Annotated in this window: 121 protein-coding genes and 6 pseudogenes (1 of these 127 running past the window's edge); 70 read left to right on the forward strand and 57 right to left on the reverse strand. The window is 69.6% G+C overall.

Translation table 11 applies throughout. From position 1 onward, the window contains the following. The first annotated feature begins 164 nt into the window (after positions 1–164). Positions 165–749: a DinB family protein gene (locus tag IEY87_RS34685; RefSeq protein ID WP_189143054.1), complete on the forward strand. Its 585-nt coding sequence runs from the start codon at positions 165–167 to the stop codon at positions 747–749. A gap of 39 nt (positions 750–788) precedes the next feature. Here the strand turns inward: IEY87_RS34685 and IEY87_RS46245 are convergent. Both IEY87_RS46245 and IEY87_RS34690 read right to left on the reverse strand, forming a co-directional pair. After that, positions 789–881: pseudogene (locus IEY87_RS46245) on the reverse strand (DNA-binding response regulator); the annotation flags it as partial. A 156-nt stretch (positions 882–1037) separates the two neighbouring features. Beyond that, positions 1038–1754 (reverse strand): TetR/AcrR family transcriptional regulator C-terminal domain-containing protein, encoded by a 717-nt coding sequence (locus IEY87_RS34690; RefSeq protein WP_189143055.1) that lies wholly within the window; start codon positions 1752–1754, stop codon positions 1038–1040. 111 nt (positions 1755–1865) lie between these two features. Here IEY87_RS34690 and IEY87_RS34695 point away from each other — a divergent pair, with 111 nt between their 5' ends. The 4 genes from IEY87_RS34695 to IEY87_RS34710 all read left to right on the forward strand — a co-directional run bounded on the left by IEY87_RS34695 (position 1866) and on the right by IEY87_RS34710 (position 6176). After that, complete coding sequence (locus IEY87_RS34695) at positions 1866–2447, forward strand: NADPH-dependent FMN reductase (RefSeq protein ID WP_189143056.1); 582 nt, start codon at positions 1866–1868, stop codon at positions 2445–2447. Between the two features lie 6 nt (positions 2448–2453). Next, on the forward strand, positions 2454–3989 hold the full coding sequence (locus IEY87_RS34700) for an MDR family MFS transporter (RefSeq protein ID WP_189143057.1): 1536 nt from the start codon (positions 2454–2456) through the stop codon (positions 3987–3989). Between the two features lie 299 nt (positions 3990–4288). After that, entirely contained in the window at positions 4289–4888 is a 600-nt protein-coding gene (locus IEY87_RS34705) for a helix-turn-helix domain-containing protein (RefSeq protein WP_189143058.1), read from the forward strand. Then, the gene (locus tag IEY87_RS34710) at positions 4881–6176 is read left to right on the forward strand and encodes an MFS transporter (protein WP_189143059.1); all 1296 of its coding nucleotides are present in this window, start codon (positions 4881–4883) and stop codon (positions 6174–6176) included. The genes IEY87_RS34705 and IEY87_RS34710 overlap by 8 nt, the downstream gene beginning before the upstream one ends. A 104-nt stretch (positions 6177–6280) precedes the next feature. Here the strand turns inward: IEY87_RS34710 and IEY87_RS34715 are convergent, their stop codons facing one another. Beyond that, positions 6281–6940, reverse strand: a complete 660-nt coding sequence (locus IEY87_RS34715; protein ID WP_189143060.1) for a TetR/AcrR family transcriptional regulator — start codon at positions 6938–6940, stop codon at positions 6281–6283. A 103-nt stretch (positions 6941–7043) separates the two neighbouring features. Between IEY87_RS34715 and IEY87_RS34720 the strand changes: the two genes are divergently transcribed. Then, positions 7044–8153: a serine hydrolase domain-containing protein gene (locus IEY87_RS34720; protein WP_189143061.1), complete on the forward strand. Its 1110-nt coding sequence runs from the start codon at positions 7044–7046 to the stop codon at positions 8151–8153. Between the two features lie 170 nt (positions 8154–8323). Here IEY87_RS34720 and IEY87_RS34725 read toward each other — a convergent pair whose 3' ends face one another. Beyond that, entirely contained in the window at positions 8324–8977 is a 654-nt protein-coding gene (locus IEY87_RS34725; protein ID WP_189143062.1) for a TetR/AcrR family transcriptional regulator, read from the reverse strand. 47 nt (positions 8978–9024) lie between these two features. On the opposite strand from IEY87_RS34725, the gene IEY87_RS34730 reads away from it, so the two are divergent. Then, positions 9025–9885, forward strand: coding sequence for an SDR family NAD(P)-dependent oxidoreductase (locus tag IEY87_RS34730; protein WP_225277923.1), 861 nt, complete (start codon positions 9025–9027; stop codon positions 9883–9885). Positions 9886–10006: 121 nt separating this feature from the next. Then, positions 10007–10660, forward strand: a complete 654-nt coding sequence (locus tag IEY87_RS34735; RefSeq protein WP_189143063.1) for a TetR/AcrR family transcriptional regulator — start codon at positions 10007–10009, stop codon at positions 10658–10660. Between the two features lie 10 nt (positions 10661–10670). Here the strand turns inward: IEY87_RS34735 and IEY87_RS46250 are convergent, their stop codons facing one another. Continuing rightward, the gene (locus IEY87_RS46250; RefSeq protein ID WP_225277924.1) at positions 10671–10922 is read right to left on the reverse strand and encodes an NAD(P)-binding domain-containing protein; all 252 of its coding nucleotides are present in this window, start codon (positions 10920–10922) and stop codon (positions 10671–10673) included. Positions 10923–10988: 66 nt separating this feature from the next. On the opposite strand from IEY87_RS46250, the gene IEY87_RS46255 reads away from it, so the two are divergent. The 4 genes from IEY87_RS46255 (at position 10989) to IEY87_RS34750 (ending at position 13002) form a co-directional block, all read left to right on the forward strand. Further along, complete coding sequence (locus IEY87_RS46255; protein WP_225277925.1) at positions 10989–11135, forward strand: hypothetical protein; 147 nt, start codon at positions 10989–10991, stop codon at positions 11133–11135. 186 nt (positions 11136–11321) lie between these two features. Next, positions 11322–11660 (forward strand): RNA polymerase sigma factor, encoded by a 339-nt coding sequence (locus IEY87_RS46260; protein WP_225277950.1) that lies wholly within the window; start codon positions 11322–11324, stop codon positions 11658–11660. Further along, a complete protein-coding gene (locus IEY87_RS46265) occupies positions 11606–11836 on the forward strand; it encodes an RNA polymerase sigma factor (RefSeq protein ID WP_225277926.1) in 231 nt (76 codons plus the stop codon). The genes IEY87_RS46260 and IEY87_RS46265 overlap by 55 nt, the downstream gene beginning before the upstream one ends. Further along, on the forward strand, positions 11833–13002 hold the full coding sequence (locus IEY87_RS34750) for a CU044_5270 family protein (RefSeq protein WP_189143064.1): 1170 nt from the start codon (positions 11833–11835) through the stop codon (positions 13000–13002). Before IEY87_RS46265 ends, IEY87_RS34750 begins: the two co-directional genes overlap by 4 nt. Positions 13003–13051: 49 nt before the next feature. Here IEY87_RS34750 and IEY87_RS34755 read toward each other — a convergent pair whose 3' ends face one another. Beyond that, positions 13052–13642, reverse strand: coding sequence for a TetR family transcriptional regulator (locus IEY87_RS34755; protein ID WP_189143065.1), 591 nt, complete (start codon positions 13640–13642; stop codon positions 13052–13054). 122 nt (positions 13643–13764) lie between these two features. Between IEY87_RS34755 and IEY87_RS46270 the strand changes: the two are divergent. Together IEY87_RS46270 and IEY87_RS46275 are read left to right on the forward strand one after the other, a co-directional pair. Further along, positions 13765–13953, forward strand: a pseudogene (locus IEY87_RS46270) (NAD-dependent epimerase/dehydratase family protein); the annotation flags it as partial. Positions 13954–14171: 218 nt separating this feature from the next. Continuing rightward, positions 14172–14570 carry a Rossmann-fold NAD(P)-binding domain-containing protein gene (locus IEY87_RS46275; RefSeq protein WP_225277954.1) on the forward strand — a complete coding sequence of 133 codons (399 nt, stop codon included), beginning with the start codon at positions 14172–14174 and terminating at the stop codon, positions 14568–14570. A gap of 74 nt (positions 14571–14644) precedes the next feature. On the opposite strand, the gene IEY87_RS34765 is transcribed toward IEY87_RS46275, so the two are convergent. Continuing rightward, positions 14645–14902, reverse strand: coding sequence for an alpha/beta hydrolase (locus IEY87_RS34765; RefSeq protein ID WP_225277951.1), 258 nt, complete (start codon positions 14900–14902; stop codon positions 14645–14647). Between the two features lie 42 nt (positions 14903–14944). After that, positions 14945–15049: pseudogene (locus tag IEY87_RS34770) on the reverse strand (SDR family oxidoreductase); the annotation flags it as partial. A 213-nt stretch (positions 15050–15262) separates the two neighbouring features. On the opposite strand from IEY87_RS34770, the gene IEY87_RS34775 reads away from it, so the two are divergent. Together IEY87_RS34775 and IEY87_RS34780 are read left to right on the forward strand one after the other, a co-directional pair. After that, positions 15263–16201 carry an SDR family NAD(P)-dependent oxidoreductase gene (locus tag IEY87_RS34775; protein ID WP_189143066.1) on the forward strand — a complete coding sequence of 313 codons (939 nt, stop codon included), beginning with the start codon at positions 15263–15265 and terminating at the stop codon, positions 16199–16201. Between the two features lie 19 nt (positions 16202–16220). Further along, positions 16221–16511, forward strand: a complete 291-nt coding sequence (locus IEY87_RS34780) for a DUF3592 domain-containing protein (RefSeq protein ID WP_189143067.1) — start codon at positions 16221–16223, stop codon at positions 16509–16511. A gap of 420 nt (positions 16512–16931) precedes the next feature. Here IEY87_RS34780 and IEY87_RS34785 read toward each other — a convergent pair whose 3' ends face one another. Next, complete coding sequence (locus IEY87_RS34785) at positions 16932–17447, reverse strand: hypothetical protein (RefSeq protein WP_189143068.1); 516 nt, start codon at positions 17445–17447, stop codon at positions 16932–16934. A gap of 214 nt (positions 17448–17661) precedes the next feature. Here IEY87_RS34785 and IEY87_RS34790 point away from each other — a divergent pair, with 214 nt between their 5' ends. Next, complete coding sequence (locus IEY87_RS34790; protein WP_189143069.1) at positions 17662–19068, forward strand: hypothetical protein; 1407 nt, start codon at positions 17662–17664, stop codon at positions 19066–19068. 329 nt (positions 19069–19397) lie between these two features. Here the strand turns inward: IEY87_RS34790 and IEY87_RS34795 are convergent, their stop codons facing one another. Both IEY87_RS34795 and IEY87_RS34800 read right to left on the reverse strand, forming a co-directional pair. Continuing rightward, positions 19398–19709: a hypothetical protein gene (locus tag IEY87_RS34795; protein ID WP_189143070.1), complete on the reverse strand. Its 312-nt coding sequence runs from the start codon at positions 19707–19709 to the stop codon at positions 19398–19400. 18 nt (positions 19710–19727) lie between these two features. Beyond that, positions 19728–20993 carry a hypothetical protein gene (locus tag IEY87_RS34800; protein ID WP_189143071.1) on the reverse strand — a complete coding sequence of 422 codons (1266 nt, stop codon included), beginning with the start codon at positions 20991–20993 and terminating at the stop codon, positions 19728–19730. An 11-nt stretch (positions 20994–21004) separates the two neighbouring features. On the opposite strand from IEY87_RS34800, the gene IEY87_RS34805 reads away from it, so the two are divergent. Next, positions 21005–21268 carry a hypothetical protein gene (locus tag IEY87_RS34805; protein WP_189143072.1) on the forward strand — a complete coding sequence of 88 codons (264 nt, stop codon included), beginning with the start codon at positions 21005–21007 and terminating at the stop codon, positions 21266–21268. A gap of 16 nt (positions 21269–21284) precedes the next feature. Beyond that, positions 21285–21620 (forward strand): hypothetical protein, encoded by a 336-nt coding sequence (locus IEY87_RS34810; RefSeq protein ID WP_189143073.1) that lies wholly within the window; start codon positions 21285–21287, stop codon positions 21618–21620. Here the strand turns inward: IEY87_RS34810 and IEY87_RS34815 are convergent. The 3 genes from IEY87_RS34815 to IEY87_RS34825 all read right to left on the reverse strand — a co-directional run bounded on the left by IEY87_RS34815 (position 21612) and on the right by IEY87_RS34825 (position 24028). Then, positions 21612–21956, reverse strand: coding sequence for a hypothetical protein (locus IEY87_RS34815; RefSeq protein ID WP_189143074.1), 345 nt, complete (start codon positions 21954–21956; stop codon positions 21612–21614). The two genes, IEY87_RS34810 and IEY87_RS34815, sit on opposite strands and share 9 nt — an antisense overlap. A gap of 322 nt (positions 21957–22278) precedes the next feature. Further along, positions 22279–23106: an alpha/beta fold hydrolase gene (locus tag IEY87_RS34820; RefSeq protein WP_189143075.1), complete on the reverse strand. Its 828-nt coding sequence runs from the start codon at positions 23104–23106 to the stop codon at positions 22279–22281. Between the two features lie 88 nt (positions 23107–23194). Then, the gene (locus IEY87_RS34825) at positions 23195–24028 is read right to left on the reverse strand and encodes a helix-turn-helix domain-containing protein (RefSeq protein WP_189143076.1); all 834 of its coding nucleotides are present in this window, start codon (positions 24026–24028) and stop codon (positions 23195–23197) included. 602 nt (positions 24029–24630) lie between these two features. Between IEY87_RS34825 and IEY87_RS34830 the strand changes: the two genes are divergently transcribed. The 3 genes from IEY87_RS34830 to IEY87_RS34840 are packed head-to-tail and all read left to right on the forward strand — an operon-like array spanning position 24631 to position 26506. Next, on the forward strand, positions 24631–25128 hold the full coding sequence (locus IEY87_RS34830; RefSeq protein WP_189143077.1) for an SRPBCC family protein: 498 nt from the start codon (positions 24631–24633) through the stop codon (positions 25126–25128). Next, the gene (locus tag IEY87_RS34835; protein WP_189143078.1) at positions 25125–26111 is read left to right on the forward strand and encodes a helix-turn-helix domain-containing protein; all 987 of its coding nucleotides are present in this window, start codon (positions 25125–25127) and stop codon (positions 26109–26111) included. The genes IEY87_RS34830 and IEY87_RS34835 overlap by 4 nt, the downstream gene beginning before the upstream one ends. A 53-nt stretch (positions 26112–26164) precedes the next feature. Next, positions 26165–26506, forward strand: a complete 342-nt coding sequence (locus IEY87_RS34840; RefSeq protein ID WP_225277927.1) for an SDR family oxidoreductase — start codon at positions 26165–26167, stop codon at positions 26504–26506. A 203-nt stretch (positions 26507–26709) separates the two neighbouring features. Here IEY87_RS34840 and IEY87_RS34845 read toward each other — a convergent pair whose 3' ends face one another. Continuing rightward, entirely contained in the window at positions 26710–28038 is a 1329-nt protein-coding gene (locus IEY87_RS34845) for an alpha/beta hydrolase (RefSeq protein WP_189143079.1), read from the reverse strand. A gap of 96 nt (positions 28039–28134) precedes the next feature. Between IEY87_RS34845 and IEY87_RS34850 the strand changes: the two genes are divergently transcribed. Further along, the gene (locus IEY87_RS34850) at positions 28135–28680 is read left to right on the forward strand and encodes a TetR-like C-terminal domain-containing protein (protein WP_225277928.1); all 546 of its coding nucleotides are present in this window, start codon (positions 28135–28137) and stop codon (positions 28678–28680) included. Between the two features lie 388 nt (positions 28681–29068). On the opposite strand, the gene IEY87_RS34855 is transcribed toward IEY87_RS34850, so the two are convergent. After that, on the reverse strand, positions 29069–29671 hold the full coding sequence (locus IEY87_RS34855) for a helix-turn-helix domain-containing protein (RefSeq protein WP_189143081.1): 603 nt from the start codon (positions 29669–29671) through the stop codon (positions 29069–29071). A 158-nt stretch (positions 29672–29829) separates the two neighbouring features. On the opposite strand from IEY87_RS34855, the gene IEY87_RS34860 reads away from it, so the two are divergent. The 3 genes from IEY87_RS34860 to IEY87_RS34870 all read left to right on the forward strand — a co-directional run bounded on the left by IEY87_RS34860 (position 29830) and on the right by IEY87_RS34870 (position 32744). Then, complete coding sequence (locus tag IEY87_RS34860) at positions 29830–31419, forward strand: MFS transporter (protein ID WP_189143082.1); 1590 nt, start codon at positions 29830–29832, stop codon at positions 31417–31419. A gap of 135 nt (positions 31420–31554) precedes the next feature. Further along, on the forward strand, positions 31555–32298 hold the full coding sequence (locus IEY87_RS34865) for a class I SAM-dependent methyltransferase (protein ID WP_225277930.1): 744 nt from the start codon (positions 31555–31557) through the stop codon (positions 32296–32298). Positions 32299–32531: 233 nt separating this feature from the next. Beyond that, positions 32532–32744, forward strand: coding sequence for a MerR family transcriptional regulator (locus IEY87_RS34870; protein ID WP_225277931.1), 213 nt, complete (start codon positions 32532–32534; stop codon positions 32742–32744). Between the two features lie 123 nt (positions 32745–32867). On the opposite strand, the gene IEY87_RS34875 is transcribed toward IEY87_RS34870, so the two are convergent. After that, the gene (locus tag IEY87_RS34875) at positions 32868–33779 is read right to left on the reverse strand and encodes a LysR family transcriptional regulator (protein ID WP_189143084.1); all 912 of its coding nucleotides are present in this window, start codon (positions 33777–33779) and stop codon (positions 32868–32870) included. 43 nt (positions 33780–33822) lie between these two features. On the opposite strand from IEY87_RS34875, the gene IEY87_RS34880 reads away from it, so the two are divergent. Further along, a complete protein-coding gene (locus tag IEY87_RS34880) occupies positions 33823–34794 on the forward strand; it encodes an NAD-dependent epimerase/dehydratase family protein (protein ID WP_225277932.1) in 972 nt (323 codons plus the stop codon). An 8-nt stretch (positions 34795–34802) separates the two neighbouring features. Beyond that, a complete protein-coding gene (locus tag IEY87_RS34885) occupies positions 34803–35687 on the forward strand; it encodes an aldo/keto reductase (RefSeq protein WP_189143086.1) in 885 nt (294 codons plus the stop codon). Positions 35688–36024: 337 nt separating this feature from the next. Here the strand turns inward: IEY87_RS34885 and IEY87_RS34890 are convergent, their stop codons facing one another. Next, positions 36025–36783 (reverse strand): MerR family transcriptional regulator, encoded by a 759-nt coding sequence (locus tag IEY87_RS34890; RefSeq protein WP_189143087.1) that lies wholly within the window; start codon positions 36781–36783, stop codon positions 36025–36027. 10 nt (positions 36784–36793) lie between these two features. After that, positions 36794–37678 carry a DUF2268 domain-containing putative Zn-dependent protease gene (locus tag IEY87_RS34895; RefSeq protein WP_189143088.1) on the reverse strand — a complete coding sequence of 295 codons (885 nt, stop codon included), beginning with the start codon at positions 37676–37678 and terminating at the stop codon, positions 36794–36796. A gap of 531 nt (positions 37679–38209) precedes the next feature. Between IEY87_RS34895 and IEY87_RS34900 the strand changes: the two genes are divergently transcribed. From IEY87_RS34900 to IEY87_RS34910, 3 genes are all read left to right on the forward strand, one after another. Beyond that, a complete protein-coding gene (locus tag IEY87_RS34900; RefSeq protein ID WP_189143089.1) occupies positions 38210–38572 on the forward strand; it encodes a nuclear transport factor 2 family protein in 363 nt (120 codons plus the stop codon). 115 nt (positions 38573–38687) lie between these two features. Continuing rightward, positions 38688–39227, forward strand: coding sequence for a GNAT family N-acetyltransferase (locus tag IEY87_RS34905; RefSeq protein WP_189143090.1), 540 nt, complete (start codon positions 38688–38690; stop codon positions 39225–39227). Positions 39228–39557: 330 nt separating this feature from the next. Then, a complete protein-coding gene (locus IEY87_RS34910; RefSeq protein ID WP_189143091.1) occupies positions 39558–39929 on the forward strand; it encodes a hypothetical protein in 372 nt (123 codons plus the stop codon). Positions 39930–40286: 357 nt separating this feature from the next. Here IEY87_RS34910 and IEY87_RS34915 read toward each other — a convergent pair whose 3' ends face one another. Then, complete coding sequence (locus tag IEY87_RS34915; protein ID WP_189143092.1) at positions 40287–41072, reverse strand: hypothetical protein; 786 nt, start codon at positions 41070–41072, stop codon at positions 40287–40289. 40 nt (positions 41073–41112) lie between these two features. Between IEY87_RS34915 and IEY87_RS34920 the strand changes: the two genes are divergently transcribed. Next, entirely contained in the window at positions 41113–42066 is a 954-nt protein-coding gene (locus IEY87_RS34920; protein ID WP_189143093.1) for a helix-turn-helix transcriptional regulator, read from the forward strand. Positions 42067–42136: 70 nt separating this feature from the next. Further along, the gene (locus IEY87_RS34925; RefSeq protein WP_189143094.1) at positions 42137–42625 is read left to right on the forward strand and encodes a VOC family protein; all 489 of its coding nucleotides are present in this window, start codon (positions 42137–42139) and stop codon (positions 42623–42625) included. On the opposite strand, the gene IEY87_RS34930 is transcribed toward IEY87_RS34925, so the two are convergent. Next, positions 42567–43274 (reverse strand): FAD-dependent oxidoreductase, encoded by a 708-nt coding sequence (locus tag IEY87_RS34930; protein WP_225277955.1) that lies wholly within the window; start codon positions 43272–43274, stop codon positions 42567–42569. The genes IEY87_RS34925 and IEY87_RS34930 overlap by 59 nt on opposite strands. Here IEY87_RS34930 and IEY87_RS34935 point away from each other — a divergent pair. Then, on the forward strand, positions 43267–43638 hold the full coding sequence (locus IEY87_RS34935; RefSeq protein WP_229699431.1) for a TetR/AcrR family transcriptional regulator C-terminal domain-containing protein: 372 nt from the start codon (positions 43267–43269) through the stop codon (positions 43636–43638). The genes IEY87_RS34930 and IEY87_RS34935 overlap by 8 nt on opposite strands. Before the next feature lie 172 nt (positions 43639–43810). Here the strand turns inward: IEY87_RS34935 and IEY87_RS34940 are convergent, their stop codons facing one another. Next, a complete protein-coding gene (locus IEY87_RS34940) occupies positions 43811–44575 on the reverse strand; it encodes an SDR family NAD(P)-dependent oxidoreductase (protein WP_225277934.1) in 765 nt (254 codons plus the stop codon). A 54-nt stretch (positions 44576–44629) separates the two neighbouring features. Here IEY87_RS34940 and IEY87_RS34945 point away from each other — a divergent pair, with 54 nt between their 5' ends. Further along, positions 44630–44983: an ArsR/SmtB family transcription factor gene (locus IEY87_RS34945; RefSeq protein ID WP_189143096.1), complete on the forward strand. Its 354-nt coding sequence runs from the start codon at positions 44630–44632 to the stop codon at positions 44981–44983. A gap of 43 nt (positions 44984–45026) precedes the next feature. Here the strand turns inward: IEY87_RS34945 and IEY87_RS34950 are convergent, their stop codons facing one another. Continuing rightward, the gene (locus IEY87_RS34950) at positions 45027–45611 is read right to left on the reverse strand and encodes a TetR/AcrR family transcriptional regulator (protein WP_189143097.1); all 585 of its coding nucleotides are present in this window, start codon (positions 45609–45611) and stop codon (positions 45027–45029) included. Positions 45612–45749: 138 nt separating this feature from the next. On the opposite strand from IEY87_RS34950, the gene IEY87_RS34955 reads away from it, so the two are divergent. Beyond that, positions 45750–46487, forward strand: a complete 738-nt coding sequence (locus IEY87_RS34955) for an SDR family oxidoreductase (protein WP_189143098.1) — start codon at positions 45750–45752, stop codon at positions 46485–46487. A gap of 127 nt (positions 46488–46614) precedes the next feature. Continuing rightward, a complete protein-coding gene (locus IEY87_RS34960; protein ID WP_189143099.1) occupies positions 46615–47016 on the forward strand; it encodes a peptidase inhibitor family I36 protein in 402 nt (133 codons plus the stop codon). 4 nt (positions 47017–47020) lie between these two features. Here IEY87_RS34960 and IEY87_RS34965 read toward each other — a convergent pair whose 3' ends face one another. Together IEY87_RS34965 and IEY87_RS46280 are read right to left on the reverse strand one after the other, a co-directional pair. Continuing rightward, positions 47021–47206 (reverse strand): nSTAND1 domain-containing NTPase, encoded by a 186-nt coding sequence (locus tag IEY87_RS34965; protein ID WP_189143100.1) that lies wholly within the window; start codon positions 47204–47206, stop codon positions 47021–47023. A 1-nt stretch (position 47207) separates the two neighbouring features. Then, positions 47208–47360, reverse strand: coding sequence for a hypothetical protein (locus IEY87_RS46280; RefSeq protein ID WP_225277935.1), 153 nt, complete (start codon positions 47358–47360; stop codon positions 47208–47210). Positions 47361–47538: 178 nt separating this feature from the next. Between IEY87_RS46280 and IEY87_RS34975 the strand changes: the two genes are divergently transcribed. Then, positions 47539–48225 (forward strand): hypothetical protein, encoded by a 687-nt coding sequence (locus tag IEY87_RS34975; RefSeq protein ID WP_225277936.1) that lies wholly within the window; start codon positions 47539–47541, stop codon positions 48223–48225. Between the two features lie 159 nt (positions 48226–48384). After that, a pseudogene (locus tag IEY87_RS47330) lies at positions 48385–48471 on the forward strand (hypothetical protein); the annotation flags it as partial. Positions 48472–48479: 8 nt separating this feature from the next. Here the strand turns inward: IEY87_RS47330 and IEY87_RS46285 are convergent. Beyond that, a complete protein-coding gene (locus IEY87_RS46285; protein WP_225277956.1) occupies positions 48480–48866 on the reverse strand; it encodes a hypothetical protein in 387 nt (128 codons plus the stop codon). 237 nt (positions 48867–49103) lie between these two features. Then, positions 49104–49979 (reverse strand): LysR family transcriptional regulator, encoded by an 876-nt coding sequence (locus tag IEY87_RS34985; RefSeq protein ID WP_189143101.1) that lies wholly within the window; start codon positions 49977–49979, stop codon positions 49104–49106. 58 nt (positions 49980–50037) lie between these two features. Between IEY87_RS34985 and IEY87_RS34990 the strand changes: the two genes are divergently transcribed. From IEY87_RS34990 to IEY87_RS35020, 7 genes are all read left to right on the forward strand, one after another. Next, complete coding sequence (locus IEY87_RS34990; RefSeq protein WP_372462278.1) at positions 50038–50445, forward strand: VOC family protein; 408 nt, start codon at positions 50038–50040, stop codon at positions 50443–50445. Between the two features lie 213 nt (positions 50446–50658). Further along, positions 50659–51438: an IclR family transcriptional regulator gene (locus IEY87_RS34995; RefSeq protein WP_189143103.1), complete on the forward strand. Its 780-nt coding sequence runs from the start codon at positions 50659–50661 to the stop codon at positions 51436–51438. A gap of 113 nt (positions 51439–51551) precedes the next feature. After that, positions 51552–52607: an ABC transporter substrate-binding protein gene (locus IEY87_RS35000; RefSeq protein WP_189143104.1), complete on the forward strand. Its 1056-nt coding sequence runs from the start codon at positions 51552–51554 to the stop codon at positions 52605–52607. 30 nt (positions 52608–52637) lie between these two features. Continuing rightward, positions 52638–54359, forward strand: coding sequence for a dihydroxy-acid dehydratase (locus IEY87_RS35005; protein ID WP_189143105.1), 1722 nt, complete (start codon positions 52638–52640; stop codon positions 54357–54359). Between the two features lie 51 nt (positions 54360–54410). Further along, positions 54411–55700, forward strand: coding sequence for an FAD-dependent oxidoreductase (locus tag IEY87_RS35010; protein ID WP_189143106.1), 1290 nt, complete (start codon positions 54411–54413; stop codon positions 55698–55700). Positions 55701–55710: 10 nt separating this feature from the next. After that, positions 55711–56991: an aconitase X gene (locus tag IEY87_RS35015; protein ID WP_189143107.1), complete on the forward strand. Its 1281-nt coding sequence runs from the start codon at positions 55711–55713 to the stop codon at positions 56989–56991. Beyond that, positions 56988–57401, forward strand: coding sequence for an aconitase X swivel domain-containing protein (locus IEY87_RS35020; protein ID WP_225277937.1), 414 nt, complete (start codon positions 56988–56990; stop codon positions 57399–57401). Before IEY87_RS35015 ends, IEY87_RS35020 begins: the two co-directional genes overlap by 4 nt. On the opposite strand, the gene rox (IEY87_RS35025) is transcribed toward IEY87_RS35020, so the two are convergent. The 4 genes from rox (IEY87_RS35025) to IEY87_RS35040 all read right to left on the reverse strand — a co-directional run bounded on the left by rox (IEY87_RS35025) (position 57379) and on the right by IEY87_RS35040 (position 63570). Continuing rightward, the gene (gene rox, locus IEY87_RS35025) at positions 57379–58899 is read right to left on the reverse strand and encodes a rifampin monooxygenase (RefSeq protein WP_225277938.1); all 1521 of its coding nucleotides are present in this window, start codon (positions 58897–58899) and stop codon (positions 57379–57381) included. The genes IEY87_RS35020 and rox (IEY87_RS35025) overlap by 23 nt on opposite strands. 261 nt (positions 58900–59160) lie before the next feature. After that, complete coding sequence (locus tag IEY87_RS35030) at positions 59161–59970, reverse strand: alpha/beta hydrolase (protein WP_189143108.1); 810 nt, start codon at positions 59968–59970, stop codon at positions 59161–59163. A gap of 9 nt (positions 59971–59979) precedes the next feature. Continuing rightward, complete coding sequence (locus IEY87_RS35035) at positions 59980–60738, reverse strand: alpha/beta fold hydrolase (protein ID WP_189143109.1); 759 nt, start codon at positions 60736–60738, stop codon at positions 59980–59982. An 84-nt stretch (positions 60739–60822) separates the two neighbouring features. Continuing rightward, entirely contained in the window at positions 60823–63570 is a 2748-nt protein-coding gene (locus tag IEY87_RS35040; protein WP_189143110.1) for an ATP-binding protein, read from the reverse strand. A 209-nt stretch (positions 63571–63779) separates the two neighbouring features. Between IEY87_RS35040 and IEY87_RS35045 the strand changes: the two genes are divergently transcribed. The 3 genes and pseudogenes from IEY87_RS35045 to IEY87_RS46290 all read left to right on the forward strand — a co-directional run bounded on the left by IEY87_RS35045 (position 63780) and on the right by IEY87_RS46290 (position 65889). Then, positions 63780–64820: an alpha/beta fold hydrolase gene (locus IEY87_RS35045; RefSeq protein WP_225277939.1), complete on the forward strand. Its 1041-nt coding sequence runs from the start codon at positions 63780–63782 to the stop codon at positions 64818–64820. A gap of 591 nt (positions 64821–65411) precedes the next feature. Then, positions 65412–65504, forward strand: a pseudogene (locus tag IEY87_RS47335) (MBL fold metallo-hydrolase); the annotation flags it as partial. A gap of 208 nt (positions 65505–65712) precedes the next feature. Beyond that, positions 65713–65889 (forward strand): MBL fold metallo-hydrolase, encoded by a 177-nt coding sequence (locus IEY87_RS46290; protein ID WP_225277940.1) that lies wholly within the window; start codon positions 65713–65715, stop codon positions 65887–65889. 395 nt (positions 65890–66284) lie between these two features. On the opposite strand, the gene IEY87_RS35055 is transcribed toward IEY87_RS46290, so the two are convergent. Beyond that, complete coding sequence (locus IEY87_RS35055; protein ID WP_189143111.1) at positions 66285–67103, reverse strand: ABC transporter permease; 819 nt, start codon at positions 67101–67103, stop codon at positions 66285–66287. Continuing rightward, complete coding sequence (locus IEY87_RS35060) at positions 67100–68044, reverse strand: ATP-binding cassette domain-containing protein (protein WP_189143112.1); 945 nt, start codon at positions 68042–68044, stop codon at positions 67100–67102. Before IEY87_RS35060 ends, IEY87_RS35055 begins: the two co-directional genes overlap by 4 nt. A gap of 58 nt (positions 68045–68102) precedes the next feature. Between IEY87_RS35060 and IEY87_RS35065 the strand changes: the two genes are divergently transcribed. Together IEY87_RS35065 and rox (IEY87_RS35070) are read left to right on the forward strand one after the other, a co-directional pair. After that, complete coding sequence (locus IEY87_RS35065) at positions 68103–68849, forward strand: TetR/AcrR family transcriptional regulator (protein ID WP_225277941.1); 747 nt, start codon at positions 68103–68105, stop codon at positions 68847–68849. Positions 68850–68884: 35 nt separating this feature from the next. Continuing rightward, positions 68885–70309 (forward strand): rifampin monooxygenase, encoded by a 1425-nt coding sequence (gene rox / locus IEY87_RS35070; protein WP_189143113.1) that lies wholly within the window; start codon positions 68885–68887, stop codon positions 70307–70309. Between the two features lie 21 nt (positions 70310–70330). Here the strand turns inward: rox (IEY87_RS35070) and IEY87_RS35075 are convergent, their stop codons facing one another. The 6 genes from IEY87_RS35075 to IEY87_RS35100 form a co-directional block, all read right to left on the reverse strand. Continuing rightward, positions 70331–71875 (reverse strand): hypothetical protein, encoded by a 1545-nt coding sequence (locus tag IEY87_RS35075; protein WP_189143114.1) that lies wholly within the window; start codon positions 71873–71875, stop codon positions 70331–70333. Beyond that, a complete protein-coding gene (locus IEY87_RS35080; RefSeq protein ID WP_189143115.1) occupies positions 71868–74525 on the reverse strand; it encodes a hypothetical protein in 2658 nt (885 codons plus the stop codon). Before IEY87_RS35080 ends, IEY87_RS35075 begins: the two co-directional genes overlap by 8 nt. A 167-nt stretch (positions 74526–74692) precedes the next feature. Further along, a complete protein-coding gene (locus IEY87_RS35085; protein WP_189143116.1) occupies positions 74693–75049 on the reverse strand; it encodes a hypothetical protein in 357 nt (118 codons plus the stop codon). 3 nt (positions 75050–75052) lie between these two features. Then, positions 75053–75811 carry a hypothetical protein gene (locus tag IEY87_RS35090; RefSeq protein WP_189143117.1) on the reverse strand — a complete coding sequence of 253 codons (759 nt, stop codon included), beginning with the start codon at positions 75809–75811 and terminating at the stop codon, positions 75053–75055. Continuing rightward, positions 75771–76283 (reverse strand): IPT/TIG domain-containing protein, encoded by a 513-nt coding sequence (locus IEY87_RS35095; RefSeq protein WP_189143118.1) that lies wholly within the window; start codon positions 76281–76283, stop codon positions 75771–75773. Before IEY87_RS35095 ends, IEY87_RS35090 begins: the two co-directional genes overlap by 41 nt. 427 nt (positions 76284–76710) lie before the next feature. After that, entirely contained in the window at positions 76711–77277 is a 567-nt protein-coding gene (locus IEY87_RS35100; protein ID WP_189143119.1) for a hypothetical protein, read from the reverse strand. Between the two features lie 225 nt (positions 77278–77502). Here IEY87_RS35100 and IEY87_RS35105 point away from each other — a divergent pair, with 225 nt between their 5' ends. Then, positions 77503–78291 (forward strand): carbonic anhydrase, encoded by a 789-nt coding sequence (locus IEY87_RS35105; RefSeq protein ID WP_229699427.1) that lies wholly within the window; start codon positions 77503–77505, stop codon positions 78289–78291. Positions 78292–78663: 372 nt separating this feature from the next. Here the strand turns inward: IEY87_RS35105 and IEY87_RS35110 are convergent, their stop codons facing one another. Continuing rightward, positions 78664–79272, reverse strand: coding sequence for a TetR/AcrR family transcriptional regulator (locus tag IEY87_RS35110; RefSeq protein WP_189143121.1), 609 nt, complete (start codon positions 79270–79272; stop codon positions 78664–78666). A 73-nt stretch (positions 79273–79345) separates the two neighbouring features. On the opposite strand from IEY87_RS35110, the gene IEY87_RS35115 reads away from it, so the two are divergent. After that, complete coding sequence (locus IEY87_RS35115) at positions 79346–80533, forward strand: cytochrome P450 (protein WP_189143122.1); 1188 nt, start codon at positions 79346–79348, stop codon at positions 80531–80533. Positions 80534–80546: 13 nt separating this feature from the next. Here the strand turns inward: IEY87_RS35115 and IEY87_RS35120 are convergent, their stop codons facing one another. Then, complete coding sequence (locus tag IEY87_RS35120) at positions 80547–81569, reverse strand: aldo/keto reductase (RefSeq protein WP_189143123.1); 1023 nt, start codon at positions 81567–81569, stop codon at positions 80547–80549. A gap of 193 nt (positions 81570–81762) precedes the next feature. On the opposite strand from IEY87_RS35120, the gene IEY87_RS35125 reads away from it, so the two are divergent. Continuing rightward, entirely contained in the window at positions 81763–82605 is an 843-nt protein-coding gene (locus tag IEY87_RS35125; RefSeq protein ID WP_189143124.1) for a helix-turn-helix transcriptional regulator, read from the forward strand. A 17-nt stretch (positions 82606–82622) separates the two neighbouring features. Here IEY87_RS35125 and IEY87_RS35130 read toward each other — a convergent pair whose 3' ends face one another. Next, a complete protein-coding gene (locus IEY87_RS35130) occupies positions 82623–83111 on the reverse strand; it encodes a MarR family winged helix-turn-helix transcriptional regulator (protein WP_189143125.1) in 489 nt (162 codons plus the stop codon). A gap of 71 nt (positions 83112–83182) precedes the next feature. Here IEY87_RS35130 and IEY87_RS35135 point away from each other — a divergent pair, with 71 nt between their 5' ends. Together IEY87_RS35135 and IEY87_RS35140 are read left to right on the forward strand one after the other, a co-directional pair. Further along, positions 83183–83587 (forward strand): nuclear transport factor 2 family protein, encoded by a 405-nt coding sequence (locus IEY87_RS35135; RefSeq protein WP_189143126.1) that lies wholly within the window; start codon positions 83183–83185, stop codon positions 83585–83587. Then, positions 83584–84018 carry an SRPBCC family protein gene (locus tag IEY87_RS35140; RefSeq protein WP_189143127.1) on the forward strand — a complete coding sequence of 145 codons (435 nt, stop codon included), beginning with the start codon at positions 83584–83586 and terminating at the stop codon, positions 84016–84018. Before IEY87_RS35135 ends, IEY87_RS35140 begins: the two co-directional genes overlap by 4 nt. Positions 84019–84049: 31 nt before the next feature. On the opposite strand, the gene IEY87_RS35145 is transcribed toward IEY87_RS35140, so the two are convergent. The 3 genes from IEY87_RS35145 to IEY87_RS47340 form a co-directional block, all read right to left on the reverse strand. Beyond that, positions 84050–84667, reverse strand: a complete 618-nt coding sequence (locus IEY87_RS35145; protein ID WP_189143128.1) for a VOC family protein — start codon at positions 84665–84667, stop codon at positions 84050–84052. A 135-nt stretch (positions 84668–84802) separates the two neighbouring features. Next, positions 84803–85498 (reverse strand): GntR family transcriptional regulator, encoded by a 696-nt coding sequence (locus tag IEY87_RS35150; protein WP_189143129.1) that lies wholly within the window; start codon positions 85496–85498, stop codon positions 84803–84805. A 93-nt stretch (positions 85499–85591) separates the two neighbouring features. Then, positions 85592–86269 (reverse strand): GbsR/MarR family transcriptional regulator, encoded by a 678-nt coding sequence (locus tag IEY87_RS47340; RefSeq protein ID WP_372462279.1) that lies wholly within the window; start codon positions 86267–86269, stop codon positions 85592–85594. A 198-nt stretch (positions 86270–86467) separates the two neighbouring features. Here IEY87_RS47340 and IEY87_RS35160 point away from each other — a divergent pair, with 198 nt between their 5' ends. Further along, positions 86468–87676 (forward strand): cytochrome P450, encoded by a 1209-nt coding sequence (locus IEY87_RS35160; protein ID WP_189143131.1) that lies wholly within the window; start codon positions 86468–86470, stop codon positions 87674–87676. 40 nt (positions 87677–87716) lie between these two features. Here the strand turns inward: IEY87_RS35160 and IEY87_RS35165 are convergent, their stop codons facing one another. Then, on the reverse strand, positions 87717–88643 hold the full coding sequence (locus IEY87_RS35165; protein WP_189143132.1) for an NmrA family NAD(P)-binding protein: 927 nt from the start codon (positions 88641–88643) through the stop codon (positions 87717–87719). A gap of 93 nt (positions 88644–88736) precedes the next feature. Between IEY87_RS35165 and IEY87_RS35170 the strand changes: the two genes are divergently transcribed. Continuing rightward, on the forward strand, positions 88737–89306 hold the full coding sequence (locus IEY87_RS35170; RefSeq protein WP_189143133.1) for a TetR/AcrR family transcriptional regulator: 570 nt from the start codon (positions 88737–88739) through the stop codon (positions 89304–89306). A 233-nt stretch (positions 89307–89539) separates the two neighbouring features. On the opposite strand, the gene IEY87_RS35175 is transcribed toward IEY87_RS35170, so the two are convergent. Next, positions 89540–90391, reverse strand: a complete 852-nt coding sequence (locus tag IEY87_RS35175) for a helix-turn-helix transcriptional regulator (protein ID WP_189143134.1) — start codon at positions 90389–90391, stop codon at positions 89540–89542. Between the two features lie 46 nt (positions 90392–90437). On the opposite strand from IEY87_RS35175, the gene IEY87_RS35180 reads away from it, so the two are divergent. Then, positions 90438–91073, forward strand: coding sequence for a pyridoxamine 5'-phosphate oxidase family protein (locus IEY87_RS35180; RefSeq protein WP_225277943.1), 636 nt, complete (start codon positions 90438–90440; stop codon positions 91071–91073). A gap of 42 nt (positions 91074–91115) precedes the next feature. Here IEY87_RS35180 and IEY87_RS35185 read toward each other — a convergent pair whose 3' ends face one another. Together IEY87_RS35185 and IEY87_RS35190 are read right to left on the reverse strand one after the other, a co-directional pair. Then, entirely contained in the window at positions 91116–91958 is an 843-nt protein-coding gene (locus tag IEY87_RS35185) for an SDR family NAD(P)-dependent oxidoreductase (RefSeq protein WP_189143135.1), read from the reverse strand. A 117-nt stretch (positions 91959–92075) separates the two neighbouring features. Continuing rightward, complete coding sequence (locus IEY87_RS35190; protein WP_225277944.1) at positions 92076–93041, reverse strand: alpha/beta fold hydrolase; 966 nt, start codon at positions 93039–93041, stop codon at positions 92076–92078. 311 nt (positions 93042–93352) lie between these two features. Between IEY87_RS35190 and IEY87_RS35195 the strand changes: the two genes are divergently transcribed. After that, positions 93353–93865, forward strand: a complete 513-nt coding sequence (locus IEY87_RS35195; protein ID WP_189143136.1) for a GNAT family N-acetyltransferase — start codon at positions 93353–93355, stop codon at positions 93863–93865. Here the strand turns inward: IEY87_RS35195 and IEY87_RS35200 are convergent. Continuing rightward, positions 93841–94284 (reverse strand): YkvA family protein, encoded by a 444-nt coding sequence (locus tag IEY87_RS35200; RefSeq protein WP_189143137.1) that lies wholly within the window; start codon positions 94282–94284, stop codon positions 93841–93843. The two genes, IEY87_RS35195 and IEY87_RS35200, sit on opposite strands and share 25 nt — an antisense overlap. Before the next feature lie 364 nt (positions 94285–94648). Here IEY87_RS35200 and IEY87_RS35205 point away from each other — a divergent pair, with 364 nt between their 5' ends. Then, a complete protein-coding gene (locus tag IEY87_RS35205; protein WP_189143138.1) occupies positions 94649–94828 on the forward strand; it encodes a hypothetical protein in 180 nt (59 codons plus the stop codon). Here IEY87_RS35205 and IEY87_RS35210 read toward each other — a convergent pair. Beyond that, positions 94788–95900 (reverse strand): helix-turn-helix transcriptional regulator, encoded by a 1113-nt coding sequence (locus tag IEY87_RS35210; protein ID WP_189143139.1) that lies wholly within the window; start codon positions 95898–95900, stop codon positions 94788–94790. The genes IEY87_RS35205 and IEY87_RS35210 overlap by 41 nt on opposite strands. A 112-nt stretch (positions 95901–96012) precedes the next feature. Between IEY87_RS35210 and IEY87_RS35215 the strand changes: the two genes are divergently transcribed. Both IEY87_RS35215 and IEY87_RS35220 read left to right on the forward strand, forming a co-directional pair. Further along, complete coding sequence (locus IEY87_RS35215) at positions 96013–96435, forward strand: VOC family protein (RefSeq protein ID WP_189143140.1); 423 nt, start codon at positions 96013–96015, stop codon at positions 96433–96435. Between the two features lie 82 nt (positions 96436–96517). Then, positions 96518–97615, forward strand: coding sequence for a winged helix DNA-binding domain-containing protein (locus IEY87_RS35220; protein WP_189143141.1), 1098 nt, complete (start codon positions 96518–96520; stop codon positions 97613–97615). 53 nt (positions 97616–97668) lie between these two features. Here IEY87_RS35220 and IEY87_RS35225 read toward each other — a convergent pair whose 3' ends face one another. Next, on the reverse strand, positions 97669–98241 hold the full coding sequence (locus IEY87_RS35225) for a TetR/AcrR family transcriptional regulator (protein WP_189143142.1): 573 nt from the start codon (positions 98239–98241) through the stop codon (positions 97669–97671). Between the two features lie 92 nt (positions 98242–98333). Here IEY87_RS35225 and IEY87_RS35230 point away from each other — a divergent pair, with 92 nt between their 5' ends. Continuing rightward, positions 98334–99218, forward strand: a complete 885-nt coding sequence (locus IEY87_RS35230; protein ID WP_189143143.1) for an SDR family oxidoreductase — start codon at positions 98334–98336, stop codon at positions 99216–99218. 7 nt (positions 99219–99225) lie between these two features. On the opposite strand, the gene IEY87_RS35235 is transcribed toward IEY87_RS35230, so the two are convergent. After that, on the reverse strand, positions 99226–100536 hold the full coding sequence (locus tag IEY87_RS35235; protein WP_189143144.1) for an aspartate aminotransferase family protein: 1311 nt from the start codon (positions 100534–100536) through the stop codon (positions 99226–99228). A gap of 114 nt (positions 100537–100650) precedes the next feature. Here IEY87_RS35235 and tsaA point away from each other — a divergent pair, with 114 nt between their 5' ends. Next, a complete protein-coding gene (gene tsaA / locus IEY87_RS35240; RefSeq protein WP_189143145.1) occupies positions 100651–101052 on the forward strand; it encodes a tRNA (N6-threonylcarbamoyladenosine(37)-N6)-methyltransferase TrmO in 402 nt (133 codons plus the stop codon). Between the two features lie 42 nt (positions 101053–101094). Here the strand turns inward: tsaA and IEY87_RS35245 are convergent, their stop codons facing one another. Together IEY87_RS35245 and IEY87_RS35250 are read right to left on the reverse strand one after the other, a co-directional pair. Further along, a complete protein-coding gene (locus IEY87_RS35245) occupies positions 101095–101958 on the reverse strand; it encodes a hypothetical protein (RefSeq protein WP_189143146.1) in 864 nt (287 codons plus the stop codon). A 291-nt stretch (positions 101959–102249) separates the two neighbouring features. After that, positions 102250–102597, reverse strand: coding sequence for a histone-like nucleoid-structuring protein Lsr2 (locus tag IEY87_RS35250; protein WP_189143147.1), 348 nt, complete (start codon positions 102595–102597; stop codon positions 102250–102252). 807 nt (positions 102598–103404) lie between these two features. Between IEY87_RS35250 and IEY87_RS35255 the strand changes: the two genes are divergently transcribed. After that, positions 103405–104238: a hypothetical protein gene (locus IEY87_RS35255; protein ID WP_189143148.1), complete on the forward strand. Its 834-nt coding sequence runs from the start codon at positions 103405–103407 to the stop codon at positions 104236–104238. Here the strand turns inward: IEY87_RS35255 and IEY87_RS35260 are convergent. Next, on the reverse strand, positions 104203–104700 hold the full coding sequence (locus tag IEY87_RS35260) for a hypothetical protein (RefSeq protein ID WP_189143149.1): 498 nt from the start codon (positions 104698–104700) through the stop codon (positions 104203–104205). The genes IEY87_RS35255 and IEY87_RS35260 overlap by 36 nt on opposite strands. 175 nt (positions 104701–104875) lie before the next feature. On the opposite strand from IEY87_RS35260, the gene IEY87_RS35265 reads away from it, so the two are divergent. Both IEY87_RS35265 and IEY87_RS35270 read left to right on the forward strand, forming a co-directional pair. Then, positions 104876–105166 (forward strand): hypothetical protein, encoded by a 291-nt coding sequence (locus IEY87_RS35265; RefSeq protein ID WP_189143150.1) that lies wholly within the window; start codon positions 104876–104878, stop codon positions 105164–105166. Next, entirely contained in the window at positions 105144–105413 is a 270-nt protein-coding gene (locus IEY87_RS35270) for a hypothetical protein (RefSeq protein WP_225277945.1), read from the forward strand. The genes IEY87_RS35265 and IEY87_RS35270 overlap by 23 nt, the downstream gene beginning before the upstream one ends. 190 nt (positions 105414–105603) lie before the next feature. On the opposite strand, the gene IEY87_RS35275 is transcribed toward IEY87_RS35270, so the two are convergent. Next, entirely contained in the window at positions 105604–105993 is a 390-nt protein-coding gene (locus tag IEY87_RS35275; RefSeq protein WP_189143151.1) for a hypothetical protein, read from the reverse strand. 262 nt (positions 105994–106255) lie between these two features. Between IEY87_RS35275 and IEY87_RS35280 the strand changes: the two are divergent. Both IEY87_RS35280 and IEY87_RS35285 read left to right on the forward strand, forming a co-directional pair. Then, positions 106256–106942 (forward strand): annotated as a pseudogene (locus IEY87_RS35280) (Tn3 family transposase); the annotation flags it as partial. A 259-nt stretch (positions 106943–107201) separates the two neighbouring features. Beyond that, a protein-coding gene (locus IEY87_RS35285) for an IclR family transcriptional regulator domain-containing protein (RefSeq protein WP_225277946.1) crosses the window boundary here: on the forward strand, positions 107202–107308 show its beginning. The gene runs 253 nt beyond the window's last position; the window shows 107 of its 360 coding nt (coding positions 1–107); the start codon lies at positions 107202–107204; its stop codon lies off the right edge, out of view.

Below are 107308 nucleotides of genomic sequence, written 5' to 3' on the forward strand. Positions count from 1 at the left end.
TCCGGTCTCCGGCCCGGATCGCGCCGCCGCCGGGGTCGCCGGACACTTCCGGGTATGAGGAGTCGCGGTACGGAAAGGGGCCCATGAGATTCTCGGTTCGGCCGAGCCGCGGACCATGTACGGGATCTTGAGACCTTGAACAGCCCATGGCAGGCTCATGCCGCATGATCGATGAATTCGCGAAGGACACCCTGCACGGGAGACTGCGGCGGGACCGCAAGGCGCTGCTCTGGAAACTCGACGGCTTGTCCGAATACGACGCCCGCCGACCTTTGACAGCGACCGGGACCAACCTCCTCGGCCTGGTCAAACACGTGGCCACCGTCGAGGCCAGGTACTTCGGCGAGGTCTTCGACCGTCCTTCCCCGCAACCGCTGCCCCGGTGGCAGGACTCCGACGGCAGCGATCTGTGGGCGACCGAGAACGAGACTCGCGATCAGATCATCGGGTTCTACCGGCGCACGTGGGAACACTCGGACGCGACGATCAACGAGCTTCCCGTCGACGCCCCCGGCCACGTGCCGTGGTGGCCGGAGCCTGATGCCGACACGAACCTGTTCGCCGTCTTGGTCCATGTCCTCGGCGAGTCCATCCGGCATACCGGGCACGCCGATATCCTGCGCGAGAGCCTCGACGGCCGGACCGGGTTGCGCGCCGAACACGAGAAGCAGATCGACGAGGAAGCCCGGGCGGCCTCCTGCGCGAAGATCGAGCAGGCCGCCAGGTCAGCCGCACCGATCAAGGCTTAGTTAGACATAACCGGCAGCCTGCCATCAGCTCCCCTACCGGCCGTCGGCCAGGAGTTCACGGGCGTACAACTGCTCGACGTACTGGGAATGGATGAGGACCGGCAGTCCGGGCAGTTCGCTGCGGGCGGCGAGTTCTCCGCAGTCGCCAAAGAGAGCCCGACCAGGCGGGCCTGCGCCCCGCGTCACCGGCCCGGCCTCCCGGTATTCGGCGGGGATGACGACGGTGTCAGGGTGTGGCTCATCGCGGCGAGGGCCAGTGGTGATGCCGGATCCACCCGGGGGGGCGCCTCAGATGCCAAAGCGGGTGGCGATGCCGTCGAGGAGGCAGTCCAGGCCCAGGTCGAACTGCCACGAAGTGTCGTCTTTACGGGTGGCGGTGCGCAGGTAGTGCTGGAAGGTCGGATAACGGCCGGTCCGCATGTGCCACATCATCAGCGGGGCGAGTTCGTCGCGTAGTTCGTCGCCGCCGGACAGGCTCTGCTCGCTGATGACGGTGCTGACGGCGCTTTCGTAGCTCAGGGCGCCGTGCACGTAGGCGTCCACGGTGCGAAAGACGCTCATCATCGTGTCGGCGTCCAGGTCCAGGCCGTCGAGCGCTACCAGGGCCTGCTCGGCCACGGTCATCCGGTTGGGCGTGAGGGAGAGTTTGGCCCGCGGGGACAGCTGGGCCAGCCATCGGTGCTGGAGCATCAGTTCGCGCGTCTGTACGGCAAGCGTGCGCAGGCTCTCCCGCCAGTCGAGGCCACGAGGCAGGCGCAGATCGGCGTAGACGTGATCGACCATGAGTTCCAGCAGGTCGTCCTTGCCTGACACGTAACGGTAGGGCGCCATGGGGGCGACGCCCAGCTCGGCGGCCAGGCGGCGCATGGTGATGGCCTCCAGGCCCTCACCGTCGGCGATCGCGACAGCCGTCGTGGCGATGCGCTGCGACGACAGCGTCTGGCGGGGGGCCGGCGAAGGACGCTCCAACCGCTCCCATAGAGGTGCGCTCTTGTCGCCGGCCATGTCGCAGGTCCTTTCCTCGCATCCCTATACAACGTATCAGAAGTAGACAACGTACACGGTCGTGTGTACGTTGTCTCGAACCAGATACGTTGTACACAACGAAGGGGCATCATGCTCAACATCGCGGTCATTCTCGGCAGCACCCGTGACGGACGTTTCGGCCCCGCCGTGGCCAACTGGGTCATGGACCACCTGGACCAGCGCGGCGACATGAGCGCCGACCTGATCGACCTGATCGAGACCCCGCTGCCGACCGTCTTGCCGGTGCTCGGGCAGCCGCCCGCCACTCAGCAGGCCAAGGATCTGCTGGCGGCCGTGTCACCGCGGATGGCAGCGGCCGACGCCTTCGTCATCGTGACCCCCGAGTACAACCACAGCTTCCCGGCGGCGCTGAAGAACGCCATCGACTGGCACAGCATCGAGTGGCACGCCAAGCCGGTCGCGTTCGTCTCCTACGGCGCCTTCTCCGCCGGACTGCGCGCCGTCGAGCAACTGCGGCTCGTCCTGGCCGAACTGCACGCCGTCACCCTCCGCGACAGCGTAGGCCTGCAGCACCCGTGGGCGCAGTTCGACGGCGACGGCAAAGCCGTGGACCCGGCCGCCGACGCCGCCGCCAAGGTCATGCTGGACCGGCTCGCCTGGTGGGCGCACTCGCTGCGCGAGGCCAGGACCGCCCGCCCCTACGCCGCCTGAACCACCATGACCCGTCTTGGCGTCTTCGGACTGCTCATCGGCATGTTCCTGGCCATGCTCGACGGCCTGATCGTGGGCACCGCGCTGCCCACCATCGCCGGCGAACTCGGCGGCCTGGACCTGCTGCCCTGGGTGGTGACCGCGTACATGCTCGCCGGCGCGGCCACCACCCCCATCTGGGGCAAGCTCGGCGACCTGTTCGGCCGCAAGGCCACCTTCATCACCTCCATCACGTTCTTCCTGGCCGGGTCCGCGCTCTGCGGCCTGGCCCAGGACATGGCCCAGCTCATCGCCTTTCGCGCCGTTCAGGGACTCGGCGCGGGCGGGCTCATGGTCGGCGCGCTGGCCATCATCGGCGTCCTGGTCCCGCCCCGCGAGAGCGGCCGGCTGCAGTCGATGATCGGCATCATCATGCCGATCGCCTACGTCGGCGGACCGCTGCTGGGCGGCCTGCTCACCGACCACCTCAGCTGGCGCTGGACCTTCTACGTCAACCTGCCCCTCGGCGCCCTCGCCCTGCTGCTCATCGTCACCCACATCCACCTGCCACCCGCCGAGCGTCACCGCCCCCGCATCGACTACACCGGAGCGGCCCTGCTGACCATCGCCATCGTGGCCCTGACCCTGCTGGCGGGCGGGACTTCATGGACCCTCGGCGCGATCGGGCTGCTCGCCCTGGCCGCCTTCGTGGCCGTGGAACGCCGTACGGCGGAGCCGATCATCCCGCCCCGGCTGTTCGCCGACCGCGACTTCACCCTCGCCCAGGCCCTCGGCTTCCTGGTCGGCGCGGTGATGCTCACCGTGACCAACTATCTGCCGCAGTACATGCAGCTCGTCCAGGGATCCTCCCCGGCGGCCAGCGGCATGCTGCTGCTCCCGCTGATGTTCGGCATGCTCGGCGCCCAACTGGTCACCGGCCGCCTCATCAGCGCGAACGGCCGCTACCGCGTCTATCCCATCCTGGGCGGAGCCCTCATGATCGCGGGCGCGCTGGCCCTGTTCCGGCTCGACGCCGACACCCCCGCCGCCCTCGCCTCAGCACTCACCCTCCTCATCGGGGCGGGAATGGGCCTGGTGATGCAGAGCACCACCCTGATCACCATGAACAGCGCCGATCCGCGCGACATGGGGGCCGCCAGCGGCACGCTCACGCTGCTGCGCACCATCGGAGGATCGGTGGGCATCGCCCTGCTGGGCACCTTGTACGCCACCCGCATGCACACCGACCTGGCCGCCCACCTGGGGCCGGCCATGGCCGACCGGCTGGCCGGAGGAGGCGAACTCACGCCCGCCCTCTTGCCGAATCTGCCTGTGCAGGCGGCCGACGCCGTCCGGCTGGCCGTCACCAGCGGCCTGCACGTCATCCTCATCGGCGCCACCGTACTCTCCGTGATCGCCTTCGCCGTCTCCTGGCTCATCCGCGAGACCCCCCTCCGGGCCGACACCACGCCACAGGCCGACCCCCTGGTGCCTTCCGAGCGCAATACGGCCGACGAAGTGGACGGGCGCCAGCCGGACCGCGCCAACCGCCTGCGGCGATGACCGACCTGCCCCTTCGAATAGGACCGCTACGGCGCCCAGGAAGGTGGCTGGGGGGCTGCCATCTCCCGCGCGCTCGGCGCGGGCCGCCCCCGGCCACGTCGTCGGCGTGCACCTCAACGTCCTACCCACGCCCCCACCCCCCGGCGGGGAGCCCGAGCCGCCCGCATCCGACCTCGCCCGGCGGCCCAGGCAGCCTTAACCGGACGTGTCTCTGCGCAACAACCACACATTGATCGACCTGCCATCACATTCCAAAGGATTCCTTGACATGTGATCGCGATGGACCCAGGATTCCAAGCATGTCTTTGGAATCCTGGAGGAAGCGGCCCCGACGGGTGCTCGACGACCCGGCCGCCATGCGGGCATTCGCCCATCCCGTCCGCCTGGCACTGCACGAGTTGCTGATGCGGGCCGGCGCCACGACCGCCGCGGACGCCGCCCGCGAGGTCGGCATCAGCCAGGCACTGGCCTCCTACCACCTGCGGCAACTCGCCAAGTACGGCTTCGTGGAGCAGGCCGAGGCACGCGACGAGCGGGAACGGCCGTGGAAGGCGACCTCACTGACCCAGGAGTGGTCCGACGCCGAGTCCACCCCCGAGACCTCGGCTGCCCGCGGCCTGCTGGAACAGGTCATCGCCGAACGAGCGCTGGCACGGCTGGCCGAATGGCAGGAGCGCCGCATGGACGAGCCGGATGAGTGGCGGACATCAGGCGGGATCGGCAGCTCGTACCTCTACGTCACTCCCGACGAACTCGCCGCGTTCGACGCCGCGTTCACCCGGCTGCTGGAGCCGCTGATGGCGCGGATCGCCGACCCGTCCGAGCGGCCGGAAGGGTCCCGGCCCGTCCTGCTGACCACCCTCCTGGTTCCGCTCCCGGCCACCGGCACCGGTGACTGACGCCAGGGACGCCACCGTGCCGGGAGAGGAACCGGCGAGGGAGGCCACGAGCGCTCTGACGAAGTCGACCGAGGAAGCGCCGGGCGGGATCCGGAGCCTGCTCGGGAAGCATCAGGACTACCGGCGACTCCTCACGGCCGGGCTGATCTCGCAGACCGGCGACTGGGCCATCAGCACCGGCCTGGCCTACCACGTCTACGTACTCACCGAATCCACACTGTCCAGCGCCACCATGCTGCTGGCCGCCCGGTTACCCGACGTCCTGCTCGGTTCACTGGCGGGCGTGCTCGCCGACCGATGGGATCGCCGCAGGCTGCTGGCGATCACGGACGTGCTGCTCGCGCTGGGACTGCTGCCTCTCCTGGCGGTACGTGAACCGGGCCAGGTGTGGATCATCTACGCCGTCGCCTTGTGGACAGGCGTGCTCAGCACCGTCCTGTTCCCCGCCCAGAAAGCCCTCGTGCCACAGATCGTGGCCGCCTCGCAGCTCGTCAGGGCCAACGCATTACACGGGCAGACCGGCCAGGCCGCCAGACTGCTGGGAGCGTCGGCGGGCGGGGTCGCGGTCGGCGCGGGCGGGCCGGCCGCCGTCGTCTGGATCGGCGTGGCCGGCTTCCTGATCTCCGCACTCCTCCTGGCCCGCCTGCGGACACCCACTCGACGCGCCACGGCCGCGACGACAATGGGCGGGCAATGGGTCTCCGGGCTGCGGCTGGCCAGAACCAACCGCGGCGTGCGCCTGCTGCTGGCGTACATGGTGATCACAGGGCTCGGCGAGGGCATCTTCGCGACGCTCGCGGCACCGTTCGTGGCCAACGTGCTCGGCGGAGAAGCAGACGCCTACGGGCTGTTCCTGTCGGCGCAGGCAGTCGGCGGGATCGCCGGCGGTCTGGCGATCGCCGCCCGCCCGGGGAACGCCACCCCGCGAGCGCTGTTCGGATGGGGAACGGTCGTCTTCGGCTTGGCCGACCTGGCGCTGTTCACCTACCCACTCCTGACCCATGCGCTATGGCCGGCCATCGCGCTGATCGCCCTGGCCGGGCTACCGGCCGCGGCAGCGATGGCGGGACTCACCACGTTCGCCCAGACAACCACTGGCGACGACCGGTTAGGCACGGTCTTCGGGCTCCTCATCAGCGCCCAGGCCGCCACGTCACTGCTCGGGATGGCGCTGGCGGGCGTGCTCGGCGAACGGCTCGGCATCGTCCCCACGCTCTGCCTGCACGCCGGCGGGCTGGTCGCGGCGGGTCTGCTCGTCGTGGCGACACCAGAACGTCATACCCATTGACCCGCGATGACGTGTGCTCGTACCGCGATATCGCCATCCAACGTCTTCTGCGATCTCGAACCGATCGCTCGGTCCGTCCGCTCGTTCCTCAACCCCGAGGCCGGCTAGCTCAGGCGAATCGCGGCCTCGATGTGGGCGAGTTGGACGGCGAGGATCTCTTCGAACGCGGCGCGGCGGTCCACCCCGAGAGGGCGGACGTCGCGGGCGAAGTGGGCCAGGGCCGGGAAGTGTTCGGGATCGGCGCCGAGTACCGCGACGCGGAACAGCTCCATGCCCTGTTCGTGCTCTTCGGGGGTGAGGGTGCTGATCCCGGCCTCGGAGGCGATCAACGCGGCGATGAGGACCACGATCCGGTGGTAGCGCGCGGGGATCTGCGCGTCAGGCAGTCCCGACGCGAGCAGGGCCTGCAGCACCTCTTCCATGACCAGTCGCGAACCGGTGCCGCCTGAGGCGTAGCGTCCCCAGACCGCGGCGAGCTGGGGGTGCCGGCCGAAGGCTTCTCGCACGCGCAGGGCCAGGGCGGTGATGCGCTGCTTCCAGTCGCCGTCGGGCCGATAGCCGTCCATGGCGGCCAGGAGGATGCGGTCGGCGACCGCGCGCAGCAGCTCGGTCTTGTTGCGGAAATGCCGGTAGAGGCTGGAGGAATCGGTGCCGAGCACTGCCGCGAGCTTGCGCACGCTGAACGACTCGGCGTCGCTCGTGCGCAGCAGCTCCGCCGCCGTGTCCAGGATCTCTTCGGTCGACCAGCGCCTTCTACCTGCCATCTCATCCCCCTCGTCAGCGATCAGCATACCTATGCACTTGGCGTTGCACGCACCGCGTGCATAATGGGGACATGAGCCCGGTCCCTACGGATGGACACCTGTCATGAGAAGTCCCGAAGAGCTGAACACCGCACTGGAGAACGTCCACCGCGCCGGAATGCCCGGCCTGTTCGCCGAGGTGCGCGACGGCGACGAGGTCTGGCGCGGTGCCGCCGGGGTCGCCGACGTCGCTACCGGCCGCCCTGTCTCCGCCGACATGCGGCACCGCGTCGGCAGCATCACCAAGACCTTCACTGCCGCCGCGGTGATGCAACTGGTCGAAGGTGGTCAGGTCGGTCTCGACACGCCGATCGGCCACTACCTGCCGAAGCTGGTTCCCGGAGAACGCGGCGATGCGATCACGGTCCGGATGTTGATCAACCACACCAGTGGTCTCGCCGAATACCTCCCGTACGCCTACCCCTCCCTCAGAGCCTTCCCGGCCGTGGCCGACACGAGGCCGCAGAGCCTGGACGACCACCGGCTCACCCGGTTTCACCCCCTCGAGCTGATCGAGAAAGGCGTTTCCGCACCCGCTGTCAGCGCGCCGGGCGGCACTCCGGGGTTGTACTCCAACACCAACTACCTCCTGCTCGGCCAGCTTCTGGAGCAGGTAACCGGCACGAAGGCCGAGACGTACATCACCCGGAACGTCATCGAGCGCGCCGGGCTGCGGGACACCGAGCTTCCCGATGGACCGCGGTTCAGCGGGCCGCAGTCGCAAATCTACGAGGCGTGGTTCGGCATGATCGAGCCGCCGCGCGACTTCAGCGTCTTCGACATGTCCTTCGCGGGGGTGGCGGCTTCGCTCATCTCGACCGTTGCGGATCTCAACCGGTTCTTCGGCTTGTTGTTCGCCGGTGAGATCGTCAGCCCGTCGTCGCTGGCGGAGATGCGGCGCATCGTCCGCGTCGCCTCCCAGGAAAGCAAGCTCATCGACTACGGGCTCGGCCTGCACCCGATGGAGATACCCGGCGGCGGCACCTTCTGGGGGCATGGCGGCACCGTCTGGGGCGCCGGAGCACTGGCCATGACCAGCGCCGACGGCAAGCGGCAGATGTCCGTCGCGGTGAACATGCAGAGGTGGAGCAGGCTCGACGCCACGGGCAGGCCGCAGCCCCATCCCATCGACGAAGCACTTGCGGCTCTGTACGGCATGGCGATGTGCGGCTGACCGTACCGGCGCGATGGCGGTCATGGCGGGCGTCGGCGTGGCCGAGCAACCTCGGTTTGCCGGCGTTCGGTCGCGTGGCGGGCCTGTCCGTCCGACGGCGACCTCTCACGCCTTCACCGACAGGCGCCGCTGAGTGGAGGCGTCGCGGATGTTGAGCTTGCGCGCCAGTGTCAGCTTTCCGGCTTCGGGTCAGGCCGGTGGGTCGGGGCGTATCTGGCGAGCATGGTCTGGACGGCCTGTTCGACGGCGTCGTGGATGTCGGAGGCTGAGGGGTTCCAGTCGGTCAGCAGCATGCGCGGCCACAGGACGTAGTTGGCGATCATGCCGAGGAACTGGTTCGCGGCGCTCGCGGCGTCCGGGACATCAGCGTTGCCCGCCTCGTGCTCGGATTCCAAGTAGTGCTGGACGGAGGTGAAGTAGGGCAGTTTGCCGAGCTGGAACTGCATCCGTCCCAGTTCGGGGAAACGAGGCAGTTCGGCGATGACGATCCGGAACAGGGCTGTCATGCCGGGCCGGCCGACCAGGTCGGCATAGCGGTGGCCGACGGTTGTCAGTCCGGAGCGCAGATCTCCGGTCTGTGGCCGCGCGGCAGCGTCGCCGGCGTCACGCTGCCAGGACTCGGTGACGATGGCCTCGAAGAGTGCCGCCTTGGTGGGGAACCGCTTGAACAGGGTGGACTTCGAGACCCCGGCCGCTTCGGCGATCCGGGCCAGTGAGGTGCCGTCGTAGCCACGATCCAGGAACAGTTCTGTGGCTGCGGTGGTGATCGCCTCGCGTTTCTGCTGAGCGAGTCTGCGGTGGTGTGCGGAGAGCTCTGCTGCCATGCGGACAGTATGCCGCAGACCCGAGGCGAGTCACTTGACTCGCCTCGATGGTCCTGGTTACGGTACGAGAGCAAGGCGAGTCGAGTGACTCGCATCCTATCTGTGGCGCCCGGGCGAATTTCGGTAGCCGCGCGGTGGAGGAACAGTTCATGACGATCGACAAGATCGCTTTGGTGACCGGTGCGAATCGCGGTCTCGGACGCGGCGCGGCCATCGCTCTGGCCACACGCGGGGTGCGGGTCTTGGTCACCCACCGCGGTGATGCGGCCGGGGCTGAGAAGACGGTGGAACAGGTGCAGGCGGTGGGTGGGACTGCCGCTGTGCTCCGGCTCGACATCAGCGACGTCTCCTCTTTCGCGTCCTTCACCTCCGAACTGAGCGAGCAGCTGGAGCGCTGGGGTGCTTCGCGGCTCGACATCCTGGTCAACAACGCGGGAGTGGGGATCTTCGGACCGCTGGAGGACGTCACGATCGACGACTTCGACACGGTGATGGGCACCAACGTCCGGGGCACGTTCTTCCTCATCCAGTCACTTGTGCCGCTGCTGACCCAGGGCGGCCGCGTCATCAACGTCTCGACGTCACTGACCCGCCACACCAGCCCCGCCACCTCGGTCTACTCCGCCTCGAAGGCCGCCGTCGAAGCCCTGAGCCGCACCCTCGCCGCAGAACTCGGCCCGCGCGGCATCCGGGTCAACTCCATCGCCCCGGGGCCGACCGCCACCGACTTCAACGGTGGAGCGATGCGGGACGACGCCGAGATGCGCCAGGTTCTGGCCGGACAGACCGCGCTCGGCCGCGTCGGCGAACCTGAGGAGATCGGCGACGCCATCGCCACGCTGGCTTCCGAAGGCTTGCGCTGGGTCACCGCCCAGCGCATCGAGGTCTCCGGCGGCGCCCTCCTCTGAGCGGCCGAGCAGGTTACGGACCTGGTTGGCGACCTATCGCAGCCTGATGGCAGGGTGCGGCGACCAAGGAGAACGCACGCTATGTATACCGAGCGGTACCGAATTGAGATATGATGCAGACATGACGAAGCCGGAGAAGGGCCCCCAAGGCCGGCGCCGCGGCAGGGGCGCGCGCGAGCGCATCCTCAGCGCGTCACAGCAGCTGTTTCGCGCTCAGGGCATCAACCGCACCGGCATGGACCAACTCTGCGCAGTGGCCCAGGTCTCAAAGCGCACGGCCTACCAGCACTTCGCCGGCAAGGACGAACTGGTCGCCGAATACCTGCGCCGGTTCGATCCCGGCCTCATGGCCGCGGTGTTCGACCGCACCGACCTCACCCCCCGCGAACGACTCCTCGCCGCCTTCGAGATGCCCATGTCCGGCCCGGACGAGCTCACGCCCCTGTGCCCGTACATCGCGGCGACCGTCGAAATCCACGACCCCCAGCACCCCGCGTCCGAATACGCCCGCGAGTACAAGCTCGCCATCGCCGCGCGGCTCGCCGAAACGGCCCGCGAAGCCGGCGCCACCGACCCCGAGCGGCTCGGCGAGCAACTGGCGCTGCTCCTCGATGGCGCCTCGGCCCGCACCCGGGTCCTCAACGCCGAGTCCTTCCCCACCGCCGCCGCCATCGCCGCCGTCCTCATCGACAACGCCCTGGAAGACGTCAAGGCGACGGCCGGGTCCACCAAGGGTGAGATTCCCTCGGGCGACCCGGCCGACGCAGGAGTGTAGCGCTTACGGCTCAGGCAGGAAGTTCCGTGACGCCGAGGGCGAAGCTCCAGCCCCCCACCCCGTGGCGGGCGAGACCCATGGTGAGCAGACCCGCTCCTTCCAGCCAGTGCGCCATCTCCAGACCGCCTGCGTCCAGCGGGCGCATCCCGAGGCTCTTGATGAACGCCTCCACGATCGCCTTGGCCCGCGCATCGTCGCCGGCGATGAAGACGTCGGGCCGGCCCTGCTCCAGGACATTTCGCCGGCCGGGACGGCACCCCACTCCCCCGCCGTGGCACCGCCGCCGAGAGCCTCGGCCAGGTCAGCGGCCTTGAACTGATCGCGGCCCATGACCTCGACGGTGTTGCCGCCGGCCACCGCCCGCGCGCCGATCGTCCAGGCCATGTTCCCGGTGCCGATGATGCTGACGCTGCTCATGAGATGTGCCATTTCCTTCACGGCAGGTGGGTTCAGCGGGACGGCGGCGCTGGATTGAGGTCGGCTTCGGCGGCGAATGCGGGCGGAGGTCTCCTCGCCGCGGCGGATCGGTTCAGTCGTTCCCGCCTGGCCTGAAATTCTGCCGTCGGCCGCGGACACGTAGGAAGTGAAAGCCCGCAGCGTTCGAAAGGCCTGACGAGGATGACGCGTGAGTGAACAAGATGATCGGTCCCGATTTGAGGCGGTGTACCGGCGAACCTATAAGCAGATCCTCGGATACGCTCTGCGGCGCTGTTCCTCTCCTGAGGACGCCGCCGATGTGGTGGCCGAGACCTATGTGATCGCCTGGCGGCGGATCACCGAGCTCCCTGACGGCGAGGCCGACAAGCTCTGGCTGTACGGCGTGGCGCGTCGGGTCCTGGCCAATCACCGCCGTAGCGAGCGGCGCAGGCTCACCCGGCACACCGAACTCACCGACGAGATCGCACACCTTTTGCCGCCCCCTCCCACCACAGTGAGCAGGACGGCGTGGGCGAAGCCATGGACATGCTCGCGGACAGCGATCGCGAACTGCTGGCGCTGACCCTTTGGGAAGGGCTCGACCCCGGCGAGATCGCAACAGTGCTCGGCTGTTCCCGCAACGCCGTCCGAATCCGCCTGCACCGGGCCCGCAAGCGCTTCGCCAAGGCCCTGGAGAAGACCCGCCCATCGGCCGCCGGCTTCGCCTCACGGCCTCTCATCGAGAAGGAGTCAGGGTGAACAACGACCAGATCTTCAAGGACCGGGCGCGAGTGCTGGATGAGGACCTGGCCGGCCGGGCATCCACCGCGGGGGCGGACGCGCTGCTGGCGGAGGTCGTCTCGCTGGAGCGTGTCCCGGCCCGGCGGCGGCGGCTCCTGCTCACTCCTGGCCGCTCTCTGCTCGGCCTGGCCGCGGCTGCTGCCGCGGTGGCGGTCATCGCCCCCGCGATGCTGTCTGACGGCACGATCTCCGTCGGGCCCCGGCCCAGTACGTCGGTGTCCACGACGGCCGGACCCACTGCCCAGCAGATCCTGCTCGCTGCCGCCGTCGCCGTGGCGAAGGCCCCTGCGAGCGGCGACTACTGGCGCACCGCGACCGTCGACCAGTGGATGTTGACCGACCCCACCCGCAGCTATGTGCTCGAGGGCGGCCGGTCTCTTGAGACGTGGCTGGCGAAGCGGCCGGATCTGCAGTACTGGCGCATCTGGCAGGATCTCGGCGTCAAGCCCGCGACCCCGCAGGACGAGGCGGTCTGGCGGGCCGCGGGGGCGCCTGCCAGCTGGCGATACCCGAAGAACATGAAGACGGAGAATCTGTTCTCCGTCCCGTCCAGGCCGCTGGAGGCGGCGGCAGGTGAGCGAACCGCCGAACGGCTGTACGGCAAGTGGAAGGGCTCGGCCGGTGACCTGGCGGGGAAGGACATGACCTGGAAGGAGGTGCGCGCGATCCCGGGCGAACAGGACAAGCTCCGGAACTACCTGGAAGAGCGCATCGGCCGGCTGGAGCTGTCCTCCGGCTCGGGGATGGACGTGGAGGAGGCGAGGGCGCACATCCTGCTGCGAGACTGCGTGGGCATCATCAGTGGCCTGCCGGCCTCGCCCGAGGTCCGGGCATCCGCGTACCGGATCCTCGCGTCTCTGCCCGGCATACGGGCCGAAGGGGAGATGACCGATCCGCTGGGCCGGCGCGGGCAGACGCTCAGCTATCAGGAGGAGATCGAGCCGGGCCTGTTCACCCAGGTTCAGCTCGTGGTCGATCCCAGCACCGGCCTGCTTCTTGCCGAGGTGAGGACGAACACCACCGAACTCGCGAACGGGCGGCAGGCGGAGCTGCGTCTGTCCACCTCGTTCCAGGCGATCGGCTGGACCGACGACCGTCCGCAACTGCCCACGCGTCGGAACTGATCCACTCACCGATCGCTTGCGATGATCGATGGCCGTATGCGGGGTGGTGTCAGCCTTCAGGCCGTGCCTGTGCTGGTACGTCGCTCCCGTAGAGGGCGCGCAGGTCGTCGAAGACTCGCAGGAGATGTGCGTACAGGCTCTGTGAGGGGTCGTCGATCCAGGCTTGGGCCGCTTGGTGAAAGGCGGCCCACCCGGTCACAGCAGCCAGGCCGGCCAGCCGGTCGGCGACACCCCGCTGCCGCAGCGCCTCCGCTACGGCGTCGCTGAGTGACGCGGCCTTGGCCAGGTCGCGTTCGCGGAGCGCCGGTGTCATCGCGATGATTCGGAGGCGTGGTTCGGCGAACGGACGATTGCGCTCAAGGATCCGTTCGGCCTCCCGGAAGGCGCAGAGCAGCATGTCGAGTGGCCGCAGGCCATCGGGTGCTTCGGCCACCGCCTGGATCAGCGTGGCGCGCAGGTCGGCCTCGCCGTCGAAGAGCACCTCACGCTTGTCCGGGAAGTGCCGGAAGAAGGTGCGCTCGTTGACGCCGGCACGGGCGGCGATCTCAGCCGTGGTGGTCTGATCGAACCCGCGTTCCTGGTACAGCTCCAGGGCCGCCTGCTGAAGGCGGCGACGCGCTTCTGCTCCGCTCCGTGGCACCCCCCGAGGGTAGCGCATAGGCCAGTTACTGGCGCTTCTTGACGCCAGTAACTGGCGCTACGTAAGCTCGGCGGCCGGTGCTACGTAGCGCCAGTCACTGGCGTTAAGCGGGAGGATGTTTCATGCATGTCTTTGTCACTGGTGGTTCCGGCCAGACCGGACCCGCGGTCGTCGCCGAACTCATCACGGCCGGCCACACCGTCACCGGCCTGGCGCGCTCGGACACGGCTGCCGCCCGGCTGGAGTCGCTGGGCGCCACACCGCACCGCGGCTCCCTGGACGACCTCGACAGCCTGCGCAGCGGCGCCGACGCCGCCGACGGCGTCCTGCACATGGCTTACGGCGGCGACTTCTCCGATCTCGACGACATGACGCGGCGCGATCGGACCGCGATCGAGTCGCTGGGCCGGCCGTCTTCCGGATCGCGGGTGAGCGAGCTTGCCTGGGCTTCGCCGCCCGGGGAGTGCGCGCCAGCGTGGTCCGCCTCGCCCCCACCGTCCACGGTCCCGAAGATCACGGTTTCATCCCCATGCTCATCGCCACCGCACGAAAAACCGGCGTCTCGGCCTACGTCGGAGACGGCGCCAACCGGTGGCCCGCAGTGCACCGGCTCGACGCGGCGGTCCTGTTCCGCCTGGCAGTGGAGAAGGCGCCTGCGGGCAGCGTGCTGCACGGAGTGGCCGAAAGCGGCGTCACCCTGAAGAGCATCGCAGAAACGATCGGCCGCGGCCTGGATCTGCCCACGGTCTCGCTGACCCCCGACGAAGCCGCCACGCACTTCGTCAGCCCGTTCATGGCCACCGTCTACGGCTTCGACGGGCCTGTCTCCAGCTCTCACACCCGAGAGCTGCTCGCCTGGTCCCCCACCCATCCGACACTGCTCGAAGACCTGGAGCACGGCGATTACCTGGCCACGCCGGCTTCCTGACCCTCCCCTCCCGTACTCGGCTCGCTGTAGGCCAGGTGCGTGCTGCCACCGCGCAGGAGCAGATAGCGCCTTCTTCACCTCGGATGCGGGGGGCCTCCATCCCCGGACACCGCGAGCTCGAGCCGCCCGCCAGGAAACTCCACCGCCGCGCTCTCGTACGTGTGCGAGAGCGAGACGACCACATGGCCGCGGCTCGCCAGATCGTCGATGATCGCCGTGTACGTCTCCCGCGGGTAGCCGAAGCCGGGAGAAAAGAGCGCGACCGGCTTCGGGGCGCCGGGCGCCACGGGGACGCCGGTCGTGGCCCTTCGCTTCGCCGATGCCCAGTCGATGGAGCCGACCGGGAGATCGAGGTATCGGTCTGCCGGCGCGAGCTAGAGCTGGGTGGCGCCGCCGTCGACGGGCAGTTCCGCGCCGGTGGTGAAACTGCTTTGGTCGCCGGCCAGATAGAGGGCGGCTGCGGCGACCTCCTGGACGGTGAAGACCGTGCCTTGATCGAGGCAGTGCGGTTCGGCGTCCCCTGTCGTACTCCACTTCCCTCACCCCCGATTCCAGTCATAACTGTAGTTATTACGACTGGAACCGCGGCAAGTTCGGCGGTATTGGCCCTCGTCACGGGTTGTCCTGGCCCTGGCAGTCCCACGAAAACCGGACGACTGGCTGCGGCCCAACCGGTCCCGCAGGCTAGGGCCATGACCGAACCTGGAACCGTTCTGATCACCGGCCCCACCCGCAACCTGGGCCGTCACGTCGTGCTGGCCATGGCCGCCCGCCCGGACGGGCGGCGACCCGACCTGCTGCTGGTCGGCCGCGCCGGGCGGGACCTGACGGCCGTCGCCCACGAGGCCCGCGCGCGCGGCGCCAGCGTCCACGAGATCGGCTGCGACCTGTCAAGCCTGGCCGACGTCCGTGCCGCCGCCACCACCGTGCGCGCCCTGCTCGCCACCGGCACCGTACGGCCGCTGCGCGCGCTGGTCGCCAACGCCGGCACCATGTCGGCCGACACCCGGCGGGCCTCACCCGATGGCTACGAGATGACGTTCGCCGTCAACTACCTCGCCCACGCTCAGCTCATCGGCGACCTGCTCGGTTCGTTCACCGCCCCGGCGCGGGTCGTGCTGCTCGGCTCGAACACCTATCACGCCAATGTCTGGCGCAAGCTGCTGGGCGTTCCCGAGGCCGAGTGGGCCGATCCCGTCGAGCTCGCCCGCCCGGCCACCGGCGAGCGGGCCCCGGGTATGGCCGCGTCCGGCGTCGCCTACTCCAACGCCAAGCTGGCGATCCTGTACTACGCCCATGAGCTGCAGCGTCGCGCCGGCACCGGGATCAACGTGTCAGTGTTCGAACCGGGCTGGATGCCCGGCACCGCGCTGGGCCGTGGCGCCCCCGAGGCACTTCAGGCGATGAGCCGCGCCTTGGGCCGTGTCCCCGGCGTGTCGACGCCGCGACGCTCGGGGCCGCTGCTGGCCGCGATGGCCCTCGACGACACGTGGGCGCACTTGCGCGAGGGCGCGTTCGTGGTGAAGACCAAGCTGACCGAGGTACAGCCGGTCGCCCACGACCGCGACCGGGAGCGGCGCCTGTGGGAGGCGACCACCGAGCTGTTGGAACGCGCAGGCGCGTCTCGTTAGTACGTACCCGTAGCGCGCTGTGCGCGGCAGACCCCCACCAGCGTCACCCGCCGGACTCGCCGCCCGGCCGGCCGTCGACGGCAAGCAGTACTCATTCGAAAGCTCCACCGGCAGCAACCCACCGGCCTACACGAAGGGCGAAAGCCTACCCGTCGCCTACGACCCGGATGACCCGTACAACGCGCAGATCTCCTCGTTCTGGTCAGCGTTCCTCGCCCCAATGATCACCGGCGGGCTGGGCGTGCTGTTCACCCCGATCGGCACGATCTTGTTCCTCAAGGGACGGCGTACCGCTCGGCGGCGGGCCTGACAAGGACGTTCGCCATATTCCCGACAGATTCGGCTGCACCACGCTCGACTATCGCGACTGGCTGATCGGCCAGATCGAGGCGATCGGTGCGCCGGTTGATCTTGTCGGGCACGACTGGGGCGCCTGTCACACGTACGCGGTGGCCGCCGAGCGCCCTGACCTGCTACGGACCTGGGTTGGAGCAGCGGCAGCGCCTCGTCCACCCGCTTGGCCTCCACCTCCACCGTGGGATGGTGACCGTGATAGCGACATCAGGCCCCGGCGGACGCTTCCCGGCCCTGCAACGGGCGAGCTGACCTCGCAGCCAGGTCGTCAGCGAAGTCAGCTCGCCGGTGGATCGCCGTCGGCGGCCACCCGGATCTCGACATGGACGGTCGCCGTCGACGACGGGGGCTTTCGCGGCCCGCGACTGAACAGCGATCAGGAGCCAAGCCTTCGACGCCTCTCCCCGCTCCCGCAGTGGCCGAACTTCGGCGATCCGCCGAAGGCCTGAATGCTGGAGCTCGAAGATTTCTCGCCAGAGCGCAGATTGGTGATGAGCCCCTGGAAGAGGACGCATCTGTCCCTGGCCTGCCTGATCACCGGACCCGCGTAGTACTTGAAAGCTCCCTCGTCCTCAGCTCCCAGGGCTATTCCCTGGCGGTAGAGGACCGCCCTGGTCATGGTGGGCTGCCCGACGAAACTCGACTTGATGGTGACGACGCAGTTCTCTCCGGTACGCGCGTTGTAGAGCAGATGAACATGGCCCCGGACGATGTCGTTCATGTCGGTCACCGGGAGGGTGCCGTCCGCCACCCTCCCGAAGCCGCTCCCGCAGATCTGCTCAGGGGTGGACGCGCTCTGCGAGGCGTCGGCGGAGGCGGAGGCCGGTAATGCGCTCAGGGTGGTGACGAGCAGGACTGCTGACGCGAACCGTGAGATGTCTCTGCCGTTCATGATTGTCCTTTCGGGGTCGCGACGGGCCTGCCTGATCCGGCCGCCCGCCTCCAGCCAGGCGGTGATCGCCCGGCATTTCCGAGGCTGGAGGGCACGTCGGTTGTCCGGAACCCTCCGCCGCGAAATGCCTGGTGAAGTTCGGACAATGAGTTGTCCGCGGACAACCGTTCTGTTGCACTGATCTTTGGAGGAAGGCAGAAGGGAGGCGATGCCGGTGAACCGCAGGGCGGGCAGGCCCCAGGGCGGTCCGAAAGGAAGCACGAACGAGGCGAACGCGCTGGCGGAGTTCCTGCTGACGCTCACCCGCGAAATGACCGTCCGCGAGCTCGCCGGGCGCTACCACGTGGGCAAGACACTCTGGGGCGAATACCGCACCGGACAGAAGATCATCCCGCTGGAGCTGCTGAGGCGACTGGTGCGGGACCACACGCCGGACGAGCGCACCCGCGAGACACGCCTGGAAACCGCCGCGCGGCTGCACGCGGCGGCCCTCGAGGGAGCACCACACGCTCCGTCGATCACCGAACCCGCACCGGCGCCGGACCTCGCCATGGCCCCGGAACCCGCAGCAGCGCCAGAGCCCGCACCGGCCGCAGGCGGACGCCGTCGCTTGACCCTCATCGGCGGCGGAACCGCGATCGCGCTTCTCGCGCTGCTCATCCTGCTGCTCGTGTGGCGTCCGGCGAACGTGGCCGGCATCGCCGACGGGCCAGGCACCCCCGACGCCGGCGGCGCGACGGCCGTGCTACCCGCAAGCACCGAGGTGTTCACCATCGCGCCGGGCGGCCGAGGCATCTTCCAGTGGGACGGCGAGAACGCGGCTGGGTGGACGAAGATCGGCGACAGCGCGCGGCAGCTCTGGGCCGGATCCGCGGGCCTGTTCGCGACGGGGATGGACAACAGGCTCTACCTGTACGAGGGGCGCCCCGGACGCTGGCACCCCATCAGCGAACCGGGCGCCGACTTCGCGATCGCCGGCTCACACCTCTACCGGCTGGCCGCCGACCGCCAGTCCATCCACATCTGGAACGGACGGGGCACGTCTTGGATGCGAATAGGCGGCTCGGCGGCTCGGTTGTACGGCGGCGAGCTCGGCCTGTTCGCGATCGCCCTGAAGGACGGCTCGATCTTCAGATACACGGGCCGCCCCGACCAGTGGACTTTCACCGGCTCGGCGGGCGCCACGTTCGCACTCACCGGGAAACACCTGTACGGCCTCATCCCGAACCGCACCGCGGTCACTCTCTGGCTGGACGAACAACCAAGAGTGGCCTGGATCCACGCGGCGGGCCCGGCCGGCGACCTCTACGGAGGCATCGCCGGCCTCTTCTCCACCGACCCGGCGCAGGAGCGGCTCCGCGTCCTCATGGCGCTGGGGACCGACCCCGCGAACCAGAGCTGGCAGGACATCGGCCCAGCGGGCGCGGAGGTGCGAGTCGGCCGACGAGATGTGTACGTCCTGAGCAAAGATCGCTCGGAGATCCTCTGCTGGTCCCGCGACACCGGCACCTGGCGCCGCATCGGCGGACCCGCCCAGACCCTGGCGGTACGGCCGACACCGAGCACTTCGACAATCCCTGAAAGCGGGACCCGTCAACCAAGTCGCTCGGTCCAACCTTGAAGATGTACCTCTGAATCTCCTCGTAGACGACCGCGGAAGGACGTTGACTACCGCCGGTGCGCTTGTGTGGTGTGCTTGTTAGGTGTGAGCAGCGAATTTGATCGAAGCGAAGCCCTTTACAATGTAGATTCATAACTTAGGCTTCGCCCGATCACCGCATCGGTGATCAATTCCGCAGTACCGGTGCACGATCCGCGTAAGCCAGCACCGCTCCCCTGCCCGCCCTTCGTGCAGCAGTAATGACGGCCCTTCTCCCCCGCGCCCACGCCTGCCGCCACCACCGGCGCTCAGTCGGTTTCGCCTCCCCTGCTCATCGAGCCGAAGCCTCTTCATTCCGGCTGATCCACGCTCCAGATTCTGGGCAGAGGCGCCTCACAGACGCCGCAAGCAAAGTGCTCGTCCTTGACGATGGCGCGCTGGCGACATCGCGGACAGCGGCTAAAGACGATGGGGTGGGTGAAGGCTCCAGGGTGATCAATCCCCGCACGGAGGAGTGCGGCCTCCACAGCCGCCCAGGATGCGACGTCGAGGCAATAGCCGGTGGACTGATCGCTGATCTCCCGGACAAGCCAGCGCTTGCCATCCCAGGCGAAGCCGATCTCGCTTTCCAGCAGGTCGACGCCGGTATCTGGTCCGGTCATACTGCACGGGTGCGAAGTTCAGGGTCTGATCGCCAGAACCTGCAGTTTCGTGTTCGCGGCCTCATGAACCTCCGATGCCAGGGGATCGGCAATCAACTCCCGCAGACGCGAGCGGACTGCTGGAGTATCCGGCGCTGCCTCACACGCGCGCCGCTGAACCGTTGACTCGCAATCGTCAAGTCCCTCGACCACGACGGCTTCGGCTCCATGCGGCGCGCATCCCCGAAGTCCGTCCAGGAACGCTTCCCGGGCAAGTGAATGCACCGTGCCTTCCCACGCGGCCATGAGCTCGCTCGCGGCTTCACGGATCCCCAACCGGCCCAGGCCTCGTGCTGGAACCTCGGCGGCGCACCATTCTCCGGCGACGACTGCACGGTGCAACCCGGCCAGCAACACCGGCGCATCGCCCTGGTCACCGACCTCTGCCACCACACGCTCCCCGAATGCGACGAGTGTGTCGTCGCCGCTGCCGATCCACGTACGAGCGCGTGGCAGCGCGTCTGGCCCGAGGTGGTGGAGCGCCTGTGGGATACCCGGCAGCCATCCGGCCGCGTTGCGTAGGCCGGGGTCTTCGGCGAAGTCGAAGACGATACGATCGCCACGCCTACCCAGTTCCTCCAGCGCCCGCAGCCGCTCGAAGCCGCCGGCAGCGACAAGCCCGATCAGGTCTTCGTTGTTGATGGCGGCGATTTCGGGCCGTGTGTCACGCCTGGCCGGTCCGGGTGAACGAGAGGCCTTGAGTTCGTCGATGATTCGCCGGACCCGTGGCTGGGATTGCGCGAACGTCCTCCACGGCTCGGTGTCGCACCAGATCGCCTGGACAAGCTGGGCATCGTCGCGGTTGGCGATGATGCCGTCAGCGAGCCCGTCCCAGATCGCGGGAAGCTTCATCGCCCCGCTGTCGCCGATCGCCTCCAGTGCCGTGGACCAGTGCGGCCCGTCGATCGCATACCCGCACAGCACAGCCGCCGCGTCGAGTCGACCGACCATCGGAAGCAGGGCAAGGACCCGCAAGGCAAGCTCAACCGGTTCGGCGTCCTCACCGTCGTACGTGAGCAGGTGCTGTTGGATCGGTGCCAATGGCAGGTCGAGCCGAGCGACGAGACCGGCGAGATAGCTGTCGCGCTGGTCAACTTGTCGATCCCAGCGCGTGTCCGTAATCACGCACTCGTACACCGCGTCAGCGGCGCCGGGGACGGTCGACGCGCGATGCACTGCGGCACCGCGTCCCCGTTGGAGCTGACCGCGGAAGGAGGCCGGACTGCCATATTCGATCATCGACATGCAGTATCCCCGTGGTGGAGGAGCTGAGCGAGCGAATTTGGCTCAAGGGCTACCGACGCCTGGGCTACTTTCCGAAGCTCAAGGACCCGCCGGACGCCGTTGTCGAACCCGTACGCGATGTGCTGAACTTCCCGGCCAGCGTCGCTGCCGAAGTGGATGCCGTGCGCACAGCGAAGCGTCAGCGCGATCTGGTTCGCAAGCGGTTGGGGGTGGAGTACAGCGCCGCACAGGCGCGGGGCATCGCCGAGGGCGATCGAACAGGCCGCCCGGGCTAAGGACAACCCGGCTGATTTGATCAACGTGGCGTTGGACGTGCTGGTGAAGAAGAGCTGTGAGCTTCCCGTCTGCACCACCTGCGCGACCTACTCCACCGCCTTGGACATCACCGACGCCGCCTACGCCTTGGCCGGTGAGAGTTGTCCGGTCGACACCGACGACCTGGCCGTGATCTCTCCGTACGTCACTCGGACGATACGCCGCTTCAGCAGCTGGGTCGTCGATCTCACGCCGCCCGCCCAGGCCCCGGCCACCCGTTGGGACCTGGACACGCGTCCTGTTCCGCGTGGGCTGAGCCGCACGCCCGCACAGGTCATGTTGATCAGGGAATCAGCTCCCGCATCACGCTGAGCGGCAACGACGGGTCTGCACCGGCGGCCGGTGCAGAGCAAGGTCCTGCAGCAACTGGGCCGTGGCGTCCGGATTGACCGCCACTTTCGCCAGCACCCGCGCACCGTGGCGCGTGACCATCGCGCGGAGTTGCGCCTCGGACAGGCCCGGGTGCGGCGCGATGGATTTGACCACCTTCGCATCGGGGTCGTCGGCGAGCGCGTCGCGGATCTCGGGTGACAGGTCGCGCCGATGAGCGAGCAGCATGCGTACCGCCGGGATCGCTGACGCGGCCAGTGCCGTGACTTCGGCCTCGAAGGCAGATGCGATGCGCGGCAGTAGTACCGGGCCGCACATCGTGTGGCAGGCCGGGGCAGGCCGCCAGCTTCTCCCGCGCCTCCACCAAAGGATTGACAGCGAGAAGTCTCGCCCACTCCGGCCTGCCGGAACGTTCTTCGAGGAGGGCGAGTGCGACACGTGGCCGGGCTACCGGATCGATGTCGTCGGCCGTGAGCCGCCCTTCGTGGGCGAGTCGTATGGCGGCTCCCTCGAAGCGTGACAGCGCGGCTACCTGTACGCGGCTGAGATCCGACCGGCAGGCCACGGCCTCGGCGACGTCCGCGTCCGTAGTCGCGATGAGCTGATCGATCGGTTGGTGGACCCCGGCCGCCGCAGGGAGTCACCAGCTGTCGGCAATCACCTCTGCCAGTTCCGCCGGCCGGGACAGGAACGGTGAGTGCCCGCAGTCCAGTTCCACGACGCGCGCAGGCGTGGCCGACGTGGCGTCGATCTCGCGGACGAACCGCCGTTGCAGCGCCACGGGGATCACGTTGTCCTTGGTGCAGGTCACGTAGGTGTGCGGGACGCGGCCGTACCGCCCGGCGGTCACCGGCAGGACCTCGGTGGTGACGCCGGCGGGGGCGTCCGGCGCGAGCAGGCCGATCGCCGCCCGCGCGGTGGCGGGATCGACGTCGCCGTAAAAGGTCTCGTGGATGGCGGGGTGCCGGTCGGGGTCGCCGGTGTCGAGGCGGAGCGAGCCGACGGCGGCCGGGTCGGCGGCGAACAGCCGGGAGACCATCTCGCCCTCGTTGTCGGGGCCGCCCAGATAGCCCGCCACCGGGAGGCCGGCGACGGGGGCGAACGCGGTCACGTACACGAGGTGACCGAACAGCGACGGCGCCAGCTCGGCGGCTGCGGTGGCGACGGCGCCGCCCATGCTGTGCGCCACCACGAGACACTGCTCGCCGCCGCCGATCCGGCGGATCTGCTCCACGAGCGTCGCGGCCGCGGACGAGGCGGTGACGACGGGCGCGGCCGACGGTTCTGTGGCGAACCCGGCCGGATCGAACGGGCGGCCCCACCGCGCGGCGGGGGAGGTGCTCTTGAGGCCATGACCGTCGAGATCGACGGCGACCGACGGGATGCCACGGGCGGCGAGCTGCTCGGTGACGAGACTCCAGCACCAACTGCCGTGCCAGAACCCGTGGACGAGGACGACGTTACGCATGCGGAGAACGCTAGGAGACCGAAACAACCGCAACCACGCACTACTTGTACGTGGTTACCGCTTGCACCTGGCCACGGCTTGATTGCGGTTATCGCGTGAACTCGGCCAGGCGCGCGAGCCGTTCCGCGCTCGGGGTGCCCGGCGTGGGCCGCAACAGCAGGAGCCGATGCCGCGACTGGGTGCTCAGCAGCACCGAGCAGTCGAGGTCGATCCGGCCGACCCGCGGGTCGTGCACGACCTTGGTGGAGCAGTGCAGCGCCGAGATGACATGCCGGTCCCACATGTCCGCGAACTCCCGGCTGACCGCACGGAGGTCCTCGACCAGGACGGCCGCGGCGCTGTCGTGACCACGCTGGGCCACGGCGGCCCGCAGGTCGGCGACGTAGGCCAGGCCGGTCGCCTCGTGCTGGCCGGGTGGCTCCAGGATGTCGCGCCACTCCGGAGAGGTGAACCAGCGCCAGATCAGGTTCGGCGCGCGGCCGGGCAGGCCGGCGAACACGCCGAACAGCGCCAGGTTCAGCTCGTTCTGCGCGACGACCTCGCCAAGGTCGTCGGTGATGAGCGCGGGGGTGACGCCGTCCACCGCCCGCAGGACGTACGCCAGGCTCGGGTCGACGTCGGGCTGGTCCCGCGGCCTCGCCGGAGCGGCCTGCCCGGCCAGCAGGTAGAGGTGGCCGCGTTCGTCGTCCGTCAGCCGCAGGGCCTCGGACAGTCCGGCCAGCACGGCGGCCGACGGCTGCGCCGCCCGGCCCTGCTCCAGCCGCTCGTAGTAGGTGAACGAGATGTTCGCCAGCGCCGCCACCTCATCGCGGCGCAACCCGGGCGTACGGCGGCGGGAGCCGACGGGCAGCCCAGCGGTATTCGGCGACAGCCGCTCACGGCGCCGGCGAAGAAAGTCGCCCAGTTGTGCACGATTACTCATCGCCGCCCAAGCGTAGCGCCGCCCACTGCCATCACAGCGCTGTCGCCCGCTTCGTTTCGTCGTCGCCGGTGGCCGGTCGCCGGTGTCGTCGCCGGAACCGCCGTCGCGGTGCCGGCAGCGGCCGGCGTCAGTGAGCGGTGTGCATCGTGAAGGTGCTGGTCACGGGTCTGGCGTGAGTTGTCTTCGGCGTACTCGTGCTGGTCGTGGGCGGCAGTCTGAGATGTAGATCGTCTGGCAGGTGCGGGTTTTGCAATTTCTCGCCCGCCGTCGCGGGTTGCGCTCGTACGCTCCGGCGCATAGTGGACTCCGAGGTGCATGAGCAGACCACCGCGCGCCGCGCGGAACGGGGGGTACCGAAGCTGCTGGGCTATTGCGGGAGCAGAAGTTTTTGGTCGTCGGGTCGCTGCCAGAGCAGCGGCCGGCCCAGTTGATCGGTTGAGGACCTTCGGGATGGCGTCTCACACCGAACTTTCTCAGCCAGCAGCGCTCCGGCGACGACACGACGGACACCGCGCCGTTGACACGGCGAACACGACGAGACCGCGAGGGTATGTACTGACAGGTGTCTGCCTCGGGCAGGCGCTGGCCGCGATGCTCGTGGCATGACCAAAACGAGTGTCCCGATCACCGTCTTCGCCCGTACAACGTCCAGCCCCGCGCACACCTACCAGGTCATCGTGCCGATCGACCTCGCCCAGGTGTTCAAGCCGTGGGGACCGTTCCCCGGCGTCGCGGAAGTGCGCGACCAGACCGGCACCTGGAACCGGCCGGGGACGTCGCGCCAGACCTGGTTCACCGACGGCTCCAAGGCCGACGAGCGGCTTACCGAGATCGCGGAGGGGCACGGGTTCGCCTATGAGCTGAGTGGCTTCACCAACGTGCTGGCCAAGCTGGTCTCCGGGGTGCGCGGCGAGTGGTCATTCCTGCCCGCTGGGACCGGCACGTCGATCCGATGGACGTACGATTTCCGGCCGCTGCCAGGCCGCCGCTGGATCGTCGCGGGGCCGTTCAAGCCGCTCTGGGCCCGCTACATGCGCGCTGCACTCACCAGGATGGTGACCGTGGTGCAGAAAACGCCCGGTGGCATCATGGAGGAGTGAGCGACCTGAGCTTCGGCGCCTTACTGCGCGGCTGGCGCGACCGCCTCGACCCGGCCGATGCCGGCTACGCCCGGTCGGCCCGCCGCCGCGCCCCTGGCCTGCGCCGCGAGGAACTTGCCGAGCTCGCCGGCCTCTCCGTCGAGTACGTGCTGCGCCTGGAGCAGGGCCGGGCCACCAATCCCTCCGCGCAGGTGGTCTCGGCCATCGCCCGCGCGCTGCGGCTCATCCCGGCCGAACGCGACCAGGTTTTCCGCGCTGCCGGCTTGCTCGCCCCGCGCGACCAAACCGTCGGCACTCACGTGCCACCGAGCATCCGCCGCCTCGTCGCCCGCCTCGGTGACCTCCCGATCGGCGTGTTCGCCGCCGACTGGAGGCTGCTGTGGTGGAACGACATGTGGACGGCTCTGCACGGCGACCCGTCCGGCCTGGCGCCCGCCGAACGCAACCTCGCCCGGGCGCTCTTCGGCACGGGAGAGGGGCGCTGGCACCTGTACCCCGTCTCATCGGCGGCCGGGCAGTGCGCGTTCGAGACGGCGATCGTCGCGGACCTGCGCGAAGCGGTCGCCCGCTATCCGACCGACCCAGAGCTGGCCGCGCTCGTGGACGGGTTGCGCAGGGCCTCGCCGTTCTTCGGTGAACTGTGGGCCGTGGCGGGCATGGAGCAGCTGACTGGGGACCTGAAGACGATCAGCCATCCCGAGCTTGGCGACGTCACCCTGGACTGCGACGTGCTGACCTTGCCGGGAGTAGACCTGCGCATCGTCACCTACACAGCGGCCCCAGGAACCCGCAGCGCCGACCAACTCGATCTCATGCGTGCGTCCCGGCTCGCGAAGCCCGCTGACGATCGGGGCGCTGAAGACCTCATTCGGCATCTGGCCGTTCATCGTAAACATCCTGCGGGGTGCCAGAACACGGCCCTCGCCGGCCCAAGTGGGGCTGATCGCCCGGAGCAAGGACACCCTGGACGCTTTGGTGGGTGATTTGACCGGGCTGGGCATCACCGCTGCGGCTTTTCCCGCCGATATCCGAGATCGTGACGCGCTGGCCGATCACCCACACCGCACAGACCACGGTGACATCCGCCGCCGCGCAGTTCGAGCTGCATGTGCTGGGCGCGGTGACGGCCGTGGGACAGGTGCTCCCGCAGATGCGCGCCCGAGGCGAGGGGACACTGCTGCGGACAACCGGTGTGTCCTCCACGATTGCCGCGCCATCCCTGGCCAACGTGGGCCTGGCCATGGCCGGCTTGCGCAACTGGGCGCACGCGCTGCACGCCGAACTCCGCCCCCAGGGGATTCACGCGGCAACGGTGACGATCGCCTCCGGCGTCCAATCTCGTCGATCAAAGAGGAGCTGTCGTCGTTCACTACGCTGAGCACGGACATGCCTTCCCGGCCGGTGCCGCGAACACCGGTCTTGCTCAGTGACCTATCGATCAATCACTCGGGAAGATACGTCCTCCCCGAGCCGATCCACAGGTCCTGAGCATTGCTCCTGCGAAGGCTCCACAGGCGGGCGATCCGGCGTGGCTTCACGACCGGCGGCGACCCTGAGGCCCAGGTCGGCCCGCTGCGAACCTCACCTGTGGTCACGGAGGAAGGCGGAGATGCCGGCGCGGGTCGGGTAGTTCCGCAGGGGTGACGTCTCGCCCTGGAGGAACGCTGTGATGACGGCGGCGGCACGCTCGTTGTTGCCGTCGAGGCCGTTCCACATACGGTGCCCGACACCGGGCATGTACTGGGTTCGCTCGATGGCGGGGTCGGCGGCGAGGATGGTGGTCTGCCATTGGCGCATCTGCGAGGAGCATTCGGCGATCATCAGCATCGCGGGGGTCCGAGAGCGGCTCAGCTCAGGGGCGATGGACGGCGAGTCCTTGATCGTCTGCTGGATGCGGAGGCTCGCGGCGGCGTTGAAGGAGAAGTTCGCGGCGGTGTCCTCGGTAGGGATGCGGCCGGCGTCCGGCGCGCAGTAGGCGGAGGCTGTGTCGCTGCCGAGATCGGCGGCCTTGAAGGCGTTGACGCCTTCGGCCTGCGTGATCAGGCCGGTGTCGGGCGGCAGGAGCCCGAGTTGGATGAGACCGAGCGCGACGGCGTACCGGGGGATGCGCGTCGCCTGCGCTCCGGTCGGGCCCGGCGTGAGGCCGCGCACGGACGGTCGCCCCTGTTGCCCGCTGATCAGCGCGGTGGGGCCGTCCATGGGGCCGGGCTCGGCGATGATCGCCCGGTGCACGCGGGCGGCGGTGTCCGGGGTGGCCAGGACCCGGGTGAGCACGATCGCGCCCGCGGAGAATCCGAGGACATCGGCCGGACCCTTGTCCAGGCGATCGATGAAGGCAGCGAGGTCGCGTACGGATCTGGAGATCGTGTACTGCTCCATGGCCAGCAGATCGCTTCGCCCGCCGCCGGGGTGCTCGTAGGCGTACACGTCGTAGCCCTGTCCGGCCAGGAGCAGCAGGAATCGGTGGTCGAGCACGGAGATGGAGCGGACGGGCCCGCCGTGGAGGTACACGAGCGGCGTGGGACGGCGGGGGGCGCCGGCGGCGGGGGGATAGCGGTAGACCGCGACCCGGCTTCCTGTGCTCAGGCTCCAGTGTTTCGTCGCGACGAAGGGCAGGTCGGGCGGATACTGCCGGGTCGTGGGGACGGTGGGGACGCAGACCGACGCCGTGAGTACCGCGGCGGCGATCACCGGCGCGAAGGGCCATAGCCGGCCCCGCCAGGTATGACCGCGGCCGCGCCACAGTGCGGCGATGATTCCGGCGCCGAGGGTGGTCAGCCAGGCGGCGAGCCCGAAGCGCGCGCCGTCCGTCAGAACGATGAGGACGAGGAACAGCCCGGCCAGCCCCATGACGGCGAGCAGGGCCAGGATCAGGCGGCCGATGAGGCGGAGAGAAACGGAGAGAGACATCTATTTTCCAAACACTGTTTCAAAACGATGTTTGGATACGCTACCAGCTCCGCTAGGCTGGTCGTCGTGGGAAGGCCGAGAACAAACGACGACACCGTGAAAGACCGCCTCATCGACTCCGCGACCGAGATGTTCGCCACCCGTCCACGGGAGTCGATCACTATCCGCGCCCTGGCCGCCGCCGCAGGGACCGCGACCGCCGCGGTCTACTCGCTGTTCGGCGGCAAGGACGGGCTGATCGCCGAAGTACGCGACAGGGCGGTCGCCGGGCTGTCCCAGGACCTGTCGGCGGTACCTACCTCCGATGACCCCCTCGCCGACCTCTATGCGCTGGCGGTCGCGTACCGGCGATGGGGGCGGGAGCACCGCCACCTCTACACGGTGTTGTTCGGCGGCGTGCAGAGCTTCGACCCGTCCGGCGACATGGGTGCCGCAGATCCCGTCAGGCCGCTCATCGAGGCGATAGACCGCGCTCGGTCGGCCTGTGCGCTCTCGGGTGACGCGACCTCCATCGCGCTCTCCCTCTGGGTGACGCTGCACGGTCTGGTGACTCTCGAACTGGCCGGGGCCCTCGACGCCGCCACGGCCGAGACCACGTTCCGCTCGACGATCCCCGCCGCGCTGCGCGGCTGGGCGGCCTGACTTCGCAGCGTCAGCCCACGCAGCGCTCTCAGGCTGTCCTCCGCCTGACGGGGCTACGCGGACGTCACCCGGCGGGGACGGCTCATGGCACTCGCCGATGAGGCCCCCACGGAGACCCGCAACGGAACCATTTCATTCGGCAGACCCCGCGAAGGCGCGGGTCAGAGATCCTCGATGTAGCCGGCCACGATGTCGTCGGGCGGGTTGGTGTACAGGCGCAGGTAGCGGTCGTTGGCGTGGGTGCTGGGCCTGCCGGGCGAGCAAGTCGGCGCGGTTGGCGCGGCTGCCCTCCGCCGGATTCACCCTCGACGGGTGAAGCTTGCGATCGCCTCAGCGCACGCGGTCAAAACGCAGGATCATCGTCCCCCAACCGATCACACCTCTTCGCTCAGTCACCGTCCTCTTGGGGATCGCGGCTGCCGTCCTCGCGCTGATGTCCGCGCCGTGCGTCGCGGTCGAAGATGCCCAGGATCTCGCACGGTCCGCCTTCGGCGCCGATGGCGTGCGGCATCATCGTGGGAAACTCGGCGGCCTGGTTGCGCTCAAGGCGGAAGCGGCGGTTGCCCAGCAGGAGGATCGCCGTGCCGGACAGGACGACAAGCCATTCCCGGCCCGGATGGGCACGCATGCGTGCGGGATTGTCGGGCGGCGGCTCGGTCATGCGCTGACGCGTCACGGTCGTGCCGGGGTCGCCCTTGATCGGCCAGCGCATCAAGCCGTGCGTGCCGTCGATCATCGGGCTGGTGACGACGTCGTCGGTGGCGGTCTCGACCAACTGGTCGAGGGAGGTGTCCAGGGCGCGGGCGAGGGTGACGAGTTGATCCAGCGCGAGACGGCGCTGGCCGTTCTCGATGCGGCTCAGCGAGGACTGGCTGAGGTTGGCGCGGGTGGCCAGCTCTTCCAGGGACCAGCCCTGGGCGACCCGCAGGGCACGGATGCGCTTGCGTACGAGGCTGTCCAGACCTTCATCTTCTTGCTCCATAGGCAACATCCTATGCCCCTTCTGCAAGCCGGGGCTATCGTCGCACGTAGATGGCCCTGATCCGCCGGCCTGTGTCGTCGGGGCGCTGTCCCCTGACGCGTCCGGCGACTTCCCAGCTCATCATCATGGCGCCTGCCCTTTGCACCTGCGCTTTCTGAAAGGCATTCATGAGTACGAACCCGCCCGTACAGTCGGCAACCACCGAAGCAAGCGGCAGGGGCGCGCCGGACGCGCGCCAACTGCGCACCATCCTGATCGCCGTCTGTGTGGCATTGATGGCGGTCATCGCCTCGGTGACCGGGTTGAACGTCGCCCAGCCCGACATGGCCGTCGAGTTCGGCGCCGCACAGACCACCATCCTGTGGATCATCAACGTCTACACCCTTACTCTGGCCGCGCTGCTGCTGCCGCTCGGCGCGATCGGTGACCGGCTGGGCCGCAAACCCATGCTGATCACCGGCCTGATCATCTTCGGAGCCGCCAGTGCGCTGGGGGGCCTGGCCCCGTCCGCCGAGATCATGATCGCCGCCCGCGTGCTCAGTGGTGTCGGCGCGGCGATGATCATGCCGATCACCCTCGCTGTGATCACCTCGACCTTCCCCGACGAGCAGCGTGGAAAGGCGATCGGCGTGTGGACCGGCGTCGCCGGAGGCGGTGGGATCATCGGCATGTTCCTGTCCGCCTTGCTCGTGGACGTGGCGCACTGGCGGTGGCTGTTCGTGCTGCCCGTCGTCCTGGTTCTCCTCTCGCTCGGCATGATGCGGTCCGTGCCCAACTCTCGCGAGCACTCCGGGCATTCCTTCGACACCATGGGCGCGCTGGCCTCCGTCGTCGCCGTGGTGGGCCTCATCTTCGTCCTGCAGGAAGGCCCGGAGCGTGGCTGGAGCGACCCTGTCACGCTGACCGGTCTCGTCGTCGGTCTGGTGGCCCTGATCTTCTTCGTGGCCTGGGAGCTGCGCCGCAGGGGCACACCCCTGCTGGATGTACGCCTCTTCCGCGAGCGCGGCCTGGCCGGCGGCTCCATCACTCTGCTGGTGGTCTTCGGTGTCCAGGCGGGTGTCTTCGTGGTCCTCTTCCCCTTCCTGCAAGCCGTCCTCGGCTGGTCGGGACTGCTGTCCACCCTGGCGATGATGCCCATGGCCGTGCTGATGATGGTGGCCTCCGGCCTGGCGCACATGCCGGCCGCGCGTATCGGCGCCCGCTCGACCATGGCGGCGGGAATCGCGCTGTTCGGCGCCGGTCTGGCCCTCATGGCCGGCATCGTCTCCGTCGACGGTGGCTACCTGTCCATCCTGCCCGGCATGCTCGCCATGGGCATCGGCATGGGCCTGTCGATGACCCCCTCCACCGAGGCCATCACCAGCTCTCTGCCGCGGGCGAAGCAGGGTGTCGCCTCCGCGCTCAACGACATCACCCGCGAGTTCGGCACCGCGCTCGGCGTCGCCCTGCTCGGCGCTCTCCTGGCGAGTGGTTACCGCAGTGCCATCGATGACAGGCTCGGCGGCATCCCCCAGGGCGCGGCGGACACCGCACGCCAGGGCGTCGCCAACGCCATCGAGGCCGCGGGCACCGCCGGCTCCCACGCGCAGGCGCTGGTCGATGCCGCCCGTCAGTCCTTCGTCGACGGCTGGCAGCAGGCCATGTGGGCAGGTGTCGTCGTCATGGGCGTCCTGTTCGTCCACGCCGCCGTGCGCGGCCCGCAGAACACGCTCTCGGCGTCGCCGGAGGAGGAGACCCCCGACCGGGTGACCGCGTAAGAGCTCGTGGAGGACCTTCTTCGGCCAGTGGTCGGGTGACAGGCACGCCTGGCACCCGGCCACACTCGCGTTGAGGCCGTGCCTCCGAATAACTGGTCCAAAATGGCCTGCATGCCTACCACGCCCGAAGATCACATGGAGACTGCACAGTCCTCCCCCATCAACGCCTACGACATGATCGCCGAGGGGTACGCGGCCGAGAACGAGATGAGCCTCCCGAACGCGTACTACGAGCGGCCCGCAATGCTGGAACTCGCCGGGGACGTGACCGGCCGACGCATCCTCGACGCCGGCTGCGGCTCGGGTCCCCTGTTCGCCGCGCTGCGCGATCGAGGCGCCACCGTGACCGGCATCGACGCGAGTGCCGGGATGCTGGAGCTGGCCAGACGGCGGCTGGGCGCCGACGCGGATCTGCGGGTCGCCGACCTGGCCGGCCCGCTGCCCTTTCCCGACGACGCGTTCGACGACGTCATCGCGTCCCTGGTGCTGCACTACCTGGAAGATTGGGGACCGACACTGGCCGAGCTGCGACGCGTGCTGAAGCCTGGCGGCCGGCTCCTCATCTCGGTCGACCATCCTTTCGTGATCCCCTTCATGCGTCACCTGGCTGGGGAAAAGCCCAACTATTTCGGAACCCGCAACCGGACCGAAGAATGGACCATGGGTGGTCAGACCGCCCAGCTGAGCTTCTGGGACCGGCCGCTGCACGCGATGACCGAAGCCTTCACCGCGGCCGGCTTTCACATCAGCGCCATCAGCGAACCACCGTTCGTACCGGAAGCCCGCGAGCTGTTCCCCGAGGAGTTCCGCGAGATCACCGGCACGAGGTTCCTGAGCTTCCTGTTCTTCGTCCTCGAAGCCGGCAACGGCACCTCGTAACGATCATCGCGGTGGGCTGACCGTCACTAGAGACGACGAGATCCAGATGGGTCATTTAGTGGTCACGTCGGTTTTGCGTTCGAGCGCGCTCGAAGGCATAGCGTCCCCGCCATAACGACACAGACCTGGATCATCACTGGCGCGTCCCGCGGGTTCGGACGCCGCGGCCGCGGACCTCGTGCGCGACACCCTCGGCCGCTTCGGTCAGCTCGATGTGCTGGTGAGGGCACACGGTGACGGAGCGGCTCGATGTGCTGGTCGAACATCGCGACACCATCCGCCGCCGGATCCGTGAGCTGACCCTTTCCCTCATGGCGGTCGAATACAAGATCACCACGTACGGGGGCTCGACCGGGCCGGACGTTCAGGCCCTCGGCACCACCACCGGTACCGACCGCACGGCGCTGCCGGACGAGCCGCTGCGACGGGCACTTCCGGCAGAGTGAGGGACGCGGCTCTCCAACTCGTCGGCGGTCACTCCCCCGCCGGCGGGGCGGCGCGCCGCATGTCGAGCCGGGCCAGGCTGCCGTACGCGGTCGTGGTCTTTCGGCCGGCTGCCCGTGGCGGGATCAACGCCCCTTGTGCTGCCGCGTCGCACACTCGCGAAGGGCGTCGACGAACGTCGTGACGTGGGGTCGGTCGCTACGGCGGATCGCGGCCACGCCGATGTGCCGGATCGGCGCCGGCGGCCTGATCGGGACCGTACACAGGCCGGGGATCTCCGGGGTGAGCGCGATGGAGGGGATAAGGGAGATTCCCACGCCTGCGGCGACGAGCGAGCGGGCGAAGAAGTAGTCGGTGGTGGTGCCGCGTACGTCCGGATCGAAGCCGGCACGCTCGGCGTACCGGCGCAAATAGGTCTCGGTCTTCAGGCAGCCCAGCACCCAGGGTTCGGCCGCCAGCTCGGCGAGATCGAGCGCCTCGCGGTCGGCGAGTCGATGTCCTTGCGGCAGGACGACGTGCAGGGGGTCCTCCAGGAGCGGTGTCCACTCCAGGCTGGAGCTGGGGCCCGGCCCAACGGGGAGCGGGCCGTCGAAGTGGTAGGCGAGGGCGAGGTCCACGGCACCCTGGCGGACGAGCGGCAGGGTGTCCTCGGGCTCGCCCTCCCTGACGTGGAGCACGGTGCGGGGATGGACGGCCATGAGCCGGTCGAGAGCGGTGGGCAGCAGAAGCCTGCCGCCGCTGGTGAAGGTGGCGACGGTGAGCTGGGGACGGCCGGTGCTGAGCCGGGCGACCTGCTGTTGCGCGTGTTCGAGCTCCGCGGCGACGGCTTCGGCGGCGCTGAGCATGATCTGGCCGGCCTGGGTGAGGGTGACGCCACGGGTGCTGCGGGAGACGACCTGGGCGCCGAGACTGCGCTCCAGAGTGGCCACCTGCTGGGAGACGGCCGAGGGAGTGAGCCGGAGAGCCGTGGCCGCCTGGTTGAAGCTGCCGTGCTCCGCCACCGCCCGCAGGACGCGGAGCCGTTGTACATCGATCAACAGTTCTCCTTAATGCCTATCCAGTAAGTCAGGACTTCTGCTGATGACCATAAGGCTCCAGGATCAGGGGGTGCAAAGAATCTGCGTCATCGGCGGAAGCCGGTATTTCGGAAGAATCCTGGTGGAGCGCCTGCAGGCAGCGGGTCACCGGGTCACTGTGATCAACCGCGGCTCGACGCCGCCGCCCGCCGGCGTCGAGCACCTCGTCGCCGACAGGAACGACGAGGCCGCCCTGACGGCCGCGCTCGGCTCCCGCGTCTTCGACGTCGTGGTGGACCAAGTCTGCTACACCCCGGTGCAGGCCGCCATCGCCGCCCGCGCCTTCGCCGGCCGCACCCGCCGTTACGTCATGACCTCCACGATCGAGGTGTACGACCCCGCGACCGCCGCGCTGCCGCCTGTTCCCACGGGCACGCCGGTGCCGGAGGAGATCGTGGACCCGGCCACCTGGCAGGTGGCCATGGACCTTCCCTGGCACGACGACGCGTACCTGGAGGCGCATTACGCCGAGGGCAAGCGCCAGGCGGAGGCCGTCTTCGCCCGCGCCGGCGGCTTCGCGTTCGCCGGCGTGCGCAGCGCCCACGTGCTCGGCGGCGGCGCGCAGGAGTTCACCGGCAGGCTGGCGCACTACGTCGAGCGCGTCTCCGCGGGCGATGAGATCACTGTGCACGCCAAGGCGCTGCCCACGGTCTTCATCCACTACCAGGAGCTGGCGGACGTGCTGCTGTGGGCCACCACGGCCGACTTCACCGGTCCGGTCAACGCCTGCTCCGACGGCCCGCTCGACGTCCACCAGCTCGCCGCGATCATCGGCACGCAAGTCGGCCGGAAGCCCGTCCTCAGGACCGTCGCCGCGGACGAGGAGGCTTCGCCGTTCTCCTTCGATCGCCACTACGCCATGAGCAACGCCCGGGCGAAGGCGCTGGGCTTCTCCTTCGGCCACACCGGCGACTGGCTGCCCGGCGCCGTCGCCGAAACCCTGACCACCGTGCCGTCACCCGCCGCGAGGAACTGAGAGCCACCGTGCGCTACCGCACCATCGCCCACACCACCGTCAGCGCCATCGGCCTGGGCGCCATGCCGCTGTCCATCGAGCACCGCCCGGACCAGACGCGGGCCATCGCCACCGTCCACGCCGCCCTCGACGCCGGCGTCACGCTCATCGACACCGCCGACAGCTACCACTGGCACGCCGGCGAGGAGGGACACAACGAGCTGCTGATCGCCCGCGCCCTGGCCAGCTACGGCGGCGACACCTCCGGCGTCCTGGTGGCCACCAAGGGCGGCCGCGGCCGGCCCGGCGACGGCAGCTGGACCGTCACCGCCACCCCCGCTCACCTCAAGCAGGCCGCCGAGGCCTCCGCCAAGCGTCTGGGCGTCGACGCGATCGGCCTGTACCAGCTGCACAAGCCGGACCCGGACGTACCTTGGGCGGAGTCCGTCGGCGCGCTGCGCGAGCTGCTGGAGGCCGGCACGATCCGCGCCGCGGGAATCTCCAACGTCACCACCGCCCAGATCCGCCAGGCGCATGAGATCCTCGGTGACGGGCTCGTCTCCGTACAGAACCAGTACTCCTCCGCCGTTCGGGACAGCGAGCCCGAGCTGCGGCTGAGCACCGAGCTGGGTCTGACCTTCCTGCCCTGGAGCCCACTCGGTGGCATCTCCCGCAGCTCCCTCGACGGCCCCTCCGGCCCCGTCTCCGCCGGCACCGCCTTCCACCACATCGCAGCCGAGCGCGACGTCAGCCCGCAGCAGATCGTCCTGGCCTGGCTGCTCGCCCGCTCTCCGGCGGTGATCCCGCTGCCGGGAGCCAGCCGCCCGCTCTCCATCACCGACTCGGCCAGGGCCGCGGAGCTGACGCTGAGTGCCGAGGAGCTGGCGCGGCTGGAGGACGCTCTGCCGGGCTGAGGAGAACGGCGGCGCTTGCCGACCTCACCCCTCGCCGCGTGCTCCAGTACGTGATCAGGCCGGCGACCAGGATGTCAGTCGTGATCGCTTTCTCCGGTTCCGCCGCGCGAGCCGTAAGCCGGGCCGAACACGACCAGCAGCGCCAGCTCCTCCGTGACGCCCGCACGCGGATCAACGCCTGCTGATCCCCGGCCCGCCACGCCGCCAGCAGTGATTTGGCCTGTGTCCTCAGATTGGTGAGGTTCGGGCGGTCCGGCAAAGGTCGAATGACCGACACGACGGTCTCCTTCCGTTGGCTGCCTGCGCCCGTCACCATCAGGCCGAAACCATGGGATTGCTACATCCGGGTCCGCGCGTAGGCCTGCAGTGCGTCGCGGACGAACGTCGCCCCCGCCTCGTCGTCGTACATCGCGGCGAAGCGGGGGTCGTCGACGAACATGTCCCCGATGCCGTTCACCATCTCGATCGAGCGCTCCCGGTCGCCCTCGGCGGTGGGAGTGCCCGGGATCTGACTCAGCCACCGGACGTGCCGGGCGGCCAGTGACTGAGCGTGTTCCGAGGTCGGCGAATCCCCGGCCTTCACCGCGGCGACCCATGCGGCGACGAGGTCTTCGGTGTCCTGCTTCCAGGCCCGCTGCTGGTCGAGGCTCTTGCCGTGCCACCAGTCGTTGCTCACTTGGAACGCGCGCTCGCCCCAACGTGAGATCACCTCGTCTTTGTAGAGGTCATTGAACCCCGCCAACATGACATCCATCCGCGGTTCCACTCCCGCCTGCAGAGCCTCGAGCGTGTGACGTACAGACCGGACCTGCCGTTCGATGCGGGCGCGTTCCTCTTCCAGCGCGGCGATGTGGGCGCGGAGCCCGTCGAGCGCGTCCACCTCGTCGGCCAGGACCTCGGCAATGGCCGGCAAGCCCATGCCGAGCCGGCGCATGAGCAGGATCCGCTGGAGCCGGGCGACCGCGGTGGGGTTGTAGTAGCGGTACCCGTTCGCACCGACCCGGGACGGGGCCAGGAGCCCGACGCGGTCGTAGTGACGCAGGGTCCGGCTGGTGATGCCGGCCCTCGCCGCGAGTTCCTGGATCGTCCACTCCATCGTTCCAGTGTCACCCGAGGCGAAGCGTGGTCGCGATGATCTCCGAGGCGTCGGCGTGCAGGGCTTGGGCCGCCGTCTGGCCGGTCGCCGCCAGGTAGGTGTCGACCAGCCGGTTGCCCGCGGCGTACCCCGCGCCCATCGGCAGTCCCACCGGGGTGACACCGAGGTGCTCGGCGCCGGGGTCGCCGTGCACCCAGGCGGTGAAGTTCTGCATGCCTGTCACGTCGAGCCCGGTGAGCACCTTGGCGAAGACCTCGTCGTCGTGCAGGTGCGGTACGCCGATGCGGGCGGGGCCGAGCTCGTCGCCGTAAAGCTGGCGGGCGAAGGCGTCGGCCAGGCCCTCGCCGACGATGTGCTCGCCGACCGTGACGGTCATCGGGTCCCACACGACCCCGCCCGGGCTCCATCGCAGGTTGTGGTGCAATTCGTGCACGGCGGTGGCCTCCAGCCGCGCCACGTTCTCGGGGAAGGGCCAGAACGTGATGGCGATGTTGCCCGAGATGCCGCCGAACCCGGTCAATCCTAGGCAGGGACCCATGAAGTGCTCGTCATCCGGATCGCCGAGCACGAACAGCACGGTGATATCCGGGGCCTGCAGCCCCGGCGTCGCTTCCAGCAGTACGGCGAGAGCGTCGTCGAGCGCGCGTTGCATCCGCTCCCAGGCCCCGGCCGCCGCCAGGGTTTCGAGCGCATCGAGGCAACGCTCCTCGTCGCGGTCGACGGGGAACCCGGACGACTGGAGGTGTACGGCTACCAGGTCGAGCTCGCCGGGGTGGAAGCGGTACATGCCCTTGTTGGCCTCCAGCATCGAACGCAGCAGGTCAACGCGGTCCGCAACCGGGGCCAGCAGGATCCGCCTCATGGCGGAGTAGGTGTCAAGAACAGTGATCGACATGGCCCCGATGCTAGAAGTTGACGCAGCGTCAAGGTCAAACCAGCGGCGCTCCTCATCGAGATACAGCCAGGCCCGTCGCGACCGGCGGTTCGCCACTGCGATGGACTCACGCAACTTGGTCAGCCGCTGTACCAGTGTGCGCAGCTCCTCCATCTGCCCGGACAGCTCAGCGCATTCCTGCCGCCACGTAGAAAACGATCACCTCGTCGCCGGCGCTTTTCGTGGGCGTATGCCGCTGTGTGATTGAAGGGGGCAGTCGCAGGGCTGCTCCAGGTGACGGTGTCCTGGCACACCCATCCCAGCGATGATCAAGCCTCGCTGGAGCACATGTGGTTACACATGAGCGATCACGGCGAGGTGCGCATCCTCAACCTGGGCGACGAACTGGTCATCACCAACACTGCTCTGCCGGACGCGCTCGAAGCCGCTCTCCGCTGACACCCTTAATCAGAGTCCCTGGATCGGACGCAAAGATCAGCCGAGCGTGAACGTCCTGGCGCGGATACGGCGCTGGCTGGGAGGGTGAACCTCATGATGGAAGACTTGCGGGACGCCGAGCGCCGACTTCAGGCCGCGCAGCTTGCTGGAGATGTCGAGGCGCTGGATCGGCTGCTGGATGATCGGCTGATCTTTACCTTCGGTGCGAACGTTGCGACCAAGGCGGACGACCTGGAGCTGCACCGCACTCGGGCGCAGGTGGTGACGAGAGTGGCCGAGGAGGAGTTGACCGTGCTCGCCGATGGGCGCACGGGGGTGACGTGGTTTCTTGGCACCGTCGAAGGGACCGTCTCCGGTGCGCCGTTCGCGGCCAGGATGCGCTACACCCGCACTTGGCTATACGGCGAGACGCACGGCTGGCGAATCATCGCCGTGCACGCCAGCACGACCGATTGACATAGCCGACACGTTGTCCGACGACCGGCCAACCGGATGGTCGCCGGCGCCCCCTGGGGGGCGGGCCGACGCTGTCTTCACATCACTCTCACAAGCGGGCGATAGGTTGCCCGCTATGACTGAGATCGGACCCGTCGCCTGGCCGCCTGACCCCATAAGGACCGAACGCCTCATGCTCCGTAAGTCCGAGGCCCGGGACCGTGCGACGTTCGTCGAGCTGCTGGCGTCGCCAGAGGTGCACGCCTACCTCGGCGGGCCCCGGCCGCGTGCCGAGCTTGAGCGCGAGATACCCGGGGTACCCGAGCCGTGGCCTGGGAGTTTCGTCGTTGATCTCGACGGGGCGATGATCGGCCAGATCCTGCTCAGGCGAGCCAAGGGGCACTGTCGCCCGGCTGCCGCGGGGAAGGCCGATCTCGGTTACCTGTTCCTGCCGCGAGCGTGGGGATTCGGGTACGCCGCCGAGGCGTGCGCGGCGGCACTCGGCTGGTTCGACGGCGTCCTTCCCGGCGAGCCGGTGGTGCTCATCACCCAGACCGCCAACGTCAGGTCGATGCGCCTCGCGGCAAAGCTGGGGTTCACCGAGGTGGAGCGGTTCCAGGCTTGGGACGCCGAGCAGTGGCTCGGCCTGCGGTCCCCGGTCGCGCCACCCACTTGAGCGTGGACAGTAGCTCGGCGCGGGTGTCCCCGCCCCATCCCATGGCCACGGTCTGGAGGAGATCCTCGCGAGCAGTGCGCCGGGCGACGTCGGCGCGGTCCGGCTGGACGAAGTTTCCAAGAGGCGGCATGTGGCCAAGCGGCCCGCGTACGAGGTGCTCGCCGTGCTCACGCAGGGATCGATCTCGGCGAGCTGACGCCGCGCCCGCATCCGTTCGACCCAGCCACCGGCAAGGTGCGGGCGCAGGGGGCGGGCCTCGGCTCGGGAATGACCTGCTGCGCGGCTGACACGCGGCCGGTGTCTGGGACCGCGCAACTTGCCACGCGGGCGATGTTCCACGGGTTCACCGCTGAAGAACTGGTCGTTCTGCGCGACCTGTGTCTGGGGCTGGCCGCCAACCAGCATCGCCTCGCCGACCACCTGAGCGTGTCGACCAAGCCGGTGGCGTTGCGGAAGCTGACCCCGGCGGCGCGGGCCAGCTCGCCGATGCTGAAACCGTGCTCGCTGCCGTTGAGGCGGACCGATCACTTCTGTCAGGGCCTCTTGCGCAGTCCGTCGGCGAGGATCGGTTCCAGCGGGTCTTCTTTCCTGGCCATGCACGCCGACATCAGCGCCCTGATGTCCCGTCCGGCGCACCCGACCGCTCGGTCCTGCCCATCGCCGGCGACACCACAGAAGCCAAAGCCGCCGCCACCAAGCTGATCGACCTGCTCGGCTACGACACCCTCGACGCCGGACCCCTCGCCGACAGCTGGCTTCCAGCGCGACGCCCCCGCCTACGTCGGGCTCTACTTCAAGAACCAGCAGGAAATGACCGGTGAAGATACCGGCGGGACGACGAGCGCCGAAACAGTCCGCGCGGCACTGGCCGCGGCGCAACGGCCGCACTCCTGAACCACGACTTCCCAGACCGGCCAGGACATGAGGACCAGATCGCGACGTACACCACCGTGTACGCCTGGCGCGACACCAACTCCCTGATCGCGGCCCTCGCCGGCCCGGAGCCCGGCGAGGGCCGCCGACGTGCTGGATGACCGGCAGGCCGATACGATCGCGTCATCAGCTCGGAAGACGCCAATTACAGATGCCCTCGATGCATAGCTCGTCGGTCGTCTCGCGGGGGTCCGGCGTCTTGATCGACACCTTGCCGCCCCACCGGCTGTAGCGGGTGTCGACGTGGAGGGTCTTGCCCACCAGTTCGTCGAGACCGTTGGTGAACGTGAACATACTCCGCACCCTGCTGACCAGGCCCGCGGAGGTCAGCGTGACGGTGTAGGCGAGCCTCGCGTCCGGATCCCAGCCGACGTGGGTCGAGTGCTCCGCCCAGCGGGAAACCCGTTCGAGCTCCTTGAAGGTGATCGCGCCGGTTACGGTGTCCCTGTTCCGCTGGCCGTTCTTCAGCAAGGCGGCCAGGGTCGCGGGCTCGGCCGGGTTGACGAGCTGCTCGTCGTAGCCGAGCAGCTCGGTGTGCCAGAGGTGCAACTGGTGCGAATCCCTCCACCAGATCTCGCCCTTCTTCAGCCATGTCCCAATGAGGCCGCCGGATCGGTAGCCGGTGCCGCCGATGGTGTGGTTGAAGCCGATGGCATGTTCGCGCCCGTACTCACCTCCGGTGGTGGTGACGTCGAGAGCCTTGATCCAGCCCTTGGCATTGAACTCGAAGACCCCTTTGCGCCGGCGTTCCTCCTGTTCGACGACGCCGTCCAGATGGTGATCCTGCCGCGACCGGATCACGCCTGGAAAACGGGATAGATGCAATAAAAGGATCAGACCGCTGCGCAAGGAACTCTGCGCATTTCTGCAGACCGCTTCGGAAATCGACGTGCGCCGCGTTGCTTTCGTCACGCTGGTCGTGGCGCGCCGACCTCCTGGCATTCTTGGTGGCATGTCCAGCACCTCGGCGCGACTGCTGAACCTGTTGTCCCTGCTCCAGGCTCCGCGCGACTGGCCGGGCAGCGAACTCGCGGCGCGTCTGGAGGTCAGCCCGCGCACCATCCGCCGCGACGTCGAGCGGCTGCGCGACCTTGGCTATCCGGTACGCGCGACGATGGGCGGCGAGGGCGGCTATCGCCTGGTGGCGGGCACCGCCATGCCGCCGCTGCTGCTCGACGACGAGGAGGCCGTGGCCATCGCCGTCGGCCTGCGTACAGTGGCCAGGCATCCTGTCGCGGGCATCGACCAGGCGTCGGTCCGCGCGATGGCCAAGCTTCAGCAGGTGTTGCCGTCCCGGCTGCGGCACCGGGTCGGCGCGCTGAACGCCGCGACCGAGGCTCCCCCTCCCTTCTCCGGGCCGGACATCGACCCGGAGATCCTCACCGTGATCGCCGGGGCCGCGGCCGGCCACGAGCGACTGCGCTTCGCCTACGAGGCGGGCGACGGCACCGCGAGCAGGCGGCTGGTCGAGCCGTACCGCCTGGTCACCGTGGGCAGGCGCTGGTACCTGGTGGCCTTCGACAACGACAGGGGTGACTGGCGGATCTTTCGCGTGGACCGCGTGAGCGAGCCCCGCCCGACCGGAGTGCGGGTGCCGCCGAAGACGCCTCCGGCCGAGGACGCCGCAGCCTTCGTCACCGCCAGGCTGTACTCGACGGCGCCCACCTACCGCGCCGTCGCCACCCTGCACGCTTCCGCCGAGTGGGTGGCGGCCCGCCTCGGCGAGGCCGCGGGCGAGCTGGAGCCGATCGACGCTGACACCTGCCGACTGTCCGGGCAGAGCGACACCCTGGAGTGGCTGGCATTCCGGCTGGTCACGCTGGGGTGCGAGTTCAAGGTGCACGAGCCGCCCGAGCTGGTCGACCACCTGCGGGAGATGGCCGCCAGGACGCTCCGTGCCGTGTAGGACGGAAGCTGACCTACACGAGGGCTAGCGTCTCCTGCACAGATCCGCGCATGCAGAGGAGCCACCCGATATGTCTGTCAAGGCGATCCCCGAGGGCTACACGACCGTCACGCCGTGGATCATCTCTCGCGACACGGCGGCGGTCATCGACTACATCCGCAAGGCGTTCGGCGCCGAGGAACTGGGCCGGGTGATCGACGCCCGCGGGGTGATCGGGCACGCGGAGGTGCGCATCGGCGACGCGATCGTGATGCTGTTCGACGGCGACCCGAGTTGGCCAGCGACGCCCGCGTTCCTCCGCCTGTACGTCGAGGACGCCCGCGCCGTGCACCGCCAGGCGGTCGAGGCGGGCGGCGTCTCCATCTCGGAGGTCACCCACCTGGCGTTCGGCGACCTGGTCGGGCGGGTGCGCGACCCGTTCGGCAACGTGTGGTGGATCCAGACCCACATCGAGGACGTGACGCCCGAGGAGATGGAGCGACGCTTCGGCGACCCGGAGTTCACCGCGGCGATGGCGTACATGCAGCGCCCCGAGACCGAGATCTTCCCCCGAAGCTGACCTCGAGCCACCTGGAAGCAAGAACGGCCTGGAGCACGTCATCGCTGCGCTCGGCGGTCAGGATGGCTGGACCTGGTCGAAGCGGGCGGGGGCTTCGGCGGGGTCCGGGCTCACGAGGCGTTCCAGCGTACAGAGCCAGCAGACCCGATCGCACGGCCTCGGCGTCGGCCAGATCCAGGTTCGTGTGCCAGTCCAGCGGCGCGCGGAACTGGGCGTACACCTTGACGTGCCCGTCGCTGTTGCGCTGGGCGACGAGAGATCGGTTCACGCCGTACACAGCCAAGGAACCGTCGCCGATCAACCGGGCGAGGTCGGGGTGGCGGGCGTCGACGTCGTCCAGGGAGGTCTCCACCGCGGTGACGCCGGTGTAGTGCGGCGTCACCGACGAGACCGCGGGGCGGATCCGGGACCAGGCGCCGTCCGCGCCGACCACGAGGTCGAACGTCTCCTGCCCCCCGTCCGCGAAATAGACCAGTACGCCGTCCCGGGTCCCCGGCACCACCTTCGTCACGCCCCTCCCCCACCGGACGTCGAGAGAGCCGAGCAGCAGGTCACGGAGTCGCCCGCGGTCGATCTCGGGATTGGCCCGGTCATCTGGATCGGGTCGCCAGTCGCGCAGTACGGTCCCGGCCGTGTCCAGGATGCGCATGGCCTGCCCTCGGGACGAGACGAACGGCCTCGCCGTGACCGAGGCCAAGCTGGCCGCTCTCGACGGCCTCGCCGACGTCGACACCGTCATGCGCGCCGTGGAGACTGTCAGCGCCTACTTCACTGGTGCGATCAGGCGCGAGATCGCGAACCTGCGGGCCGAGCGCGCCACGGGCCTGTCCGAGCGCGACTGGCAGCGCGCCTCCGGCCCACACGTGACGAGAATGTTGGCCACGGGCCGCTTTCCGTCGCTGGCCAAGGCCGTGCACGACGGCACGGACGTGGACGCCGAGGCATCCTTCGCGACCGGCCTGGATTGGGTCCTCGACGCCGTGGCCGCCAACCTCGACCGCCCGTCAGCGTGACGCTCAGCTCGCGCCGAGCCCGCTTCTTGGACCGGGTCATCCATTGCGCGCCACGAGCTCGCCGGCCCCGCCGACTCGCGACTGTTCTTGGGCACCTTGACGGTGTCGGCGGGGCCGGCGGCCAGGAGGTCGTGGCAAGTGGCCTGGGAAACTGGCGCGACAGAGCGGGCCGTCAGGTGAGTTCCAGGCCGCCGTCGACGGTGAGGATCTGTCCGGTGATCCAGGTGGCGGCGGGGTCGGCGAGGTGCACGATCCAGGTGGCCACCTCCTCGTGGGTGCCGCGGCGGCGCAGGGGGATGCGGGCGGTCTCCTCCTGCTTGATCTGTTCGACGACGGCGTCCGGCAGTCCGGCGGCGGCCAGGGCCTCGCTCTCGGTGGGGCCGGGGGCCAAGGCGTTGACGCGGATGCCGCCGGGGGCCAGCTCCAGCGCCCAGCTGCGGGTCAGCTGTTCGAGGGCGGCCTTGGAAGCGGCGTAGTGGGCGGCGCCGGGCAGCGGGCGGTGGCCGAAGGTGCTGGAGATGTTGACGATCGCGCCACGACCGGCGCGCAGGTACGGCAGCGCGGCCCGGGCGAGCAGGCTGGGCGCGGTGACGTTGAGCGCGAACAGGTCGCCGATGCGCTGGGCATCGGCGTCGGCCAGGGGCATGACGGTGGTGGCGCCGGCGTTGTTGACCAGCACGTCCAGGCGGCCCCAGCGTTCGACGGCCGCGTCGACCACCGCCTGCGGAGCGCCCTCGCCGGTGATGTCGGCCGGCAGGACGGCGATGCCGGAATGCCCTGCGGCGGTCTGCCGCAGGGCATCGGCACGCCGGCCGACCGCGAGCACATGCGCTCCGGCGTGGGCGAAGGCGAGCGCGCCGGCGCGGCCGATTCCGGATCCGGCCCCGGTCACGATCACGACCTGGTCCTGGAGCCGGTGGGTAGGAGAGACGGCCACGGCACTACCTTTCGTTCGATGTTCGTGAAACATCGAACAAGCTAGCATGGCAGGATGAGACAGGCACATCACCCCGAAGCAGGTCAGATCACGTTGACCGGGGTGATGGCCGCCCTCAGCGACCCGATCCGGGTCGGGCTGGTGCGCGTGCTGGCCGACGGCCGCGAGCGTGGCTGGGGCGAACTGCGGGCGCCGGTGGCCAAGTCCACCCTCAGCCACCACCTGCGGGTGCTGCGCGATGCGGGACTGACCCGCACCCGCCAGGAAGGCACCCGCTGCTTCGTGATCCTCCGGCGGACCGACTTACAGGCCCGCTTTCCCGGACTGCTGCAGGCGGTGCTGGCCGCGGCCGAGGATGAGGACGTCGGCCATCAAGTGGGCGTGAAGGACGCCGGGTGGCCCGCCTGAATCGGCGCAGTCGTTCACGCAGGCTCTGGAAGGTGGCCACCTCTTACGCCGGCCCTCGTGGAAGGGTCTGCAAGCCGTCCAGGGTGAGGTCGAGCAGGCGTTCCGCTTGCTTGCGTTGTTCGGGGCTCGCCGAGGTGAGGGCGATGCCTTCGAGGGCGGCGCTGATATCCGCGGGGCCGATGTCGGTGCGGATCGTCCCGGTGGCCACGCAAGCATCCATGAGGACACTCAGGGCGGCCTGGATCATTTCCCGGCTGTGACCATACGGGTTGCTCCCCGTCGCGGCGATCGCACGTAGGGCGTCGATCATGCCGAACTTGGTGGTCACGTAGTCCAAGAAGAGGCGGGTCCAGGCGCGCAGGGCGTCAAAGGGCGGCTTCGCTGCCAGCAGGGCAGGGGCTGCGTCGCAGAGTTGGGCCACCTCATTGCGGTAAACGGCCTCGACCAGAGCTTCACGGGTGGGGAAGTTGCGGTACAGCGTGGCGCTGCCCACCCCCGCCTCCTTGGCGATGCGCTCCAGATGGGCCTCGAGCCCTTCCGCGGCGAATACGCGTGCCGCCGTCGTGAGGATCTTCTCCCGGTTGCGCCGCGCGTCAGCTCGCTGCGGGCGTTGGCCTCCCTCGGCCATGGCGCTTGCCCTCCTTTCTCGGGCTCTTCGACTTGCTAAGTGGAGGCGCGCCCACTTAGCCTGATATTAAGTGGAGGCACCCCCAGTTCCACTGTAGGTCAGCGTACTGGACTCCACACACCTCACGAAGGACTGGTCATGACAGGCATCAAAGGCAAGGTCATCGCGCTTACGGGCGCCAGCAGTGGCATCGGAGAGGTAACGGCGACCTATCTCGCCGGGCGGGGAGCCCGTTTGGTCCTTGGAGCCCGGCGGGAGGACCGGCTGAACGCGGTGGTGGATCGGATCACGGCGCAGGGCGGCTCAGCCGTCGGGGTCGTCGTCGATGTCGCGCACCGTGAAGACCTGAAGCGCCTGACCGATACGGGTGTCGACCGCTTCGGCCGGCTCGACGTCCTGGTCTCCAACGCGGGCACCATGGCGGTCTCGCCGTTCGACGAGTTGCGCCAGGACGACTGGGACGCCATGGTCGCCACCCACATCACGGGCCTGCTGAACGGTATCGGGGCGGCGCTGCCCATCTTCCGGCGGCAGCGCTCCGGGCAGTTCGTCAATGTCGCCTCCACCGCGGCGTACGTCGTGACCTCCCCCCTGGCTGTCTACGCGGCTACCAAGACGGCGGTGAAGGTGCTGACCGAAGGGCTGCGGCAGGAGTCCGGCCCCGACTTGCGGGTCACCCTCGTCTCGCCGGGCTTCACCGACACGGAGGGCGTGGGCAAGGGAGGGAGCCCCGAGGCAGCGGCGGCACTGCTCCAGCAGCGTGCCGAGATCGCCATGCCGCCCTCGGCCGTCGCTTCCGCCATCGGTTATGCGATCGAGCAGCCTGATGGCGTCGACATCAGCGAGATCGTCGTCCGCCCTACCGTGCAAGCCTGACGATCAGCACGGACGGCCGCCGCCCCGGCCTGTGACGTGGGTGTTCCGTTCCTGAGCGGAACAGGGCGACATCCCGCCCTTCGCCTCTGTGTACTGGGGGTCCAACGGAATCGAAGGGGAGCGGATCTTGGGAATCAGACGAGCGGTGTCCGTCGGCACGGCCACTCTCATGGCGGCGTTCTTTCTCACCGGGAACGCGGGCGTCGCGTCGGCTCAGGACTGGCTGGGAGACTGCCCCAAGGGCAGTATCTGCGCCTACAGCGGGGTGAGCGGGTCAGGAAAGCGGTGCAACTGGGCGGGGAACGACGCCAACTGGGCGGGCGGGGCGCGGCCGTGCTCGTTCAGCGGCAAGGTGAAGTCGCTGTGGAACAACGGCAACGCGGGCAATCTGGACGATGTCCATCTCGTCACCTGCGGCGGCGCGCATTGGGCCCTGCTCAACGGCCAGCAGGAGGCGTGGACCAACCCGACGGAGGACCCCGGCCGGGGCCATATCTGTATCAAGTCGCATAAATGGTTCAACAGGTAGCGGATCACCGCTGCTCGGTGACGCGGGCCACCAGGTCTTCCGTCACCCGCTCACGGCCGAAGAACCGCGCCGCGTCCTCCGCCCGGAAGGTGGCGAGCCCTGCGTACGGCGAGGCCGCGCCGTCGGCGGGCTCGGCCGGTTCCTCGCTGATGCTCCCAGGCCCGTGGACGGCAGACTTTCTTTTACGCAAGTCAGCTCGGCACGATGGGCGTATGGCTGATGCGCTGGAGAGTCGAGATGCGTGGTCGAACGACCAGGTCGAGGTCGGGCACGTGCAGGACGCTGGTCTCGTCGGTGTCGCTGTGGCCGACCTCGACGATGCGGATGGCGACGTTGCGCCTCATCTGCACTTGTGTCAACACAAACTAGTGCCGCATCAGGCAACGTTCGCCCTCACCAGGGAGAGCTAACCTGGCCCACCCGTCGCAGAGAGTGTCAGTAGGCAGTGCGATGCTGACGCCAACAACTCCGCTCACGGTGATCAATGGGGGGCCGATGCCTGGTGAACGATCAGGGTCTGACTTGTCCTCGGTCGGCTTCGACTCTGCTTGGTGTGCCACCGACCTGGGTGAATACCGACCCTGCCGCTACACCTATGAGTACTACCCCTACGAGAGCCTGCCACCTCTCGACTTCACCGAGTTCACGGGCGCCTTTCAATGGCTCGGTGGTACCGGCGAACCCGTTCCCGAACAGGTCACGGCGCTCAATCACTTGGCAGAGAACCTTGCGGCCGAGGGCGTGACGCTGCCTCGGGACTTCGTCACCTTCCAGGCCGACTTGAAGCTGCACCGCTCGCTGGATGAGGTCTCGGTGACCTGCTGCTGGACCGATATCTCAGAGCCCCTGCCCAGTCCGGTCGAGCCGGGTGCCTTCGTCGTGCGATTCCTGCGGGATCAACAGGACTGCGTCATCTGGTACCTCTACCTCCGTCCTTCGGGTGAGGCGTTCGTGGTGCACTCCTATCTCGACTACGAATACGAGTACGAGGCACGGCGCGATGGTGAAGAGACGGAGACCAATCTCGACGATCCGGAGGAGCAAAGGGCTGCAATCCTCTGGTGTGCACCTTCGTTCGAGGAGTTCGCCCATCGGTTCTGGATTGAGAACCGTCTCTGGCATGCCCTCAACAGCAATGACCTGTCCGGACTCGAGCCTCAGATGCGTGACTACTTGCGCCACTACGCGCCGCCTGGGATACCCGCATGACCGTGCATTGAACGAGATCATGTGCGGATGGCAGAGCGGGTACGCGTTCGCGAGATCGATGGCGACGAGGGGCAGCGCCTGCTGCGGATCATCCGTAGAGGCACCGGTTCGGTGGTGACTTGGCGGCGGGCACAGATGGTGTTGATATCCGTGCAGGGCATGCCCGTGGCAAAGATCGCCGAGGTGACGTTCACCAGCGCGGACCGGATCCGGGATGTGATCCACAACTTCAACGCTGACGGCTTCGACTCGCTCTACCCGAAGTACAAGGGCGGCCGGCCCAGAACCTTCAGCCTCCCGGAGCGCCGGGAGATCAAGAAGATCGCCAAGTCCAGGCCGACCGAGAGCACGGCCTGCCGTTTTCGACTTGGATCCTGGCCAAGCTGGCCGACTTCTTGGTCGCAGAGGGGGTGGTCGACGACATCAGCCACGAGGGCCTGCGGGTCCTGCTCCGCGAGGAGGGCGTCTTGTTTCAACGCATAAAGACCTGGAAGACCTCCCGCGACCCCGATTACGCCGCCAAGAAAGCCCGCGTCGAGCACCTCTACGCGATCGCCGACGGCGAGGTCATACCCGAGGACGGCGAGCCTGAAGTCGTCTTCTGCCTGGACGAGTTCGGTCCGCTCAACCTCCAGCCCCACCCGGGCCGACAGTGGGCCGGGCGCGGAGGACGGCACAAGGATCCTGCCCGAGAGCCACGGCCCCGCAGGCGGGCGACCTACACCCGCCCGCACGGAGTCAGGCACCTGTTCGCCGCCTACGACCTGGGCAAGGACAAGCTCTACGGTCACATCAAGCCGAAGAAGAACCGGAATGACCAAACCCCGGACCCGCCCCGTACGACGGCGCGGGACAGTCCGCGCGCCCGCACAACCGCCTCAGCCGTGACGGCGCCCGTCGAGGGCGGTGCGCAGGGCGGCGATGAAGGCGGTGGTGGCGGGCGGGTCGGGCGGCTCGCCGAACGCCGCCAGGTGGATCCGGCGCCGCGCGACGGTCAGTTCGGTGGCCTGGACCCCGTCCGCGTGGTGGGTGCGCAGAGCCAGTCCCGGCATGGTGGTGACGCCCAGCCCGGCGGCGACGAAGGCCTGCTGGACGAGGACGTCGTCGCTGCTGTAGGCGATGCGCGGGGTGAACCCGGCGTCCTCGCAGATTCGGACGAGGTCGCCGCGGCAGTTGGGGCACCCGGCGATCCAGGCCGAGTCCCGGTGGTCGGCGAGGGTCTGCCCGGACTCGCTGCTGAGCAGGTACACCGGGTCGTCGAGCAGGTAGGAGTAGCGGATGCCGTCGTCCGGCATCGTGTCCTCGTACGAGAACACGATGGCCAGGTCCGCCGCTCCCGCGCGCAGCATCCGGCGGGCGGCCGTGGGATGGGCGTCGCCGAGGTGCAGTTCGATGTTCGGGTACGACTCGCGCAGGGCCACGGCCGCCGCGGGGACCAGGGCGCTCAGGGCGGAGCTGAAGGCGACGAGCCGAACCCGGCCGGTCCGCAGCCCGAGCTGGGCGTCCAGTTCGGCGCCGGCGGCGTCGACCCGGCCGACGATCTCCGTGGCACGGCGGGCGAGCAGTTCGCCTTCGGGGGTGAGCCGGATGCCGCGCCCGACCCGCTGGATGAGCCTGGCGCCGGTCGCCGCCTCCAGCCGGGCCAGGTGGTGGCTGACGGAGGGCTGCGAGTAGTGCAGAGCCTTGGCGGCTTCGGTGACCGAGCCGTGAGCGGCGACCGCGGCCAGGACGCGCAGCCGGACGATATCAAGCATTCATCAAGGGTATCTATGGATTTTCGCCAACAATGGCATTAGACGCATGTGGCACCTCATGGGCAGACTCCTTGAGGCCGCCACTGCGTTCTTCGGAGAACTCGGCATGGAACTGGAGGGCAAAGCACAGATCGAGGGCCCCTGGGCGGACCGCACCGTCGGACTCGACGGCGTCCGCTGCGACATCGCAATGATGCGGACCCCGGACGGCCACGGCCGGCTGGAGCTGGCGAAATACCACGCCCCCGTGGCGATCGGCGCCGGACCGCACAACCCGCCGCACAACACACTGGGCATGCATCGCGTCATGTTCGCCGTCGGCGACATCGAGGACGTCGTCGACCGCCTGCGCACGCACGGCGCCGAACTCATCGGCGAGCTGGCCCAGTACGAGGACAGCTACCGGCTCTGCTACGTCCGCGGCCCCGAGGGGATCATCGTCGCGCTGGCCGAACAGCTCGGCTGAGAGCCCGTCGCGTACGTCGCCAAGGACGGCACACCCCGCGATGTCCCGATCGCGTTCGTCTGAACCGGCTCGAAGATCGTCATGTGCACGGCGAAGAACGCGCCGAAGCGCTTTCGCCGTGGGGCGAGAGCAGCGCCGGCGATCGGCGTCTACGCTTGCGGCCGCCCGGCCGGTAATCTGGAGCGGGTCCTTTGACCTGCCCAGATCGCGGGAATGCCCAAGGCGGTGGAGATGGCGGACGAGCGCCGGTCGGTTCTACGCCGTGCCCTACACATTCTGGACATCTTCAAGGACGCCGAGGGCGGCCTGAGCCTGTCCGAGATCAGTCGCCGGTCCGGTGTGCCACTCACCACGACCCATCGCATCGTCGGGGAGCTGCAGGAGTGGGGCGCGCTCGAACGCGATGACGCCGGTGACTACCGGGTCGGGCTGCGGCTGTGGGAGGTGGCCGCCCTCTCCCCCCGGTCCGTGGGGCTGCAGCGCATCGCCCTGCCGTTCATGCAGGATCTTTTCGAGACGGCGCACCGCGGCGTGCACCTCGCCGTACGCGAGCAGGACCAGGTCGTGTTCGTCGAGCGGTTCGTCAGCCCGGAAGTGGCCAGTGATCGCCCTCGAGTGGGCGGACGTTATGCCCTGCACGCCACCGCGGTCGGACTGGTGCTGCTCGCGCACGCGCCGCCCGAGCTGCAGGAGGAGATCATCGGCGGGCCGCTGGTGGCGTTCACGTCGCGGACCTACACGAGCGGGCGCGAGCTGCGGCAGGCGCTCGCCGAGATCCGGCGGTTCGAATACGCGATCAGCGACCGGCAGATCAGCCCGAAGTACGCCTCGGTCGCCGCGCCCATCTACGGCTCCGACAACAGCGTCGTCGCCGCGCTCTCCCTCATCGTGCCGCACGTCGAGTCGCCAGGACCCAGCCTCCCGTACCTGGTCCAGGCCACCGCGCGCGGGATCTCGCGGGCCCTCGGAGCGCCTGCGAAGCAAACTCGCTGAACATACCTTCCGATATGCGGAAAGGCGGGTAGTTGTTGCGGGGATGTGGCGCGAGTCTCATTTTGGTCGGCAAGGGGGCTGTGAGCCGGCCAGGCCGCATCTAGGAGTGAATCGTGCCCGTCAACGCGTTCACCTCGTTCTCCCTGGACCGTAGGTCCTTGTTCCTGTTGACCGCCGCCGCTGCGGGCTCTTCCTTGCTGGCCGCGTGCGGCTCGGATGCCGCCGGTACGAGCGGCGACGGCATGAAGACCACGTTTCTGAGCTACCTTCCGCTGGAAACCCTGTCGCTCACGCCCGAATTGCTGGCGGTCGCGGGCGGTCACTTCACCAAGCACGGGCTGGAGGTGACGCTGCAGCCGGTCAAGGGATCACCGCAGGCCATGCAGACGCTGCTGGCGGGCATCTCGCCGATCACCCGGCTGGGGCAGATCGACGTCATGACCGCGATCGCGGACACCGCCCAGCCGCTGGTCAGCATCGGTACGCTCACCCGGGGCTCGTCCCTGCGCTTCGTCTACAGCAAAAAGAAACACCCGCTGGAGAAGCCCGAAGACTTCGTCGGCCAGACGATGGGCGTCCCGTCCGAGGGCGGGACCAGCGACAAGGTGGTCTCGCTCGTGCTGGCCGGCTCCGGGCTCGACCCCAAGCAGACCAAGCGTCAGGTCGTCGGGCTCACCCCCGGGACGTTCGACCTGGTGCAGCAGGGCCGCATCGCCGGCTATGTGGTCAGCATCGACACCGCCAACATCCTGGCCGCCCAGAACCCCGACGCCGGCATCTTCGACCCCGCCCAGTACGTCAAGTCCGACTCGCAGGTCTACGTCACCACCAAGGACGCCACGAAGAAGGACACCGGGATCCTCAAGGCGTTCATGGCGGGCATCCACGACGCGCTGGCGGCGATCGTGGCCGACGAGTCACTCGACGAGACCATCAAGCAGCTGCGCGGCAAGTACTCCTTCGCCACCCTCGACGACGACAAGATCGCCAAGGCGAGCCTGACCATGATGCGGAAGCTCTGGACCGGCGGGGACCCGAGCAAGCCGCTGCTCGTCACCGACGAGTCGGCCTGGACCGCCGGGTACAAAGAGCTCACGGACGCCGGAGCCGCCAAGTCCGGGGGCACCGCCACCACCTGGTTCGACAACAGCCTCCTGCCCAAGACCTGAGCGGGACCGCCCCAGACCTGGAGGAACCGGATGTCCGCCCAGAGTGCTTCTCCCTCACGGCTGCGCAGCGAAGTCCCGGTCGGCAGTCCGCGCTGGGCCACCAGACGTGCGCAATGGCGCGCGCTCGGCCTGACCGACGAGGATCTCACCAAGCCCAAGATCGCGATCGTGAACTCCTCTTCCGGGCTGGCTCCGTGCTTCAGCCACCTGGACCCCATCGCCGCCGCGGTCAAGCGATCGGTCGAGGCGGCCGGCGGGGTGGCGTTCGAGATCCGTACGGTCGCGCCGACGGACTTCATCATGAGCGCGGGCGCGAGCGGCGGCTACGTCCTGTCCAGCCGCGACCTGCTCGCCAACGACATCGAGGCCGTCGTCGAGGGCGCCCAGCTCGACGGCATGGTCTGCCTGGCCTCGTGCGACAAGACGACCCCCGGCCAGTTGATGGCCGCGGCCCGGCTCGACGTGCCGGCCCTGATCCTGTCCTGCGGCTACCAGAGCTGCGGGACGCTCGACACGGGTGAGCGAGTGGACATCGAGGAGGTGTTCCTGCGCGCGGGCGGGCTCAAGTTCGGCGGGATCACCTTCGACGGCCTGTGCGACCTGAGCGCCCGCGCGATCACCGGGCCCGGCGTGTGCACCGGCATGGGCACCGCGAACTCCATGCACGTCGTCGCCGAGGCGCTCGGCATGACCCTGCCGGGCTCGGCGCCGGTGCGGGCGAACAGCGAGCCGATGTGGCGGGCCGTCGAGGCGAGCGGCGCGGCGATCGTCGGGGCGGTCCTCGCGGGCCGCCGGCCGCGTTCGATCCTGACGCCGGCCGCGTTCGCGAACGCGGTGATGGCGGTTCTCGCGGTCAGCGGCTCGATCAACTGCGTCAAACACCTGCAGGCGATCGCCCGCGAGGCGGACTCCGAGGTCGACGTATACCGACTTTTCGAGAAATATGCCGACACGATCAGGCCGTTGTCCGCCGTACGGCCCAACGGCGAGGACACCATCGAGGAGTTCGAGGACGCCGGCGGCGCCCTCGCGGTCCTCAAGCAGCTCGGCGACGCTCTCGCCGGTGAGGCGGTCACCGTCACCGGGGAGACGACCGGGGACAGGGTGGCCCGTGCGGTGGTGAAGGACGAGCGGATCATCCGGCCGCTGAGCGATCCGCGCGCCGGCCATCCGACCGTGGTGGTGGTACGCGGCTCGCTCGCACCCGACACGGCCATCGTGAAGCTGTCGGTCACCGAGGACCGGCCCCCGACGTTCGAGGGCACCGCCCGCGTCTTCGACGACGCCCTGTCGGCCATCGCCGCCATCGAGGGCGGCGTGGTACGGCCCGGTGACGTCCTGGTCCTGCGCGGGGTCGGCCCGGTCGGCACACCCGGCATGGGTATGGCCTCCCAGACCGTCTTCGCGCTCAACGGGGCCGGCCTGACCGAGCAGGTCGCCGTGGTGACCGACGGGCAACTGTCCGGCCTGGTCAACAAGGGCATCGTCGTCGGCGAGGTCTCGCCCGAAGGCGTGCTGCCGGGGCCGCTCGGCGTGGTGGCGGACGGCGACCGGATCTCCATCGACCTGCGCGCCCGCCGCGCCGATCTCCTCGTCGACGACGCGGAGCTGGCCCGGCGCCACGCGAACCGGGCCCGGCATCAGGTCCCCGGCGGGAGATCCGGCTGGCTCCCCGTCTACGCGCGTTCGGTCGAGCCGCTCCCCCGCGGCGCGACGCTCCGCGGCAACGACCTCCCCACGACCCGCCCCTGACCTGTCCACGCCGCGTCGAACCCTTCAGCGTCGAACCCTTCAGGAGAAGGAATGCCGCACGAGCTCACCGAGCTTAAGATCAACACCGTCACCAAGCCGGTCGGTGATCCGGCCGAGGAGCTGACCGCCGACATCTGCGTCGTCGGGGCCGGCATCTCCGGCCTGTCCGCCGCCGTGGAGGCGCGGCGGCTCGGCCGATCCGTCGTCCTCGCCGACGCCCTGCCGGTTCTCGGCGGCCAGTGCGTGAACTCGCTCATCGGGCTGTTCTGCGGCGTGTACGGCAACGGACCGGAGTACCGCCGGCTCACGCACGGGATCTTCGACCCGATGTTCGCGGACCTGGGCAGGACCAACGACATCCACTTCAACAAAGGCCACACGATCACCGTGGCGTACGACGAGGTGGTGCTCGGCCGGTGGGTGGAGAATCTGGTGCACGCGCTGGGCATCCAGGTCGTCCTCGGCGCGTCGGTGCTCAACGTCGAGGCGAGTGACGGCCGGATCGAGGCCACCACCTTCGCCACCCGGCACGGCCAGGTCCGTGTACGGGCGAACGGCTTCGTCGACGCCAGCGGCGACGCCTCGCTCACCTGGGAGGCCGGCCTGGCCTGCCGGGTGCCCGAGCGTACCGTCTGGGGGTCGCAGCAGATCCGGCTGGAGAACCTGCGTGAGGAGTTCAAGCCCGACCCCGCCGAGCTGGTCGCCCGGGTCGAGGAGAAGGCGACCGAGTACGGCCTGGTCCGGCGGGACGGCCTGGCGTTCTTCTTCCCCGGCCGGAACACGGCGGTGATGAACATGACGCACGTCGAGGCGCCGCTGGAGGCGGTCCGGGCCTCCAGCGCGCAGCTCGAGGGGCGGGCCCAGGCCGACCGCGTCGTGGAGTTCCTGCGCAAGGAGTTCCCGAAGGCGTTCGGCGCGGCGAAGGTGCGCATGTACGGCTTCCCCGGCCGCCGGCAGACCCGCTGGATCGCCGCCCTCCACCAGCTCTCGGCGGACGAGGTCCGCACCGGCTTCCGCTTCGAGGACGCGGTCGCGCGTACGGCCTGGCCCATCGAGTTGCACGACCGGGTCGAAGGATACGTGTGGGAGGTGTTCGACGCCGATCACGTCCATTACGTCCCGCTGCGCAGCCTGATCCCCCTGGGCGCGCACAACCTCGTCGCCGTGGGCCGCTGTGTGGACGGCGACGCCGCCGCCCTGTCGAGCGTCCGGGTGATGGGCCCCTGCGCGGCGACGGGACACGCCGCGGCGCACGTGCTCGACCTCGCCCGTGACGGCAGCGTCCAGGAGATCGACCAGGCCGAGCTGCGCGGCCGGCTGCACGACAACCTCGACGACTAGGAGGGCACCCGTGAGACTGGCGGACGACGAGAAGGCGATGCTGGACGGCGCCGAAGGGCCGGCGGTCGCCGCCGCGATGGACCTGCTGGTCCGCTACGGCGAGGCGCTCGGCGCCGAACGGCTCTGCGACATCCGCAACGTCGCCGGGACCATGACGCAGCCGTCGCCGGTGAAGGCCAAGCTGGTCCGCGAGGGCGGCTGGAACAAAGCGTTCTCGGTGCTCAACCTCGACAGCGACGACGACGTCGAGATCCCGCCCATGCGCGTGCCCACCTGCCAGCTGCAGCAGGGGTTCGGCGAGGACGCGCTGGGGGTGGCGCCGTACCCGCCGGGCATGATCGAGCTCCAGGCGGACGCTGAGTCGTTCTACGGGGCGCACGGGGTCAACATCCTGGCCACCTGCACGCCGTACCAGGTGGGCAACCTTCCGGTGCGCGGTGAGCACTGCGCCTGGATGGAGTCGTCGGCGGTGGTCTACTGCAACTCCGTGCTCGGTGCCCGCACCAACTGCGAAGGCACGGCCTCGACGGGGGCGGCGAGCCTGACGGGGAAGATTCCCTGCTGGGGGAACCACCTGCCGGAGAACCGCCACGGCACTCACCTGATCGAGTCCGCCGTACCCGTCGACGGATTCCTCGACTGGGGCATGTTCGGCTACTTCGTCGGTGACGTCGTACAGGAGAACCGGCCGGTCGTCACCGGCGACCTCCGCCGGCCCGACCTGGCCGACCTCAAGCATTTCGGCGCGGCCACGGCCTCGTCGGGCGGCGTGGAGATCTATCACATTCCCGGAATCACCCCCGAGGCGGCGACGCTGGAGGCCGCGTTCGGCGGGCGGGCGATCCCGGAGAAGATCGTGTACGGCGAGCGCGAGCGCCGCGCGGTCTACCAGAGGCTCAACGACCAGGGCGAGTCCGCCGACGTCGACTTCATCCTGCTCGGCTGCCCGCACGCCTCGCTCGACCAGATCGCCAGGGCGGCTCGCGCGCTCGACGGCAAGAAGCTCAACCCGGGCACCGAGCTGTGGATGATGACCCCGCGGGCGCTGCGCACCGTCGCGGACCGCAACGGATACACCGAGATCATCCACAAGGCGGGCGGCCGGCTGCTGACCGACTCGTGCCCGGCCATGTCCAAGTCCGCGCCCGAGGGCACCCGGGTGTTCGCCACCGACTCGGCCAAGCAGGCGCACTACCTGCCGGCGATCCTGGGCATCGAGGCGTGGTACGGAACCCTGGAGGACTGTGTCGAGGCGGCCGTCACCGGAACCTGGCGAGGGGAACTGAAGTGATCATCGAGCTCCGAGGGCGCGGCATCGTGCCCGGCCATGCCGAGGGCGAGGCCCTGGTCTCGCACGAGACCATCTCAGGCTGGGGCGGCATCGACCCCGCCACCGGCACCATCATCGAGCGCCGCCACGAGCTCTACGGGGTCTGCTTCACCGGCAAGGTGCTGGTCTTCCCGGGCGCCAAGGGCTCCTCGGGATGGTCCGCCTTCTTCCAGAGCACCCGCCTGCTCGGCACCGCCCCGCTCGCGATGGTGTTCAGCACGCTGTCCACCAAGTCGGCGCTGGGCGCGGTGGTCACCCGGGTTCCGGCCGTCTCCCAGCTTGACCAGGACCCCGTGGCGACCATCCACACCGGCGACCGCGTCACCGTCGACGCCTACCGGGGCATCGTCACGGTGACCACCGATCGCTGACAGGTACGACCTCCCCGCCGTCGAGGTCGCTCTCCAGCGGATCGCCCGGACGCGTTCCGGTGGCGGACTGGCCGAACCAGCGGGAGAGGTGGTCGTCCAGGTCCTGCTGGTCGTCGCCGATCCAGGCGACGTGCCCGTCGGGGCGTAACAGGACGCACGGAACGTCCAGTTCCGCGGTGGGATCGGCGAGGTGGTCGACCCGGTCCGACCAGCCGCCGGCGGTCAGGCGTCCGGTGCGGTCCAGCAGCAGGCCGCGGCCGCGACGCAGCAGACCGTAGAGGCGGCCCTGTCGCACGTCGATGTCGCGCAGGCGGCGGCCGAGCAGGTCGGGGCCGTCGCCGAAGTCGTAGCGGATGCCGATCGCGGTGATCTTCTCGATCAGACGGCGGTTCACCTCGTCGAAGTCCATCAGCTCGGTGAGCAGCCTGCGCACGGCCTGGGGGCCCGGTTCGGCGGACAGCAGCTCCGTCTGGGCGCGGGTGTTGTCCAGCACGTCCGCGGCGACCGGATGACGTTCGGCGTGGTAGGTGTCCAGCAGGGTTTCCGGCGCCCAGCCGCGGACCTGGGCGGCCAGTTTCCAGCCGAGGTTGACCGCGTCCTGGACGCCCAGGTTGAGGCCCTGCCCGCCGATGGGCGGATGGATGTGGGCCGCGTCGCCGGCCAGCAGCACCCGCCCGGCCCGGTACCGTTCGGCCAGCCGGGTGGCGTCCCCGAAGCGGGACAACCAGCGCGGGGAGTGCACGCCGAAATCGGTGCCGGCGATGGCGCGCAGCTGTCGCCTGAAATCTTCGAGGGTGGGCGGTTCCGCGCGGTCGCTGACTCCTTCGGCGGGGACCAAGACGCTGTAGGCCCCTTCGCCGAAGGGCCGGAGCCAGAATCGGTGCTGGGTCTCGCGGATCTCGGTCACCTTGGCGGCGATCTCCTCCTGCGGCACGCCCACTTCCATCTCGCCCATCAGCGTCTCGGTCCGTGCGGGCTCGCCGGGGAAGCCGACACCGAGCAGTTTGCGCACCGTGCTGCGCCCGCCGTCACAGCCGACGAGGTAGCGCGAGCGCAGCCGTTCCCCGTCTGCCAGCTCGACGGTCACCCCCTCGTCGTTCTGCTCGAGACCGGCGACCGCGCAACCGCGCCGGACCTGGGCGCCCAGGTCGATGGCATGCTCTTCCAGCAGACGTTCGATGACCGGCTGCGGGATGCCCAGCAGATAGGCGTACGCGGAGTCCAGGCTCTTGGGCACGGGTCGGGGAATGGCGGCGAACAGGCCGCCGGCCGGACGCTGTCTTCCGTGCCGGAGCATGCGATCCAGCAGTCCGCGCATCGCCATCAGTTCGAGACTGCGCATGTGCAGAGCGACGATGCGGACGAACGACGAAGGCTCGGTCTCCTTCTCCAGAACGAGTACCCGTACATTGTGCAGCCGCAGTTCGGCGGCCAGCATCGCGCCGGTCGGCCCGCAGCCGGCGATGATCACATCGAAGGTGACCTGCTGAGTGTTCATAGGTGGTGCCTTTCGGGAGTGCTTGGCGAGGCGCTCCCGGCGACACCTACGTCAATCGCCCGGCCGTGACGGGAAGGGGGAGCACCCACATCGATACAGCGTTCATGGGTCTCACCTCCTCGGGCGGTGTCACGGTCACCCGCAAGCTACAAGCCCGGGCATCCTCCCGTCCAACCCTTTTCCGGCCACGTGATCACGACTCCGAACGGGCCCGCGCGGGTAGCGTTGACCGGTGACAGTGATCAACGCTGCGGATCGCTTTCAGCGCGTCTGAAGGTCGTTCCTGGTGAGCCAGGTCAGGCAGGCGTCGGCGACCTCACGCCAGCCGTGGTCGATGGTCAGGGAGTGGCCGCGGTCGGGGAAGTCCTGGAAGTCGGTGATCGCGGTGGAGTCCCGGTACTGCTTGAGGGTCGCCTTGGTGACGGTCTCCGGGACCGTGTGGTCCTTGCCGCCGGCGATCAGGAGCAGCGGTCCCCGAGTGTTGTTGCCCGTGTCGACCTTGGCGGGCGAGTGGGGGGAGAAGTTGGCGGCGGCGGCCTCGAACAGCGGCTTGCCCGGCGCGGGGATGGTCCAGCGTTCGTACAGTTCGGCGGCTTCCTGAGCCGGGATGGCGTTGCCGAACGCGTAGGTGAACTGGTCGAGGGTGAGCGAGACGGCCCGGTGCTTGTTGGCCGGGTTCTTGAACACCGGCAGGGTCGAGCGCAGCGCCGACAGCGGCAGCGGCAGCACCCCCTTGATCTGTGCGGCGTCGATCGCGATGGCGGCTCTGGCCAGGTTCTGCCCGAGCAGCTTTTCGGCGATCATGCCACCGAAGGAGTGGCCGATCAGGATCGGCTTGACGTCCAGAGCGTTGATGATCTCCGTGTAGTGGGCGACGACGTCGTCGATGCCGTGGTCGGCGATGCTTTCGGGGTCTTTTCGGGACAGTTCCACGCTTTCGCTGTCGCCCGGCCAGCCGGGGGCCGTCGCGTCGTAGCCGGCGGTCGTGAACAGCTCGGTCCAGGAGGACCAGGAGGTGGCGTGCAGCCACAGGCCGTGGATGAAGATGACGGGAATGGTCGGTGCGCTCATCGGTTGCTCCTAATGGGTGTGCTTGACCGCCTGGGTCGCGGTCGCGGCGGTGCGGATGTGGCCGGCCACGGCTGCCGGTTGCGACAACGTGATCGCGTGTGAGGCGTCGACCTCGACGGTGTCGGCCCCGGCGCGCCGGGCCATGAAATGTTGTGCGGCGGGATGGATCGCCTGGTCGGCGGTCGCCACGACGTACCAGGACGGCAGGCTCTTCCAGCTCGCGGTGGGAGAGCTCTCCTCGAACGCCACAGCCGCGATGGGGCGCTGCGCGACGGCCGCCACCGAGGTGAGGCGCTCAGGCAAGTCGGCGCCGAACACAGCCGGAAACTGGTCGTCCTTGAGGTACAGCTCCACGGCCTCCTCTCCCTTGCCTGTGCGCAAGACGGCCGGCCGCAGCGCCGGGCCCAGCAGGCTGTCGGGGAATCGGCCCGTGATGTCCAGCACGCTCTCCCCTGCCTCCAAGGCGAAAGCGGTCACGTAGACCAGCCCGACCACGTTGCCCGGCTGGGCCGCGGCCCGGGTGATGACCACACCGCCGTAAGAGTGACCCACCAGCAGGACCGGGCCGTCGATCGCGGCGACGACGCCGGCGAGGTAGGCGGCGTCAGTGGCCGGTCCGCGCAGCGGGTTGGCCACCGCGATCACGGGGATCCCGGAATCCTGGAGCTCGGCGATCACGCCCGCCCAGCTCGACGCGTCCGTGAAGGCACCGTGGACCAGCACGACGGTCGGCGTGCTGCCGTTCTGAAAAGAGCTCGCTGTGGTCATGGCCTCACCGTAGGAAGCCTTCCGCGTCCCCCGCGAGCGTCACATGACTGCGTCACCGAGCGTCACCCGAGCGAAGCGATGAGGTCAGACTGATACGCGCAGGGCTGTGCTCAACGCCGATCGCGAGGTGATCCCCAGCTTGGGGAAGATCCTGTAAAGGTGGGAGCTGACGGTTCGATGAGACAGATAGAGCTTCTCGCCGATCTCCCGGTTCGTCAGGCCATCGGCCGCCATCTGGGCGATCTGCAGTTCCTGTGCCGTCAGCACGTCGCGCGCTTCACTGCTGCGCCTGCGGCTGCTCTCGCCGGAGGCCCGCAACTCCTGGCGCGCTCGCTCGCTCCAGGGGATCACCCCCAAGGCGTCGAACGTCTCGCGAGCCATACGCAAGGGCGCCCGCGACTCGGCCGTACGCCGCTGACGCCGCAGCCATTCACCGTAGGCCAGCTGCACCCGAGCCCGGACGAAAGGCCATCGCCGCAGGTCGGCCCCGAGCGCGGCGTCGAAGAAGGGCCCTGCCGCCGCCTCATCGGCCAGGACTGCCCGGGCGTAGCGCAGGTCGGCGTGCAAGGACGGCGACGGCGTGGTGAGCGCCACCGCCTCCAGTTCCTCGATGATGCCGGCCACCGCGCGACCTTGACCGCTGTGCACCGCGGCATCCGCGAGTTCGGCCAAGGAAAAGCAGCGCAGGGCCAGGTGGAAGGCCGGATCGGCGGGGTCGTGCATGCGCCGCAGATGGTCGAAGGCGTCGGCGTAACGTCCCTCGCCCAGCGCGGCGAACCCGCGCGCGAGCTGTACCGTGGCCAGCACGGGACGGGCTCCGATGGGCAGGGCCACCTGCTCGGCCGCCACCGCGAGGCTCTCCACACGACCCTGTTCGCCGCGTAGCGCCGCGAGCATCGCGCCCGAGGCCTGAGCGATGGCGTACATCAGCGGCTGGGATGTCTCGTGCGCCAGACGGGCGGCCTCCTCGGCCGCGGGGATGGCCACGCCCAGGTCGGCCAGCCGGGCCGCGCTCCACGCCTGTGCCCCGAGGTCTCGTGCCAGGAGGCTGAGCCGGCCCTGCGCGCGCAGGTCCGGCAGCGACGCGGCGCAGAATTCCTCCGACAGGTCGAACGCCCCCACCATCAGCGCCGAGCTGCCGAGCAGGCGGGCCGCCGGCCGGCCGCCGGTCGGGTGGGCGGCCAGATGGCGTAATCGCTCGATCACGACCTTGCCACGCTCGATCGGAGCCGCGAACGCCAGGCCCGTCAGCAACCGCCCGTCCAGATCGTCGACGGGCAGGCCCTCGGCCACGGTGACGACGCGTTGCCGCGACCGCTCGTCGGCATGAGCCCAGAAACATCGCAAGGACGCACTGGACAGGAGCTTCAGCGCGAGATCGACGTCCCCTTGCGCCGCCATCGTCTCGGCGAGATCGGCCAGTGAGTGCGCTGCCGCGCTGTCGTCACGGATGCCGTCCTCGAAGCTCTCGCGGATCCACACGATGCGGGCCTGCTGCCGGCCCGACAACTGCAGCCGCTCGCATTCGCCCAGCAGTCGCACGACGATATCGCGCCGTCCCATCTCGGCCGCGTGCTCGGCGGCCCGTACCAGCCGTTCACTCCGGTGAGCGGGATTCTCGCTGAGCCTGACCGCGTGCTCCAGCGCCGCGACGGCCGACAACAGGTCGCCCCGACGTCGCACGCTTCGGGCCGTGGCCTCCAACTCGGCGGCGATGGTCTCATCCGGCCTGGGGGTGGACGCCGCGCGGTGCCAGAGGCGACGGTCCGGCCGGCCGGCGAGGACGTCGGCCAAGGCGGCGTGCACCGCATGCCGCTGGGAGATGCTCGCCCCCTGGTAGATCGCCGAGCGCATGAGCGGGTGCCGGAACGACACTCCGGCTTCGTGCACGTCCACCAGCCGTACGGTGACAGCGGGAGCCAGATCGTCTGCCGTGACCGGGGCACCGGTGATCACCGCGGTGGCGTCGAGAGTCTCGGAAAGGGCGGTGCTGTCGTTGAGCGCGGCCACCAGCAGCATGGTCCGAAGGGTCGGCGGCAACCCCGACATGCGGGCGGTGAAGGTCTGTTCCAGCCGGGTGGTCAGTGGGAGCCACCCCGGCGGCAGGGGCCCTCGCCCGTCATGCCTTTCTGCGGCGATCGGCAGTTCGACCAGGGCCAGCGGGTTTCCCGCGGCCTCCCGCAGCAACTGTGCGCGCACCGTCGGCGCCAGGGCGGGGCTGTAGGCGTCCAGCAAAGCGGTCGCGGCGGCGCCATCGAGCCGATCGAGAAGCAACTCCTGCAGCCCCGCCCCATCCAGGGGACTCGGGAAACCGTCGCGTATCGCGGCCAGCAGCACGATCGGTTCGGAGTCCAGCCGCCGCGCGACGAACGCGAGCACGTCGGCGCTGGCGCGATCCAGCCACTGAGCGTCCTCGACCAGGAGCAGGACGGGCGAGCGGGCCGCGGCTTCCCCGAGAAGGTTCAGCGCAGCCAGGGCGATGAGGAACGGGTCGGGCACCCGGGCGTCGGTCAAGCCGAACGCCGCTCCCAGCGCGTCGCGCTGCGGGGCGGGCAGTTCCCCGATCTCGGTACGAAGCGGAAGCAGCATTTGATGCAGACCGGCGAAGGGCATGTGCGTCTCTGATTCCACACCGGTCGTCCGCAAGACCCGCATGCCACGCGCGGCCGCGATCCCCGCCGCATCCAGCAACAGGGCCGACTTCCCGATCCCCGCCTCGCCGCGCACCAGCATCGCCCCGCCGCTCATGCGGACGCCGTCCACGAACTCGCCGAGACGCCGCTGTTCAGACTCCCGCCCGAAAAGTGCTCTTACTGGCTGGTTTACTGGCATATAAAGCAATGATCGCTTGTACGCAGAGTCCCGTCCAGCGAGCTTGCCCTCAGGGCAGGAGCGGGCCGGTGTGCCGGGGTCGATGGCACATTCTTGGACTCAGCGCAGAGCGTTGAGCGTGCGGAACCCGGCCTGCAGTCACGTTGCGCTCGGTGACGCAGTCAGGTGACGCTCGCCCGGCGAGCAAGCCGGTTTCTACGGTTTGCGCCATGAACGCAGCGATGCCGGGGCTCCCGGCCAACCGCCTGCGACGCCCCGGCGTCGTCATCCCGATCGCGATGATCGGCATGCTCACCTACCTCACCCCTGCCGCCTCCGCTCAGGCCGCACCGGCGCACATCACAGCCATCGCCTCCAAGGCGCGGTCGAAGACCGGCTTCGAGCCGCGCGTTCCGGCAGGTTTCCGCGAGAAGAGAGTCCGGGTCGGCGACGTCGCGATCAATCATGTGCGCGGTGGACACGGGCCGACGCTGGTCCTGCTGCACGGATACCCGCAAACCTGGTACACCTGGCGCGAAGTCCTGCCCGAACTCGCCAAGCACTACACGGTCATCGCGCCGGATCTACGCGGAGCAGGAAAAAGCGACGCACCCGCCAGTGGCTACGACAAGAAGACCCTCGCCGCTGACCTGCACGGGTTGCTGACCACACTCGGCCTCAAGCTGCACATCAGGCTCGTGGGGCACGACATCGGCACAATGGTCGCCTACGCCTACGCCGCCGCCCACCCCGGCGACGTCACCAAGCTGGTCCTCAGCGAGGCACCCATCCCCGACAAGGCCCTCTACACCTTCCCCTCCCTCACAGCGAAGGGACCAGGCTTCTGGAACTTCGGCTACTTCAGCCTCACCAACGGCCTGCCCGAGCGCATGGTGAACGGCAGGGAAGAGCAATGGGTGGAACGCTTCGTCGACTCCCTCGAAGTCAAGAAGAACGGCGTCAGCGACGAACAGGTCCGCGAGTACGCCCGACACCTGCGCGATGACGCCCACCTGCGCGCGAGTTTCGAATGGTTCCGCGCCCTTCCCAAGGACGTCGCCGACAACAGCGCATACCGCACGAAGAAGCTCACCATGCCTGTGCTCGCCATCGGCGCCCGCGGCAGCCTCGGTGGCTTCGTCCCCACCCAAGTCCGCCGGTACGCCAGAGACGTGACCGGGATCATCATCGAGAACTCCGGTCACTGGATCTTCGAGGAGCAGCCCGAACAGCTCACCCGCACACTCCTGCGCTTCCTCCAGAAGAACTGAAAGGAGCTCCGCCATGTCCCCACAGACCTCGCCGCTCCCCCGGCCGGGAATCCGGATCCTGTTACCCTGACGCTGGCCATCCTGGTCACGGCTCTCTTCTCGCCGGCCGCCGCCTCCACCGCGGCGAGCCGGCCTACGGCCAAACCCACCGTGGTGCTGGTCCACGGCGCGTTCGCCGACGCCTCGAGCTGGAACAAGGTCGTCGCCCGGCTCCAAAGGGCCGGCTACCCGCGGCCCAGCGGTTCATGGCCAAGCGCGCCGGCGCGCACACCAGCGAAGCCAAGGAAGCCTCACACGTGATCGTGATCTCTCGCCCTGACGCCACCACCGCTTTCATCACAGCGGCAGCCCGCACCACCCGCTGATCCCACACGACACCCAGCGGACCGGACCGCGGCAGGCGCGATCCGCACCTGCCGCGGTCCCGGCCCTGGCCGCCCAAGCGCTCACCCGCGGACTCGGCCGGATCGTGACGGTCCAGGACACCGGCTGATCACCTCCACCACCCCGCTCCGCCTGTCCTACGTCCGCCCGCCGACCACACCTCTCGTCGACGCGCCACCCACCATCGGCCACAACCTACTGCGCGCCATCGAGGACGTCACCCGGGCCAACGGCCGCCCCCGGAAGGTGACCCACCTCATCTACTCCCACTCGCACGCCGACCACATCGGAGCCGCCTCGATTCTCGGCAAGGACGTCATCCGCATCGGACACACCGAGACCGCGAGATTCCTGCGCCGGGCGCGGACCCCAACCGGCCGGCGCCCACGCTCACCTTCGACGACCACCACGTCCTACGGGTCGGCGGCGAGGGTCTCGAACTGGCCTACCACGGCCCCAACCACTCACCCGACAACATCTTCATCCATGCCCCAAGCAGCAGACCCTGATGGTGGTCGACGTGCTCTATCCCGGTTGGGTGCCGTTCAAGAACCTCGCCGTCTCCCAGGACATCCCCGGCTGGCTGCGGGCCCACGACACCGCCATGAGATATCCGTGGCGCACCCTCGTCGGCGGCCACCTCGGCCGCCTCGGCACCCGCGCCGACGGACACCTGCAACAGTGATACCTGGCCGACCTGCGGGCCAGCGTCCGTGACACGGTCTCCAGCCTCGACCCGGCGCCGTTCTTCGGCACGGACGGTCCATCGGGCAACACGTGGGCGATCTTCGCCGGTTACCTGGACGCGGTCGCCCAACAGGCCGCCGCCCCGGTCATCGCCGGCTACCTCGACACGCTCGCCGCCGCCGACGTGTTCACCAAGGACAACGCTTTCGGCCTGCTGGAGTCCATGCGCATCGACACCGGCCTGCTCGGCCCCTTCGGCATCCGTCCCTGACCAACACGCCCGATCACGCCCGATCACCGGCGAAGAGCCAGCAGTCGTGGTCCCACGACGATGTTCACGTCATTCTGACGCCTCTCGGAGGAGGACGCACGGTCCGCAGATGCCTAAAGCGTTCAGCGTCCTCTGCGCTGGTAGGCGCGGAGCGACAGCGGGACGAAGATCACCAGCAGTGCGGCCGACCAGAGCAGGACGGCGGCCACCGCGTGCGCGAGTGGCCAGGCCACGTCCCCGGACGGGGCGCCCGGGTTGCCGAACAGCTCCCGGGAGGCGGCGGTGAGCGCGCTCACCGGGTTCCAGTCGGCCAGGAAGCGCAGCCAGCCCGGCATGCCGCCGGTCGGGACGAACGCGTTCGACAGCATCGTGAACGGCAGGCCCAGCGGCACCATCGCGTCGGCGACCTGGTCGTTCTTCACCACCAGGCCCACGTAGACGCCCACCCAGCTCAGCGCGTACCGCAGCACGACCATCAGCAGGAACGCCTGGGCCGCGGGGATCAGGCCGCGGTGCGGCTGCCAGCCGACCAGCAGGCCCGCGCCCACCATGATGGCCAGCATCAGCAGGCCGGTCAGCAGGTCGGCGCCGGTCTGCCCGAACGGCACCGCCGAGCGCGCCATCGGCATGGAGCGGAACCGGTCCATCACCCCGCGGGAGGCGTCGGCGGCCGTCCGTGTCATGACCCCCAGCAGCGCGGAGAAGGACACCATCGCGAACAGGCCGGGCATGAGGTACTCGCGGTAGTCGCCGCCGTCCGGCACCTGGATCGCGCTGCCGAAGACGTACCCGAACAGCACCACCATGACGGCCGGGAAGATCAGCGCCGCGACGAGTTCGCCGGGATCGTGCCGCAGCCGTCCCAGCTCGCGGCCGACCAGGGTCAGCCCGTCGGTGACCGTCCATCGCAGGCGGTCCAGCGGCGGGGCGAGGCCGGTCATCGGACGAGCTCCTTCCGGTCGGTGAGGCGCAGGAACACCTCGTCGAGGGTGGGGCGGCGCAGCCGCACGTCGGCCGCGGCGACCCCGGCGCGGTCGAGCTCGCGCACGATGCCGGCGAGCCGGAGGCCGCCGGCCGGCAGGGCGACGCTGAGCCGGTCGGCGCCGGTCGTCGTGGGATCGGTCCCGGCCAGGGCTTTCAGTACGGTCGCCGCCGGGCGCAGGGTGGCGGGGTCTTCGAGGACGACGTCGAGGCGGTCGCCGATGGTGGCCTTCAGCTCGTCGGGCGTGCCGGTGGCGATCACCTGTCCGTGGTCGACGACGGCGATGTCGTCGGCGAGCTGGTCGGCCTCGTCCAGGTACTGCGTGGTGAGCAGCACGGTGGTGCCGTCCGCCACCAGCTCGCGGACGTGGTCCCAGATCTCGCTGCGGCTGCGCGGGTCCAGACCGGTGGTCGGCTCGTCCAGGAAGAGCACCTCGGGGCGCAGGATGAGGCTGGTGATCAGGTCGAGGCGGCGCCGCATGCCGCCGGAGTAGCCGGTGACCTGCCGCTCGGCGGCGTCCATCAGGCCGAAGCGTTCGAGCAGCTCGTCGGCCCGCCGGTGCGCCTCGCGCCGGGACAGATGGGACAGGCGCCCGAACATGCGCAGGTTGCCACGGCCGGTGAGCTTCTCGTCCACGGCGGCGTGCTGGCCCGCGAGCCCGATCCTGGCGCGCACCTGGCCGGCCTCGCGGACGACGTCGTATCCGGCGATGCGGGCGTGCCCGGCATCGGGGTCGGACAAGGTCGCCAGGATGCGCACCGCGGTCGTCTTCCCCGCGCCGTTGGGCCCCAGCACGCCGCAGACCGTCCCTCTCGGAACGCTCAGGTCCAGCCCTCGTAAGGCATGGGTGTCGCCGAAGGACTTGTGCAGCCCTTCGGCGACCACGATCGGATCAGCCATGACCCCTCCACTGGGTACGTTGTACGCGGTTGCAGGTCAGGCTAGATTACTGGGTACTATGTACGCAACTGGGGAGGAGGAGACGGTGGCCGACGCCGAGTACGTGAACATCTGGATGCGGCCCGAGCGCCCCGCCCGCGGGCCGAAGCCGGTCTACAGCCGCGCGCAGATCACCGAGGCGGCGATCCGGATCGCCGACGCCGAAGGCCTTGAGGCCGCCACCATGCGGCGGATCGCCGCCGAGATCGGCGCCGGCGCGATGTCCCTCTATCGGTACGTCCCGAGCCGCGACGACCTGGTCGAGCTCATGGCCGACCGGGTGATGGGCGAGATCGACGTCACGGGCATGCCCTCGGGCGACTGGCGCGCCGACCTGACCCGCTACGCCGACGGGCTGCGGGCCATGTGGCTCAGGCACCCGTGGATCGCCACCGTGCAGCGGTCACTTCCCAGCTTCGGCCCCCACCAGTTGCTCCTGATCGAACGGCTGATGGGCGTGCTCGACGCCTTCGTCTCCATCGACGAGAACCTCGGCCTCGTGGCCATCCTGGCCGGCTACGTCGAGGGCACCGTCCGCGAGGAGATCAGCGCCGCCGAGGAAGTCCGCCGCAGCGGGCTCAGCGAGGCGGAGTGGATGGCGCGGAGCAGCCCGTACATCGACCAGGTGGTGAAGAGCGGGGATTACCCGATCTTCACTAAGATCGTGATCGAGGCGCGCCAGCCGCACCTGAGCCGCGACGACCAGTTCCGGCACGGGCTCCAGCGCGTCCTCGACTGCGTCGCCGCGGCCCTCGCGGGGGCCTGAGCATGGGGGTTCGTGGGCAGCGGATGGTGGCCGACATGGACGTGATCATCGCCGGCGGCGGGCCGACCGGATTGATGCTGGCCGGCGAGTTGCGGCTGCACGGGGTGCGGGTGCTCGTCCTGGAGAAAGAGCCCGAACCGGCCCCGTATGTTCGCGCGCTCGGCCTGCACGTGCGCAGCGTCGAGGTGCTGGACCAGCGCGGCCTGCTGGAGCGGTTCCTCGCGCTCGGCCGCCGGCACCCGGTCGGCGGCATGTTCGCCGGCATCCACAAGCCCGCACCCGGCGGGCTGGACACCGCGCACCCCTATGTCCTGGCCATTCCGCAGACCACCACCGACCGGCTGCTGGCCGAGCACGCCGCCCAGGCCGGCGCCGAGATCCGGCGCGGCTGCGCGCTGGCCGAGCTGAGCCAGGACGACGACGGGGTGAGCGTGGAGCTGGCCGACGGGACGCGGCTGCGCTCCCGCTACCTCGTCGGCTGCGACGGCGGCCGCAGCACCGTGCGCAGGCTGCTGGGCATCGGGTTTCCCGGCGAGCCCACCCGGGTCGAGACGCTGCTGGGCGAGATGGAGGCGACCGCGCCGCAGGACACCGTGGCCGCCGTGGTGGCCGAGGTCCGCCTGACCCACAAGCGGTTCGGCCTCGGGCCCGTCGGGGACGGGGTGTACCGCGTCGTCGTCCCCGCCGAGGGGGTGGCCGAGGACCGCTCCGTCCCGCCCGCGTTCGAGGAGTTCCAACGGCAACTGCGCGTGTACGCCGGCACCGACTTCGGCGTCCACTCCCCGCGCTGGCTGTCGCGGTTCGGCGACGCCACCCGGCAGGCCGAGCGCTACCGGGTCGGGCGGGTGCTGCTGGCCGGTGACGCCGCCCACATCCACCCGCCGCTGGGCGGGCAGGGCCTCAACCTGGGCATCCAGGACGCGTTCAACCTGGGGTGGAAACTGGCCGCCGACGTCAACGGGTGGGCGCCGGAGGGACTGCTGGACAGCTACCACGCCGAACGGCACCCGGTGGCCGCCGACGTGCTGGACAACACCCGCGCGCAGATGGAGCTGATCTCCACCACGCCGGGCGCCCAGGCGATGCGCCGGCTGCTGTCGGAACTGATGGACCTCGACGAGGTGAGCCGGCACCTGACCGAGAAGATCACCGCGATCGGGGTCCGCTACGACTTCGGCGACGGCCACCCCCTGCTCGGCCGCCGCCTGCGCGACATCGACGTGCGACAGGGCCGCCTCTACGCGCTGATGCACCGCGGCCGCGGTTTGCTCCTCGACCGAACCGGCCACCTCTCGATATCCGGCTGGACCGACCGCGTCGACCACCTCGTGGGCCCCGCCGACGCCCTGGACGCCCCCGCGGTCCTGCTCCGCCCGGACGGCCACGTGGCCTGGGCCGGCGACGACCAGCACGACCTCCTCGCCCACCTCCCCCGCTGGTTCGGCCCCGCCCGCCTCTGACCACCGGTACGGTGACCGGTCTCAACGCGGGGCGTCCAGCAGCACGACTCCGGATCCGCCGAGCGCGTTGCGGACCGACACCGCCGCGCGCCCCGGCAGGCCGAGAGAGCCGGACACCCGCGCCAGCGCGTCGGCGCCGAGAAACCGGGACAGGGACGGGCCGACAGGTGCGGTGGGCAGCGATGACCGCCCGATGAAGGCCAGAGCCGCGGCCAGATCCTCACCCGTGCAGCCACTGGCGCTCGTGTCATCCGGCGCATGCGCGCTGAGCTCGGCACCGAAGTCGTCACAGGCGTCGCGGCGGGCGACCAGGCTCCGGATCCGCCGCCCGCCGGCCTGACCGCCGGCCGGCCCGAGCACCAGCGCGGACACCGATGATCGCAGGTACGGCCGGTCAGGGCAGTCGAGCACGGCGAGCGCCCGCGTGGCCCCCGCCCCGACCCAGTCGCCGGCGATGACCGCGACGGCCGGCACCACGCCTTGGCTGATCAGATCCTCGGCGATCGCCAGCGAGAGCAACGAGGCGCCGGGGATTCCGGTCACCGCGATGTAGGGGCCGCGCAGCCCCCGGTCGGCGTGGTGCTGCCGCAGCCCGCCGGCGAACGTCATCCGGCCGGCCTCCCCGGCGACCTCCGGCGGCGCGGCCCCGCGCTCGATCGCGGCGAGCGCGTGCTCGGGAGACAGGTCGAGCAGGCTCGCGACCACCACCCCGAGTTCCCGCGACCCGGCCGCGCGGAGGCTCTCGTCGAGCAGTCGCCGGCCGCGGTCGATGAAGTCTCCGATGTCGACGGGCTCCGGTGCGGCCGGTGCGGCCCAGCGAACGGTGCAGTCGATCCCTGGGGTTCCCGGCGCGTCGGTCCGGCGATCACCGGGGCCGCCCGCCAGATAGGTTCCGATCGCCGGCACACAGGCCGCTGTGTCGGTGGACAGCGCAGCCGACAGGGAGGGAACGGCGATGCCGGCCGCCGCCGTCCGCTCGACCACCACGGCGACGGCCTCATGCCGGCCGGGGTCGCCGGCTCGGGGGTCCACGCAGACCACGACCATGGCGTCGGCCCGCCCGGAATCGATGAACAGCCGGGCGACCGCCAGCGGCGTCAGCCCGCAGTCGCCCGGCAGGCACAGCTCAGGGCCACGCGTGCCGAGCATCGCGGCTACGTCCTGGGCCAGACCGCCGGAGACGAAGCGTGCCACAGCGAGCAGGACGTCCAGCCGGCGTGCCCGCTGAGGGGCCGATTCGGTGATCGGCGGCAGGAAGACCTGCGGGGACCGCGCCACGGCGTGGCGGTCGGCAGCCGAGGTCGCGATCACCAGCCCGGCGCGCTCGCCCGCCGGCCCGGCGCGTTCGCCCGCTTCGCGAAAGCCGAGGCGCGAGCACGCGAGGGTGACCGCGTGCAGGGCCGGATACAGCCGGCGTGCCAGGGCGTTCTGCGCCCGGCGTCGCCCGCCGATCTCGTGGTCGGCCAGGGAAACCCCGTATCCGGCCGAGGCCGGCTCGCGGGCCGGCCGCGCCACCGCCTCGGCTCGGGCGTGCGAGGTGATCAGGGGACGCGACGCCTCAGGCATCCCTGATCCCTGGCAAGCCGAGGCCCTCGAAGGCGGACTCGGGGTAGATGTTCCACGCGACCTCCGCGAAGTCGATGGTCCGTGGTCCGCCCCAGACCACCGCGGTGATGAACGCGGCCCCTGCCGGAGGAGTCCACGTCACCCGCATCCGCTGGCGGCCCAGCGCCACGACCCGGCCCTGCACCTCGCCGATGGGCGTGTCCGCCGGGATGACCGGGCGCCCATCCTCGAACTTCGGCTCGCCGTGGTGCACCCGCACGGTGACCATCTCGGCATCGGTGAAACCGTGGTTGAAGACCTCGACCACGATGTGCACGGTTCCGTCGGGCTGCTTGTCGAAGCTGATGCTGCGGCTGAAGATCTTCTCCAGCGGATCCTTGCTCTGGTGCCGGAAAGGCAGAATCAGCATCGGATAGGGCTGCGCGTACTGGGATCGCCATCCAGGGCCGAGATTTCCCACCTTGAACGCCACGACCAGGGCACCGAGGCCGGCATGCTGATAGATATACGGCGTCACCGTGTAGCGGAAACTGGCATCGGGGACGGTGCCCCCGCTGACACTGATCGACAGAGATTCGGTCCGGGACAAGGACGTCATTTCCATGGCGCTGTCCGAATAGGATTCGCTGGAGCCCAGATTGAACCCGAATGATGCCGGCAGATAACTGAACAAGTGCGTGTTCATGAGCAGGTTCGCGCTGCTGCTCGCTGACGTCGCCACGAAGTAATGCTTGCCGACGGTGTCCTGATTGGTGTCACTGCGGTCGTAGGTATTGGTATCCGGCTGATCGTTGGTGACTTCCAGGCTGACCAGCGGCCGGAAAAGCAGCAATTCACTCTGCTTGGTCTCGTCCCAGCCGTCGAGCTCGACGTTCAGGTACGACAGCAGCACGCCCGGCTCATAGCCGGTACGGTATCCGAACTGCCGGTCGTAGGCGATGGGAGTGCCCTGCACCGGAATCGAAGAACCGGGAAAGACGACCATCAGCATCCCGCCCGACTCGGCGCCGCGGGACCGGCGGACGATCGGATAACGCCAGACCGAATAATCGACGGACATCGTCACGAGCCGGTCGAGCTGGGTGGGCGTCCGGCTGATCGCGACACCCATCGACGTGCTGTTGTCCTCCGTATGAGAAAAGCCATGGCCGTATGTCTTGCTCAGGTGGAAGTTGAGCATCGAACTGCTGATGCCGAGCGAAAGGCCGGCGTCGTCCGACATGACCCAGTCCTTGGACGAGGTGACCGACAGTCCTTTCACCTGGTTGTCCGACTCGGAGAAAGTGAGCGACGGCGCGATGCTGACGGTCTCCCGGTCGAACGGCGGGACCTGCAGGATCGCGAGCAGTTGACCACGCGACGACAACTGGGTGAGCACAGGCGGTCCGAGCGTGACGCTGAGCCCGGACAGGTCCACCACCGACCCGAGGACGCCGGGCGCCTTCAACCCCGTGACCCCGATCTGGGTCGCCGCGGGCAGCGTGGCCGGGGCCTCGGCATAGGGCGGGAACCGCAAGGTGACCGGGTCGACCGGCACGATGCCGGCGAAGACCTGCGCCTCGCCCTTCATGATGTGCGCGAGATCGCCCCCGGCGCCGAGGACCAGCACCCCGCTGGTGACCGCGTCGCCGAGAACGCCCGAGCCGAGCCGCAGGTCCAGACTCGCGAGCGGAGCCCCGCCTGGCCCGGCCGCGACGTACCGGCTGCTCGCCTCCCAGCGGCTGTGCTGCGCGTCGAAGCGCAGCAGCACGAAGGCGGCCGCACCCGTCACGCCGCCGTAGTCGGCCGGATAGGCGAGCACGAGCTCCTCTTGCCCGTTGTTGTCCAGGTCGGCGCAGGTCAGCCGGTACTGTCCCGACCTGGGCTTGGCGAACGCCGTATCGATCACCGCGACGGCGCGCTGCGCCGGTTTTCCCGCGTCGAACCCCTGCATGACCACGAACGGGGCGCCTGACGGCCCGGCCGCGGCCAGGATGAGCTGACTCCCGGCCGATCCGGGCAGCATTCTCCCCAGCGTCGCGGCCGCGCTCGATCCCGTGGCGACGTCCACCCGGGGCAGGTGGTGCACATCTGCCGCCGGAAGCTGCTGACCGGGGCTGAGTGCGGTCGTGGGGACCGCGAGAGTCGACAACGCGCCGGCCGCGCGAACCGTGACGAACAGCCAGGTCGTGAAGTCCTGGACCAGGATCCAGCTGCCGACCAGCGAGCCCAGGGGCGAGCCGGGCAGTGTCCAGGTGCTCGTGAGCCTTCCCGATGACGCGTCGAAGGCGCCCACCACGACGCCCTGATCCGAGGCCCCCGTGACCAGCACCACCTGGGTCTTCGTGGCAAGCGCGGCTTCGCCGGCGATCGACCGTACCCAGCTCGCCCCCAGCGGAAAGGTCGTCCGCCCGAGCGCCTGACCGGCCCCCGTCTGACCGGCCCCCGTCTGACCGGCCGCTGTCTGACCGGCCGCTGTCCGACCGGCCGCTGTCTGACCGGTCCCCGTCGCGGTGGCACTGAGCGACACGCGATCCAGGAACACCTCGCCGCCGACCTGCCGGACGAACCACACCTGCTGCGCGCCGGTACGGGAATCGTCGACGACGGTGGAGGCCACCACCTCCCCGTACGCGGGGAAGGGGATGCTGTCCGCGACCGCGATCCGCACGGCGGGGATGCCGCCCGCCTCGCCTCTTCCGCTCGCCACCGCCCCGGCCTCCGGCAGCCGGAACGAGATGCGGGAGAACACGGACCCCGCGCCGGCCCGGTCGGGCGTCACCAGATATCCGTCGAACATCCGGTACATCCCCGTATCGGGCAGAGGACCAGATTCCGTCATTTCAGGAAATCAAGGCTGCTCAGGCGCTCGATGACCACGCTGCCGACCGTCTCGTCCAGGTTCAGGTCGGCCGCGATCGTCGCGCCGGCCTCGTCGGGCGGTGCCGGAACGCGGACCGTGAACGGCGCCGTCGCCCGCACCGGCTCCTCTCCCGGCAGGACCGGCGTCCAGTACGACATCTGCGCCGTCAGCAGCACGTCAAGCGTGGCCGGATCCGCGGCGTAGGTGCCGCTGAACCGCCGATCGTCGGTGTCGAACCCCTCGAACCGGCCCGCCTTCAGGATGAAGAGCACGGGACTCACCGTCTCGCCGACCGCGACGGTCGCCTTGTAGATGCCTTCGATCGTGGCCATGCCTCACCCCTGTGCTCGTTGCGCGAGGCTCGCGCCGATGATCCGGTTCAGCTCGTTCACCATGTCCCGGCCGAACTCGCCGTGGGAGAAGAACGAGTCGAGCGCCGAGGAGATGATCAGCCGCTGCGAGCCCTCGCTGAACGACCCGAGCAGGATGCGGAGCAGCGCGTTGCTCGGCTGGCCGTCAGCCTCAAGGTTGACGCTTCGCTGGCCGTCGACCTTCGCCCCGGTCAACTCCAGGCGCAGCGCCTTGTCCGGATCGACGACCTTCAGCTGATACGTCAGGCTGCCGCGTTCTGACCTGGCACTGATCTTCCCGGCGCCGTTCAGCCTGGCCGGAGCGCCCTTCTTGCCGAGGCTGAACTGGGCGCACGGCTGGACGTAGGCGTACCGGCCGCTCGCCGCGAGTAGCGCGAAAGACAGCGGCAACTCGACCTGGAGAGTCCCGAATTTGGCGCTCTGGCCGGTGACCGACGTGAAATCGCTCACCTTCAGCGAAGTCAGCGCCACCGTGCCCGCACCGTCGTCATTCCAGACCGCGGCGCCGGTGTTCGGCCCGTTGAGCAGGACGCAGACGCCGAGTTGCTCGTTGTAGGTATGGTCGGACAGCGGTTTCCCGGCTACCGCCTTGGGCAGGTCGGCGGCAACCTTCGCTTTGATGCTGTCCCAGCTCGCCGTGACGATGGCTTGCCAGTCAGTTGCCCCGGGCATCTGCGGACCCTCACTTAATGGTGAAAGGTTGGGGGCTCCTGGCGGTGCCATGATGGGTGGCGACCTCGATGTGCACCTCCCCGGCTCTGGCGTTCGCCGGTATTGTCGCCCTGATGAGGATATCGCTGCTCCAGTCTATCTGCGTGGCGACGTAACTGCCGAATTTCACGGTCCCCTTCCGACCATTGAGATCGAAGCCGTGCCCGGCGATGATTATCTTCTCACCGACTTGCCCGCTCGTCGGCTTGAGCTGTGTGATGTAAATAGGCGGCTCTTGGACGGTGAAAGACTTGGTGCTCGAACTGCTCTCGCCGTCAGGGTTCCGAAGATGGATGACCCCGGTTTCGACCACCTCCGGGACCTTGACCGTCAGTTCACCCGCGGTCTTCACGGTCACGTCGTATCCCTCCCTGTCCGGGAAGAATATGACCTGGGTACCGCGCACGAAACCCTCACCCGTGATCCTGATCAGGTCCCGCGGCTTGCCACGGTCCGGATTGAAATTTCCGATCTTGAGCGGCATTCGATCCCCCTGTATCCGCTGATTTCCAGCGTGAGCGTATGGGCGCGTATCCGCGCATAACGCCGGTACTAAGAGAATGTCTCATGAGCCCGGCAGGCGCCAGAAGCCGATCGTAAACAATTGGCAAGCGAATGCCAGTGAGCGGGACGGCGAATACCCGCTGATTTCTCAATTTGACTCCGCGGCCCAGCACAAATACGCCGCAACTGATAACCGTTGCCATAACTCTGCGTCTCGTCGCATTTTTCCTGCGCCGCACGCGAGGGGCGGAGGTCATGCGCGGCGCCGCACGACGCACGGCACTGACATGGAAAGACCTGGCCGGTCGGGCGGCAACCAGGAAGCGTCGCCGCCCGACCGGCACCGTCGATGACCAGCCCGGCTCGCACCGGACAATCGAGTAGGGCTCAGGGGCAGGGCGATTCGATCAGGAGATCCTGTCGAAGCGGAAGGACGTGCGCCCCGCGCTGTCGCTCCAGATGGCGGCGATGGTCGAAGCGCCGCTGGCATTGGTCCGCTGGGCCTGCAGCCGGATCGTGGTCGGCGCGGTCACGGTGATGTACTCGCTGATCGGGGAGGTCGTGTTCTTGGCGATGATCCCGGCGCCGGTCGCGGTGGTGTCGATCAGCTGGCTGAGGATCCGCTCGCTGTTGGGCAGAGCGGCGGCCGCATCGACGTTCCACAGACGGCCGACCATGAACGTGTTGACCGGGGGAACCCCCTGCAGGCGTGCCCGGACGTCCAGGTCGAGCGCGTAGGTGCCGGCCTTGGGCAGGGTGACCTGCAATCCGGTGTCGACCCAGGTGCCCGACGCGGTGGGCTGCAGGTCGACGTTCGCCGGCAGATAGGCGATGCCGAAACGCGCGGACGGGCGGTTGTGGGTGCTGGAGGCCGGGACCGGGGCCGTGGCTGACGCCGAGGCCGACATCATGCCGCTGGCGGCGAGGATGGCGGCGCCGGACGCCAGGGCCGCCAGGCGGATACGCGTGTGCATCGAAGCTATGGCCTTTCTCGTAAATGATCTATGCCTCGCTGTGATCCCCACCTCCGTCTATAACGCACCGTAAGTTATTGATAACGCTGTGCAATGATACGGGCTATCCGTACGTGATTTATGCCAGGAACGTGCACAGCCGGGAGATATCGGATCCCGAGGCCGGCGCCGTCCACACATGCAATCTCCCGACGAGTGACGGACAGAACGCGTAGCGTGACCTTCGTGACCAGCCTGCCCGCTTCCCCGCACGTCATCGATGCCAGCCAGCACTGGGCCGCCCACCGGGAACCTCCGGCGCGGCGAACGCTGCTCACAGCGGCCGCGTCCCTCGCGGCAGCCTGGCTTGCCGGCTGCTCATCGGCCGGCCTGCGGACCGAGGCGGCTCCCGCGTCCCGCCCAGGATCGACTCCCGGCACACCGAAGGCCGCCTACCAGCGGCTGATGGAGGGCAACAGACGCTGGGTGACCAACGAGCTCCAGCATCCGGATCGCGATCCCACCCGCCGGGAGTTGCTGGCCACCGGTCAGCAGCCCTACGCGGCGGTGCTGTCCTGCATCGATTCCCGGGTGCCGCCCGAGCTTGTCTTCGACACCGGCCTGGGCGATCTGTTCGTCATGCGCAGCGGCGGGACGGCCTTGGGGCCCGTCGTCACCGGCTCCGTCGAGTACGGGCCGATGACCAGCGGAACTCCGCTGATCGTCGTACTCGGCCACCAGCGGTGCGGCGCGGTCGCCGCCGCGTACAAAGCCCTGCGGGACGATGAGCCGCTGCCGGGCAACCTCCAGGCGATCACGCACGCTCTGCGTCCGGCCTACGAACAGGCTGTACGGGAGCGCAGCGCCGACCCCATCGAGACGATGGCCAGAGCCCAGGTGAAGCTGACCGCGAACGCCCTGCGCGGCAACCGAGACCTCGCGCCGCTGGTGGCCAAGGGGGACCTGGCCGTGGTCAGCGCGTACTACTCCCTGGACACAGGCCAGGTCGAGATCCTGAACGGCGCACCCGCCTGACCGCAGGCGGCCCCGGCGCGTACGGGCCCGCGCCCGCACGGGGCTCTGGGCCGCCAACGAACTAGTACGCCTGACCGGTGCGTCCTTATGCGATGAGCCGGGAATGAGGCCCCGCCAGAGTGCGGCAGGATCCTCGTCAACGGCAGCTCGGTGGCCGACGGGATCGAGATCAGGCTCAACGCCGCGGGCACCGTGGTGAGCATCGGCAACACGCTCGGCTCGGTCGCGGCCGGTCCCGGATGCCCGCAGGTGGGGACCGCGACGCAGTGCCCGGCCGGTGGGATCGATCGCGTCGACGTGTTCGCGGGGGACGGCGGCGACGCGATCCTGGTCGCCAGCGGCGCGGGGCGTTCAGCCGAGCACGCGGAATGCTCAAGAACCGCCGAGGCTCGACAGCCCGTTGATCGCGATCTCGATCCCCCGCCGCCCGGCGGCCAGGACGTCCTCGTTCGAGCCGCCCTGCTGCTGGGCGACCAGGCCCGCCACGGACAGGGCGCCCATGAAGCTCCCGACCGCCGCCCCGGCCGACACGGGATCCAGCTCGGGATAGACCTCGCACAGGGCCGCCGCCACCCGGGGCTGCTCCTGCATCATGAGCGTCAGCCCGCGGGCCCGCAGCGCGGGCTCGGCGAACATCAGCCGCGCCCGCAGCGGCGACAGCGCGAAGTCCAGCTCGTCGTCATCGGCCAGGCCGCGCACCAGACCGTCGAACATCCGGCTGAGCAGAGCCCCCAGGGGCTCCCCCGGCTGCCGCCCGGCGATCACGTCGAGCATGGCCTGCCCGCGATCCTCGGCCTGCAGGAAGAGCACATCCTCCTTGCTCGAGAAGTACGCGAAGAAGGTCCGGGGCGCCACGTCCGCCGCCGCGGCGATCTCGGCGATGGTGGTCTGCTCGTAGCCCTGCTCGCTGAACAGCCGCACCGCGGCCTCCAGCAGCGCGCGGCGGGTGCGGACCTTCTTGCGTTCACGATGACCTTCCACGACGCCACCATACCGCACACCTTGCTTTTATGCACAGGTTGCAATTTCGCAATCTGTGCGCTTCTCTGGAGGCATGGACATCCTAGAGACGCTGCCGGTCGAGCGGGAAGACCCGTTCGAGCCGCCCGCCGTGCTGAAAGAGCTCCACGGACCGCTGCACCCGATGACCTACGCCGACGGGCGGCCCGGCTGGCTGGTCACCGGCTACGCCGAGGCCCGCGCGGTGCTCGACGACGCGCGCTTCAGCAACACCTCGCAGGGTGCCGCGCCGCCGATCAAGGAGCTGGCGCCGCCCGAGGGGCTGGCCGAGCTGGTGATCCCCCCGGGCTTCTTCATCGCGATGGACGACCCCGAGCACTCCCGCTACCGCAGGCTGCTGACCAGGCACTTCAGCATGCGAAAGATGCGGCTGCTGGAGCCCGGGACGCAGCGGATCATCGACCGTCAGCTCGACGAGATGGCCCGCGCGGGAGCTCCCGCGGACCTGGTCCCCGCGTTCGCGCTGCCGATCCCGTCGCTGGTGATCTGCGAGCTGCTCGGCGTGCCGTACGGCGAGCGTTCGCGCTTCCAGGACACCACCGCGCGGGCGGTGAACCTCGACAACTCCATCGAACAGCGCGGCGCCGCGGGCGCCGAGCTGATGGGCTACCTCTCCGAACTGGTCGGGCGCAAGCGGGCCGACCCCGGCGAGGACCTGCTCAGCGAGCTGGTCGCCGGTGGCGAGCTCGACCACGAGGAGCTCACCGGGGTGGCCACGCTGCTGCTGACCGCCGGGCACGAGACGACCGCGAACATGCTCGGCCTGGGCACGTTCCTGCTGCTGTGCCGCCCCGACCAGGCGGAGCTCGTACGCACGGATCCGGGCGTCGCGGAGACCGCGGTCGAGGAGCTGATGCGCTACCTCAGCGTCACGCACATCGGCCCGATCCGGGTCGCCAGGGCCGATGTGCCGCTCGCCGGACGGACCATCAGAGCCGGTGAGACCGTGACGATCTCCCTCCCCGCCGTCAACCGGGACGCGACCCGCTTCCCCGACCCCGACCGCCTCGACGTCACCCGCCAGGCCAGGCAGCAGCTGGGCTTCGGTCACGGCATCCATCAGTGCCTGGGCCAGCAGCTGGCCCGGCTGGAGATGCGGCTGGCCTATCCGGCGCTGCTGCGCCGCTTCCCCGGGCTGCGGCTGGCCGTACCCGCCGGGGAGGTGCGGCTACGACCGCGGGCCGCCATCTACGGCGTGGCCGCTCTGCCCGTCACCTGGTAGGAGGCGGGGTACGTCAGGCGGCGGCGCGTTCGGCGGCGGGGCGGCGGCGCAGGCCGGCCCGCTGGAGGGACGGCGGCACGTAGGCCTGGTCGAGCGGGGCGACGTCGGTGCCCGGCGGGACGATCTCGTCGATCCGGTCGAGGATGTCGTCGGTGAGTGCCACGTCGACGCCGGCGAGAAGGTCGTCCAGGTGGCTCATCGTGCGCGGCCCGACGATCGCGCTGGTCACGCCCGGATGAGCGATCGCGAACGCCATGGCGAGGTGGGTCAGCGGCAGGCCCACCTCCTCGGCGAGCGAGATGAACCGCTCGACGGCGTCCAGCCGGCGCTCGTCGTTGAGGTGCTTGAAGAAGCCGGCGCGGCGGAGTTCGTTCTGCTGTCCCTTGCGGACGCGGCCGGTGAGCAGCCCCTGCCCGAGCGGGCCCCAGACCAGCGTGCCCATCCCATGGCGCTGCGCGACCGGCAGCACCTCGCGTTCGATGCCGCGGTCGAGCAGTGAGTACGGCGGCTGCTCGGTGTGGAAACGTGCCAGGCCGCGCCGCTCGGCGACCCACTGGGCTTCCACGATGTCGGACGCCGGCATCGTGGACGTGCCGATCGCCCGGACCTTCCCGCTGTGGATCAGGTCGGAGAGCGCGGAGAGCGTCTCCTCGATGTCCGTGGCGGGGTCCGGCCGCTGGATCTGGTAGAGGTCGATGTGGTCGGTCCGCAGGCGGCGCAGCGAGTTCTCTACCGCGGTCACGATATAGCGCCGCGAGGCGCCCTGCTGGTTGGGGTCGTCACCCATCGGGCGGCTCACCTTGGTCGCGAGGACGACATGGTCCCGCCGTCCCTTGAGCGCCCTGCCGACGACCTCCTCGGAGTCGCCGTAGACGTCGGCGGTGTCGATGAGGTTGATCCCCGCGTCCAGCGCTCTGTGGATGATGCGGGCGGAGTCGTCGGGGTCGGGATTGCCGACGTGCGTGGCGAACATCAACGCGCCGAGCGCGTAGGGGCTGACCTTGATCCCGGTCCGGCCGAGCGTACGGTACTGCATACGAGGCTTCCTCACTGATTCGACGCCGCGGAAGGCGGACGTGACTGTCGTGCGGGTGCCGCCTGGGGCACGTGGCACCTGTCCGGTGCTCGGCTCCATCGTGCGGCGGTACGGGCGCCGGCGGGAGAGACGTCCTTATCCGGGGACAGGCCGTCCCTGGCTGCGTCCGGCGTCCGGGGGGCATGGTGGAGGTGTGGACAGAACCGAACTGGCCGACTTCCTGCGCCGCTGCCGTACCCGGCTCGCCCCTGCCGACGTGGGGCTGGCGCAGGGCGCGCGGCGGCGCACCCCGGGACTGCGCCGCGAGGAGGTGGCGCAGCTGGCGGGCATGTCCACCGACCACTACACGCGGCTGGAGCAGGCCAGGGGCTCACGCCCGTCCCGCCAGATGCTCGCCGCCGTGGCCCGCGCGCTGCGGCTGACCGGCGACGAACGGGACCACCTCTTCCATCTGGCCGGCGAGGAGCCCCCACGCAACCGGCCGACCACCGAGCATGTCCGCCCCGGCCTGCTTCTCGTCCTCGACCGGCTGAGCGACACTCCCGCCCAGGTGGTGAGCGACCGCGGCGACATCCTCGCGCAGAACGCGATGGCCAAGGCGCTGCACGGTGACGTGTCCGCCCGCCCCGAGGCGGAGCACAACGCCGTCTGGCTCTTCTTCACCGACCCCTTCGCGCGGGAACGCTTCCCGGCCGAGGACCGTGACCACGCCGCCCAGGTGACGGTGGCGGATCTGCGCGCCACCTTCGCCCGCCGCCCCGACGACGCGCGGGTGGCAGCGCTCGTCCGCAGGCTCCGCGCCCGCAGCGAGGAGTTCGCGGCGCTGTGGGACACCCACCACGTCGCCGTACGCCGCTCCGACACCAAACGCTTCCTGCACCCGATCGTCGGCCTGCTGGAGCTGGACTGCGAGGTGCTGCTGAACCCGGAGCACGACCAACGGCTGATCGTCTACACCGCCCGCCCGGGCAGCAGGTCCTACGAGCGGCTGGAACTGCTGCGCGTGATCGGCCTCCAGAACCTGACCCATGGCTGAACGCTCAACGTGCGGGGTCACCTGTCCATGCCCGCCAGGAGCTTGGCCAGCAGGGTGGCCAGTTGCTCGCGTTCCGCGCCAGTCAGCCCGGCGGCCAGGCGCCCCAGCCCCGCCACATGGTCGGTCAAGGCCCGTTCCAGCAGGTCGCGGCCCGCGCTGGTGAGCCCGACCCGCACTCCGCGCCCGTCACGGGGGTCAGGCTCACGGCACAGCAGTCCTGCGGCTTCCAGCCGGTCCACCCGGTTGGTGGTGGCGCCGGGTGACAGCAGAAGGGCCGAGGCCAGTTCCCCGGGGGAAAGGTCGGCACCGCCACGGTAGAGCGTGGCCAGCACGTCGAACTCGCCGCGGTTGAGGCCGTGCGGGCGCAACGTGGCCGCGATGAGCGTGTTGGCCCGGGCGTCAGCCCTGGACAGGCGGCCGAACAGCGCCATCGGCGCCGCGTCCACGTCCGGCCGCCGGCTTGCCCACTGCCGCACCATCAGCTCCACAGGATCCGAGTCTCGCATGCAAGTATTTTGACATCAAAACAAATATGTGCAACTGTTTTTACATCGAAATACTTTCCCTGAGGAGTCCCATGTCCCCCCGCCATGCTCAGACCGTCCACGACTTCTACGACGCGCTCGCCCGCGGCGACCTGGACGCCGCCGGCGATCTCCTGACCCCCGACGCGGTGCTGCACGTGCCCGGCCGCAGCTCCAACACCGGCGACCACGTCGGCCGGGACGCCGTCATCGGCTTCGTCGCCAAGGCCGCGGAGGTGACGCGAGGGACGCTGAGGCTGGCGGTGAACCGCGTGCTCGCCGACGAGGAGCAGGCCGTGGCCCTGGCCACGTACACCGCCACCCGCCCGGACCGCGCCACTCCGCTGGTGAACAACGTGGCTCACGTCATCACCCTGCGCGACGGGCGCATCGCCGAGTCCTGGCTCTACAGCCGCGACCAGTACGAGGTCGACGCCTTCTGGGGCGAGCTGTCGTGACCGTCCTGACGAGCGCCCGCACCGTCCAGTCCGACCGGGACCGGGCCACCCGGCTCTTCCTGGACTGGTCATGCGATCCACGCTGGCGCGCACAGGTGCACCGCATGACCGTGGAACCGTCCGGCCACGCCGTGACAGGCCAGACGATCGTGGAGGAACTCCGCTTCGCCGGGCTGACCTTCGTCACGCCCACCCGTATCGAACACGCTGACGCCACCCAGGCGCGCTACCGGGGAGGCAGCGCGATGGTGAACGTGAGCGGGACACGGGTGATATCCGCCGTCTCACCCGGCGAGATCCGCCTGACCGCGACCCTGGACATACGGCTGCGCGGCCCGCTCCGGCCGCTGACCGCTCTGCTCGCCCCCTCTTACCGCCGGCTGCAGGAGGCCGACCTCGACCGGCTCGTGGCCCTGCTCGCGCCCGGCTGACGGAATTCGGCGCCGGACCTCGCGTCCGCACTCACGACGGCGGCTCGGTGCCGGCCTGTTCGCGCACCATGTAGTCGGCGTACCAGTCCGGCCAGTCCGGGTCCTCGGCGCCGGTGCGCGCCTCGTGCTCGCCGTGCGCGGCCGCGGCGCGGCGCAGCGCGGCCGCGAGGTCCGACGCCGAGGCGAACGTGGTGAGCGACGGGTCCAGCCGTCCCGGGAGCCGGGTGGTGACCTCCTGCAGAACCCAGCCGTTGCCGTCGGGGTCGCTGAAGGACAGGAACGAGCCGTAGCTCGTGCGCTGCGGATCCGCACCGGCCACCCGGGCGTCGGTCCCGGCGTGGTGGAAGACGCCGCCCGCGTCGTGGAAGACCTCGCTCGGGCCGGCGCCGAGCCGCTTGAGCTCGTCGTAGGCGGCGCCGATGTCATCGACGATCAGGTGCAGGCCCTGAGCCGAGCCCGGCGGCTGGGAGGTGACCGAGGTGCCGAAGATGACCGCGGCCGGCGAGCCGGGCGGGGTCGTCTGTACCACCCGGAAGTCCTCGCCGGTGGTGACATCGGCGTCGAGCCGCCAGCCCAGCCCTGTGTAGAAGTCCTTGGCCCGGTCGACGTCCGCGACCGGCACCACGACGACTTCGAGTTTCATGTCCATGGCCTGTGCCTCCTGAGCTCCTGTCAACGGCCGACACGACGAGATTCGTGCAGTCTGCCCATGGCTGACCTGGGGAAACTCAGGCCAGGGCGTGAGGGCGGCCCTGGTTTCCCCCGCGTGGCCCGGCGAGGCGGATCAGGTCTCCTTCGCGGGCTCGTCGTGGGTGCGGCCGGTCAGGACGGCGGCGGTCAGGGTGAGGTGCCGGGTCAGCACCTCGGCCGCGGTGTCGGCGTCGCGGGCCAGCGCCGCCTCCTCCAGCCGGCCGTGCTCACCGACGGCGTCCCGGCCGGGGGTGCGGCGTGCCGACCACCGGCGAGCCAGCTCGCTCGCGGTCCACATCCGGTCGAAGACCTCCAGCAGGACAGGATTGCCGCACCCCTCCAGGAGGGTGCGATGGAAGAGCCGGTGTGCTTCGGCCCAGGCGTCGCTGTAGTGCTCCCCCTCGTCCTGCGCGTACGCCGGGGTGCGGGCCAGGCGGTGGTGGGCGGCTCGTACGCGGGCCTCCCAGTCGACGTCGCCACGCTCGATGGCCATGCGCAGCATGACCGGCTCGATGGTCCGGCGGGCCTCCGCGATCTCCTGCCAGCGGCGGTCGGAGAAGGCCGGTACGGCGAAGCCGCGGTTGGGCAGCCGGTCGGCGAGGCCCTCGCCGACCACCCGGACGAGCGCCTCGCGGACGACGGCCAGGCTCACCCCCTGGTCCTTGGCGAGGTCCTGCGGTTTGAGCGCGTCACCGGGGGCGAAGTCGCCGCGCATGATCGCGTCCCGCAGGTGTGCGTAGACCTGCTCGGAGAGCATCTGCTTCCCCGGCGAGGTGGCTGCCTGAGTCATGTCCCCATCATAGACGATCCGACCAATAATCGATTATCTTCCCAGCGATCTCGATGAAGGCGCCGCCGACTTGTGGCGAGCGCCGCAGGCCCGTCACGCCAGAAGACTGCGCCAGCGGTCGGCCGACTCCATCATGTCCAGGCTGACCCGCTCCAGGAACGCCCCTCCCCTGGCCATCCGCCGCCCCACGGGCCGGTCCAGCCCGGCCGCCTGCGCCGCCTCGATCGAGGACCGCGCCGCCTCGAGCGTCTGCCGCGAGCTGATCATGATCGAGTGGTACCAGGCGTCGTCGTCGACCACGTAGATGTCGCGACGCCGCCGCGGATCGCGCTCGCGCCGGACATACCCCTGATCGACCAGGTAGTTCACGGCCACGGAGACGGAGGCCGGGCTGACCTTCAGCCTGCGGGCCAGCTCGGCCGCGGTGCGCCTGCCCTCCTCCGACAGCAACAGGTCGAGGTGTACCCGCGCCGTCATCCTCGGCAGCCCCGCCCTGACCGCCATCTCGATGACCTCCGCTTCCCTCGCGCCTTCCGCTTCTCTCGTGCCTTCCGCCGGTACGGCCGCGCGCGGGGGCGCCGGCGTGCCGCGCCGCGCCCGCTGGGCCGTCGCCTGGTGCGCCTGCTGGGGCCGGTAGCCGCTGGGGCCGCCGTTGCGTCCGATCTCCCGGCTGATCGTCGAGGTCGGCCGGTCGAGCCGCCTGGCGATCTCGGCGTAGGAGAGCCCGTCGGCGAGTCCGGCCGCGATGCGCCGGCGGTCCTGCTGGGTCAACCGTCCTCCTGGCATGCCCGCAGTATTGCCTTCGCCGCCATTCATTGCAACGAAGCATTGCATTCGACCCCAGCGTCATCGCACCGATTTATGGCCATGTACCTGGGAGAATGCCTTTTCAAGATTGACAGCAATATCGAAAGCAACGTAGCTTTCGATCTATTCCGAACACGTACTATCGCGAGATGAGGAACCGTCATGGGTGAGCCCCTCCACACCGTCACGACGCTGCCGACCGCGCGCCAGGCCGGCTGTCCCTTCGACCCGCCGGCAGAGCTGATCGACGCCCGCAGTCACAGCCCCATCAGCCGCTACCCCTTCCCCGACGGGCACCAGGGCTGGCTGGTCACCGGCTTCGACCTGGTCAGGTCGGTCCTGGCCGACGCGCGGTTCAGCTCGCGCAAGGAGCTCATGCGCCACCACCCGTTGATCGACTACGGCGACATCGAGGTCCCGCCGGCGCCGCCCGGCGAGTTCCTGCTCATGGACGAGCCGCGGCACGGCCGCTATCGCAAACCGCTGGTGGGCAAGTTCACCGTGCGGCGGATGCGGTTGCTCACCGAGCGGGTCGAGCAGGTCACCGCCGAGCACCTGGACGCCATGGAGCAGGCCGGGCCGTCGGCGGACCTGGTGACCGCGTTCGCCAAGCCCATTCCCGCCGTCATCATCTGCGAGCTGCTGGGCGTGCCGTACGCGGACCGGGGCTTGTTCCAGAAGCACATCGACACGTTCCTCGGCGGGGAGGTCAGCGACGAGGAGCTGTACGCGGCCTACACCGCCACCCAGTCGTACCTCGCTGAGCTGGTGGCCGCCAAGCGCGCCAACCCCACCGACGACGTGCTCAGCGACCTGCTCGACAGCGATCTGACCGATGAGGAGCTGCAGGGGATCGCCCTGATCCTGCTGTCGGCCGGGTTCGACACCACCGCGAACATGCTGGCGCTGGGCACCTTCGCGCTGCTGCAGAACCCGGAGCAGCTGGCCGCGCTGCGCGCCGACCCCGCGCTCACCGACAACGCCGTGGAGGAGCTGCTGCGCTATCTGAGCGTCGCCAAGACTTTCTTCAGAACGGCGCTGGAGGACGTCGAGCTGGGCGGCCGGACCATCGAAGCCGGCACGACGGTCATCCTGTCGCTCAACACCGCCAACCGCGACCCCGAGCGCTTCACCGACCCCCACGCCCTCGACATCCGGCGCCAGGAGGGCGGGCACCTGGCCTTCAGTCACGGCATCCACCAGTGCCTGGGCCAGCAGCTGGCCCGGGTCGAGATGCGGGTCGCGCTCCCCGCGCTGCTCCACCGTTTCCCCACGCTGCGCCTGGCCGTACCGGCCGAAGAGGTCGGGCTGCGCCCGGAGACCGCGGACATCTACGGGGTGCGCAGCCTTCCCGTCACCTGGGAGGCGTGACCGGCGAGGTCGCGTACGACCGGCCGATCGCCTACCGGCATCAGGCGGCGGCCCGCAGGTGGTCGTGCGCCCAGGCCTCGAAGGTCGTGAGCGGGATGCCGAGGGCCCGCGCGTACTCCGGGCGGGCGGGTTGCCCGGCCACGTTCATGTGTTCGTGGGAGATGCCCGCCCACACCGGCATTCCCGCGGCGATCGCCTCCTCCTCGGTCATGTCGGGCGCGGTCAGTTCGGCGCCCACAGCACCGGACAGGACCTTGGCGACCTCCGTCAGCGTCAGGTAGTCGCCGGCCAGCTCCAGCTCGACCCGATCGAAGCGCCGCGGGGCGGCGATGGCCGCCGCGGCGGCCTCGCCGATGTCGTCGACCGCGACGAGGGAGAGCCGGGTGCCGGGCTTGAGCACGGTCGCCAGGCCGCCCTCGACACCGCGGGGGATCATGTACGCCGCGGACGGGAGGAAGTTCTCCATGAAGCAGGCCGGCTTGATGAGCGTCCAGTGCGTGAAGCCCGCCTCGCGGACGCGGTCCTGGATCGCGGTCTTGGTGGTGTAATACGGCGCCAGGGAGGCCCAGCGGCCTTCGGCCCAGCCCGGGCTCTCGACGTGCTGCCCGGCGCCGGAGACAGAGGTGTGCACGAACTGCGGCACCCCGGCGGCCAGCGCGCCTTCGATCAGGTTGACGGCCTGGGCCAGCTCGCCGTCGAAGTCGATGGCGGCTCCCTTGATCGCGGGCATCTGCACCGAGAAGACGGCTCGGGCTCCCTGTGCGGCCCTGACCACGGAGTCGCGGTCCTCGAGGTCGCCGGTGACGAGCTCGGCGCCGAGCGCCTCGACCGCCCTGGCTCGGTCGGTCGCGGGATCGCGGACCAGTGCCCGGACGGGGACGCCGGTCGCGAGCAGGGCGCGGGCGGTGGCGCCGCCCTGCTGCCCGGTGGCGCCGATGACCAGAACGGGGGCAAGATCGGTGGACATGCAGGGTCTCCCATCATTAAACGGCGGACCCCGCCGTTTATATTCAGGTAAGATACGGCGGACCCCGCCACTTAGCAAATGTGAGGTGCCGCCATGCACGTCCAGCGCGCGGACGCCCGGCGCAACTACGCACGCCTGCTCGCCGTGGCCGAGGATGCGATCGCCGCGCACGGCGCCGACGCGTCCCTGGAGCAGATCGCCCGGACCGCGGGCGTCGGTTCCGCCACCGTGCGCCGGCACTTTCCCAGCCGTCACGCACTGCTCAAGGCGGTCTTCCGCGAACGGGTCGAGACCCTGTGCGCCCACGCCCGCGACCTGGGCGACAGGGCGGACAGCCGGGCCGCGCTGCTGGAGTGGCTGAGCGCCGTCACCGCGGACGCGGCGACCATCAGGGGGCTGGCCGTCGCGCTGACCCGCGACCTGGCGGCCGACCCCGGCGCGGAGAACGAGAACTGTGCCTCGGCGCCCCTCACCGAGGCGGGCGACCCCCTGGTGCGCCGCGCCGTGCGCGAGGGCGCGCTGAGACCGGGCGTGACCATTGAGGACCTGCTCACCCTGATCACCGGCATCGCCCTGGCCACGGAGCACCACCAGGACCCCGCCGCGGAGGCCAACCGGCTCCTCGACCTGACCGTGGTGGGGGTCAGCCCCCGTCAAGGGTGAGCGAATCGAGCCATCCGTCGCAGCTCGTTGAACCGCCGGGTGGTGTCACCCAGCTGGCAGATGACGACCGTGGTCCGCGAGTGCGCTCGCGATCGACCGCGGGATGACCGCCGCCTGAGGAGTCCCGTGGACAGGAGCTCGCCGGCCTGCGGAAGTCGCTCGCCGTGACGTACCGCCGGCCTGCGGAAGGCCGCTCACCGTCACGTACCGCCGGCCTGCGGCGCGGCGTGGCTTCAGCGGGGCACGTCCATGCGCTGGGTGCCGATGACCGACAGCAGCCGTAGCGCCTCCTCCGAGGGTGAGCCCGGGACGGCGGTGTAGATCACGACCCGCTGGTCACGGTCGGCGATGTCGAGGACATCGCAGTTGACGGTGATCGGGCCGACCAGCGGATGCTGGAAGGTCTTGCACAGGGTGGGCTCGGCGGACACGTCGTGGGAGGCCCACAGCCGCGCGAACTCCTCGCTTCCGGCGAGCAACTCCTGCACCAGCCCGGTCACCTCCGAGTCGTCGGGGTAACGGGCGGCGGTGGCGCGCAGCCTCTGGGCCGAGTTGCGGGCGAACGCGTCCGCGTCCGACACGCCGAACAACCGCCACCCTTGCGGCTCCGGCCCGAGGAAGGCACGGCGCACCAGGTTGCGATCGCGCCGGGACAGGGCGGAGAAGTCCTCCATCAAGGCGGCCGCGAGATCGTTCCAGGCGATCACCTCGTGGATCGCGGACGTCACGATGGCGGCGGCCAGCGGCAGCCGGTGAAGCAGGTCGAGGATGCTCTGCCGCACCTGGCGCGACGGCCCGGGCAACGGGCCCGGCGGTACGCCGGCGAGGTGGTGCAGGTGGTCGCGCTCGGCGTCCGACAGGCGCAGGGCACGGGCCAGCCCGGCCAGCACCTCACGCGACGGATGCGGACCGCGCGCCTGCTCCAGCCGCGTGTAGTACTCGGTCGAGATGTACGCCAGCTGCGCCGCCTCCTCACGGCGCAACCCCGGGGTACGGCGGCGCGGCCCGGCGGGCAGCCCCACGTCGGCGGGGCTGATCCGCTCGCGCCTGCTGCGCAGGAAGCCGGCCAGTTCTCGTCTGTCCACCCCTGCAGTGTGCCCGCTCGTCACGGCGCCGAGCCAGGTACCACCAGTGCCTGGCTCGGCGGCCCTGCCGGACGGACACCCGGTGGGGCACGACCTCACCGGGCCCGTCGGCGAGGTCGCCTTCACCGACGGCGCGATGATCCAGCGGCCCGGCCCGATGGACGACACGGCGGATCGCCGGGGCCTGACGAGCGCTACCCTGGCCACCGTGAACGCTCCCGCCCGCACCCTCGATCGGCGTATCCGCGACACCCTGGACCGGCTTGAGCGCGACGTCGACGGCTGGTTCGCCACCGCGGATCCGGCCGGCCTGCCGTACCTGATGCCGCTGTCGTTCCTGTGGGACGGCCGGTCCCTGCTCATCTCCACGGCCCGGACCAATCCGACGGCCAGGTTCCTGGAGGCCACCGGCAAGGTGCGGGTGGCGCTCGGCCCCACGCGCGACGTCGTCCTGATCGACGCCGAGGTGCGCGAGGTGATCGCCGCCGCCGAGATCCCGGCCGAGACCGGCGACGCCTTCGCCGCCAAGGCGGGCTTCGACCCGCGCGAGCAGCGCGGCGCCTACCCCTACTTCCGTATCGTCCCGCTGCGGATCCAGGCCTGGCGCGAGGTGAACGAGCTCGCCCAGCGCGACGTGATGATCGACGGCAAGTGGCTCAGCACCCCCGGCACGGATCACTGACCTCCCGCGCATATTCCGTCCATGAGCGCGAACCGGAGGGCGTCAGCCTGCCGGGAAGTCCACGGTGCGGGAGACGTGCTCGTGGGCCCGGATCTCAGTGATCATGGACTCCAGCTCGCCGATCACCGCGTCGTATCCGCCGCTGCCGAGCACCAGCCGGTGCGGCGGATCGTCCTGGCCGATCGTGGCCACGACGGCCCGCGCGCCCTTCATGGGGTCACCGGGCTGCTTGCCGTCATGCTCGATCATGGTCGTCCGGACGCTCTGCAGCATCGGCCGGTAGTCCTCGATGCTCTCCCGTACCGGCTCGCCGGCGAATCCGGCGTACGCGCGGGTACGGAAGGCCCCCGGCTGCACGGCCAGCACCTTGACGCCCAGCGGTGCCACCTCCTGGCGCAGGACGTCGGTCATGCCCTCGACGGCGTGCTTGGCGGCGGTGTAGTAGCCGAAGCCGAGCTCCCCGCGCAGCCCGGCGACGGAGGAGACGTTGATGATCCACCCGCTGCGCCGGGCGCGCATGCCGGGCAGCACGGCACGGGTGACCGCCAGGACGCTGAAGAAGTTCAGCTCGAACAGCTGCCGGACGGCCGCGTCGTCCATGCCCTCCACCGAGCCGTACCAGCCGCGTCCGGCGTTGTTGACCAGGACGTCGATGCCGCCGAAGTGCGCCTCGGCGGCGTTGACGGCCTGGTGGACCTGCTGGGCGTCGGTGACGTCGAGCCGCGGCGTCAGCACCCGGTCGCCGTACGGCTCGGCCCAGCCGCGCAGTTCCTCCGGCCTGCGGGCGGTCAGGGCGACGCGGTCGCCGGACTCCAGGGCCGCGTCGGCGAAGGCCATGCCGAACCCACCGGGCGTGCCTCCAGTGATGAACCAGGTCCTGTTCATGGGTGCTTGTCCCCCGCGTGTCGATGATGAGCGTACGAGTCACTTCGAAAATGAAACCGACTCACTTCGACAATAGCAGTGACAGGTGGGTGCGCCGGACACGAGTCGGCTACGCGGTCATCCGAAGAAGTCGAGGAAGTGCCGGATCACTGCGGCCGGCTGCTCCTCGGCCAGGTAGTGCCCGGTGTCGGCGATCTCGGCCACGCGTACGTCGGTGCCCTGTCCGGGCAGGGTGGCCCGCATGTACGGGAAGTAGCCAGGGTGGGCGAGGCCCAGCAGCGGGGTGCCGACGGGCCGGTAGGTCCTCAGGTCGGTGATGTCCTGGCCGAACGCCTGGTACCAGCCGTTCCCGCCACGGATGGCCGCGGGAGAGGAGTAGTTCTGCCCGAAGACGGCGCGAGCCCGGTTGTCGATCGCGCGGCGATCGACCAGCAGATAGTCGAACACCCAATCCACGACGTCCCGGCCCTGACCGGCGATGAGCTCCTCCGGGAGCCCGCGCACCTGGTTGAACGCGAACCACCACGGGCTCGCCGACGCCTGCCCGGGCCGTGGCAGCATCCGGAACTCGTAGTAGCTGTCGTCGGGGTGCAGCACATCGAGCATCGCGACCTTCCGCGCCGCGGCGGGATGATTGGCCGCGAAGCTGTAGGCCACCATCGACCCGATGTCGTGCCCGGCCACGTGGACCGAGCGGTGGCCCAGCGCCCGGGCCAACTCGTGGATGTCCTTGGCCATGGTCTTCTTGTCGTGACCACCGGCCGGTTTGGCGGTGCCGCCCATGCCGCGCAGGTCGACCGCGATCACCCGGAAGCGCTCGGCCAGGGCCGGCATGACCTTGCGCCACGTCCACCAGGTCTGGGGCCAGCCGTGCAACAGGATCAGCGGCTCGCCCCTGCCACCCGCGACGTAGTGCTGGCGGATGCCGTTGGCCACCACGAAGCCGCTGGTGAAGCCGGGCAAGGACGGCTCCGGAACCTTCCGGTCGCCGCCGTCCGCCGCCCACGCCGTACCGAGGCCGGCGGCCGCCATCGCGGCGGCCCCGCCGCCCACCGCCAAGAACCTGCGTCTGTCCAGTGCCACGCCCACGTCCTCCTCAAGCCGGTGTCGATCGGCCGGGGTTGCTCCGGCCAGGAGCAACAATGGGCGCGGCCCGACGGAACTGGCAAAGGAAGTTGCGGATCCGCAAGGGGGCATGACCGAGCTCCGGAACGACCTGCGTACCGGCGTCGGATCCCACCTGCGCACTGCAGGAGGCCCCGAGGTCTCGCTCGGCCCCCACCCTGCAAGAATTGCTAGCCTGTGGGCTATTAGCTGTCGAATATCCGGCGAGAGAAGAAGGTGAATGTCGACCGTTCCCGCCCGCGAGCAGAGAGACGGACTCCAACCCACCCATGACCACTTCCTGGATCACCCGCCCCGAAACCGACGCCGACCTCGACCAGATCCGTGAGGTCAACCTCGCTGCCTTCCCCACCCCTCAGGAGGCCGACATCGTCGAGGCGCTGCGCGCCGACCCGGCGGCGTGGATTCCCGGCCTGTCCTGGGTCAGCGAGGCGCCCGGCGACGCCATCACCGGGTACGCGCTGCTCACCCGCTGCCACGTCGACGACACCCCGGCGCTCACCCTGGGCCCGTGCGCCGTCAGGCCCGAACAGCAGCGGCGCGGCGCCGGTTCGGCCGCCATCCACGCCGCTCTCGACGCCGCCCGGCAGCAGGGCGAGAACCTCGTGCTGGTGATCGGCCACTCGCAGTACTACCCCCGCTTCGGCTTCGTCCCGGCCTCCCGCCACGGCATCCGGCCGCCCTTCGACGTCGAGGAGAAGTACATGATGGCGCTCCCCCTCGACCCCGCCCGGCCCGTGCCGTCCGGCACCATCCGCTACCCGGCGGCGTTCGGGGTCTGATCCCCGCCGGCCTGGGCGGCGGGCAGCCCGGCCAGCCGCCGGACGGCGGCGAGCCCGTCCGGCGTGCCGGGCCAGTGGCGCTCCAGTGCCTGGGGCCCGGCGCCGCGCACGACCGAGCGCAGCACGAGCGCGACCACGATGGCGTCGTCGGCGTAACCGAGCACGGGAATGAAGTCCGGCACCAGGTCGATCGGCAGCGCCAGGTAAGCCACCAGCAGCCACAGCCGGACGCGGACCCGCCGAGGCAGGGCGGCGTCACGGGCCAGGCGGGAGACGAGCCGCAACAGGTCCGGCAGCAGGCGTATCGCCTCGGTGAGCAGACTGCCCCGAGGCCGGGCGACCGCCAGCGCGACCAGGGCGAGCAGCCACAGCAGGGCCGTCCCACCCACCACCGCCCCGACCACGACCCAGCCGTCCACCGGTCATGCCCTCCCCCGCGTAGGCCGCAATCCGCCCGAACTCTACCTTCCGCTCGGCGGCGAGCTCAGCCCGGCCGAGGTCGATGCCGCGGTGACCGTGACAATCGCATGGTCGAGCGCACCAGACTCGCTGCGGGAGCCGGGCCGACGAATCGCTCGCTTAAGTAATCGAAGGCGACTTTAGAGAATTTCTCGCATGTCGCGTGGCGTGATGAAGAGCTGTTCCGCATTCGGGCAGTAGAGTGCCAACATCGACGTTCAGTAGTCGATCAATTACCAAGTGATGCGATTGCGGACAGGGTCGATATAGCTTCCAAAAGCAGCGGAAGGGGAGTTTTCTCCCCTCGTACGAAAGGGGGACCATATGTCATCCCAGCTGCCCCTTCTGAGCGCCGCACTGGTCATTCTCGCCGTTCTCTGGCTCACCTATTACGCGATCCGGCGGCTCTCCGACGTCGCGCCGACGACGATCGCTGCCGTCATCACCGCGCTGGCCGCACTGCTCACCGCCACCGCGCATCTTCTCGGCCTCCTTCCCGCGTAGCGCCCGCTTCGGCCGTAGCGCCCGCTTCGGTCGTAGCGCCTGCTTCGGTCGTAGCGCCTGCTTCGGTCGTAGCGCCTGCTTCGGTCGTAGCGCCTGCTTCGGTCGCGGCGCCGGCGTAGCGGCGGGCCAGGCGCGCGAAGGCGTCTCTGAGCTCGACCGGGCCGACGACCTCAAGGTCGGCGTCGAACCTGCCGAAGGCGGCGGCCAGGCCGGACCACGACCACGAGCCGAGCGTGAGCCGGCACCGGTCCGGCCCGAGCTCCTCGACGACTCCGTCGCGGGTGTAGTGGGACACGGCGGCGGCCGGCAGGCCGAGGATCACCTCACCACGGCAGGGCCAGTCGCCGGAGTCCCCGGCGCCGCGGAACCTGCCGGCCACGAACGCGGCCACGTCACCCCCGGGGACCTCGCGCGGGGTGAAGCGCGGCCCCGCGGGGATGCGCGGGTTGATCCGATCGACGCGGAAGGTGCGCCAGTCCTCGCGGTCGAGGTCCCAGGCGACGAGGTACCAGAGCCCGCCCCAGGTGACGAGGTGATGGGGCTGCGCCCGGCGCGGCCCCAGGCCCTCGACCGCCGGCGGGGACACGGGCGTGTAGTCGAAGCGCAGCACCTCACGAGCATGTACGGCGGCGCTCAGGGTCATCAGCACCTCGCTGTCGGCCTGCGGGCCCGGCCGGAACGTGGGCCGCTCAACGGCGGTCACCTGGAGCGTGTCGATCCGGTGGCGCAGCCGGGCGGGCATGACCTGCCGGACGGTGTTCAGCGCGCGCGCCGCGGCCTCCTCGATGCCGGCGCCGGCGGTGGTGGCGATCTGGAGCGCGATGGCCAGGGCGACGGCCTGCTCGTCGTCGAACAGCAACGGCGGCAACTCCATGCCCGCGTCGAGCCGGTAGCCGCCGTCGGGCCCCTTGAAGGCCACGATGGGATAGCCGAGCTCGCGCAGCCGGTCCACATCACGGCGCACGGTACGCGGGCTGATGTCCAGCCGCTCGGCCAGCAGCGCCCCCGGCCAGTCCCGGCGCGCCTGAAGCAACGAGAGCAACGCCAGCAGGCGCGCGGAAGTCTTCGGCATGTCTCCCATAGTGCCCCAGAGAAGCGGCCACACCCTGTCCTCTTCCCCTGCGACTGTTGTCTCGCGCCGGACCACGGCGTACCGAATGACAGTCGACCATCAGGAGCCCGCCATGACCGTCAAGTCCGTGACTCATCTGAACTTCCGGGGCGACGCCCGCGCGGCGCTGGAGTTCTACCGGTCCGTGTTCGGCGGTGACCTCGCCGTCGTCACCTACAAGGACGCCGGGAACGTGCAGGACTCCGCCGAGGCGGACCAGGTGATGTGGGGGCAGGTCGTCACCGACGACGGCTTCCACGTGATGGCCTACGACGTGCCCGCGCGGCTGCCGTACGACCAGGGGGAGAACTCCTTCTTCCTCTCCGTGCGCGGCGAGAGCGCGCAGGAGATCACCGCGTACTGGGAGAAGCTCTCCGCCGGAGCCACCATTGTGCAGCCGCTGGCGCCCGCGCAGTGGGCTCCTCTTTACGGGATGCTCAAGGACCGCTTCGGCGTCGTCTGGGTCATGGACGTCGTGAGCGAGTACAACGGGTGAGCATCACGCAAAGCACACCGAATCACCACATATAGAGGGGAAAGGCCAGAATGAGGATGCGGCGATCGGGCGGCGTGACCGGATGACCGTACTCGACGACCGGGCGCTCAACCGCGCGACGCTCGCCCGGCAGCTGCTGCTCGACCACGCCGACCTGCCGGTCCTGGACGCGGTCGCGCACCTGTGCGGCCTGCAGGCGCAGGAACCGCAGGAACCGTTCGCCGGGCTCTGGTCGCGGTTGCGCGCGTTCGACCCGGCGACCCTGTCCGGCCTCCTGGTCGGGCGGAGCGTGGTGCGCACCCACCTCATGCGCCGTACCGTCCACCTCCTCACCGCCGAGGACGTCCTCGCTTGGCGGTCCCGCCACGACGCCATGCTGCGCCAGCGGGTCCTCGGCGTCTACCGCCACGAGCTCGCCGGCGTGGATCTCGACGAGCTCGCCGCCGCGGGCCGGGCGCTGCTGGCCGACGGCGAGCCGCGCTCGATGAGCGAGGTCGCGCGGGCGCTGGCCGGGCGCTGGCCCGCGCCGGGACCGCGGGCGCTGGGCGAGATGGTGATCGCCGCCCTCGTCCCGGTGGTCCAACTCCCCCCGCGCGGCCTGTGGCGGGCGAAAGCGGGAGTACGCAACCTCCCGCTCTCCTCCTGGCTGGGGCGCGAGATCGACCCGCCGGCCCCGGACGGCTCCGATCCGGTCGGCGAAACGCTGGTACGGCGCTACCTGGCCGCGTTCGGCCCCGCGACCTCGGCGGACCTGCGCGCCTGGTGCGGCCTCACCGGGCTCCCGGCCGCCGTGGCCGCGATCCGGGACGAACTGGTCACCTTCCGCGACGAGCGCGGCCGGGAGCTGCTCGACCTCCCAGAAGCGCCACGCCCCGACCCCGACACCCCCGCCCCGGTACGGTTCCTGCCGGCGTTCGACAACGCTCTCCTCGGCTACCACGACCGCAGCCGGATCGTCGACCAAGCCCACCGCGGCCTGTCGGTCGCCGGCGCGCGCGTCGTCCTGGTCGACGGCCGCGTCGCCGCCACCTGGACCGTCGAAACCGGCACCGTGAGCGTCACCCCGCTGCGCCACCTCTCCCCGGCCGACCGCGCCGCCGTGGCCGAGCAGGGGCGGGCGCTGGCGTCGTTCCTCTCCGACGACGACAGCCACCGCGTACGGATCGCCGCGTCCCCCTGAACTCCTTCGAGCCCGGGACGTTGAGGTCCTGAAGCCCTTCGGGTCCGGGACGTTCAGGTCGCGGACGACAGCATCCCGTCCATGGTCAGTTTCACCAGCCGGTCGGCCTGCTCGGCGGGCATGTGCTCGCGGGTCCACGCGGCGGCGTTCATCAGCGCGTGGACGTCGGCGCTGGTCACGTCCTGGCGGAGCGCGCCGGCCGCCCGCGCCCTGGCGATCAGCCGGTCGCTGATGTCGGCCATGCGCAGGCAGGAGGCATGCAGCTCGGAGCCCTCATCGTCCAGGCCGGCGGCCAGGATCGCGGCCAGCCCTTGGTACGCGGCGGCATGCTCTACCACCGCGTGCACCCACTGGGTGAGCGCGGCTGCCGCCGTGGAGCCGGACTGCAACTCCTCCCCGCGGGCGAACAGGGCCTGGTTGCGGTCACGCAGCAGCGCGCCGACGAGAGCACGACGGTGCGGAAAGTGACCGTACAGCGTGCCGATCGCGACTCCGGCCCGCCGCGCGACTCCCTCCAGCGAGGCGTCCGTCCCCTCCTGGCGGAAGGCCGCGTCGGCCTCCGCCAGCAGCCGTTCGTAGTTGCGCCGCGCGTCGGCGCGCGGCGCACGTCGCCGGGGCTCGCTCATCCTCTCCCCTTACTTAAACTGAGGCATCCTCGATATAGTCTTTTCCGAGGCACCCTCAGCTTAGTGCCGCCGCAGCCATGAGGAGACACCACATGATCTTGGTAACCGGGGCCACCGGCTCCATCGGCACCCATCTGGTACGCCGGCTTCGCCAGGACGGCGCGGCCTTCCGCGCCCTGGTCCGCGACGAGTCCAAGGGCCGGGCGCTGGGCTGCGACTTCGCCGTCGGGGACTTCGAGGACCCCGGCTCGATCGCCGCAGCGCTCGACGGCGTGGACCGGCTGTTCCTGAACAGCGCCGGCGCCCTGCCGGTGGACGGTGCGCAGCCGATGATCCGGCAGCAGAAGACCGCGATCGACGCGGCACACCGGGCGGGCGTCACGCACGTGGTGAAGGTGTCGGTCTGGCACGCCCGGCAGGGGGCGAAGCTCTCCCAGGGCGCGCACTGGGAGATCGAGGAGCACCTGAAGGCCTCCGGCCTGTCCTGGTCGCTGCTGCAGCCCGCCGGCTACATGCAGAACTTCCTCGGCGCCGGCGCGTTCACCCCCGACGGGCACCTGATCAGCTCCTACGCGGACAGCCCCGTCGCCTACATCGACTGCCCCGACATCGCCGCCTGCGCGGCCGCCCTGCTGACCAGGCCGCACGGCGAGAACGAGACCTTCATCCTCACCGGCCCCCAGGCCCTCACCGACGCCGACCTCGCCGGACAGATCTCGGCCGCGCTGCGCCGGACCGTGACCTGCGTGGAGACACCGCCCGACGCGTTGGCCACGGCCTTGAAGTCCCAAGGGCTGCCGCCCTGGTTCGCCGACGACCTCGCCGTACTCGTCAAGGAGGTGGCCGCCGGCTCCCAGGCCACGACCACGACGGCGGTCCACGACCTCACCCGCCGCCCGCCGCGCACGTTCGAGGACTTCCTGACCGCCCACCTGCCCGCCCTGCGAGCACTCACGGCTTCCTCGGCTCCGGCTTGAGCCGGCCTCAGGGAAGCACCCCCTTGAGAGCCGCCTCAAGGATGTCCACGCCGGCGTGCAGATCGTCGTCACTGATCGTCAGCGGCGGGGCGATCCTGAAGATACCCCCCATCCCGGGCAACTGGACGATGTTCATGTGCAGCCCCCGTTCGAGACAGGCCGAGGTGACCGCGGCGCCCAGCTCGTCGGCGGGCTCCTTGCTCTTCTTGTCCCTCACCAGCTCGATGCCCTGGAGCAGGCCACGGCCACGAACGTCACCGACGACCTCGTACCCGTCGCGAAGAGCCAGCAGCCGGCCGTTGAGCTGCTCGCCGAGCTCCGCCGCACGCTCGACGAGGTTCTCACGCTCGATGACGTCGAGCACCGTCACCGCGACCGCGGCCGCCAGCGGATCGGAGACATGCGTGGTGTAGAAGAGGAACCCCCGGTCGTGACAGACCTGCTCGATCTGCGCGGTCGTGATGACGGCCGCCACAGGCAGCCCGGCCCCCAAGGTCTTCGACAACGTGAGAATGTCCGGAGTGACCCCGTCCCGCTCGAACGCGTACATCTCCCCCGTACGCCCGAGACCGGTCTGCGCCTCGTCGAGGATGAGCAGCATCCCCCGCTCATCGCACATCTCCTTGAGGCGACGCAGATACCCCGGCGGCGGCTCGATGATCCCGCCCGAGGACAGGATGGGCTCGATGAGGCACGCGGCGAGGCTCCCCGCCGACTGCTGGTCGACCAGCGCGAAACCGTACGCGAGCTCGGTCTCCCAGTCGTACGACCCATCGGCGGACCGGAACGGCGAACGGTAGGCGTTCGGCGCGGGCAGCGCGAGGTTCCCCGGCGTCGGCGGACCATAACCGCGCCGCCCGGCCGAGAAGGTCGCGGACGCCGCCCCCTGGGTCATGCCATGCCACGAGCGGTCGAAGGAGACGATCTCATAGCGGCCCGTCGCGAGCTTCGCCATCTTGATCGCGGCCTCGTTCGCCTCCGCCCCCGTGGTGAGCAGCAACATCTTGCCCAGCGGGGCGGGCAGCGTCGCGGTGAGCCGGTCGGCGAGCTCCAGCACCGGAGCGCTGAGCATGCCGCTGTAGAGATGGTCCAGCGACGCCACCGCGGCCGATACCGTCGCCACGATGTCCGGATGCGCATGGCCGAGGATGGCGCTCATCTGCCCCGAGGTGAAGTCGAGAATCGCGCGGCCCTGGCGATCGAAGACATGCGCACCGGAGGCACGTTCGATGACTCGCGGGGTGAAGCCGGTCCCATAGCGGATCAGGAGACGGTCCGCCTCATCCCAGAACGCCGTATCCCCAGATGTCGTGTCCATCGCCAACCCCTCTGATCGCGCTCAAGTACCGGATCCCATCTTCAATCGCCGCAACAGAGGTAACAAGCGAACAAACGCGACACCCTTCGGCACGCCCTGCGGTAGGCAGGAGTCATGACGTACGAGATTCATCCGATCGGGGTCGTCGAGTCGCCCCTGACGGATCGCGCGAGCGCGCCGAAGCAGGGCGTGGAGGGTGCTCCCAGCACGTGGCTGACGTTCGATCCCGCGATGGCCGAGGGGATCCGTGATCTTACGGTCGGCGATGAGGTGCTCGTCCTCACGTGGCTGCACCTCGCCGACCGATCCGTCGTGGCCGTGCATCCGCGCGATGACCCGCGGAACCCGCTGACCGGTGTCTTCAGCACCCGCTCCGCCGACCGGCCCAATCCCGTCGGCCTGCACCGCGTCCGGGTGCTCGCGATCGACGGCCTCCGGGTGCGGGTCGCCGACCTCGAAGCCGTCGACGGCACCCCGATCGTCGACGTGAAACCGGTCCTGGACGCGACCCGCTGAAGCGGCGCGATCGTCGCCGCCCCAGCGGGTCGGCGTCCAGGGTCAGTCGTCGGCGCAGATCGCGTAGGCGTACACGCGCCAGGTGGATGACCAGCCGTTGTCGTCCTCGAACGCGGTCACCGTGTACCTGTCGCTCTCGTTGGTGAGGTCCTCCAGGATGACCTGGCCCAGACCGCCCTCGATCATGCCGCCACCACCTGTGATCTTCTGACCGTCCGGGCATCTGGCGTTGACGGTGTTCACATAGTCGGACTGGAACACGCCGATCCTCTCGACGATCTGCAGGCCCGGCAGGGGGTCGGCGCAGATCGCGTAGGCCGTCACGCTCCAGGAGGTCGCGAACCCGGTGTCGTCCTCCCGCGCCACGGCGGCGACGCTCCCGGACAACACTCTGAAGTCGTCGATGCCCACCTGACCGAAACCGTCGTTGATCTTGTAGCCGGCGCCCAGGAGCTTCCTGGCGCCGGTGCAGCGCGCCGAGATGCTGGGATTGGCAGGGTCCGATGCGGGCGTGCTGGTCGCCGGGACGATCTCCAGGCCGGGAAGCGGATCCGCGCAGATCGCCGAGGCGTGCAGACTCCAGGTGTTCGAGGTGCCGTCCTCGTCCACCGCGGCCGCGACGTAGAGGTAGTAGATGCCCTGCGAGTTGACCCCGGGCCGCATCTCCGTGATCCGCACATCGCCTCCGCCGCCGGCGACCCACGCGCCCGTGCCGATGATCTGCTGTCCGGGATCGCAGGAGGCCGTCACGGCCTTGTTCGCGACGCTGGGCGCTGTGGAGGCATCGACGACATCCCTGTTCGGGATGTCGGCCGCCGCCGGAGTGGCCGACAACGTCGCTGTCAGCATCGAGGCGGCGAAGAACCCCACCGCCATGAGAATTTTTCCTACCGAGATGTCTGGCATGCCAAGCCCCATCTGCTGGACACCCTGGCCGCACCACGGGACAGGCGTGTAACCAGCACGATGCTTTTCCCGCGTACATCACGCCGCGCCCTTTGACACACTCGGCGCTGACAGTAGGGGCATCGGGCCGTTGTCGCTGTTGGCTTACCGGTTGATCGGCGAATTTCTCAGATCCGCCGCCCTTTACATTGTAGATTCATCATGTACGTCACGACGCGCGCCGGGCGGCGCAGTCTCACCGCAGCCCGGCGCACCACAGGAGTACGCCCTCGCCAAGCCTTCACCTGTGCCCTAGTGGGCGGCCTCGTACTTCTCCACCACCGTGGAAGCGATCCGGCCTCGCTCGCTCACCGGCAGGCCCTGAGTCCTGGCCCACTGCCGGATCTCGGCGGACTTCTCCCGGCTCATGGCACGAGCGGAGCCGATGGCCCCGCGCCGGCCTCGGCCGGCTCGCTCACTCCGGACCGCGCGAGCTTTGTTGATGAAGGGCGACAGCGCCTTGCGCAAGGCTTCCTCGTTCTTCTCCCCCAAGTCGATCTCATACGCGACGCCGTCGAGACCGAACTTGACGATGTTCTCCGACTCCATCGCGCTTCCATCGACGTCGTCAATGAAAATCTCTTGAATCCGCTTAGCCATGTGCCGAACTCCATGCTCGATAGGATTTTTTGGCTACTGTAGCGCTCTTCAGTAGAACAGGCGCCACCCAGAACCTTAGTGCCCGTCAAACAAGCGGGCGAACTGCCGCTGAAGCGTGAAGTCGCCCACCCCCGCACCTGCATAGCAGGGGGGTCGTATGGCCGAACTGTGTTAGCGCATCGGTGGGACAAGCCGCCCGGAAGCCCTTAACTCCATACACTCACGCGTACTCGTGGCGTATCACACCGGGCGCTGACCAGCACCGGTAAGCCAACCACCGGCTCGGCGACGCGTACGGGCGTTGTCGCCAGTACGGTGCCGCGGTCAGCGCGGACAGGCCACCACCGAAACGGTCCCGCGCCCGGCCGGGCAAAGGCTCCTCACGGAGTCGTCGTGCAGACGATATCCCATCGGCAGATCATCACGATGGGGACCACGCTATAGAAGTTGAATTCAAACGATTCGCCACGGCCCGCACGTTGTTCCGTACGCCAGGGACACCAATCGGCGTACCGGCAGGGGGTTCCGGCTCCATCCCCCGGCGCCGGAGCCGTGGAAAAGGCAGTTCTCGCCGGAGCCGGGGTCGACGCCGCGGCTTTCACGATCTCGGACGTGGTCGACGGAAAAGGAACGTCCGCGACCGGGGGCAGCCGGCGGCCCTGTATGAGACCGGCGCTTGCGGCCTGGGCCCCAGGCTGGAACATGAGAAATGCACGGCTGCCGAGCCCTCAGAATCCTTGATCGACTTCGGGGCGTCGGCTGGCTAATCTGAGGGCTTCTCCCCGCCAAGCCCCCAGGAAGTGGCCCGTGCCCCGTCGTCACCGCTTCGGTATTCCCGCCCTGCTCATCACGGGTTTGTACGTCGGCGCGCTGGCGGTCACCGCCGTGATCGCGCTGACCACCGGCGACCTCGGCGCGTTGTGGCGGTTGACCCTGTTCACAGGGGTGGCCCAGGGCGTCGCGGTGACCTGGCCGAACACGCTCATCCTGGTCGTGGCCGGCCTGCCGTGCGCCTGGGCGCTGTGGCAGAGTCTGCGCGGACCGCTGACGGGACCGGCACCCGAGCTGGACCGGGATACGCGGCGGCTGCGGATGGGGCTGTACGCGGCGGCGGCGTCCTGGGCGTGCTACGCCCTGGCACCCACCTGGCCCTGGTGGGCGGTGGCGCTGGACGCCGCGCTGATGTGGGTCGTCGTGGTGCTGTTCCAGCCCGTTCTGGGCAGCCGGCTGGAGCACGCGGATCACGCGCGGGCCGCCGGCGTGGTGGCCTACGGAGGCGCCGCCGCCATCGAGGTGATCGACGTCCTCAACTGGCCGTTGCCCGACTGGCTGCCCGTGATCTGCGGCCTGGCGGGCCTGATTTGGATGGTGCTCGTCCTGCGAGCACAGCGGCGCAGCGGCCGCTGGCAGCAGGCCACGGTCAGGTACGGCGTCGCCGCCTTGGTGGCTCCGGTGCTGCTCACGGTGGTGAGCCTGCCGCTCGCCACGGACACGAACGTCTACGGCGACGTCGCGTCGGCGGCCCAGGTCCTGATGGTGATCTGGCTGGCCCGCTCCGCCCACGACCTCGCCGATCCCAGCGCCGAACCGGTCCCGTCCGCGTCCTCACCCGTCGGCGCGGAGCCTCCCCCGGCTCAGTGATGACCGCCGGTGGGCCACGGCCCGTCTCGTGGCCGTCGCGTAGGAGCGGAGCATCTCCAGGAACAACCCGATCACGACCATGCCCAGGACTCCGTGGTGCCACTGCCAGCCCACACCGAGGCCGACGAACCCGTCCACGATCATGATCCCCGCGCCGCCGCCGACAGCCGCCAGCATCCCGGCCAGCACGAGGAGCATCAACGTTCTCGGCACCCTGCGTCCCAGGGCGGTGACCGTGGCGATGGCGACGCACGCGCCCAGCACGCCGGACGCGGTCGCGAACCACTGCGCGGTGGCCGGGTCCAGGAAATAGCCCGCCGCCTCGGCGGCCGACACGGGCGGGCCGCCCGGGAACCCGAGCCGGGCCTGCAGCGCGAAGGCGGCCTTCCCCGCGGCGTACCCGAGGAACAACACGGCCACCGCGTACGCCGGCCACCTGCGCGGACGATCTGAATCAACCATGACTGTGACCGTAGAAGCCGCACACCGGACATCCCTCCCCCCAGCGAGCCAGACGCCTCCCCTACAGGGGTGAACTCCCCCGGCCTCGGGGTTGGAGAACCCGCGGACAGCCATTGGCGTTACCCGCGAGTAACTTAGCCGCCTCGAGGAAGCCGGTGACGACGCCCTCGTCCGGGTGGTCACCCCGACCGATGGGCACCCCCGGTTGTCGGTGGAGAAGCTCGGCGCGCTCGGCGAGAGCCCGTCGCTGAAGTGGCTGCGCGCGGCCTGCCAGGCGATGCTGCCCCGCATCGACCTACCCGAGCTGCTGCTGGAGGTGCACTCCTGGACCTCCTTCCTGGACGCCTACGTGCACCTGGCCGACATCTCCACCCGCATGCACGACCTGCCGAGAAGTCAACGGCCTCGGCGGGCAGCATCCCGGACTTCAGCTCCTCAGCCTGATGAGCAACTTCCTCAAGACTGAGCTCGAGCTCGGCCACTGCCTGCGCCTACCAGCCGAAGGCCCCTGCGAGTGCGACCTCTACCTGACCTGCGCCAAGTTCGTCACCACCCCGGGCTACGCCCCACGACTCCGGGCCCGCCTGGAGGTCGAACAGCAGCTCGTCCAGGACGCCGACGAACGCGGCTGGACCCGCGAGGTCGAACGGCACACCGCGGTCGTCCGCCGTCTCACCGGCCTGCTCACCGACCTCGGCGAGACCACCGGGTGACGGCAACTCTTCAGGAAGGCCATCATGCACGTCGACGGACTGAGCGAGCCGATCACATCCATCGCGAGCCCAAAGCATGCTCGATGCGTAGCGCCGACGAAGGAGGTGCTGCGAACCCACCGCTCGGGTTGATGTCACCCGAGGAAGTAACTGAGAGTTGCATCTGGAATCTTGGACCCGTAAGTGGCGCTCACCAGCAGCGGAGGTCCCCGGTGCCAGAGGAAATCGTGTCGACGGCGACCGATACGTGGTCGGCGGACTCCTGCAAGGCGCTGACGCTCAGCTCGAAGAAGTGCGCGTCGGTCCGCATGAAGGGGGCCGCCTCGTAGTACCGCTTGATCTCCTCGGGTGGGCGTTCGGTGCGGAGGCTGAAGGCGAAGCCGGCCCAGCAGTCGCCGGAGTCTCCGGTCACGGGCCCCTGAGGTTCGGACCCGCCGAACGTCGTGCCCGGTGGCAACGGATGCTTGAGGGCTCGATTCTCAAGGCTTGCCAAGCGGTGATCGGTGATCCACTGGGGGGCCATCGCGGCGGCGTACATCAGGACGAAAGGCGTGGCGGCGATGGCCGCCACGAGTGACACCCGCTTCAGAGCAGATGGCCGGGAAGTCTCACCAACAGGTCGCACTCGCCAATGATCACATAAGAGTCGCAGGCCCGCGCTGGTTCATTTCTGCGAGCACTGAACGTAATCGATGTTACTCAGCGCTAGCTTGCGTCCGGTCGGGCTGACCCGAGTGGTGGGCCTTGCGCGGCGATCGCCCCCAGCCTGGCAGGCGGGTACCGGAGTGATGGCGATCGGGTGGCCTGAGCGGGCGACAAGCCTTGACAGTGTCCATATAAATTCGGACATGGTGTTCGGGATCTTCTCCATGCTCGGCTACCGGTTCGCGCCGCGCTTCGCCGACCTGGGCGACCAACGGTTCTGGCGCGCCGACCTGCCCGACGGGAGCACGCCGGTGTACGGACCGTTGGAGGCGATCGCTCGCAGCAAGATCAACCGGCAGAAGATCGCTACGCAGTGGACGGACATGACCCGGGTCGCTGGATCGCTGGTGACCAACCAGGTGCGCGCCTACGATCTGCTGCGCATGTTCGCACGTAACGGGCGCCCGACCCCGCTCGGGCAGGCGTTCGCCGAGTACGGCCGCATCGACAAGACCCTGCACCTGCTGTCCATCCTGGACCCGATCGACGACACCTACCGGCACAAGCTCAACAAGCAGCTCACCGTGCAGGAGTCGCGGCATCGGCTGGCCCGCAAGATCTGCCATGGCGGCAACGGGCAGATCCGGAAGGCATACCGTGAAGGGCAAGAAGATCAACTAGCGGCTCCTGGTCTTGTCGTCAATGCGGTCGCGCTGTGGAACTCGAAGTATCTGTCGGCCGCCGTCGACCGGCTGCGCGCCCAGGGCGTGCCGGTCAAGGATGAGGATGCCGCCCGGCTCAGCCCGCTCGGCCACGCCCATGTCAACGTCCTGGGCCGCTATGCCATCGCCTCTTCCGCCCCGGCTGAAGGCCTGCGCAGGCTTGGCGAGATCCCCGACCTGCCCCATGGCGGGGGTGGAGGGGACCATCGGCGCGCGCGAGCGGCAGCGCCTCCGTGCGGCGGAGATACGGCTGCCGGACCGGTAGGAGGCCAAACGCCGAGCCGCGCTCGGCCGCCGGGCCGATGCCCGGCACTCACCGACGAGGGGCGGTGCTCGGTCTACCCGATTTCGAATTGCTCCCGCTCGCCGAGGTCCACGCACTGGTGGAAGTGGTGATAAGGAGCCGACCGATGCCCGGGCCATGCCTCGCGCAAGCCGCCAGGCGGCCCAGCTCCGCCGTCCGGCGGGGGCCCCGGCCACAACCCCAAGCCCCTGCTGGGCGGAGTTGGCCCGCCGGCTCGAACGCCC

The sequence above is a fragment of the Nonomuraea glycinis genome (assembly GCF_014646515.1).
In the GTDB taxonomy this organism is placed as follows: domain Bacteria; phylum Actinomycetota; class Actinomycetes; order Streptosporangiales; family Streptosporangiaceae; genus Nonomuraea; species Nonomuraea glycinis.

Bases quoted from the DNA above. Each gene is read 5' to 3' on its own strand.
- IEY87_RS34685 (WP_189143054.1), top strand. From the start codon at position 165: ATGATCGATGAATTCGCGAAGGACACCCTGCACGGGAGACTGCGGCGG.
- IEY87_RS34690 (WP_189143055.1), bottom strand. From the start codon at position 1,754: ATGGCCGGCGACAAGAGCGCACCTCTATGGGAGCGGTTGGAGCGTCCT.
- IEY87_RS34695 (WP_189143056.1), top strand. From the start codon at position 1,866: ATGCTCAACATCGCGGTCATTCTCGGCAGCACCCGTGACGGACGTTTC.
- IEY87_RS34700 (WP_189143057.1), top strand. From the start codon at position 2,454: ATGACCCGTCTTGGCGTCTTCGGACTGCTCATCGGCATGTTCCTGGCC.
- IEY87_RS34705 (WP_189143058.1), top strand. From the start codon at position 4,289: ATGTCTTTGGAATCCTGGAGGAAGCGGCCCCGACGGGTGCTCGACGAC.
- IEY87_RS34715 (WP_189143060.1), bottom strand. From the start codon at position 6,940: ATGGCAGGTAGAAGGCGCTGGTCGACCGAAGAGATCCTGGACACGGCG.
- IEY87_RS34720 (WP_189143061.1), top strand. From the start codon at position 7,044: ATGAGAAGTCCCGAAGAGCTGAACACCGCACTGGAGAACGTCCACCGC.
- IEY87_RS34725 (WP_189143062.1), bottom strand. From the start codon at position 8,977: ATGGCAGCAGAGCTCTCCGCACACCACCGCAGACTCGCTCAGCAGAAA.
- IEY87_RS34730 (WP_225277923.1), top strand. From the start codon at position 9,025: ATGGTCCTGGTTACGGTACGAGAGCAAGGCGAGTCGAGTGACTCGCAT.
- IEY87_RS34735 (WP_189143063.1), top strand. From the start codon at position 10,007: ATGACGAAGCCGGAGAAGGGCCCCCAAGGCCGGCGCCGCGGCAGGGGC.
- IEY87_RS46255 (WP_225277925.1), top strand. From the start codon at position 10,989: ATGACCTCGACGGTGTTGCCGCCGGCCACCGCCCGCGCGCCGATCGTC.
- IEY87_RS46275 (WP_225277954.1), top strand. From the start codon at position 14,172: ATGCTCATCGCCACCGCACGAAAAACCGGCGTCTCGGCCTACGTCGGA.
- IEY87_RS34775 (WP_189143066.1), top strand. From the start codon at position 15,263: ATGACCGAACCTGGAACCGTTCTGATCACCGGCCCCACCCGCAACCTG.
- IEY87_RS34785 (WP_189143068.1), bottom strand. From the start codon at position 17,447: ATGAACGGCAGAGACATCTCACGGTTCGCGTCAGCAGTCCTGCTCGTC.
- IEY87_RS34795 (WP_189143070.1), bottom strand. From the start codon at position 19,709: ATGACCGGACCAGATACCGGCGTCGACCTGCTGGAAAGCGAGATCGGC.
- IEY87_RS34800 (WP_189143071.1), bottom strand. From the start codon at position 20,993: ATGTCGATGATCGAATATGGCAGTCCGGCCTCCTTCCGCGGTCAGCTC.
- IEY87_RS34815 (WP_189143074.1), bottom strand. From the start codon at position 21,956: ATGTGCGGCCCGGTACTACTGCCGCGCATCGCATCTGCCTTCGAGGCC.
- IEY87_RS34820 (WP_189143075.1), bottom strand. From the start codon at position 23,106: ATGCGTAACGTCGTCCTCGTCCACGGGTTCTGGCACGGCAGTTGGTGC.
- IEY87_RS34825 (WP_189143076.1), bottom strand. From the start codon at position 24,028: ATGAGTAATCGTGCACAACTGGGCGACTTTCTTCGCCGGCGCCGTGAG.
- IEY87_RS34830 (WP_189143077.1), top strand. From the start codon at position 24,631: ATGACCAAAACGAGTGTCCCGATCACCGTCTTCGCCCGTACAACGTCC.
- IEY87_RS34845 (WP_189143079.1), bottom strand. From the start codon at position 28,038: ATGTCTCTCTCCGTTTCTCTCCGCCTCATCGGCCGCCTGATCCTGGCC.
- IEY87_RS34855 (WP_189143081.1), bottom strand. From the start codon at position 29,671: ATGTTGCCTATGGAGCAAGAAGATGAAGGTCTGGACAGCCTCGTACGC.
- IEY87_RS34860 (WP_189143082.1), top strand. From the start codon at position 29,830: ATGAGTACGAACCCGCCCGTACAGTCGGCAACCACCGAAGCAAGCGGC.
- IEY87_RS34865 (WP_225277930.1), top strand. From the start codon at position 31,555: ATGGAGACTGCACAGTCCTCCCCCATCAACGCCTACGACATGATCGCC.
- IEY87_RS34880 (WP_225277932.1), top strand. From the start codon at position 33,823: ATGACCATAAGGCTCCAGGATCAGGGGGTGCAAAGAATCTGCGTCATC.
- IEY87_RS34890 (WP_189143087.1), bottom strand. From the start codon at position 36,783: ATGGAGTGGACGATCCAGGAACTCGCGGCGAGGGCCGGCATCACCAGC.
- IEY87_RS34895 (WP_189143088.1), bottom strand. From the start codon at position 37,678: ATGTCGATCACTGTTCTTGACACCTACTCCGCCATGAGGCGGATCCTG.
- IEY87_RS34900 (WP_189143089.1), top strand. From the start codon at position 38,210: ATGATGGAAGACTTGCGGGACGCCGAGCGCCGACTTCAGGCCGCGCAG.
- IEY87_RS34905 (WP_189143090.1), top strand. From the start codon at position 38,688: ATGACTGAGATCGGACCCGTCGCCTGGCCGCCTGACCCCATAAGGACC.
- IEY87_RS34910 (WP_189143091.1), top strand. From the start codon at position 39,558: ATGTTCCACGGGTTCACCGCTGAAGAACTGGTCGTTCTGCGCGACCTG.
- IEY87_RS34920 (WP_189143093.1), top strand. From the start codon at position 41,113: ATGTCCAGCACCTCGGCGCGACTGCTGAACCTGTTGTCCCTGCTCCAG.
- IEY87_RS34925 (WP_189143094.1), top strand. From the start codon at position 42,137: ATGTCTGTCAAGGCGATCCCCGAGGGCTACACGACCGTCACGCCGTGG.
- IEY87_RS34935 (WP_229699431.1), top strand. From the start codon at position 43,267: ATGCGCATGGCCTGCCCTCGGGACGAGACGAACGGCCTCGCCGTGACC.
- IEY87_RS34930 (WP_225277955.1), bottom strand. From the start codon at position 43,274: ATGCGCATCCTGGACACGGCCGGGACCGTACTGCGCGACTGGCGACCC.
- IEY87_RS34945 (WP_189143096.1), top strand. From the start codon at position 44,630: ATGAGACAGGCACATCACCCCGAAGCAGGTCAGATCACGTTGACCGGG.
- IEY87_RS34950 (WP_189143097.1), bottom strand. From the start codon at position 45,611: ATGGCCGAGGGAGGCCAACGCCCGCAGCGAGCTGACGCGCGGCGCAAC.
- IEY87_RS34955 (WP_189143098.1), top strand. From the start codon at position 45,750: ATGACAGGCATCAAAGGCAAGGTCATCGCGCTTACGGGCGCCAGCAGT.
- IEY87_RS46280 (WP_225277935.1), bottom strand. From the start codon at position 47,360: ATGAGGCGCAACGTCGCCATCCGCATCGTCGAGGTCGGCCACAGCGAC.
- IEY87_RS34985 (WP_189143101.1), bottom strand. From the start codon at position 49,979: ATGCTTGATATCGTCCGGCTGCGCGTCCTGGCCGCGGTCGCCGCTCAC.
- IEY87_RS34990 (WP_372462278.1), top strand. From the start codon at position 50,038: ATGGGCAGACTCCTTGAGGCCGCCACTGCGTTCTTCGGAGAACTCGGC.
- IEY87_RS34995 (WP_189143103.1), top strand. From the start codon at position 50,659: ATGCCCAAGGCGGTGGAGATGGCGGACGAGCGCCGGTCGGTTCTACGC.
- IEY87_RS35005 (WP_189143105.1), top strand. From the start codon at position 52,638: ATGTCCGCCCAGAGTGCTTCTCCCTCACGGCTGCGCAGCGAAGTCCCG.
- IEY87_RS35010 (WP_189143106.1), top strand. From the start codon at position 54,411: ATGCCGCACGAGCTCACCGAGCTTAAGATCAACACCGTCACCAAGCCG.
- rox (WP_225277938.1), bottom strand. From the start codon at position 58,899: ATGAACACTCAGCAGGTCACCTTCGATGTGATCATCGCCGGCTGCGGG.
- IEY87_RS35030 (WP_189143108.1), bottom strand. From the start codon at position 59,970: ATGAGCGCACCGACCATTCCCGTCATCTTCATCCACGGCCTGTGGCTG.
- IEY87_RS35035 (WP_189143109.1), bottom strand. From the start codon at position 60,738: ATGACCACAGCGAGCTCTTTTCAGAACGGCAGCACGCCGACCGTCGTG.
- IEY87_RS35040 (WP_189143110.1), bottom strand. From the start codon at position 63,570: ATGCCAGTAAACCAGCCAGTAAGAGCACTTTTCGGGCGGGAGTCTGAA.
- IEY87_RS35045 (WP_225277939.1), top strand. From the start codon at position 63,780: ATGAACGCAGCGATGCCGGGGCTCCCGGCCAACCGCCTGCGACGCCCC.
- IEY87_RS46290 (WP_225277940.1), top strand. From the start codon at position 65,713: ATGGTGGTCGACGTGCTCTATCCCGGTTGGGTGCCGTTCAAGAACCTC.
- IEY87_RS35055 (WP_189143111.1), bottom strand. From the start codon at position 67,103: ATGACCGGCCTCGCCCCGCCGCTGGACCGCCTGCGATGGACGGTCACC.
- IEY87_RS35060 (WP_189143112.1), bottom strand. From the start codon at position 68,044: ATGGCTGATCCGATCGTGGTCGCCGAAGGGCTGCACAAGTCCTTCGGC.
- IEY87_RS35065 (WP_225277941.1), top strand. From the start codon at position 68,103: ATGTACGCAACTGGGGAGGAGGAGACGGTGGCCGACGCCGAGTACGTG.
- rox (WP_189143113.1), top strand. From the start codon at position 68,885: ATGGACGTGATCATCGCCGGCGGCGGGCCGACCGGATTGATGCTGGCC.
- IEY87_RS35075 (WP_189143114.1), bottom strand. From the start codon at position 71,875: ATGCCTGAGGCGTCGCGTCCCCTGATCACCTCGCACGCCCGAGCCGAG.
- IEY87_RS35085 (WP_189143116.1), bottom strand. From the start codon at position 75,049: ATGGCCACGATCGAAGGCATCTACAAGGCGACCGTCGCGGTCGGCGAG.
- IEY87_RS35090 (WP_189143117.1), bottom strand. From the start codon at position 75,811: ATGGCACCGCCAGGAGCCCCCAACCTTTCACCATTAAGTGAGGGTCCG.
- IEY87_RS35095 (WP_189143118.1), bottom strand. From the start codon at position 76,283: ATGCCGCTCAAGATCGGAAATTTCAATCCGGACCGTGGCAAGCCGCGG.
- IEY87_RS35100 (WP_189143119.1), bottom strand. From the start codon at position 77,277: ATGCACACGCGTATCCGCCTGGCGGCCCTGGCGTCCGGCGCCGCCATC.
- IEY87_RS35115 (WP_189143122.1), top strand. From the start codon at position 79,346: ATGGACATCCTAGAGACGCTGCCGGTCGAGCGGGAAGACCCGTTCGAG.
- IEY87_RS35120 (WP_189143123.1), bottom strand. From the start codon at position 81,569: ATGCAGTACCGTACGCTCGGCCGGACCGGGATCAAGGTCAGCCCCTAC.
- IEY87_RS35130 (WP_189143125.1), bottom strand. From the start codon at position 83,111: ATGCGAGACTCGGATCCTGTGGAGCTGATGGTGCGGCAGTGGGCAAGC.
- IEY87_RS35135 (WP_189143126.1), top strand. From the start codon at position 83,183: ATGTCCCCCCGCCATGCTCAGACCGTCCACGACTTCTACGACGCGCTC.
- IEY87_RS35145 (WP_189143128.1), bottom strand. From the start codon at position 84,667: ATGGACATGAAACTCGAAGTCGTCGTGGTGCCGGTCGCGGACGTCGAC.
- IEY87_RS35150 (WP_189143129.1), bottom strand. From the start codon at position 85,498: ATGACTCAGGCAGCCACCTCGCCGGGGAAGCAGATGCTCTCCGAGCAG.
- IEY87_RS35160 (WP_189143131.1), top strand. From the start codon at position 86,468: ATGGGTGAGCCCCTCCACACCGTCACGACGCTGCCGACCGCGCGCCAG.
- IEY87_RS35165 (WP_189143132.1), bottom strand. From the start codon at position 88,643: ATGTCCACCGATCTTGCCCCCGTTCTGGTCATCGGCGCCACCGGGCAG.
- IEY87_RS35170 (WP_189143133.1), top strand. From the start codon at position 88,737: ATGCACGTCCAGCGCGCGGACGCCCGGCGCAACTACGCACGCCTGCTC.
- IEY87_RS35185 (WP_189143135.1), bottom strand. From the start codon at position 91,958: ATGAACAGGACCTGGTTCATCACTGGAGGCACGCCCGGTGGGTTCGGC.
- IEY87_RS35195 (WP_189143136.1), top strand. From the start codon at position 93,353: ATGACCACTTCCTGGATCACCCGCCCCGAAACCGACGCCGACCTCGAC.
- IEY87_RS35205 (WP_189143138.1), top strand. From the start codon at position 94,649: ATGTCATCCCAGCTGCCCCTTCTGAGCGCCGCACTGGTCATTCTCGCC.
- IEY87_RS35210 (WP_189143139.1), bottom strand. From the start codon at position 95,900: ATGCCGAAGACTTCCGCGCGCCTGCTGGCGTTGCTCTCGTTGCTTCAG.
- IEY87_RS35215 (WP_189143140.1), top strand. From the start codon at position 96,013: ATGACCGTCAAGTCCGTGACTCATCTGAACTTCCGGGGCGACGCCCGC.
- IEY87_RS35220 (WP_189143141.1), top strand. From the start codon at position 96,518: ATGACCGTACTCGACGACCGGGCGCTCAACCGCGCGACGCTCGCCCGG.
- IEY87_RS35225 (WP_189143142.1), bottom strand. From the start codon at position 98,241: ATGAGCGAGCCCCGGCGACGTGCGCCGCGCGCCGACGCGCGGCGCAAC.
- IEY87_RS35230 (WP_189143143.1), top strand. From the start codon at position 98,334: ATGATCTTGGTAACCGGGGCCACCGGCTCCATCGGCACCCATCTGGTA.
- IEY87_RS35235 (WP_189143144.1), bottom strand. From the start codon at position 100,536: ATGGACACGACATCTGGGGATACGGCGTTCTGGGATGAGGCGGACCGT.
- tsaA (WP_189143145.1), top strand. From the start codon at position 100,651: ATGACGTACGAGATTCATCCGATCGGGGTCGTCGAGTCGCCCCTGACG.
- IEY87_RS35245 (WP_189143146.1), bottom strand. From the start codon at position 101,958: ATGCCAGACATCTCGGTAGGAAAAATTCTCATGGCGGTGGGGTTCTTC.
- IEY87_RS35250 (WP_189143147.1), bottom strand. From the start codon at position 102,597: ATGGCTAAGCGGATTCAAGAGATTTTCATTGACGACGTCGATGGAAGC.
- IEY87_RS35260 (WP_189143149.1), bottom strand. From the start codon at position 104,700: ATGGTTGATTCAGATCGTCCGCGCAGGTGGCCGGCGTACGCGGTGGCC.
- IEY87_RS35270 (WP_225277945.1), top strand. From the start codon at position 105,144: ATGAGCAACTTCCTCAAGACTGAGCTCGAGCTCGGCCACTGCCTGCGC.